The following is a 113,245-nucleotide window of genomic DNA, read 5'->3' as shown; positions in this document are numbered from 1 at the left end:
TTTGGTAATCCCCCTGCTCAGCTCCGCGGATCTTCGCTGAGTTTCCCGTAGAAATAGGAAGCCGTCGCGCCTCCGTCGATGAGGAAGTCCGCGCCCGTAATGAACGCGCCCTGCGGACTCAGCAGCAGCTCGGCGACGTTCGCGATCTCGTCCGCCGTGCCGGGACGCCCCGCCGGGCATTTGGCAAACATATTCTTATAGAAGTCGCCGCGAATGCCGTTGAACTCGTCGATAGCGAGCGGCGTCACGACGATGCCCGGCAAAATCGAGTTGATGCGCGCGCCGCGATCGCTCCAGCGCCCTGCCGCTTCGCCCATGACGCGTTTCGCATTCGCACGTTTGGAGAGCTGATAGGCATGGAGGCTGTTTTCGATCCGATCGGGCTGCAAAAAATCGAGCGCGAGCAGTTCCTCAGTCGGCGTCACGGCGAGCGCCTTGTCCTGCTCCGCCGTGAGCTGTGCCATGCGGTGCCCGGACTGACTGGAGATCGTCACGCCCGTGCCGCCGCGCGCGATGACCTTGCCGACCTCCTCGAGGAGTACCGCCGTACCGTAGAGATCGACCTTCAGGATGGCTTCGATGCTTGCCTGACTGGGCGAGAGCCCCGCGCCGTTGACGAGATCTTGACCTCTCCATATTCCTGTGCCTTTTCGATGAGGGTGCGGATGGAGGTGCGGTCGGAGAGATCCATCTCCATCGCCTCCGCATCAAAGCCCGCGTTCGTCATAATCCCCACGATATTGTCCGCGTTCTTCCGGCTCTTATCGCCCACGACGATCTTCATCTCATAGCCCATGCGGCGCGCAATCGCCATGCTCAGCTGACCGGCTCCCGTCACAATCATAACGTCTTTCATATGTTCTCCCCGTTTCCTATGATAGATTCAAAACGTCACCGGTTTATTTTCCAAGTGCGTGCGTATCGGAGAACATGAAATACTGCTCCCGTGCCGCGACGCGCCATCCGTCCGCAGTCTTGACATAGCGATCCTCATAGCGCACGGCGTGCGTCGTCAGCATATCGGCACCGTCCCTCTCGTTGACGAGATGTGCCAGCGCATAGCAGGTTCCCGTGGCATGCGTCTCGTCCTCGAAGGCGACCGTCTGCTGTCCGTTCATATGGAACGCCGCCTTCGCCGCGCCGAATCCCTTGTACGCCGCAATCAGATCATGCACATTCTTCAGATCCATACCGAGCTCGCCGTTAAAGTAAACACGCACCCGGCAGTCCTCGGTAAAAATGTTTACATAGTAGTCCTGATTGTTCTTGTCGGACTCGTTTGCGTAGGTATCGACAAGCTGTTTCAGCTCTTGGCTCGCTGCGATTTCTTCGATCATCGTCATTGTAATCCCCCCGTTTTCATGGTCAATAAATTTTTATTCTGAAAAGCTTTCGATCCAACTGCGGATGATCGGCTCCGACGCAGTGACACCGGCGCCGTGAATCGGCAGCCCCTTTGCAACGTGCACACCCGGGCAAAGGCGCGCGATGTCCTTTTCGCTCGCGCCCATGCCGCTGCCCTCGTGTGTGCAGAACGGTCGGATCGTCTTGCCTTTGAAATCAAAATGCTCGAGGAAGGTGAACACCGCCATCGGCATCGTCCCCCAATAGTTTGGGTATCCGAGATATATGACGTCATAGCCGTCGATGCTCTCCGGATATTCCTTCAGCGCGGGGCGGGCATTGTGCCGCCGATCGGCGCGCGCCTCCTCGATGCAGGTGTTGTAATCCGCGGCATATGCCCGAACCGGGTCGATACGGAATATGTCCGCCCCCGTCAACTTCCGGATGATGCCCGCGGCAAGTTCCGTATTCCCAACCTCCAGCTCCTTAAGCATTCCGCTCACATAGTTCTCGTGGGCGCGGGAAAAGTACGCAATCAACGCTTTCATTCTGTGTGCCTCCATTCTCGTTTCTGTCCCTATCATACAGCAAGATTCGTTGACACGGAATCTCCGATATGTTACAGTCGTTTTAACTAATAGTTAAAGCCGGAGGTATCGTATGATCAGCACACAGTTATCGGTATTTTTAACGGTCGCGGACTGCGGCAGTTTCAGCAAGGCAGCCGAACGGCTCTTCATCTCTCCCACGGCGGTGATGAAACAGATCAATACGCTCGAGAGCCGTCTTGGTTTTCCTCTCCTCACACGCAGCTCGCACGGCGTCCGCCTGACTCCTGCGGGCGAAATCATCTGCAAGGACGCACAGTTTCTGACGGACTATGCCGCGCAGTCGATAGAAAACGCGCGCCGCGCCATGACCGAAGAACCGAAGGTGTTTCGCGTGGGAACCTCGATGCTCAATCCGGCAAAGCCGTTCATGGATCTCTGGTACCAAATGAGCGAGACGTTCCCAAACCACGCGCTGAATCTCGTTCCCTTCGAGGACGATCACAACGGCATTCTTGCGGAGATTGCGCGCATTGGCGAGAAATACGATTTCCTCGTCGCGGCATGCGATTCCGATGCATGGCTGGAAAAATGCAATATGCTCCTGCTTGGACACTATGAGATCATGTGCGCCGTTCCCCGCGGTCATCACCTTGCGCAAAAGGAGCTGCTCACACCGTCCGACCTATCGGGCGAAACGGTGCTCATGGTCGCTGCGGGCGACTCCACAACCAATGACGCCGCACGGCGCATGTTGGAAGAGGATCTGCATGTCCGCATTGAGGACACGGCGCATTTTTACGATATCTCGGTGTTCAACCGCTGTGCCGAAACGGGCAGCGTACTGCTGACGCTCTCTTGTTGGAAGGATGTGCATCCCGCGCTCGTGACGATTCCCGTCGATTGGGCGTACGCCGTCCCCTACGGACTCCTCTATGCGCAGCATCCGCCCGCGCACATCGAGAGATTCGTCCGCACACTCGCGCAGCATAGATAAAAGAGCCGGTATGCCGATGCGTACGATGCACCGGCATACCGACTCTCTATTTATCTTTTCCCAAGAACGGCGATCCAATATTCGCCGTCCATAAAATGTGTCTCGACCTCGGGGAATCCCGCCGCACGGAAGAGCCGTTCAAATTCCGCGGGCGTCGGATTCGTCAGCTCGTATGCCTCAACCTTTTCCCGAATGCCTGCCGGGAGATCGGGGCGCTCGTAGATCTCCGCAAGCAGGAGGAACATCCCGCCTGGCTTTACAACGCGCGCGACCTCCTTCAAGCTCTCCGCAGGATTCGGCCAAAAGTAGAAACTCTCAACGGTCACAACTTTATCAAAGTGCGCGTCCGGGAACGGCAGAGACTCTACCGATCCGGAGAGAATTTCCATGCGTCCCGACGCCACGAGCGCGCTGTTGAATGCCCGCGACGCCTCGACCGACGTCTCGGAATAATCGATGCCGACGAGATGCCCCGCCGTCACGCGCTCCGCCATGCGTGCGAGTGTGTTGCCGCCGCCGCAGCCGACGTCGAGCACGGTATCATTCGGTACGAAGGAGAGGAGGCTCAGCCCCCACGCCGTGAGCTTCGCATGGCTCTCGTTCATGCGCGTGAGCATCGCGCGCCCCGCCGCACCCTCGGGACGGCGCGGGTTTCCCTCCGCCGTCTCGCGATTGAGATCTTTCCAGTCTTTTTCCGCCATTATTCCGCCACTCCCATCGTCTGTTTCGATAGATCAAAGCCGAACTGCATTGGGTCGGCAGGATCCCAAATACGCGTCTTTTCGTTATAGCGCACGGGTACATAGAATGTCACCGTGCCGACGGGCTGCAGATCGCGATACGCCTCCGCCGTTGCCTCCACGGCAACCCGGCGGATCTCCTCGGGCGATGCGTCAAGACGCATGCGCTTTCGCAGGAGCGAGGACGCCTTTTCCTTTGCCCCCTGCATATCGAACCGCGTCACCGTCACCTCGACCGTCGCCACGCCCTTCCCCTCTTCCGAGGTCGTCGTTTCGACCGTCGCGCGGCGCAGTGACTCCATATATGCGTCGCCGAGCTGCGCCGCCTCCTCGGGGGAGAGCACCGCCCCCGTCGTCTGCAAAGCATTCTCGAACGCCGACTTCATATTGAACGACTCCATCGGCGCGCCGTAGGACGCAAGCCGTTTCTGCGCCGTCTCGTCCTGCCGCACGAGCGCATCACAGTAGAGCTTGACGCTCTCGGCGGCGCTCGCCTTCTCCATACGCCCAATTGTCGAAACATAGAGCGCCGCAAGGATCGCCGCCGTAAAAATACCAACGAAAATCATTGGAAATCGAATTTTAGAATTTTTCACAACAAAAGTCCTCCTGCTTAATTTATCGGAAGGATCTTACAGGAACTTAGCGAATTTCTCCCGTGCAACATTACAAATACGTAAAGGATGCAGACCGGGAACTACAATGCACCAAAATCGCGTATCACGCCATCCCCTCCCACCAGTGCGGGTAGTCGGCCGGAGAAGCGATATCCACCGCCTCACCGATACGCGGCGTCACAACACGATAGGGACGCCCTGCACTCTCATGCAGAAGCTCCGCATAGGGTTCCTGCCATTTGTGCAGAGCAAGGGCGAATTTTCCGCTGTGTGCGGGGAGGACGGCGCGCGCGCGCACGTCCTCCGCCGCCTGCGCCGTCTCGGCAGGCAGCATGTGGATCGGGTGCCACTGCATGTTGTACTGCCCGTTCTCCATGAGCGCGAGATCAAATCCGTCGAAGTGCTCGCCGATGGTTCGAAAATGTTTTCCATAGCCGCCGTCGCCGCTCATATAGACGCGCCGCTCAGGCGTAATAATCGCAAATCCACACCACTCGGTGTTGTTGCGCGTAAGGAATCGCCCGGAAAAATGCTGCGACGGCAGGATGTGAATGTGGAAATCATCGGCGAGCGCAATGTCCGTATCCCAATCCTCTTCGTGCAGATGTGAAAGGTCAAATCCCCATGCCTCAAAGAATTCTCCGACACCAAGCGGACAGACAATCTCCTTGATTTTGGGCTTCAGCGCCATGACCGTCGCGTAGTCGAGATGATCCCAGTGGTCGTGCGTCATGAGGAGGACGTCAAGTTCGGGAATATCCGCCGCCGTATAGACATTGCTTCCGCGGAAGGCGCGATTGATGAAAAAGACGGGCGATCCGTATGCGGAAAAGACAGGATCGATAAGAATGCGCCGTCCCGCAATCTGAAGGTAAAAGGTCGAGTGCCCCATCCATACGGCAATATCCTTCTCGCGCGGAATCGCGGCGAGATCGGTTTTGTTGCTCGGGATAAGTTCCTTTGGAATGCGGCCGTCATCCGTGTCAAAGAGAACACGCCACAGGGTCTCAATACGTCCGGGGCGCTCCTCGTCGGGCAGCTTGTCATTCATGTATTCCACGGGTTCGAGGCAGACGAATTGCCCGTTCACATAATGCGGTGACTGCTTGATGCGCTCGAGGCGCGCGCCCTGCGGGGCGCGGCCGAATTTTTCCTGCGAGACGAAGAGTCCCGCTCCGCCTGCAAGTGCGCCAATCCCCGCGAGCGCGCCGAGCAGGAAGTTTCTGCGTTTCATAGTTCCCCCATAAGTATAATGCGCGCCCCAAGGGCGCGCATGAATTGAATCTGTTTGAGATGACGACGCCGGGCGCAAAAATCCCGCGTCACCTAAATGCCCAAGGAGGCAATCCACGAATTAATCGCCATCGGCGTCTCCCCCATCTCAAACCGCCGCCCCTCTTTGACGAGGGCGCCCGGCGCCGAAGGACGCAGGTGTGCTGTGGTCTGTCCCATAGGGCTGCCTCCGGAGGTAGAAAACGGAACGACGGTCTTATCCTTCAAGTCACAGCTCTCAAGGAACGTATTGATAATATGCGGTGCAATATACCACCAAATCGGGAATCCCACAAAGACGGTCTCATAATGCGAAATATCGGGCAGTTCACCCGCGATCTCCGGGCGGCTTGCCGGGTCGTTCATCTCAACGCTCGAACGGCTCTTTTCATTATTCCAATTGAGATCGTCCTCGGTATAGGGAACGGCGGGCACAATCTCATAAAGGTCTGCCCCTATCACATCCGCAATTTTTTCGGAAATTTTCTCTGTCCGCCGTGAAGGAGAGGCAGAAAAGTAAGCGATCAGATATTTTCGATGCATATTACTGACTCCTCTTTGCAAGAAAATCATAGGCAAAACCGCGTTCACCGCGCAGAATATCGGACTCAAACATGCGGTTCCACGGGAATGTGACCTCTACGGTATCAATGTCCGCAAGCGGCGGCAGATTCTCCTCAATGAAGCGGTTCATCATACGTGTAGAGCGGGCACTGACGGCATCCATCTTCGAGCCAAGACTGCCGTAGAAGCCGTCGCCGCGCAGCCATGTGAGCTGGCGCGCGATGGTGTTGCGCACGTTCGCCTGATACGCCCAGTCGTCGAGATAGCGTGTCGTGAGCAGACGATCGGCGGCGTCGCCGCTCATATGACGGACGAGCATCCCCTCGCCGATGGCAAAGCCGGAGCTGTTTGTCGGCGTATTCCAGCCCGCATAGGCGCGAATCTTATAGAGCAGACCACGCTTTTGCAGCTCCGCCATGAGTGCGTTATCCGAACCGTTGGCAAATGCAACGTCGGCAATCGCAACGGGGTAGCCCTTCCCCACGTAGTCGGAGACAATATCGGCAAAATATGTTGTTCCCTCACGCCGTGTCCCGTCATTCAGGGCGGCATTTGCCTCATAGGTTCGCCCGTCGGGATTTGTGTTCACCGTAAGCACGACGTCTGCCTTTTCGGGTGCACGCACGACCATGCCGCCTGCGGCGAGGACGGCATCGTTGATGGAGGTACCGATTTTTTCATCCGAGTAGGCGGGTACGGTTTCTTCCCCGCGCCCCCAATTGTAACGCGGATAGACAAAGGGAATTTCATGGCGCTGCTCATTAACGGCACGCGTGAGCATGAGAAGGGCGATCTCGTCGATGCCCGCCATCGTCTGAAAGCGCGTCTTTCCGAGATCCGCGCCCTCCTGCGTAAGGTGGCGGCTCTCGAGATGGGTCTGCGAAAACGGCGCATTATCGTCGCGCCCGAGCGCAAGGTACCGGAATGTCCCTTTTTTTCGCATGAGCTCAATCATGTATGAGTTCACCGCATAATTCTTCTCGCGGCGCCCCATCCAGTCGGCGAGCGCTTCTTTCGGGATCAGCCGCTCAAGAAAAGCATATTCCTTTTTCTCGCGTCGTGTCAGCCCCTCGACCTCGTCCTTGTCGCGCAGAACCGTGTAGCGGAAGATGTCGGCTCCGTAGCGGCGGTAGTACTCCGGTTCCTCGTGCCCTGATGCCTCGGCGGTGCGCGGCGTACGCATGATCGAGCCGAACACATAGAGAGGTACCTTCGGCTGCTCCTTCTGAAGCTCTGCAAACCGCGCGGCGCGTGCCATGACCTCGTCGCGCGAATACGTATGCTTACGCGAGCCGACAAGGCTGCCGTAGATCACAGCGTCGGAGGAGATGACAGCCCCCTTCACCCCGGGCTGCGCGATATTCGTCCGCACCCATGCCCACAGTTCATCGGGATGACCGAGATCCTCGCGGTTGCCGAGGAGGTCATTCGGCGGTACGACAATGTCGTAGCCGAGCTGTGCCACGACATCCGCCGTCTGTTTGCTCGAGATGGGGCGGCTGTCATGCGGGATGAAGAGAATTTTCTCGGTCACGGGAGCCGACTTTGCCGCCTCCGTTATCTGCGGGAACAATCCCAGCACCAAAACAAAACAAAGTATACGAATGAGCATATTCCTTCTCACTCTGTACCTCCTTCCGGTGTCCCTGTCTGCACCTTGTCCTTCAAAATGTTTCTCAGTGCATCCTTCACATCATCCGGCACGTTCAGTTTTGTATCAAACATGATACCGCCGTCGCGCACCTGCGCCCCCTCAATCTCAATCATATCGATGAGTCTGTGCCCGCGGAACTCTGTCTGCCCAAGACGAGACGCCGCCAACACCTCGTGGAAATCAACGCGCACCGTATTGCCGTGCACATCAACGGGGACGCGATCCGAGACGTCGAGATGCCCGACCATGCGCTCCACCATAGAGAGCGAAACACGCGCGAAAATCCACGAGACAAGCCCGTGATTGGGAACTTTCTTCTTACGTACACGGTAGACGGCGTACGACTTCTCACCGTCATGCACCATTTCCTCGATCGTACCGGACAACTCGATACGCTTATATTTTTTTGCCGTTGTGCATACGATGTCGAGTGTTCCGTTCGCGTGCGATGTGAGTGTGATGCCCGTGATGCTCCCGTCTGTACCGAGATTTTTTGCGATCGCCTCGTTCATCGTCGCATCGCGCACGAAGAGATGCCCGTCCGCGATTTCCGTTAGTGTCTCGCGATCCCAAGTATCGCGAAGTGCGGTCAATACAGGTGCATAGTCCTGCACCGTCTCCCGGATCGTGCTCCAATCGAAACTGCGCAAATCCTCAATGAAATGCGCCGGAATATCAATAACCATTAACCGTTCGCTTTCTCTGCCGCGGCCTTCTTCTCGCGCAGTTCGAGCCACAGGTTCTGCGTGCGCTCGAAGAGTTTTGCATCGTTCTTACGCACTTCCTGATCGCTCATGATCTGCGAAAGCATCTGCGTCGCCTTTTCATAATTCTCAAGACGGTAGTATGCCGCTCCCGTCATATAGATTGCCATCATATCGCTCATACCATTGATCGGGTAGTGCTCCGTCATAACAGATTTTTCGTAGAGTTCCGCCGCACGCAGCAGCGCCTCGTTTTCCTTATCGCGATCGTCTGTATCGCGGTAGACCCACGCCATGCCCATGCAGTAGCCCGCCTGTTTTTGCAGCGGCCAGCCGAGCCGCTCGGCGAAGTAGATGCCGAGCTTGTACGCGCGGATTGCCTCCTCTACTGTCCGCTCCTCTTTATACGGAAGATTGACCTTATGCCCCGCAAGAAGCTCCTTGATCTTATCCTTGTCACGCGCCTTCAGAGGCTCGCCCGTGAACTGTTTTTCATCGGCGGCAAAGCCGCAGTGTTCGCACATCCATACACGATAGCGGTAAGGGTTCACCCCCTCATAGTGAACGCAGTAATCCTCATCCGTCTCAAGCGTGATCAGGCGCGCTTTCATCTTCGTCACGTGCGTCTCTTCCCCACAGACCGGACACGGTTTTTCCACCGTATATGTATACTCTGACATAATGCACCCTTCCTCCCTGTCTAAAAGACTATATGTAGGATACCATAAAACGTGGGAAAAAGAAAATTTTTCCACATAAAAACACGCCCGGCCACATTAAATTGGCCGGACTCCTGAAAGTGAGACGCACGGATTTTACATTCTTTGATTTACAATGTAAAGCAAAATGGATGCAAAAACGGAGTCGAGGTACAAATGCACCACGACTCCGTTTTCGTATGAAGTTTCACCGCATAAAGGTATAGACCGCGATATTACTGAGGATTGAGAGGGGCTGCGCCCAGATGCCGACGATGAGTGTGCAGAGGACGGCGAGAACGCCGACGGCGGATGCGGGCAGGGGCAGTGCGAGTTTGCTTTTGACCTCTTTCTCTCCCGGGTCTACGTCGCGGTACATTTCCTTAATGACGAGGAGGTAGTAGTAGACGGACGCCATGGACATGACGAACCCGACGCCCGCGAGCCAGAGATAGCCCGCGTCGATGACGGCGGAGAAGATATAGATCTTCCCGACGAAGCCTGCCGTCGGCGGCAGTCCCGCCATCGTGAGCAGGGCGACCATGAGAAGCCCCGCGGGGAGCAGCGACTCCTTTGCAAGCCCGCGCACGGTGTCAAAGTCCGCCGCGCCGCGCTTCATCTCGAGATAGGTAACGGTGACAAACGCGGCGACGTTCGCGAAGACGTAGACCATCGCGTAGAAGAGCACCGCCTTGATGCCCGCGGCATTCGTGGCGACAAGCGCGCTCATCATGTATCCTGCCTGCGCGATGGACGAGTACGCGAGCATCCGCTTGATATTCGTCTGCCGGAACGCCATGAGATTGCCGCCGACCACGGAGACCGCCGCGAGCACGGCAATCAGGTGCGCCCAATATGCGGCGAGCACGGGGAACGCAACGAAGAGGACGCGCAGGAGGACGGCGATGCCCGCCGCCTTCGAACACATGGCGAGCAGTCCCGTGACGGGCGCGGGCGCGCCCTCGTAAACATCGGGCGCCCATAGGTGGAACGGGATGATCGAGAGTTTGAAGAAGAATCCCGCGAGCATCAGCACGACGCCGATGAGCCCGAGCGGAAAGAGCATCCCGTAGCCCTGTGCGATCCCCTGAAAGAGCATCGTCCCCGTCATGCCGTAGACAAGGCTCATGCCGTAGAGCAGCGCCGCCGTCGAGCCCGCGCCAAAGACGAGGTATTTCATCCCCGCCTCCGCCGAACGCGGCGCATCCGTCCGCAGCGCGACGAGCGCATAGAACGAGACGGTCATGAGCTCCAGCCCGACGAACGCGGTCATGAGATCGTTCGCCGAGGCGAGCGCGCACATGCCGAGGAGCGCTGCGAGGAGCAACACATAGTATTCACCGCGGTGCGGCAGAACCTCTTCGGCGTAGTCCATGGAGAATAGGACGGTGGAGAGCATCCCCACGATGAAGAGCATCTTAAAGAATACGGAATAGCCGTCCACGATGTAATGTCCGGCATAGAACGCGATCGCGCCGCCGTCCGGCGGATACATCCCCACCGCGCCCGCGAGCACGGCAAGCAGTCCGACGGCGGTCACGCCGCCGAGAATCCGGCGCGGCGCATTTTTTTCGAGAATCAAATCGAGGAGGAGCACCGCCGCCATGAGTACGGCGATGCCGATCTCAACGGAGAGCGCTGCAAAATTCATGTCCGCCATCATCACATCCCCCCTCCGAGTATCGTCGGCGCATCTTTCAGCAGCTCAAAGAGCGGCACGAGCGGCGCGACGCCGCTGTCAACGACGTTCATCAAGAGCCCCGGGAACACGCCGAGTCCGACGAGGAACACACCGAGCACGAAGAGCGGCGCGAGGTCGATTTTCTGTGTGTCCGGGATCGCGGTGAACCGCTCCGTGCGAGGCCCGAAGAGGACGCGCGCGAGCATCCGCAGGACGTAGAACGCGGTAAATACGATGCCGCTCACGGAGATGACGGCGATGACGGGGTAGACCTCCATCACGCCGACGAAGATTGTGAACTCAGGGATGAAGCCGATCAGTCCCGGCAGTCCGAGCGAACACAGACCTGCGAGCATGAATCCGACCGTGATGTGCGGGCGGTGATGCGCGAGCCCCCAGAGATCGCCGATGCTGCGCAGGTCGGTCTTGTCGTAGATATAGCCGATCTGCGAGAAGAAGAGCGCGAGCATGATGCCGTGCGCCACCATATACGCAACCGCACCGCTGACGCTCACAGCGTTCAGCGCCGCAAAGCCGAGCAGGACATAGCCCATATGGGAGACGGACGAATAGGCGATCATATACTTGATGTCGCGCTGTGCGAGCGCGATGTAGGAGGCGTAAATGACGTTGATCATCGCGAGCACAGCGATGACGGGCGCCCAAAATTTTGCGCCGAGCGGCAGGATGAAGATGCCGATGCGGATGAGCGCGTAGCCGCCAATTTTTTTCAGCACGCCCGCGTTGATCATGGAGATCGCGGTGGGCGCGCCCGCGTAGCCGTCGGGCGACCAAATGTGAAACGGGAACATCGAGAGATGCGAGCCGAAGCCGACGAGCAGGAGGAGGAATGCGGTGACCTGCACCTCCCACGGGATGAGCCCCGACGTCGCCGCCATGGCGAGCGCCTCGAAGTCGAACGTGCGCATCCCCGTCTCATACGCACTCACATAGAGGAGGAGCACGCCGAGCAGCATGAACGCGGAGCCGACGAGGAGGAAGATCGTCATCTTCATCGCCGCGTGCTCCTTCGAGACACGCTCCGAGGATCCCCAGATGAGCACCATCAGATACGCGGGCACGACGACCATCTCGCAGAGCACGAGGAAGAGGAACATGTCGCGCACGAGGAACGCCCCCGTGACGCCCCCGATGACGATGAGGAGGAGGACGAAATACTCCTTGACGCGTTTCTCGACGTGCCACGAGCTAAAAACCGCCGCAAGCCCGACGACGCCCGTGAGGAGCAGCATAGGCAGCGAGATGCCGTCCACGCCGAGCGCATAGGCGACGCCGAGGTCGGTGATCCACGGAACGTACTCCGTGAACTGCATCCCGCCCCGCATGAGGTCATAATTCGCATAGACGTGGAGGATGAGCAGCAGCGTGAGTACCATCGCCGCCGCCGAAAGCCGCCGAATCGCACTGTGCAGCCCGCCCGGCAGGAGCGCAATGATGCACGCCGCCACGAGCGGCAGCCATAGGATGATCGAAAGAACGGGAACCGCCGTCATCGCGTGACACCTCCTCCCCAATACGCAAGCACCTGCACCGCCCAATAGAGCGCATAGCACAGGAGTATGAGCACACCCGTGTAAAAGACCACGACGTAGCGCTGCGCCTGTCCGTTCGCGGACTCCGTGAGGAGGTCGCTCGTCGCGAGCGCATAGCCGCCGAGTCCGTACATCGTGCCGTCGAAGATCTTCTCGTCGATCCAACGCAGGACGACCGCCGTCCCGTAGACGAAGCGCGTGCGGATATGCGCATAGAGCTCGTCGATGTAAAATTTATTGTAGATGACGCGATAAACGAATCCGAAACGCTTGCGCTCCATCGATGCGCGGAAGCTGTGCCGTCCGTAGATCTGATACGCGGCAGCAAAGGCGAGGAGCGCAAGCGCGGTGCTCGCCCCCGCCACCGTCCAATCGATCGCCTCGTGATGCGGCGTGCCCGCGTGAACCCACAGCGAGAATCCGCCGAAATAGCCCCACAGCCCGCTCCCGATCGTAAGCAGGGCGAGCGCCGCCATCGGCAGCCACATGCGGGCGTCGACCTCATGCGCCTCGTGTTCGCTCCGATTCTCTCCGAGGAACGCGAGGATGAGGAGGCGCGCCATGTAGAACGCCGTGAGGAAGGACGTCGCCGTCGCCATGACGTAGAGCGGCGTGCTCGCGTGCATGACCGCCGCGAGGATCTCGTCTTTGGAGAAAAATCCCGAAAACGGCGGAATGCCCGCAATGGCAAGTACGCCGATCACCATTGCCGCGAAGGTCAGCGGCATTTTTTGATAGAGCCCGCCCATCTTCGTGATGTCCGTCTCGTCGTGCAGCGCGTGCATGACCGCACCCGCGCAGAGGAAGAGCATCGCCTTGAAGAAGGCGTGCGTCATGAGGTGGAACATCGAGGCGGAGAACGCGCCGACGCCGACCGCCATCATCATGTAGCCGAGCTGACTGATCGTCGAGTACGCGAGCACCGCCTTGAACCGCCGCTGCGTCACGGCGATAACCGCGGCGAAGAGCGCCGTGAACGCCCCGAGCCCCGCGATGAAGTCCATCACCACGGGCGACGTGCTGAAGATGAAGAATGCGCGCGCCACGAGGAACACGCCCGCCGCAACCATCGTCGCGGCATGGATGAGCGCCGAGGTCGGCGTGGGGCCTTCCATCGCGTCGAGCAGCCACACATGGAGCGGGAACTGCCCCGACTTTCCGATCGCGCCCATGAAGAGCAGGAAGCCGATGAGCGTGAGCATCCCCGTTCCTGCGGCAATCGCATAGGGCGGCACCATCATGCGCAGCTCGACGAAATCCATCGTGCCGAATGTGATCTGCACGAGCAGAATGCCGAGCAGCATTCCGAAGTCGCCGATGCGCGTTGTGATGAACGCCTTTTTCGCCGCCTCGCGCGCCGCTACCTTTTGATAGTAAAAGCCGATCAAGAGGTACGAGCAAAGCCCGACGCCCTCCCAGAACACATAGAGCTGGAGGAAGTTGAGCGCGACCACGAGTCCGAGCATCGCCGCCGAGAACAGCGACATGAAGGCGAAGAACCGCCCCATGCCCGCGTCGTGTTCCATGTAGCCGGCGGAGTAGATGTAGACGAGCAGGGAGACGAGCGTCACGATGACGAGCATCATCGCCGTGAGCGGGTCGATGAGCACGCCCATCTCGAGTGCTACGCTACCGACCTTTGCCCACAGCGTTTTCATCACATAGGGGTCGGACATCGTGATTTGATAATCCACGACCGCAAACGCGATGCAGACGGAGAACACGAACGCCGCTGCCATCAGCGCGATCGCAATCGCCGCCGAGAGATTCTTCTTTGACCGCGTAAAGGGTGCGATGATGAGAAACGCGATCGCGGGAAAGAGCGGGATGAGATAGGCATGGGTCAGTACGAATGTGAACATATTCTTCCCTCCCCTAATCTCTCAGTGTATCGAGTTCGTCGACATTCGTCGTGAACCGGATTTGATACAAACGGAACGCGAGCGCAAGCCCGACGGCGATCTCGGACGCCGCCACCGCGATGGAAAAGAGCGCCATCAGCTGCCCCTCCGTGTTGTGCGCATAGAAGCGATCAAACGCAACAAGGTTGATGTTGACCGCGTTCAGCATGAGCTCCACGCACATGAGGATGGGGATGAGACCGCGCCGCGTGAGCAGTCCGTAAAGTCCGATGCAAAAGAGCAGTGCGGACACAAAGAGCAAATCGGACAGTCCGATCATGCGGCATCCCCTCCTCTCGCAAGCATCAGCGCGCCGATCATCGCCGCGAGGAGGAGCACCGCGCCAATCTCAAACGGCAGGACGTACGTGCCGAGCATCAGCGCGGCGATCTCATGCGCGCCCGTCGATGCACCGAGCATCCCGTCCGGCATGGGAGCGAGCACAATGCCGAGCCCCATGAGGAAGAAGAATCCGCACGCGAGCAGTCCCGTCACAACGCGCCGAAAGAGTTTCTGCGACGGATTCGAATGCTGCATCGAGTCCCGCCGCGTCAGCATGATCGCCATGACGATGAGCACGGCGACCGCCCCACTGTAGACCATGAGCTGCACCGCGCCGAGGAACTCCGCACCGATGTAAAAGTAGATCGACGCCACGCCGATGAACGACACGACGAGGAAGAGCGCGCTGTGCACGACGTTCGGCGAGAGCACAACGCCGAGTGCGCCGATGACGGTGATCGCCGCGAGCACATAGAAGATGAAACTCATGACGCGCCCCCTTCCTGTGCCGCGTTGTTAGGCGGTTCCACGATTTTTTCTGCGGACTTTTCCGCAGTTTTTTCAGCCGGCGCAGCTTGTACCGCCGCACTTGCATTCGCCTGTGCCGCAGGTTTTTCCTCCGCAGGTGCATCCTGTCCCGCCGTCTTCGCGGCGGCTTCCGCGGCCTTTGCTTCCGCCTCCGCTTTGGCTTTTGCCGCAGCCTTTGCCGCCGCTTCGGCTTCCTTCTTCGCCTTTTCCTCCGCCGCCTCGACCTCGACGCGTGCGAGGACCTCTGCGAGATCGGCGCGATCCGCATCCATCATTGCGTCGTGGGTCATCGTCTCCTTGCTCCATGTGGAGATGGCATAGTCCTTGTCCCACACGAGCGTCTTGACGGGGCAGACTTCCACGCACAGATTGCAGTAGAGACACCGCCCGGATTTATGAATATAGTATTGCATGTGACGCTTTTTCTTCGCATCCTGCACGATCGTCAGATCGAGCGCCTTGTTCGGGCACGCGTTCGCGCACATGGAACAGCCGATGCAGACGCGCCAGTCCATCGCGAGGTTGCCCCCGCGGAAATTCTCCGTCATCGGCAGCTTCTCTTCGGGGTAGCAGAACGTCTCCTTTTTCCCCCAGAGATGCTTCCATGTGACGCTCATTCCGGTCAGCAGACCTTTTCCAAACATGTCGGCGCCTCCTTAGACCATCCCAAAGACATACATCGCGACGCCCGTCAAAAAGACGTTGATCATCGAGAGCGGCACAAGTACCTTCCATCCGAAGGTGAGAATCTGATCCACGCGCGTGCGCGGGAACGTCCAGCGGAACCACATGATGAGGAACACCATGACGAGCGCCTTGAGTCCGAACCACACGAAGCCCGGCAGGAAGGAGGGGCCGCTGTAGCCGCCGAGGAAGAACGTCGTCGCGAGAATCGCCGCCGTCAGAAGGTTCGCATACTCGGCGAGGAAGAACAGCGCCCAGCGCATCCCCGAATACTCTGTAAACGGGCCCGCGATGATCTCCGACTCGCCCTCCACGAGGTCAAACGGCGTGCGGTTCGTCTCCGCGACCACCGCAATCAAAAAGATGACGAACGCAAGCGGCTGCACGAAGATGAACCACGCGTTGTGCGCCTGCATCTGCACGATGTCGTCGAGCCTCAGCGATCCCGTCAGCATGACGACGCCGAGCAGCGAAAAGAGCAGCGGCGCTTCGTAGCTGAGCATCTGCCCCACGATGCGCATCCCGCCGATGAACGAATATTTATTGTTGGACGCATAGCCGCCCATGAGGAACGGCAGTACCGCCTGTCCCGACACAGCGAAGAGGAGGAACACCCCGACGTTCACGTCGGCGAGCACCGCGCCCGCATCGAACGGGAAAAAGGCATAGACAAGCGCCGCAGGTACGAAGAGCAGCGCGGGCGAGAGCGCCCACACGACCTTGTCCGCACCTGCGGGCATGATGTCCTCCTTGCTCATGAGTTTGAGCATGTCCGCGATCGGCTGGAGGAGACCAAAGCGACCGCCGACCCTGTTGGGGCCGAGACGCACCTGAATGAACGCGCAGATTTTACGCTCGGCATAGGTAAAGACGATCGCCGCCATCGAGATGATGCCGAGGAGCGCCGCAACGCCGACGACCGTCATGACGAAATCCACGACGAGCGGCACGGGCACGATCGCATAGATGAGTTCACGCATCCACGCTGCCAAAGCGGCAAGCAGAGAAAGTTCCATCATCCCCCTCCTTTCTCAGCAGTCCACTTCGCCCATGATGGGGTCGATGGACGAATACGCGGCGACCGAGTCGCCGATGAGCATCCCGCGGCACATCGCGTCGAGCCCCTGCATATTGACGAACGAGGGGCGGCGAATGTGGATGCGGTAGGGCTTCGGCGTGCCGTCGCTGACGATGTAGAACCCGAGCTCCCCGCGCGTCCCCTCCGTGCGGCTAAAGACCTCGCCCTTGGGCGGCTTCACGACCTTCGGTACCTTGCCCATGAAGTCGCCCTCGGGCAGTCCCTCGATCGCCTGCCGGATGATGCGCGCACTCTGCGCGATCTCCCCGAGCTTCACTTGGTAGCGATCCCAGTTGTCGCCGTGCGCTCCCACGGGAACGTCGAACTCGAACTCATCGTAGACGCTGTAGCCGTCGACCTTGCGCAGGTCGAACGGCAGCCCCGTCGCGCGCAGATTCGGCCCCGTCATGTTGTAACGCAGGGCTTCCTCCATCGTCATCGGGGACGTCCCCACGATGCGGCGGACAAAGATTTCGTTGCCCGTGAGGAGCTTATTGTACTCGTCGAGGAAAATAGGAACCTCGTCGAGGAATGCACGGATCATCGTCACCGCCTCCGGCGTGAGGTCTTCCTTCACCCCGCCGATGCGGATGTAGTGAAACGTCTGACGCGCGCCGCAGACGAGGTTAAAGATGTCGAGAATCTTCTCGCGGTCGCGGAAACAGTAGAGCATCCCCGTCGACGCGCCGAGATCGTTCGCGAGCGTCCCGATGAAGATGAGATGACTGTTGATGCGGTTCAGCTCCGCCATAATGACGCGGATGTACTCCGCGCGCCGCGTCGTCTCGATGCCCGCCAGCTCTTCAACTGCGAGCGCATAGCCGAAATTATTGTTCATCGAGGACACATAGTCGAGCCGATCCGTATAGGGCAGCCCTTGGATGTACGTCCTGTCCTCAAGCAGTTTTTCAATCCCGCGGTGGAGATAGCCCATGACGGGCGTCGCCTTTAGGATGCGCTCGCCGTCTAGCTCGAGCTGCACCTGCAGGACGCCGTGCGTCGAGGGGTGCTGCGGTCCCATGTTGAGCGTATAGGTCTCCGTTCTCGGCATCACGGCGCCTCCTTTCGAATGCGCGGAATCTCGGGCGGCGGAGGGGCCTTGAAATCCTTGCGCAGCGGATGTCCCGCGAAATTCTCGGGCAGGAACACGCGCCGCAGGTCGGGATGCCCCGTGAAGGCAATGCCCATGAGATCATAGACCTCGCGCTCTTCGAACTCCGCGCCCGGGAACACCGCCGTCGCGGACGGCACGCGCGGCGCATCGTGCGGGAGCGTGACCTTCACCGTCAGCCAATGCTCCGATGCGGGCGCAAAGAGATGATAGACCGTCTCGAAGCGATCCTTCCAATCGACCGCCGTCAGATTTTCAAGGCGCGTAAAAGCGAGCGCCGCATCGCTGCGCAAATAGGTCAAAAACGATATGAGTTCATCCGCGCCGATATAGACGGCGGGACGCGCCGCTTCCGCGTCGTACTCCGCCGCAGGAAATTGCTCCTTGATTGCCGCAAGCATTTCGGCGGGTGCATATTCTTTTCTCATGCCGTCACCGCCGCTTTCTCCTTCGCCGCCCATGCCGCGCGCTCTGCCGCGACGCGTTCGGGATGCAGAATTTTTTCCCGCAGCTTCAGCATCCCGTCCATCAGCGCCTCTGGACGCGGCGGACAGCCCGGGATGTAGACGTCCACGGGCAGGATGTCGTCGATGCCCGGGACGACGGAATACGAGTCGGCGAAAGGGCCGCCCGCAATCGTGCACGCGCCCATCGCGATGACGTATTTCGGCTCGGGCATCTGCTCGTAGAGCCGCACGATCGGCTCCGCCATCTTCCACGTCAGCGTCCCCGCCACAATGAGCAGATCCGCCTGCCGCGGGCAGGGACGGAACACCTCGTAGCCGAAGCGCGCGAGGTCGAACCGCGCCGTCGCCGTGCTCATCATCTCGATCGCACAGCAGGCAAGCCCCGAGGACAGCGGCCAGATGGAGCTTGCGTGCGCCCAGCGAAATAATTGATCGATTTTTACAACAAATACATTGTGCCGCAGCGATTCCGGTACACGCTCCGCTATCTCCATGTCAGATCCCCCTTTCGCCACGCATAGCCGAGGCCAAGCGCAAGAATGCCGACGAATACGAACATCTCTGCGAGTGCAAACGCCCCGATCATCCGGAACTCAACCGCCCACGGATAGAGGAATACCGTCTCGATATCAAACACGATGAACAGCAGCGCATAGAGGAAATATCCCGCGCGGAACTGCACATACGGCGACCCGACCGGATCGACGCCGCACTCATACGGAATGTACTTCTGCGGCGACGGACGGCGCGGCTGCAAGAGGAACGCAGGCCCGAGCGCCATCACGGGAAACGCGAGCGCCACCAAGAGGAACACCAACAGACTCCCATACTCTCCCATACACAGAGCCTCCTTGTATTAAGATATAGAATAAATACATAGGAAAAACAAATAATCACAAACAATAGACAATAGGTAAAAAATTATGCTGAAACCGTTCATTCTAAATCAAATTTATAACAGGCGGCTACAGCAATAAAGTCTATGTATAATATACCGAAAAAAAGCTATATTGACAAGGATAATTCACGAGGAAAGTATTATTTATAATGAATCTCATTCATGTATATTAACTGTGTAAATATTCCTTCACAAACGTTATTTCGTCATAAATCGTTAAGAGGAGTGCATAAGTCGATACAATCACAAAGATGTACATGCCAAATCCGCACAGAACGACTTGTTGAGCCGCAAACGATGTGCCGTTTGGTATCCGCCGCAGCCATTTTTAAGCCCCGCTTTTTTGGCAAGGCGGATGCCGAAGCGGCATTAAACATATCCGAGGGGATATATTTCCCCATAAGCCGTGCAGCTCTTACAATAAAAAAGGCTTACCGTACGAATATGTTAAACCATATTCGTACGGCAGCCCCGCTTCAATTTTTATTTATGCATCCAATGCCTTTCGCATGTCGGCGATGAGTCGGATGCCGCCGTCAATATCGCCCTCGATGATGCGCTTCACGACCGCGCTGCCGACAATGACGCCGTCCGCCTGCCTGGCAGCGCGCACCGCGGCGTCAGGCGTACCGATGCCGAACCCGATCGCGAGCGGCACATTCGTATAGCGGCGCGCCGCCGCGCAGACGCGCCCGATGACGGAGTAATCGATCTCCTTTACCCCCGTGACGCCGTAGTTCGAGACGCAGTAGACGAACCCCGCCGCGTCCCTGCACGTCTCCTCCATGCGCTCCTCGGTCGTGCCGGGCGTGATGAACTCGGTCAGCGTGAAATCATGCGCCGCACAGACCGCGCGCATCTCTTCGGACTCCTCGTGCGGAACGTCGGGGAGAATCACGCCGTCCATGCCCGCCGCGCCGAAATCCGTGACGAACTTTTCAAAGCCGTAATGCTGCACCATATTGATATAGCCCATGCCGATGAGCGGGATCTCGGAATGTTTCCGAATCTCCTTGACAATATCGAGTGCCTTTTTCAGCGTCATGCCCTGCTTGAGCGCCATAACGCTCGCCTCCTGGATGACGGGACCGTCCGCCATCGGATCGGAGAACGGCAGACCGAGCTCGATCACATCCGCGCCCGCTTCCTCCGCACGGCGCACGATGTCGACGGTTTCCTCCGCATTCGGGCAGCCCGCCGTGATGTAGATATAGAGGCCCTTGCGCCCCTCTTTGCGCAGCTTCGCCAGTTTTTCATTCAGACGCTTGCTCATGCGATGTCCTCCCCCAGCTCCTTTGCAACCATCTGGACGTCCTTATCGCCGCGTCCCGAGAGACAGACAACGACGTTCTCGCCCGCCTTCGTCTGTGGCATCAGCGTCTCGAGATAGGCGAGCGCATGCGAGCTTTCGAGCGCAGGGATGATGCCCTCGATGCGCGAGAGCCTTTGGAACGCCGCGAGCGCCTGTGCATCCGTCACGGAGACGTAGGTCACGATACCTTGATCCTTGAAAAAGGAATGCTCGGGGCCGACGCCCGGGTAGTCCAGCCCCGCCGAGATGCTGTACGCCTCAACGACCTGTCCGTCATCGTCCTGGAGGAGGTAGCTGTATGCGCCGTGCAGGATGCCGGGTGTGCCAGCGCCGCTGAGCGTCTTAGCGTTGTCGCCGTCCGCATCGCCGCGTCCGCCGCCCTCCACGCAGAACTTCTTCACATCCGTGTCGCCCCGGAAATCATAGAACGTCCCGATGGCGTTGCTGCCGCCGCCGATGCACGCGACGAGGTAGTCGGGCTTTGCATCGAACGCCTCCGCCGACTGCGCGCGGATCTCCTCGCCGATGATCTTTTGGAAATCGCGCACCATCTCCGGATAGGGGTACGGCCCCACGGCAGAGCCGATGACATAGTAGGTGTCCGTGATGTTCGTCGCCCAGTAGCGGATCGCCTCGCTCGTCGCGTCCTTCAGCGTGCCCGTGCCGCTCGAGACGGGAATAACCGTTGCCCCGAGGAGACGCATACGGAACACATTGAGCCGCTGACGCTCCACGTCGAGTGCGCCCATGAAGATGTGACACTCCATGCCAAAGAGCGCCGCCACCGTCGCCGTCGCGACGCCGTGCTGCCCCGCGCCCGTCTCCGCGACGATGCGCTTCTTGCCCATGCGCTGTGCGAGGAGCGCCTGACCGAGCGCGTTGTTGATCTTGTGCGCGCCCGTGTGCAGCAGATCCTCACGTTTGAGGTAGATGTTCGCTTTGCCGTAATGCTTCGTCAGACGCTCTGCGAAATAAAGATTCGTCGGACGCCCCGCGTAGTTCGTCAAATATTTCCGGAACTCGGCGCGAAATTCCGCGTCCTCGCGGTATTTCAAATACGCTTCTTCCAGCTCGTTCAGCGCGGGCATCACGATCTCGGGCACATATTGTCCGCCGTATGCACCGAATCTTCCCTTTTTACTCATAGCTCATGCTCCTTTGTCCCCAATGTGCTCAGTTCTTTCGCAAATGCCCCGACATCCGCCGCCTTTACCAGTCCCTCGCCGACGAGCACGCCGCGGCAGCCCGCATCACGCACTCGTGCGGCGTCCTCCACGGTGAAAATGCCGCTCTCGCTGATCAGCGTGCGTGCCGTATCCGCGTACGGGAGGAGGTCGATCGTCGTCTGCACGCTCGTCTCGAACGTCACGAGGTTGCGGTTGTTGATGCCGATGAACTCCGCGGGCGTTGCCTGTGCCGCCGCGAGATCCGCGCGGTCATGCACCTCGACGAGTGCGTCCATGCCGAGACTCCACGTGAGAAAGAGCAGTTCCTTCAGTGCCGCGGGCGTCAGGATGCGCACGATGAGGAGCACGGCGTCCGCCCCGAGCGCCCTTGCTTCATATACTTGATAAGGGTCGATGATGAAGTCCTTGCGCAGGAGCGGCGTATCGACGCGCGCGCGCACGGCGGCAAAATCCGCGTTGCTCCCGAGGAAATGCGGGTCGGTATGCACCGAGAGCACCGCCGCCCCCGCCGCCGCGTACGTCTCGGCGAGCTCCGTCACCGTATGCGCCGTCGTCAGGCGTCCCTTTGCGGGCGACTGTAATTTGCACTCGGCAATCAGCCCCCACCCGTGCCGGCGAAAATGCTCCGCCATACGGAACGTCCCGCACTTTATATCTTTCTTGAGCGTTTCGAGCGGCACATCGCGCTTTGCCGCCGCGACGATCCCGCGTTTTTTTTCGACAATCTCAGCCAATAGGTCACGCATGAACGCACCTCCTCTGCGAATCTTCCGAAGCGCGCCGCGCGGCGCGCCCTTCTATCTTAGTGGAGTTGCGCATATTTGTCAATCATGCCCACGGGATCCGGACGCGCCCGCGCGTACCGCCGCCATGAACACTGCGATTTTTGCGATAGATTTCTCCCCGTTCTCCTCCAGACCGCCCGACACGTCGAGACCGAACGGATGAAAGATCTCGATCGCCGCGCGCGCATTCTCCGCTGTGAGCCCGCCCGCGATGAGGACGGGCTTTGTCACGCGCGCGATCTCACGCGCGGCATCCTCCCACGCGAACGCCGCGCCCGTTCCGCCCGCCGCCCCCGGCGCGTAGCTGTCCACGAGGATGATCTCGGCGGGATAGGCGTTCGCCGCGTCCGCGTCGAAGTCGTCGCCGCAGCGGTACGCCTTGATGACGGGACGCTCCACCCGGCGCGCCGTCTCCGCAGGTTCATGCCCGTGAAGCTGCACATAGTCCAGCCCGCAGTACGCGGCGATCTCGTTCATCTCCGCGGGGTCGGCATCGACAAAGACGCCGACCTTCTTCACCACGTCCACCGCCGCGCAGATCGAGCGCGCATCTTTGGGCGTTATATACCGCCTGCTCTCCCGCGCAAAAATAAATCCGATGTAATCCGCCCCCGCATCACGCGCCGCGTACGCCGCCGCAATCGTCTTCATCCCGCACATTTTGACCCGCATCGCAATCTCCTCCTGTCGTCCCCATCTTAAAGGTGTCCGGCACATTTGTCAAACAGGGGCGCCCCGTAACATACGGCGGCAATGATATGAAAAGGATTTCCATAGAAAAACGGGGGCACTGCATAAAGAATATGCAGTGCCCCCGCAGCCGGGCGTTCTTGGAAGGATTATTTCTTCACCGGCATATCACGCATCGGCGGGAAGTCCGGCCGATCCGACTTCAGCATATTCTTATCGACGCCGAACTCATCAGCAATCTCTCCCCAGCCCTTATTGTCCTTCTTTTGGTTCAGCACGGACACGATATCCTTGTGTGCGGCTTTCGCAATCACACCTGCCATCTCGATGTCATGCGGCTCATAGCCCTTCTGCAGAAGGTCGCGCGCCGTATTTTCATCTACATCGCCGCGCATACTGATGTGCAGTACCGCCATGTCCATTAGTCCCGCTTGGAGCTGTTTATCCGTGATGCCGAGGGTGTCGACGATCTGCGGCCAGTCCTTCCCCTTTGCCTTCATCTGCATAATACTCGGGAACGGTTTTCCGGAGAGCTTTGCAAGCATCGCTCCCTGCCCGATGTCAAAGAGATCCGTCTTCTTCGCAATCTCCTGCTTGACTTCCGTTTCACTGACGCCAAAGACCTCCGAAACATATTTTGCCTGCTCATCCACAGACATTTGAACCTGGGGGTGTTTGTCCATCTTCATCTCTGTCTGCTGCGTCGGCATTCCATGCCCCCCTTGTTCGGTACTGTTCGCGTACGCGAGCGAGCCGAAACTTGCGCTGAGAATCGCAGCGCCGAGCGTCATGCCAATCAAGTTTTTTCTTACAGATCTCTTCATCATAAACCACACCTTTCTGCGGAAATCTCCGATGGGATCGAAGGATCTCCGTCATTCCTTGTATGGTATTAGTATAGAAACCTGTTGTTAAGGGCGCTTGAAGGGGGCATTAAACTTTAATTGAACGCCTGCGCCGCATCATTGCCGTTCCATATCCTCCGCGAGGGCATCCATCGCCCGCTCGCGCGAGATGATGCCATGCGCGTTCCAGATCATCGAGTCCACCTCGAGCATATGCCCCGCGCGCACGGCGGGCACGCTCTGCCACAGGGGATCGAGCCGCATCGCCGCAAATCGTTTTTTCGCAATCGCACTGCTCTGTCTGCTGCTCGGGCCGAATCCCGCGCTGATGAGCAGGTAATCCGTTTGCAGCTCGGGCAGGAGCTCGAGCGAGATCGCGTTGTTCTGCTCGTTCCCGTCGATGTCGATCACCATCTGCGGCGGGCGCAGGTTCAGCAGCTCGTACATGAACCTGTTGATGTCGTTCGTCGCATACGGATAGAGCCGCACTTCCTTGTTCATGATGCGCAGGAGCGCGACCGTCGCATCGCCGATATGCCCCTTGATGCGGATGCGGTCGCGCTTTGCCGTATCGTAAAATTGCCGCAGGCGCGCCTCGCCGTCCGCGGGACGCGCGAGGACGAGCGAGAGCGCGAGCAGGGTACGCTCGTAGTCGCGCAGGTCAAATGCCGCGACGGGCGCGATCTTCGAGAGGTCGTCGTAAACTCCCTTGCCGAAGCTGTCGCGCATGACGATGAGATCGGGCTTCGCCGCCTGCACCTGCTCAAGGTTGATCGTCTTGTTCTCGTCGTTGATGCTGATGCGCATGACGCCGCACGCCGCGAGCTCCTCATGCAGATAGTACGCAGGGAAATCGTAGGCGGCGGCCATGGGCGCGTCGAGCGCGAGCATGGGATCCTCAAGGCGGATGCAGACGATACGCAGGGGCGCATCCGGCAGTACGGTCTCGCCGAATTTATGCTTCAGGATGCGTTTTCCGTCCTCTTCGCGATAGAGCTTTTCCGCCGCCTTGCGTTTCTCCGCGAGACGCGCGGCAAACTCCGCGTCGATCGCCGCCGGCGTATCCGCGCGCAGAACGGCGGGGTCGAATCGGCGTAGTTTTTTCACCGTCTCCTGCGCTTTCTCCGACTTCTCCCTGCGGATGTCGCCCCGATCGCACCCCGCCGCGCCCAAGAGGAAGGCGAAACACAGCCCCGCGGCGAGCAGTCTGTGCGCGCGCATCATACCCCATGTTCCCCGGCATCCATGAAATACGGGATGCACAGCGGCCGCCCGCCGCGCGGGTCACTCATGATCTCCGCGTCGATGCCGAACACGTCGCGCAGCATCTCCCGGTGGAACACCTCCGCGGGCGTGCCGCAGTAGAGAATCGCCCCTTTGCACATGCCCACGAGATAGTCCGCGTACCGCGCCGCTTGGTTCAGCTCATGCAGTACCATGACGACCGTCTTGCCGTACGCCTCGTTCAGATGCTTCACGAGGCGCAGCACCTCCATCTGATGCGCCACGTCGAGGAAGCTCGTCGGCTCGTCGAGGAACAAGATCTCCGTATCCTGCGCGATCGCCATCGCGATCCACGCGCGCTGACGCTGCCCGCCCGACATCGCGCCGATGGGACGCTGCGCAAACGCCGTCATATCCGTCTCGGCGAGTGCCCAGTCGATCATCTCCGCGTCCTTCTTCGTCGTCCGTGAGAAAAATGAGGTCTTGTGCGGCGCGCGCCCATAGGAGACGAGCTCGCGCACGGTCAGTCCCTCGGGCGCGGTCGGGTTCTGCGGCAGGATCGCGATCGTCTTTGCCAGTTCCCGCGGATTCGCCGTGTGGACGTCCGCCCCGCCCAAAAGCACGCGTCCGCCGAGCGGCGCCTGGATGCGGCAGACGGTCTTGAGTAAGGTGGATTTCCCGCAGCCGTTCGCACCGATGAGCGCTGTGATCTTCCCCTCGGGAATCTCAAGGGACAAATCCTCTATGATAACGGCGGTATCGTAGCCCGCCTTTAGATGTTCTATCGTTAGTTTCATGCGATTTCACCTCCGCGCTCAGCCCTTGGCGCGCGCCAGGACAAATAGGAAATACGGCGCGCCGACGAGCGCGACCACGATGCCGAGCAGCATCTCCTCGGGCGCAATCACGACGCGCGCCGCCCAGTCCGCCGATACCACGAGCAGTGCGCCGACGAGCGCCGTCATGGGGATGCTGCGCGCGTGCTGCACACCGACGAGCCGCCGCGCGATGTGCGGGCAGAGCAGTCCCACAAAGCCGATGCTCCCGCCGATCGCCACGCACGACGCCGCGAGCGCGACCGCCGCCATCAGGTACACGAATCGCGCGCGGTTGATGGGAACGCCGAGCCCGATTGCCGTCTCGTCCGAGAGTGCGAGCACATCGAGATCCGTGCGCCGCACATAGAAGAAGAGCGTCAGGAAGAGGACAATCGGAGCAAGCAGAGCGGCGTGGCTCCATGTGCTGCCAAAGATGCTGCCGATGATCCACGTATTGACCTGACTGAATTTCTCAGGGTTCAGCCGCACGATCAGCATCATCTCGACGGCATGGATGCCCGCCGTCAGCGAGATGCCCATGAGGACGAGCGTATGCGTCGAGAGCGTATGCCCCCGCTCATAGCTCATGCGGTAGATGAATACCGCCGCGAGCGCCGCGCCCACGGTTGCAACAAGCGGCTGCACCCAGAGCGACGCGCTCCCCGCCGTGTCCGAAAAATAGACCAAGAGGAGAATCGCAAAGCCCGCGCCCGCATTCACGCCGAGGAGGCTCGGGCTTGCGAGCTCGTTGCGCGAGATCGTCTGAAAGACCGCGCCCGAGACCGCCAGTCCCGCGCCGATGACGACGGCGAGCACCGACCGCACCATGCGGAAGTCGAACACCGTCAGATTTTCCTCGGGCGTCCCGCCGCCGAGCAGGATGCGCGCGATGTCGCCGTATCCGAGCTCCGTAAATCCCGAACCGAGATGCACAACGAACATCACGGCGAGGAGCGCCGTGCCGCACAGACTGTACAGATAAAAACGCTTTTGCAGTACGCTCATCGCCTGTTCCTCCCCCTGCGAATCAAATAGAGGAAGAACGGCACGCCGATGAGCGCCGTCACCGCGCCGAGCGGCGTCTCGAACGGCGGATGAATCGTCCGCGCCGCGATGTCCGCGAGCGTGACGAGGAGCGCTCCGGAGAGCGCCGAGACGGGGATCACCTTGCGATAGTCGATGCCTACAATTTTGCGCGCGATATGCGGCGTCACGAGCCCGACGAAGCCCACGGGACCCGCGACCGCGACCGCAGAGCCGGCGAGCAGGAGCACCGTCACGCCCGCGACGAGGCGAATGCGCCCGATCTTGCTCCCAAGCCCGACGGCGACCTCCTCACCGAACGAGAGCAGCGTCACCGAGCGCGCAATGCTCATCGCAAGCGCAAGCCCCGCGGTCGTCCACGGCAGGAGAAAGAGCGCCTGCTCCATGCGCACGCCGCTGATGCCGCCCGCCGTCCAATACGAGAGATCCTGCGCCACCTCGAAATACACCGTCATCGCCTGCGTCACCGCGCCGAACACCGCGCCGATCGCCGTCCCCGCGAGCGCGAGAAAGACGGAACCGCGCCCCGCGCCCTTTGCCTGCGCGAGGAAAAAGATGGCGAGCGTCGCAAGCCCCGCCCCAGCAAGCGAAAAGAGGAGCGATAAACTCAGTCCCCCCTGCGGAAAGAGAATCATAAAGACGGCAAGCCCGAAGCCCGCCCCGGCGTTGATGCCGAGGATGGAGGGGCTCGCCATCGGGTTGTTCGTCACGCCCTGCATCAGCGCGCCCGCAACCGCAAAGCTCGCACCACACAGGAGCGCCGCGAGGAGTCGCGGCAGACGCAGCGTCCGAACGATCATCTCCTGCACGTTCGCCGGATCGTACGCCGTGAACGACCGGAAAATCGTCGCAACAGACACATCCTGTGCGCCGATATAGAGCGATGCGAGACACGCCGCGAAGAGTCCGGCGCAGAGCAAGAGCGCGAGCGCGAGCACAGGAGATGCGCCGCCGACCGCCCGCACCGGAGCCGTGTTGCCTTCCATAGTACCCCCTTTGACGATATGCACGGCATTATGATGCGCGCATAAACGACGAGAGGCACGGCGACGCCGTGCCCCCACCGAGCGCGCATGATACGCCGGTCATCATGGAAAAGATATGATGCTGTCCCGGCGTCCTATGTTAGAACTCCGCCGTCATGGAGAGCATGAATGTGCGCGGCGCGCCGAGATACGCGGCGTTCCGGTCGAGCACATGCCAGTAGTTGCGGTTGAACACGTTGTAGACATCCGCCCGAACGGTCACGGGCGTATCGCCCGCCTTGAACCGATAGCGCGCCCCCACATCGAACCGCGCCCACGGCGATACCTTGAGCGTATTTGCGGGATTTGCATAGGTCGCGGAGTTGTACGTCATACGTGCCGAGAGGGAGAGCCCGTCCACACCGTGAATATCCTGCTCGAGTCCGAGCACCGCCGTCATGCGCGGACTGCCCTCCTGAATCCGCCCCTCGTTCTTGCCGCCCGTTGTCTTTTCATAGCGCGCGTTCAGCCATGTGATGCCGCCCGTGAGCCGTGTCCCCGCCTTCGGCTCGCCGAAGAACGTCCACTCGATCCCGCGATTGCGCACCTCGCCGTCCGAGGAGACAATATGCGTCACATCGTCTTCAATCGATGCCGCATTTGTAATAGAGAACGCACTGAGCGTCGTCGCAATCTTGCCGAGGTCGAACTTCGCCCCGACTTCATACTGCTTTGCGACAAAGGGCTTTAACATGTCCCCCTTGTTGGCGGCAGTGTTGGACGTAACCTCATCGCCGTCCTTGAGCCCCTGAATATAGTTTGCATAGATCGCGACCTTATCATTCAATTTATGTACGAGCGCAAACGCAGGCGAGAACTTCGACTCGTCGTAACTCCTCGCCCCCGTGTACGTCTTTCCCTTCCCATCCAGATAGGTCTTTACAATGATCTGCTGCAGCCGCCCGCCGACGATGAATGTCCAGCGCCCGTCCTTCGTACTCATGACATCGGAGAGCGCAATACTGCGCAGCGTCTCCGAATCGTTCAGCGGCAGACGCTTTGTCAAGGAGCCGAGATAGCTCCCGAGATCCTTCCACTGCGGCGCATAGAGATTCGTATCGTAGCGTTTTGAGGCGAGAGCATTTTGGAACATATACCTATCGTAGTGCATGACACTTCCCGCAAGCGTCACCTCATGATTTACGATGCCCGTCTCAAATTTGCCCTTCAGACCGATCTCCGCACTCTTTGACTTATTGATCTGATTGTTGTACTGGTGTCTCACATTCATGGTGCCGCTGACATCTTTCAAAAACACCTGACTGCTCAGCGTATCCTGATGCGTGATGCGCATACCGAACGCCGCGTAGCCTGTGAGGTTCTTGTCAATATCGTATTCACTGCGAATAACGCCAAATTTCTCAATGACCTTGCGGAACGTGCCGGGCGCGCCAAAATTCGAGTTGATATCGACGCGCGGGAATCCGGTGAAGTTCTTCACGCTGCTCCCTTCGATTTGCAGACGATACTGCGCATTCTCCACGCGGTTGCTGATGATCCCTGCGTCAAACGTCGTGCGGCTGCGGTCGGTATTGTAGTCGAGTCCGATAAAGCCCGTCTGCGTCTTAATGCGTTCGCGGTCATACTGCCCATCGCCGTTGTTGTGGAGAAGATTGACGCGCACGCCGAGCTTATTGTCTGCGGAGCGACGGCTGATGTCGATGTGCTGCGTGAACTGCCCCCGGTTGCCATAGGAAAGCGTCACGCTTGCCTTGTTCCCCTCCGCACGCTTCGTGACGAAGTTGACCGTGCCGCCGATCGATCCGTTCGGCGCCATGCCGCTGAGGAGCGCTCCGACGCCCTTTAAGACTTCGACGCGATCCACATACTCGATGCCGCCGTAAAAACGCGGCGCGACGCCGTAGAGTCCGTTGAGCTGCGTGTCCTGCTGCTGTGCCTTGAACCCGCGGATCATCCACGCCTGCGACACCGACGAGAGCGTCAGATCGGAGACCGACGGATCATTCGCGATCACGTCGACGACGGAGTTTGCCTGTTGGTTCTCGATCATTTGACTGTTGAACGTCGTCACGTTGAACGGGACGTCCATGAAGTCGCGCTCGCCGAGCACACCGAGATGGCTCGTGCGTGCAATTTGACCTCCTGCATAGGCGGACGGCTGTCCACTTTCTCCGGATGCCGCCGTCTCGTGTGCCCCGACAACCTCAACTTCCTCGAGGTCGTAGACCTCCGGCTCATCCGCCGCCGCAAACGCCGTCATCGGCAATGCGGCAATCGCCGTCATGAGTGCGAGGCGGATGCTGCTCTTTAATCTTTTCGTCTCGTAACGCACGGGTATTCCCTCCCCTGACTCTATTCCCAAATTTTCCCAAAAATTTCCCAAGACCTTCTTTCCAAGAAGGAGCATAAACGTTTATCGCAGTATCCCCGCTTATTTAAGATTGAACCTAACCGGTATCCTCGTATAGGCGGAAACCGGCTCGCCTTCTTCGTTCTGGGCAGGTGAAAACGGCGTGTTATAGATCGCCGCGATCGCCGCCTGATCCATCTCCGGATAGCCCGAGGACTGCTCTGCTGTTGCGTCCTGCACGCTGCCGCCCGCCGTCACAACGAACCGGACAACGACGACGCCCGTAATTCCCTGACTGCGAAGTGACTCCGGATAGACCGGTTGAGGCGTTGAAAGATTGCGCGGAGGTACTTTCGGTCGTTTTGACGATTGCGAGTTTCCCGCAGGGGCATTGCTGTCGCTCCCACCGCCGTTGTTCGCATTGCTGCTCGCCGGCGCATTGTTCGCTCCCGTATCCGTCGACGAGGTGCTGCTCGCGTTCGTATTCGCCGCTGCGCTCTGCCGCGGCATCTCGCGCGGCTGCTCCTGCTGCGGCTGCGGTTCGGGCTCCTTCTTCGGCTTTTCGAATTGGATGTCGTCAATGCTCGGCGGCGGTGGAGGCGGCGCCGCTGCCTGTGCCGCCGCTGCCGGCGCGCTTGCAGGAGCGGCGGTATCATAGATCTCCACTTCGATCGGACGCTTTTCCGGCGGTGCCGCCACGGCAAACAAGCCCATTGCCGCTGCCGCAATCAACAGACAAAAATGAATCCCGATGGATGCGCTCCACGAGATAACTTTTTCTTTCCCCGCTATATCCATAGCTCCACCCCCATAAAATGACAGACTTATCTCATAATGAGAAACACTATCACTTTTAACGTGGTCATAATACCACATAATTACATCTTTTGCTAATTAAAAATAAAAAGGAGCGACCGCCCCATGTTCAATCAGTCGCTCCGTAATCATTTTATATGCCGTGCCCTTTAATTGAGCACGATCTTGCTGAAATCCGCCGTCTCGAGCAGATAGTCGTCGATCGATTTCAGCAGCGACAGTCGGTTCTCCTTGATGCGCTCGTCCTGATCCATGACCATAACGGCGTCAAAGAACGCAGCGATGGCAGCGGCAAGACGGCGTTCTACCGCTAGTGTCCCATCATCGTCGCTCCCGGACGCGCGCAACTCCACTGCAGTTTCATATGCCGCCAGCAAGATACGTTCCTCATCCGCCGCAAAGAGCGCAGAATCCACAGCGCCCGTGGACGCACTGCGCGCAATGTTGCCCACACGGACGAAGGACTGCACGATCGCCGCCGCATCGTCCGCCGCGAGCAGACGCTCCACATAGGCGGCACGCACCGGCACATCCGCAACGGCATCCACATCGCTGAGCACGGCCTCCTGCACATCATAACGCACGCCGCGCTCCGTGAGGACATTCTTCAGACGCAGCCGGATGAACTCCGCAACATCGACCTGCATCTTGCTCCGCGCCGCGTCGTCCAAATCATAAAGATCGCACGCCTCGTCCACGAGATCCGAGAGGAGGATACCGCTCTCATGCAGGATCAGCATATTGACAAGCCCAAGCGCCTGACGGCGCAGACCGAACGGATCCTGCGACCCCGTCGGGATCTTGCCGCGGCTGAACGTGCCGACAATGTTGTCGATCTTATCCGCAACGCTGAGTGCAAAGCCGAGATCGCTCTCCGGCAGCGCATCTCCCGCGAAGCGCGGCATATACTGCTCGTCGATGGCGCGCGCGACCTCCGGCTTCTCGCCGTCGAGGAGAGCGTATTCGCGCCCCATGATCCCCTGCAGCTCGGTGAACTCCGTGACCATGCCCGTTACAAGATCCGCCTTCGACAGCTCCGCCGCGCGGCGTACATCCGCCGCCATCGTCTCATATGCTGCGTCGTCGCCCGCGGTCATATCCTCGACAACCGACGCCGCCAGTTGTGCAAGGCGTTCCGTCTTTTCATACATCGAGCCGAGCCCCTGCTGGAACACGACTGTGTGCAGCTTCTCGCGATGCTCCGCGAGCGATTTCTTCCGATCCTCGTCAAAGAAGAACTGCGCGTCCGCGAGCCGCGCGCGCAGGACACGCTCATTCCCGTGCGCCACTACGTCAAGGTACTCTCTGCCGCCGTTGCGCACAGTGATAAAGACGGGCAGGAGACTGCCGTCCGCCGCCTTCACCGGGAAATACCGCTGATGGTCGCGCATCGGGGTAATGACCGCCTCGGCGGGCAGCGCGAGGTATTTCTCCTCAAACGATCCGCTGAGCGCTGTCGGGTATTCCACGAGGTACAGCACCTCCTCGAGGAGGTCGGGCGTGATCTCCGCCGTGCCGCCGCACGCCTTTGCCACATCTGCAATCTGCGCAGAGATCATCGTACGCCGCCGCACGGGATCCGCGATGATGTACGCCGCTTCGCACGCCGTCTCGTAATCCGCCGCACAGGAAATCGTAAAGTCCTCCGGCGCGAGCGTCCGATGCCCGCGCGAACGGTTGCCGCTCGTCACTTCGGCAAGTGTAAACGGTACGACGTCCGTGCCGTAGAGCGCGACGATCCAACGAATTGGGCGGATGAAGCGGAAGTCGAGATCGCCCCACCGCATACTGTTCGGCAGGGGAATCGCACGAATGAGCGCGGGCAGGAGTTCCTTTAGAATCTCCGCCGTCGGCGCGCCCGTTTCGTGCACTGCCGCATAGACGTAGCCGTCGCGGCGGATGAGAGCCTCGGGCGCGACGTGCTGTCCGCGCGCGAACCCCGCGCCCGCCTTGGTCGGATTGCCGTCCGCATCAAAAGCGATGGAGATCGCGGGTCCGCGCGTCTCCGTACTGACATCCGCCTGCCGCTCCGCCGCACCCGTCACGATGAGCGCCATGCGGCGCGGCGTGCCGAGCGTACGAATCTCGTCATAGGAAATACGATGTTCTGTGAGCATTTCGGCCCCAAGACGCTTCATCTCACGCAGAAGGTTCGGCATCGCATGTGCGGGAATCTCTTCCGTCCCGATTTCAAGCAGCAAATCTTTCTTCATGCCTTCGCCCCCTTCTTCAGCATCGGATAGCCGAGCGCCTCACGCTGTGCCAGATACGCCTCGGCGCAAAGCCGCGCGAGTTTCCGCACGCGCCCGATGAACGCCGTACGCTGCGACACGCTGATGGCACCGCGCGCGTCGAGCAGGTTGAACGTATGCGAGCATTTCAGCACATAGTCGTGCGCCGGATGCACATGCCCCGCGCCGATAACGCGCACCGCCTCCGCCTCGTACTTATCGAACAGCTCAAAGAGCAGATCTTCATCCGAGAGATCAAATGCATAGGTCGACTGCTCGAACTCATTCTGCCGAAATACGTCGCCGTAGGTCACATCGTCCGTCCATGCGATATCATAGACGTTCTCCACGCCCTGAATATACATCGCAAGGCGCTCGAGTCCGTAGGTGATCTCCACCGAGACGGGCTTCACATCGTGACTGCCGACCTGCTGGAAATAGGTGAACTGCGTGATCTCCATGCCGTCCAGCCAGACCTCCCAGCCGAGCCCCCACGCGCCGAGCGTCGGTGACTCCCAGTTGTCCTCGACGAACCGGATGTCATGCTCCTCGGCGCGGATGCCGAGCCGTGCAAGACTTTCAAGATAAAGCTCCTGAATGTTGTCCGGCGAGGGTTTCATGATGACCTGGAACTGATGATGCTGATAGAGACGGTTCGGGTTATCCCCATAGCGCCCGTCCGCGGGGCGGCGCGACGGCTCGACATAGGCGACATTCCACGGCTCGGGGCCGAGCACGCGCAGGAACGTCCACGGACTCATCGTTCCCGCGCCCTTCTCCACGTCGTACGGCTGCGCAAGGATGCAGCCCTGCCCCGACCAAAACTCCTGCAGTGCGAGGATAACCTCTTGGAATTTCATACAAACAACTCCTCCAATAAAAAACCGCGATCCTTCATAGAATGCGCGGTTTCACTCCCGTCAAATAACTATTTGAAATTCTCCTCCAAACTTTGAAGAATCTTCGACTGTCTGTCGTTCACGGGCTTTTCCCAACGTCCCTCATAGGCGGCGTTATCGCCGGGAAGCAGTGCACAGACGATGATCAGTATGATGAACATCACCACCGCCGTACCGATGATCTTGCGCTGGCGGGAACTGCGCTGCTGCTTCACACGTTGAAGCCCGCGCTCGAGTTCCTTGTTTTTCTCCGCTCTCGTCTTTCCCATGATGCACCGCCTCCTGCCCATTAGGAAATTCTGCTAAAAGAGACTTTGCTCCTCATACACCGGCTGCCGCATCTGATCATAGCAATACAGCGTCGCAAGCGTATCGGCGAGAGCTCCGTGCGCCTCGGTCGTCCCCCAGTTGTAGCGGTAGTACTCCGCGCACTCCGTGAGCTTCCACCAGCGATAGCCGCCGCGCCGGGCATCCGGCACCTTGCGCATCTCCGAGAACGCAAGCATCACATCGTGCCGGTTTGGATTCGTGATGCGGATGCCTGACTGCCCCAGCAGACGAATGTCAAACTCAATGTTATAGCCGACAAGCAGCGTCTCCGGATCGTTGAAAAGCCGTTCCAGCTCCGCCCGGTGCGTGAGAATCGGCGCACAATCCGCCACCATCGCGGGCGAAATGCGGTTCACCTTCTCCGCGTCCGGCCACTCCTTCTTGGATACGGGCGCATACATCCCGTCTACCACGGTTTTGCCCGCACCGTCCACCACGGCGAGCGTCAGTACCTCGTCGTCACTCCGAAAGCCCGTCGTCTCGGTATCAAAGACCAGAATTTTTTCCAACATGCAGGTCCTTCCTTTTCTAGTCATTTTCTCCCAATTTTACACAACTTTCGTTATAAATATTATACATTACGCAAAATCATCTGTCAAGAAATCGGGATGCGCCGCACCCCGACAAACAGAGGATTTTCCCGCATAATTTACTATTGCAAAAGTACGCTTTTTCCGTTAGAATACACCTATGAACATAGTTCTCATTTATAGCTAATATCTATAGGAAATACAAATCAACCTATGAGCGAAAGGAGCCTCATTCATGAACGCCATCAAAATCCGGGATGATATTTACTGGGTCGGAGCCATTGACTGGTCGATGCGCAGCTTTCACGGCTACGACACGCAGCGCGGTTCCACCTATAATGCATACCTCATCCTCGACGAGAAGATCACCCTCATCGACACAGTGAAGCGCGGTTTTGACGACGAACTGCTCGCGCGCATCTCCACAGTCATCGATCCCTCGCGCATCGATTACATCATCTCGAACCACGTTGAGCCGGATCACTCGCACACCGTTCCTATCATCTCGCGGCTCGCCCCGAACGCGAAGGTCATCACGAGCGCGCCGAACGGGCTGAAGGGGCTCAAGGCGTACTACGGCGACCTCCCCTACGAGACGGTCAAGGCGGGTTCTACGCTCTCCATCGGCAAGCGCACCCTGCAATTCATCCCGACGCCGATGCTCCACTGGCCGGACAGCATGGTCACCTACTGCCCCGAGGAAAAAATTCTGTTCTCGAACGACGCGTTCGGTCAACACCTCGCGAGCGGCACGCGCTACGATGACGACACTGATCTCGCCATCGTCTGCGAGGAGGCGAAAAAATACTACGCTAACATCCTTTTCCCCTACGGCAATCAAGCGCAGGCGGCGCTCAAAGCGCTCCACGGGCTCGATATGGAGCTCATCGCCACGGGACACGGCATCATCTGGCGCTCGCACATCCCCGAGATCATCAAGCACTATAAGCAGTGGTCGACGGGCGAGACCGAGGAGCGCGCGGTCATCGTCTTTGACACCATGTGGCACTCCACGGAGATGATGGCACACGCCATCGCCGAGGCATTCATCGACAAGGGTATGTCTGTCGGCTACTACGACATCAAGTGCAACACGCACGCGGACATCATGACCGACGTCCTCACGAGCCGCTACCTCGCCGTCGGCTCCCCTACGCTCAACAACAACATGCTTCCCACCATCGGCGGTTTCCTCTGCTACATGAAGGGGCTTGCTCCAAAAGGACGCAAGGCCTTTGCCTTCGGCTCCTATGGCTGGGGCGGGCAGAGCATCGGGCAGATAGAGGATGAGCTCAAGGGCACAGGCTGCGAAATCGTCCTCGACAAGGTACGCATGCTCTACGTCCCCTCGAGCGAGCAACTCGCCGCCCTGCGCGATCAGATTCTCGCATTGTAAAATGGAAGCCTAAATTGAAGATCCGAACTGCTGCACAAACGCATTGGCCAACGTGCAGCAGTCTTTTTTATGTGAGATTTCTCAATAACGCCTGCCGAATCCCTCCTCGCGATCCGCCGCCTCGCGGCTTTGCTCCGCGTAGGGCGCGTAGCGCTCCGGCTCGTGCGGATCGTAGGGGAGCGTCGGCACGCGCGGCACGCCGCCACCGTTGTAAGTCGTATCAAATACAAAATCTCTCAGCCGATCCTCAAATCCCGGCGTCGACTGCATATGTAGGATGAGTTTCAAATAGTCCTCAATGTTCTTATAGATAATGTCTTGGAGGACGCGGTCGCTCTCCGTGCGCGCATTCTGCGCATCCGAGTTTTTCATCGCGTTCCGATAGGCTCTGTCCTGCGCTACCTGTACTGGCAGCGAATAGATCTGCCGGCGCACCTCGTCGTCCTCCGTCCATACGATATTGCCGAACGACTTGTTAAACGCCGCCACGATCTCAGAGAGCGGATCGAGCTCCCGCGCCGTCGGATGCGCCGCAGATCCCGTCGGCACGGACGAGAGCACTGCATCCTCATCCGCACAGAGGATCACGATCGCCTCCCGCGCCGCGTTCCGATAGCTGCCGAGGTCAATCGTCTCTAGAATGCCCTCCGCGAGATCTTCCTCCGGGGGCGCGGGCAGCTTTGGCACGAGCAGATGCAAAAAGATGGACATCTTCTCCCACGCCGCATTGCTGGAGGAGAGAATCATCGCGAGGAACTGATAAGTGCGGACAAAATTCTTTGCCGCCGACTTAAACGCGATCTGCTCCCCCACCTCTAGCTCCATAATGAAGAACCTAAATCTGTCTCTTGAAAAAGCAATGGACGCTTTGGGGATCCCGTCAAACGACCGCGCAAAGTATGCGGCGATGATACAGAATTGACGCTGTTGAACAGCCCGGCAAATTTTAACAAGTAAAAGAGACTGATGCACAAATACATGTGCGTCAGTCTCTTTTGTTGATAAGTTTTCTTTAGGATACGTATTCTCCTACAATGATTATATTTCCTCCGCTCGCTTTGCGCAGGCGGTTCATGACGGCAAGTCCAAGCCCGTGTTCGTCCGTCCCCTCGGCGAGGAGCGCCCCGGCGTCTGTATTGTCAAACCGGCGGAGTGCATCGTAAAGACAATTCGCATACGCGGCATCATCGCCGCGTGCGCCGCAGGCGTAAACATACGCGGGCGATATGAGGCCCGTGAGCGCGGCACAGGTCTCTCGGGACGCAATCAATCCGACCTGCGTCCCCTCCGCTCTGCGCCGCAGAATCTCTGCACGGAGCGCCGCCGTCACGGCATCGGGCGCGCCCGTATAGACGGTGAGTGGTGCGCGCGGTGCATAATGTCGGTACTTCATGCCCGGGGCACGCGGCACGGCATCCGCCGCCGTGAGTGCGGGATCGACGCGCACCTCCATCTGCGGCAGTTCCGCCGCAATCATCTCGCGCGTGACGGCGCCCGGGCGCAGGACGGTCACGATCCCGTCCTCCGTACAGTCCACAATCGTGGACTCGACCCCCCAGCGGCACGCGCCGCCATCGAGGATGCACGGAATGCGCCCCGCAAGATCGTCCGCGACCATCGCCGCCGTCGTCGGACTGGGACGCCCCGAGGTATTCGCGGACGGCGCGGCGACGGGGACGCCCGCCGCACGAATGAGGGCGCGCGCAATGTCATGGTCGGGACAGCGCACGCCGACGGTCGAGAGCCCGCCCGTCACGATGTCCGGAACATGCGCCGCCTTTGGCAAAATCACGGTGATGGGGCCGGGCGCAAACGCCGTGAGGAGATGCGCCGCGGCGGGCGTTACGGTGCGCGCCGCATCCGCCGCCATCGAGAGGTCGGCGATGTGCAGGATGAGCGGGTTGTCGGAGGGACGCCCCTTCGCCGCGTAGATGCGCGCACAAGCCGCCGCATCCAGCCCATTCGCCCCGAGTCCATAGACCGTCTCGGTCGGAAATGCGACAAGCGCGCCGTCACGAATCATCTGCGCGGCATGTGCAATGTCCGCATCGCGTACGGGAGAGATGATTTGTGTTTGCATAGGGCGATCCTCCTTTCCGAATATGTTGCCGCGCGCGTAAAGCGATGCATTTATTAATGATCAATCGGCGTACATATTACGAGGGCATTGTCATACATACGTTGATAGCAAGGGAGACTGATGTATATGGCGTTACCCGGGAGCGGCGATGGTGTGTGCTCTCGCGACGCCTAGCATCACCCGAAGGGGCGAGGCGGCACGATACCGGACGAGATGCGAAGATGTGAGAACGCCGTCATACGGCTCTTGGAGCAGAGCGACGCAGAGCCGTGGCGGTGTACTTTCTAAAAATCGTTTATGGACGCCGTCCCGTTTGCGCCGCGGAGCGAAGTACACACCTGAGCCGCAAGGCAAAAGTAAATGCCGTGACACAGCTATGCGCCAAAATCCCAACTCATACCGATACCTGAGTGACACGGAAGTTTGAATGCAGAGCAAGGAACAAGAGAAATACAAGCGAAGGCGTAGTTAAGCGCTACGTCGAGCGCAGTATTTCTCGCAGTGACACAGCTATGCGCCAAAATCCCGTGTCACGCCCCGTAGGCAATAACAACTCGCTCCACCCCCGCAAGGTCTTTTTTTAGCTCCGTCCGCACGATCCGCGGATGCCGCTCCGCAAGCGCGGCAACATCCGCCGCCTGCCCAATGCCGACCTCAACGGCGATTGCACCGCCCTCTTTCAGCATCGCGGGGGCATCCGCCATAATGCGGCGGTAAAAATCGAGCCCGTCATCACCACCGTCCAGCGCGAGATGCGGCTCATACGTGCGCACGTCAGGCATAAGTCCCGCGATGTCCCCCGCGGGGATATAGGGCGGATTCGATACGATCATATCATAGCTGCGTCCTGCGAGCGGGGCGAGCAGATCTCCCTCCCGGACGGCGCATCGCTCTGCAAGACCGAGCTGCGCCGCGTTCTCCCGTGCGACGGCGGCCGCGCCGGGCGAGATGTCGACGGCATCGGCGTGCAGCTCCGCCACATCCGCATGATGCAGGACAGAGAGCGCAATTGCGCCCGTTCCCGTGCCGAGGTCGGCAATGCACAGATCTTCCGCCCCCGCCGCATGCCGCGCGCACAGGAAATCCACGGCGCTCTGCACGAGGATTTCGGTGTCGGGGCGCGGGACGAGCGTGTCGCGCGTGACGCGAAACACCAGCCCCATGAACTCCCGCCTTCCGAGCACATATGCCGTCGGCGTATGCGCGCCGCGCTCTTTGACATAGCTGCGAAACGTGCTTAGCTCCGCAGGCTCAAGCGGCTCGTCAAAATGGACGTAGAGATACATGCGGTCTTTGCCGAGGACGGCGGCGAGCAATACCTCGGCGTCAAGGCGCGGGCTCTCGATGCCGCGCGTCTTAAAAAAATCCGCCGTCCATGTGAGCAGACGGCGGATCGTCCAAAGTTCACGCTCCGCCATCACTGCACCTGTTTCAGACGTTCCGCCTGATCCGCCGTGATGAGCGCGGCGAGGAGTTCTTCGAGCTCCCCGTCCAAAACGGCGTCGATCTTGTAGAGTGTCAGCCCGATGCGGTGATCCGTGACGCGCCCCTGCGGGAAATTGTAGGTGCGGATGCGTTCGCTGCGGTCGCCCGAGCCGACCTGACTGCGCCGGTCGGCGGCAACGGCATCCGCCTGCTCCTGCTGCGCGCGGTCGTAGATGCGTGCGCGGAGCACCTTCATCGCCTTTTCCTTATTCTTGAGCTGCGACTTTTCATCCTGACACTGCACGACGATGCCCGTCGGCAAATGCGTGATGCGGATGGCAGTCTCCGTACGGTTGACGTACTGCCCGCCCGCGCCCGAAGCGCAGTAGGTATCGATGCGCAGGTCGTTCGGGTCGATCGTGACCTCGACGTCCTCCGCCTCCGGCAGGACGGCGACCGTGACCGCCGAGGTGTGAATGCGCCCGCCGGACTCGGTGACGGGGATGCGCTGTACGCGATGTGTGCCGCTCTCGTATTTCAGTTTGCTGTATGCGCCCGCGCCCGTCACGAGAAACGAGATTTCCTTAAATCCGCCGATCTCCGTCTCGTTGCTGCTGAGGATCTCCGTCCGCCATCCCTGCCGCTCGGCATAGCGCGCGTACATGCGGAAGAGACTTGCGGCAAAGAGCGCCGCTTCCTCGCCGCCGACGCCGCCGCGAATCTCGACGATGACGTTCTTGTCGTCGTTCGGGTCACGCGGTAGGAGGAGGATCGGCAGCTCTTTTGCAAGGCGTTCGCGCTCCGCCTCCGCCGCGGCGATCTCTTCGAGCAGCAATTCCTTCATCTCGGCATCCGCCTCGGCGAGCATTTCCTTGTCCTCGGCGACGGTTGTCTCCGCCTTGCGGTACGCTTCGTATGCGATCACGATGGGCGTCAGCGCGGCGTGCTCGCGCGTGTACCGCTGCCAGCGCGCCATATCCGCCATGACGGCGGGATCGCTGAGGAGCGCTTCGAGCTCTCTGTATTTGTCCGCGACTGCGGTGAGTTTGCTTAACACGATGCTTCCTTTCGGTAATTCCCGCTGCCTGCGGGGATTTGATCGGGCGGCAGTACCGCCTTGAGCGACTCGATCGCAACCTCGACCATCTCGTCCGCGGGCGGGCGCGTCGTGAGGTACTGCAGCCACAGCCCTGGCGTGATGAGGATGCGGACGAGACGGCTTTCGCTGCGCCCCGCAAAGCGGATGATCTCGTACGAGACGCCCGCAACGACGGGCAGGATCGCGAGACGGCTCAGAATGCGCAGCCAGAGGTCTGGCCAGCCGAAAAAGACGTGGAACACGATGGCGACGATCATGACGATGAGAAGGAAATTCGTGCCGCAGCGCGGGTGCAGGCGCGTGAACTGCTGCACGTTTTCAACCGTCAGCGGCAGCCCCGCCTCATAGCAGTGGATGGTCTTGTGCTCCGCGCCGTGGTACTGAAAGACGCGGTGAATGCCGTCCATAAATGAGATGCCCCAAATGTAGAGCAGGAACACGGTGAGGCGGATGCCGCCCTCGATGAGGTTGAACACGACGGGATCGTTCGTATAAGCCGCCGCGAGGTGCGCCGCACCCGTCGGGATGACGATGAAGAGAACGCTTGCAAGTACGAGCGCAAAGCCGATCGTCATGGCGAGCTCCTTCTTCGTCATCTGCTCGTCCTCCTCGCCCGCCGCCTGTGCGGAAAAAGAGAGCGCGCGCATCCCGATGACGAGGGACTCGATCATGATGACCGAGCCGCGGATGAGCGGCAAATTGAGGATTGGATAGCGGTTGCGGATGGACGTGACGGTATGCGTCTCGACCTCGATCTCGCCGGTCGGCAGTCGCACCGCCGTCGCCGTTCGATCCGCATCGCGCATCATGACGCCCTCGATGACTGCCTGCCCGCCGACGGCAAGATCGGTGATTTTTTTTGACATAAATTTTTCCTCTATATGAAAAAGGACTGCCACACGATCTCTCGTGCAGCAGCCCTTCCTGTTATGCGCAGACAAAAACAGGCAAGGTGCGGCGCACCTCACCGGTTTTACTACTTCTTCGCGTAGCGCTTTTGGAACTTCTCAATGCGTCCGCCCGCCTGAACGTCGCGCTGACGTCCCGTGAAGAACGGATGGCATTTCGAGCAGACATCGACGCGGAGATCGCCCTTGGTCGAGCCGGTCTTGAACGTGTTGCCGCAGCCGCACGTCACCGTCGCCTCGAAGAACTCCGGATGGATACCCTCTTTCATTCCGATACACCTCGTTTCTTTTGCCGGATACAAGCCCGCTTGTGCGCGCTTGGTTGAACTCGACGAAGCCGTCGAGAACGAGTCTTGGAAACGGACGCCCTGCGTCCATTACCGCCGTAGTATAACACAAACGCACGCGGTGCGCAAGTCCTACTCCATCTTCGTAAGGATGATGCGCGCGAGGCGTTTGCCCAAAATATAATTCCAAATCCATTTCATCATGACGGTGAAATTCGCATATTTCCCCGCCAGACGCATGAGATGGACGAACATCCACGCCGTCCACGCGATAAAACCGCTCGCCTTCATATTGATGCCGATCACGGGTATGGGACCGTTCATGACCGCCTCGCCGCGCGCGATCGTCGCCATCGCGCCGAGATCTTGATAGACGAATCGTCCAAGCTCTTCCGGCTTTTTCCCATGAATCAGTGCCATGATGTTCCGCCCCACCTGCAGAGCCTCCTGCGTTGCCACGGGCGCAACGGTCGGGAGCGGGCGCTCCGTGCCGTGCTGGAAATTCGCGCAGTCGCCGATCGCAAATACGCAGTCGCTGCCGCGTACGAGCAGGTTCTCCTCGACAATGATGCGCCCCGCGCGGTCGACCTCGCCGCCGCAGTCTTTGATGAAGTCCTGCGCGCGCACGCCCGCCGCCCAGATCACAGTCTTGGTCGGGATCACGTCGCCGCCCTTGAGGCTGAGCGTTGATCCGTCATAGTCCGTCACGGCGGTATTGAGCCGAACATCAACGCCCTTTTTCCGCAGAACATCGATGGTTTTCTGTTGGAGGTCGGGCGGTACCATCGGCAGGACGGAGCCCATCGCCTCGAGCAGGATCACGTGAACTCTGCTGAAATCAAGACTATGGTATTCCTTCTTAAACACATCGATCAGTTCGATGATGGCGCCCGCCAGCTCAATGCCCGTCGCGCCGCCGCCGACGATGACGAAGTTGAGATGACGCTGACGCTCGTCATCGTCGGTCTCATTCACTCTTGCCGCTCGTTCAAATTCATGAACGAGATGGCTGCGCAGCGCGATCGCCTCTTGGAGGCTCTTCATCGGATAGGAGTTCTGTGCGACGCTCTCGTTGCCGAAGAAATTTGTCGTTGCGCCCGCCGCGAGTACGAGGTAATCGTACGCGATCTCACCGTGATTGGTCAGGAGTACCTTGCGTTCCTGATCGACCCCCTCCGCCGAGGCGAGTTGGAACTCCACATTCTTGTTGTGCTTGAAGAATGCGCGCGTCGGATATGCAATTTCCGGCACGGCGAGCACAGCGGTCGCTACCTGATAGAGGAGCGGCTGAAAAAGATGATAGTTGTGCCGATCGACAAGCGTGATGCGGACATTTTCTTTTGCGAGTTCCTTGGCGAGACAAACCCCTCCAAAACCGGCGCCGACAATAACAACGTGCTTCTGCTCCGCCATGATATTCCCCTCTCATTGACATAATAGTGAAAAAAATCACATAGTTGAATCAAATGATCCTATAAATCCATCCCATATGAGAAAGTTTATCTCACAGCGTTTATCATACCACGTTTCAGGAGAATTTCAATATTGATTTTTTTCATAAGCAGCGGCAATATGTCTATACTTCGGATACCGCCGCATTTCTCTCGTTTTCCCGCCGCATCCGGTTCTCGATGACGCGCAGGCGGATCATGAGGCAGACGGCGCCAAAGATGATGCCGCCGTTGAGCCCCGCCCAGTAGCCGTATGGTCCCAGCTCCGTCATCTGTGCGAGCAGGTATCCTGCAGGCAGTCCGATCCCCCAGAAGGAAAGGACGGCGAGCCAGAATGTAACCGTGACATCCTTATAGCCGCGCAGTGCCCCTTGGAGCGGCGCGTTGATGCAGTCGCAGAACTGCATAACGAGTGCATAGAGAAGGAAGACACGCAGAAGTTCCTGCACTTCCGGATTCGTCGAATAGAGCGCGGCGACATGGTCGCGCATGGCGGCAAGCGCAAGAGCAATGATGCCGACGAAGGCAAGCGTCAGCACGCGGCTCAGGCGGATGTATGCGCGTGCACCGTTTTCGCGCCCCGCGCCTACCTCGTATCCAACGAGGATGGTGATCGCCATAGAGACGGAAAGCGGCAGCATATAGACGATGGTCGTAAAGTTCATCGCCGCCTGATGCGCAGCAAGCACGGTTGTACCGTACGCCGCCATAAGCAGACCGACCGCACCGAAGATGCTTTGCTCGCAGAAAACTGTCATGCCGATGGGAATACAGATCTTCAGCTGTGTCCGCCAGTCGGAGATCACGGGGCGCGGGAATCCCGAAAAGACATGATAGCGTTTGAACTGTTCCATGCGCAGAACAACAATGATGGTGAGCAGCAGGAACACGGTATAGCTCAGCGCAGCGCCGAGCCCTGCGCCTGCACCGCCGAACGGCGCAATTCCAAACGCACCGTACATGAATATGTAATTGAGGACAATGTTGATCGGCACAACGGTCACGGTGATAAACATCGTGAGCCGCGTTTTCCCATGTGCATCCATGAGGTTGCGCAGAACGCTCGCAGGCGCGATCGGTATCATGCCAAATGCGATGTAGGACAGATACTCCATCGTGATATTTTCGACGACAGGCTCGAGATCGAGCGCCCGCACAAGCATCGGAACAGTGAGTGCACCCAGCACCAAGAGAAGCGCGCCAAAAAGCGTCGCCCAGTAGAATCCCTGCCGGACGACGCTCCTGATCTCCCTCCGCTCCTGCGCACCGTAATGATGTGCAATCACCGGAGTCAGCCCCGAGGTCAGCCCAACAAACGCGCCGAATACGGGGAAGAAGATGCTCGCGCCGACAGCGACGCCGGCGAGATCCTCCTTGCTGATATGTCCTGCCATGACGGTGTTGAAGAATCCCGGTGCCATGAGCGAGAGCTGCGTGATGAGAATCGGAAGGAGCACAATGAAGAACTGGCGGGCACGCGCCCGGTAACCATGAACTTCCTGCAAGTCATCCCTCCTCTTCTCATTCTTTTATCCGAAATAATCCGCAATGCCGTCCGCAATGCCGCGGGCAATCTTCTTGATGCCCGCCTCACTGTTCATCATACGCTCCTCGTCTGCATTTGAAATGAAAGAGATCTCAACGAGAATGGACGGCATATCCGTATGTTTTACCACGTAAAAATTGCTGGTCTGCGTACCGCGGTCAAGCGTGCCGATAGAGTCGATGAGCGCGGTGCGCACACTGTCGGCAAGGCGCCTCGACTGCGGCGAGCCCTTTGTGTAGTAGTAGGCAGTCGTCCCCTTGACCTCACGATTCGTAAAGGCGTCCGCATGGATGGAAATGAAGATATCTGCGTTCGCTTTGTTTGCAATCTCGCAGCGTGCCTCAAGCTCCTCGACAGCGGTTGCTTGTGCGCCCTTTGGCGAGACCTCGGTATCCCCCGTACGCGTGAGGATCACGGTCGCTCCCTCCGCTTCGAGCAGGCGCTTGACCTCCTTGCTCACGCGGATCGTCACAGATTTTTCCATGACGCCTGTGGGGCCGATCGCCCCCGAATCGCTGCCGCCGTGTCCGGGATCGATGGCGATCTTGCGCCCCTTCAGCCCGATGATCTTGGAGATATCCCGATTAACGTCACTGCTGCCGCGCGGCTGTTCGTTCTCGTCCTCCTCCTGCTCACCCTGCTGCGGAAGCTGCACAGGCGGCTGTACCTGCGGTGCGGGCTTCTTGGGTATGCTGCCCGGCGCGCGTCCAAAGTCCATGACGATACGCGGCTTGTCGCCGCCCAAGGCAAAGACCTTGTACCCGTCCTTGCCCACGGAAGTCTCCACCACGATGCGGACAGTTGTTTGGTCGAACTGCGCGACACGTACGGCAGAGGCAATTGAGGAGTCGATGCCGACTGAACGCTTTACGTCTGCGGAAATCCATGCGTTCTGCACATCAACCACAACGCGCGTGGGATTTGCAAGGACATTCTGCCGATAGGTTACGGGACGGTCGGCATCCACGACGATACGGACATTGCCGTCCGCTTTCCCGATGCGAATCCCCGTGATCTTCGCCATGTCATGCGCACGATCGCTGAATGCTGCCTCCGCATGTCCTGCGGCGCCGATGATTCCAAAAAATCCGATGAGCAGAAGGCTCATCAGTAAAACAATACGCCGCAAGGGCACCACCTCCCAAAAAACCTGCGAAATAGGCTTTGCATCTACTTCGCAGGCTCTTCTTTTTCGTGTAAATATGCACATTCGCTACTGCTGTGAGGTTTCTGCGGGCGCTTCGTCCGCTGTCCCCGGTACGGGAGCATGGGCGGCTGCACTGCGTGCTGCCGCCCCTTTGCGCGGGACGCCCTCGTAGATGATCTGCGTGATCTCAGCGGCACGTTCCGGTTCGAACGCTGCCATGATCTTCGCCGCATTGCCCTCGTCCATACGCTGGAGGATCGCAATGCAGAGATCGATATCGAGAGCCTCCATCACCTTAGCAGCATCCGCCGCCTTCATATCATTGTAGAGACGTGCAAGTTTCGTGACGCGCTTTTTTTCCGCCGCCTCGCGCTCTGCCTGCTGCTTGGCGATCTCCTCTTTCGTGATCTTTACGCTCTCAGATACCTTTTTCGGCGTGCCTGCGGCGGCAGGTTTTGCAGATGACGTCTGCGCGCTCTGCGTCCCCGTCGTCTGTGTCTCTTCGGCACTGCCCGCAGGCGGGACGAAGTATTCGCCGACAATCGGAAGCTCGTGCAGATGATATTCCTCGTTCAGTGCCTGCGTGTCAAAGAGACGCAGGTAGACGCCAAGGGCAAAACCGCCCGCAACAATCACGAGGAGTAAGATCAGACCGAATAGGATCTTTAGTTTCTTCCGCATGGAATCCCCATCCCTCTTTCTCTTCCCTTACCGATAAATATCGAGTACACGGTTCACGTAGTCCTGCGTCTCCGCGTACGGAGGAACGCCGCCGTATGCCTTAACGGCACTCGCTCCCGCATTGTAGGCGGCAACCGCCTTGCGGACATCCCCGCCAAACGTGCCGAGGAGCTCGCTCAGATATTTCGTGCCGCCCTCGACGTTGCTCTTCATATCGTAAGGATTGACGCCAAGTTCGGCAGCCGTTCCCGGCATGAGCTGCATGACGCCGATTGCCCCCGCGTCCGAGACGGCGTCCTGCCGCCCCCCCGACTCGACCTCCGCAACGGCGGAGACGAGTTTCGGGTCGACCGCGTATTTCTGCGCAGCGGCATGAATCGTACGCGCGAGATCGGGCTGAGCAGCGTCTGTCGGTGCAGTCCGCTCTGCCCGTGCCGTTTCCTGAACGGCAGCCGATGGAGCTGCGGCTTGCACTGTGTGTGCCTTCTCTGCCGCTCCTGCGGCGCTGCGGTCAATCTCTGCACGCAGGCGTGCCGCAAAATCTGCACCCGGAAGCTGTGCCTGCGGCAGGTTAAACTGTCCCTCAATCTCGGCGATGCGTGCCTGTATCTGCCGTATGGCGGAAAGATCCATCATACTGCTTCCTCCATTTCCCTGTTTCTCATCGTGAGCTGCAGGCCGATCTCGTCGAGCATTTTCTGCTCTTCCTGCAGTGCCTCCGCCTTGTATTCCGCAAGACGTTTTTCCCTCAGCTTTTCAATGCTCTTAAGCGCGCTCATCTGCTCCATCAGGACTTTGAGACGCTTTTGCCGCTCTGCATTCGCACGCAGGACAACCTGCTGCTGCTCCTCGATCTGCTGCCGCTTCCATGCAAAGAAGCGGTTAAAGCTCATGAGCCGCCCAATCTTGATGCGCGTGCCCGTTTTAGAGAGTTCTTCGTAATCATGCTGCCCCTGCTGCATCTCTTCGAGCAGCCGACGCTGGTATGCACGCGCCTCCTCCAGTTTTCGCACGGCTTCGGAAAAGGCGACTTCCGCCTTTTCCTTTTTCATGCGCGTCACCTTAAGGAGGGTTTCAAGCTGAAATCGAAATTTTTTCATGTGAGTTCTTCAGCGGATGCAGGCTGCTTCCCCGTCAGCTCCACGAGCCGCCGCTCCGTATCCTCGTAAGAGGTCACTTCGAAGATATCCTGACAAAGAAAATCGTTGATGCCCTCGATTTTTTGGATCGCAGCGTCGATCTTTGGACTTGAGCCTTTGACATAGGCGCCGATATGGATAAGATCCTCCGCTTCGCTGTAGACCGCCATGAGCTGGCGCATTTCCTGCGCCGCCTCAAGATGTTCTTTGGGAACGACCTCGTACATAACGCGGCTGACACTGCCCAGAACGTCGATCGCCGGAAAGTGATTCTGCGCCGCAATCCGGCGCGAGAGCACGATATGTCCGTCGAGAATCGAACGCACGGCGTCAGCGATCGGCTCGTTCATGTCATCGCCGTCAACGAGGACGGTGTAGATGCCTGTAATCGACCCATGCTCGCTCGTGCCTGCGCGCTCGAGGAGCCGCGGCAGCATGGCAAAGACGGACGGTGTATAGCCGCGCGTTGCGGGAGGCTCGCCGATGGTGAGTCCAACTTCGCGCTGCGCCATAGCAAAGCGCGTCACGGAGTCCATCATGAGGACGACCTTGTGCCCGCGATCTCGGAAATACTCGGCAATCGCCGTTCCCGTCATCGCGCCCTTGATGCGGACGAGTGCCGGCTGATCCGAGGTCGCAACGACGACGACGGAGCGTTTGAGCCCCTCCTCACCAAGATCCCGCTCGATAAAGTCGCGTACCTCGCGTCCGCGCTCGCCAACGAGGGTGATGACGCTGATATCCGCCTCCGTATTGCGCGCAATCATGGAGAGCAGCGTGGACTTGCCGACACCCGAGCCCGCCATGATGCCGATGCGCTGTCCGTCACCGAGCGTGATGAGCCCGTCGATGGCACGCACACCGACATAGAGGTTTTCACTGATGCGCGGACGAGAGAGTGGTGACGGCGGCGGCGCCTGCAGGGGATACTCTTCCTTTGTAAGGATGGGACCCTTGCCGTCGATGGGGTTGCCGAGCCCGTCGAGCACGCGCCCGAGGAGTTCCTCCCCGACCTTCACACGCAGGCGTCGTCCCGTTGCCGTAACCTCGCAGCCGGGGCCAATGCCCTGCATCTCGCCGACCGGCATGAGCAGGACGCTCCCCTCCCGGAATCCGACGACCTCTGCGGGCACTGCCGGCATCCCGGTGAAATGGGATCTGACATAGCACAGCTCGCCGACCGTCACCGTGGGTCCCTGCGACTCGATGACGAGACCGATGATCTGCGTGACCTTCCCCGTGAGCTTCATCGGTGACGCTGCGTGCAGGGCATCCTTAAATTTCCGGATATCTATGGAAAATGGGGGATTCCCCCCCGTTTCACTCATATTCATAGCATTACTTCCCGCACAGCCTTTTTGAGCTGTTCGATCTGCGTCTGAAGGCGTGCGTCCACGCTGCCGTTCGGCGTCTCCACAAGGCAGTCGCCCGGCTTCATTGCCTCGTCGGAGGTAATCGTGAGATTCGTATCCCCCGCCGTGAGGAGTCCTCGCAGTTCGTCGCGTGCCATGAGGACAAAATCATAGCTGTCCGGCGGCACATGGACGACGACTTCCTTTTGGTCTTTGACCCGGAGGATCGCGTCGCGGACGATGGGCAGAACCATCTGCGGCACATCAATGAAATGCTGCGGGAGAATGCGCTCCACTGCCGTCATGGCAATGGAAACAATATCCTCCTCTGCCTGCATGAGATAATCGCGCATGGCGTCGTGTGCGTCGCGCAGTGTCTTTTCCGCCTGCGCGTTGGTTGTGCGGATGAGCTCCGCCATCTCTTCGCGCACGGCGGCTTCGCCTTCGGCATGGCCTGCGGCAAAGCCCTCTGCATGCCCTGCGGCACGCGCCTCTGCACGGTCGTTTTCGATCTGTGTCTGCGCCTCACTGAGAAGTCGGTCGCGCTCTTCCTCGGCTTCCCCGTGGAGTACGGCGACCTGTATTTCCGCCTCTTTGACGCGTTCGTCCATCGCCTGTTCGCGCTCGGCGATGCGGGCGAGGAGGTTCTGCACCGCCTCTTCGCTTAAGGCTTCCGCGTCCCCCTCTTCGCGGGGCGGGGGCGGTGGGGGCGGTACGTCTATGAGGTGCGGATTCTCTTCCCAGACGGCTGCCTTGATAACCCTAGACAATCATCTCGTCTCCCTTGCCGCGCGAAATCACGATTTCGCCCTTGTCCTCGAGCACGCGGATGACACCGACAACCTTCTGCTGCGCCTCTTCGACGTCGCGAATCTTGACGGGTCCCATGAACTCGATCTCCTCGCGCAGCATATCTGCCGCACGCGTGGACATATTCTTGAACACCTTTTCCGCAACTTCCTGCGGCGTCGCCTTGAGCGCGAGGGAGAGATCCTTCGTCTCGACCTGACGCAGGACGAGCTGGAGCGAACGGTCATCGATCTGCACGATGTCCTCGAACACGAACATGAGCTTTTTGATCTCTTCGGCGAGTTCGGGATTGTCGACCTCGAGGGTCTCGACGATCGCCTTCTCCGTCGTACGGTCGACGCGGTTGAGCACCTCGACGATCGCCTTGATGCCGCCTGCCGTAGTAAAGTCCTGTGTAACCATAGAAGAGAGTTTCCGTTCGAGCACGCGCTCTACCTCGCGGATGAAATCCGGCGACGTACGATCCATCGTCGCAACACGCTTTGTCACCTCGACCTGCGATTCGGGAGGGAGCGATCCCAGGACGATCGCCGCCTGATCCGGATCGAGATACGCCATGACGAGCGCGATGGTCTGCGGATGCTCGTTCTGTATGAAGTTGAGGAGCTGCGCGGGATCGGTCTTGCGCAGGAAGTCGAAGGGACGCACCTGCAGGCTCGTCGTAAGACGGTTGATGATCTCGAGCGCCTTGTCGGGACCGAGCGCCTTCTCGAGGACGTTCTGCGCATATTGGAGACCGCCCGAGGAGATGTAATCCTGTGCCATGCACATGGAGTAGAATTCGGCGATGATCTCCGCCTTGAGCGAAGAGGATACCTGTTTTTGGTTCGCGATCTCGAGCGTTAACTGCTCAATCTCGTCGTCATCCATATGCTGAAAGAGCTTTGCGGAGTATTCAGGTCCAAGTGCGATAAAGAGAATCGCCGCTTTTTGCTGATTCGTCATGTCTCCGCTGCCATACATGTCCGGCATGGTCACTCCCCCTCCGAAAGCCACGTCTTAACGAGGAGCGCAACCTCTTCCGGCTTCGCATCGATGAGCGCGAGCAGCGCTTGTTTCTGATTCATCTGCTGCTGCTCTTCTTCGGAGAGGTCTTCCTCTTCGACCTGACCCGCCGCGATTGCTGCGGCGCGCTCCTCTGCGATGCGCTCTTCTTCGATACGCTGCGCCTCTTCCGCCGCTTCGCGCTCGAGACGTTTCTTGCGGCGATACATGAGGATTCCTCCAACGATGAGGGCGATGATGAGCAGGACGATGCCGACCTGCGCGTAGAAAATGCGATCCTGACGATCCTTTTCCGCCTGTTCTTCCGCCGCGCGGCGCTCCGCCGCCTCTTTGCTGAACGGCAGGGGTTCGACGGAGATCGTGTCGCCGCGCGCCTGATTGATGCCCGCCGCACTGCTGACCGTGCGCAGGATGCTCTCCTGCTGCGGCTGCGTCACGTCGTCATTGACGAGAACGGCAACCGTCAGCCGACGGATCGATCCGGGCGACGCGATGACGTGCTGGCGCTCTTCGTTGATCTCATAGTTCTTTGTGGATTCTTTTTTCTCGTACTGCGCGTTGGCGTTGCTCTCCTGCTCCACATAACCGGGCACGTTGCTCTGTACGCCCGCCGGTCCTCCCGGGTTCGTCGAACTCCCGGTGTAGTTCTCGGAGATATCCTGCTGACTGCGAATGATGCCTGCGTCGTCCACAACGGGGGTAAATGTCTGCTTATCCGTCAGGCGGTCGTCAAAGTCGAGTTCGACGCTGACGCGCGCAACGGCACGTCCTTCTCCAAGCGTTTGATCGAGAAGGGACTGCACCTTTTTCTCAATATTGTCCTGTACCTTACGGGTCATATCGAGCTGTGTAAGCGTCTTGACCCCGACCGACTTTTCGTCCTGGTCGTCCGGATCGTTGAGAATTTTCCCTGTGTCGTCAACGATCGTGATATTCTCAGGCGTCAGCCCCTTGACGCTGTGCGCGGCAAGGTTGACGATGCCCTTAATTTCCTTTTTGGTCAGTTCCGTGCCCGGCTTCAGGCGCAGCATAATAGACGCCGTCGCGGGCTTTTCCTCTTTTTTGTAGAGACTGTCCTCCGGCAGCACGATATGTACGCGTGCCTTTTCAACGGCATCGATCTGCTCGATGGTTCGCGTCAATTCGCCCTGCAGCGCCTGGAGATAGTTGACACGATTCTGAAACTCGGTCACACCGAGTTTACTGTCGTCAAAGATCTCAAACCCCTTGTTTCCACGCGGAAGCCCCTGTGTGGCAAGATTGAGGCGCGCCTCATGGACATTGGTCGTCGGCACAAGAATGGTCGTCCCATTCTTGCCGTCCTGCACCTCATAGCTGATCTTCGCCTCACGCAGCTGATTGGCGACCTCGCCCGCATCCTTGGTCTCCATATCGGTAAAGAGCGGCACCATATCCGGTTTGCTGCCATACCAAAAACTGAGTCCAAAGATGAGTGCAAGAATCGCGAGTGCGGAGCCAAGCATGATATAGCGTTGGCGCTTGTCAAAGCGTTCCCACATGGCAAGGCCGCGCTCTTTCCACTCTCCCATAATCTCTTTCCCTTCAAGTCATCATGGATGTACTTCCCGTTCCCCCATGCGGGCGCCGCCGCATAGTGCAAACTAGGAAGCGATCAAACCTGCATTCGCATGATTTCCTGATAGGCAGAAACGGCGCGGTTGCGCAGCTGCAGCGTCAGCTGAAGCGCGATCTCGGCTTTCTGCCCTGCCACGATGACCTGAGAGACATCCTGGACTTCTCCCGCCGCCAGCAGTGCATCCTGATGTTCAGAGTCGAGCTGGAGCCGGTTCACCTCGGAGAGCGCATCTTTCAGATAGGTTCCGAAGCTTTTTGTCTCCGCCCTGTCAACTGTCTCCCCAAGATGACTGGTCGCGCGCATCGTTACGGGGGTCATTTGCAGTGCTTGTATTTCCATGTAAATCGATCTCCCTTATCAATGAGCGCTGAAATTAGCTGCCGCTGCCGATGCGCAGTGCTGCATTTACCATGGATTTCGCGGCATTGATGGTCGTTGTGTTTGCCTCGTAGCCGCGCGATGCCGAGATCATATCTACCATCTCGGAGACGATATTGACGTTCGGGCGTTCAACATAGCCCTCCGCGTTCGCATCCGGATGTCCCGGTTCGTAGACGAGCACGCCCGGCGACCGATCCGTCTCGATTGAGAGCGCACGAACGCCGTCCCCCGGGCGCATCCGCTCGGATGCACGTGCGAGGAACGACTCAAAACCGATTCCATTGCCCTTTTCGCGCGGCTGAAAGACCACATAGCGGCGATGATAAGCGCCGCCGCCTTGTGCGCGTGTCGTATTTGCATTCGCAATATTATTCGAGATAACGTCCATGCGCAGACGTTCTGCCGTAAGTCCGGATGCCGCTGCGTCAATTCCCAAAAACATGCCCATACCGTTCCCTCCCTATATTCAGCTGCCCTGATTGCTGTTGATAATACTCTTTATCTTACTCACATAACCGCCCATACGGTTTGCTAAGGCGCTGTAATAGAGCTGGTTTTTCGCGACCTCCGCCATCTCGATGTCAATGTCCACATTGTTCCCGTCAAGACGCATGTTCGTCGTACTGTCCTGCTCGATCACGCCGTGCGCCTTCCCGCGGAAGGCCAGCGGAAAATGCCGGTCATGCGTGCGCACAACCTTCATCAGCGGATCTTCGGCAAGCCCCAGCTCTTTTTGCAGAAGATCTTCAAACCGGACATGGCTTCGCCTAAAGTTCGGTGTATTCACGTTGGCAATATTGTTGCTGAGCACCTCATGCCGCAGGGATGCCGCGGCCAGTGCGCGGCTGCCGATGTCGAGCGTTGAGGAACTAACGAGCTGTTCCAGCATGAAACGTCACATTCCTTTCCCCATTTCCTTGCATCAAAAAAACTGCATAGGAAAACATATTTATTATTTCTACATCCCCGAAAAAAATCCTTTTCATTCTAGCACTTTTCCCCCAAAAAGTGAAGAAGGCTTTTATGCGGGTGCTGCCGCCGGAGCAACATGCAGACTTTTAACCAGAATATTGACCTCATGCACGACCATCCCCGTCATGCGTTCGATCTCATAGCACAGCTCGCTTCGAAGCGTTTCCATAGTGTTTGTAATCTCATGCCCGTAGGAGAATACGAGCTCGGTTGAAACCGTAATCCCAAGATCGTCGTCCCCATTGACCACATGCTGTACATGGGTACTCCCGACGCCATATACTTCGTCAATTTTTTCTGCGACGATGTGTACAATATTTTTGATCACGGAGTCGTCGATGACGAGTTTTCCGTAATAACTGAATACGGGTCGTACGATCGAACGCTCCCCGAGGCGGCGCCGCTTCGATGAAGATGTCTTGAAAAAAGATTTAATTGGATCAATGAGATAACCGGAAAAATGAGGTTTTAGTTCAATGCTCGGTACGGGAATAATGTGCTCGCCTTTCTTGAGGCGATGGTACTGCGCGATTTCCATATCCTTTTTCGAGGCGATATCCTCAATGCGGATGATCTTGCTGATCGTACCGATGCGCAGCGTCTTGGCAATCTTCTGCACCATGTTCTCGGAGGTGCCGAGCACGAGAATGCGGCGCGGCGCGGCGGCGGCGATTGCCTCGCGCACCATTGAAGCATGTCCCGCCAAAACAAAAATCGCACGCCGAACCGCCATGATGCGGTTCTTTTCCTTCTTTGCCGAAATGCCGCCGATAACCTTACCGTCTTTGATGAGAATTCCGTCGTCGATGATGGCGTCCGCGCCGTTCTTTTGGGCGACCCACAGCGCGCGGTGGCTTTTTCCCGTGCCGCTGGGGCCGACAAGGGCGATCACGTCCATGCGTGTCCCTCCTCTTTATGATTCCAAACCGTTATGCGCCGTGCGGCGGCCGGTAGAAATTTTCCGCGTAGACATCCTCGATGGTAAACTGACCGAGTTCGCCCGGCTCGCGCCCTGTAAAGCCGCGGTAGTCCGAACCGCCCGAAACGAAAAGCCCGTGCCGCTGCGCGATTTCAAGATAGTGCTGCGTGTCCTGCATGTCGTAGCTTGGATAAAACACCTCGATGCCGCCGATGCCGCGCTCGATGAGATCCGTGACCACCGCTTCGTCACCGATGGATTTCGGATTGGCGAGCACAGGCACACCGCCCGCCCCCTTGATGATGTCGATGAGTTCGTCGGGCGCGAGGCGAAAATGCGGCACATAGGCAGGTCTGCCGCGCATAAGGAGCTGCTCGAAACAGGGACGTATGGCGTCGAAATAGCCTTTTTTGACGAGTACGCGCGCCACATGGGAGCGGCCGATAGCCTTGCACATTCCCTCGTCGGTCAGCACCTCTGTCTCACCGATCTCGTAACCAAGCCCTTTGAGTTTATCCACAATTTCAGTAAACCGTGTCCACCGTGCTTCGCTGAGTTCTTCGAGTTTTTCTTGGAGTCCTGCGTTATAGATATCGATCCCATAGCCGAGAATGTGCACCGTCCGATCCGGATAATCGGCACTGAATCCGACGCCCGGAATGATGCGCAGCTGACTTCCTGCCGGGCAGCGGCCGCTCTCATAGAGTTCGGTCACGCCCTCCACACTGTCGTGGTCGGTAATCGATATATAGCGAAGTCCCGCAGCCTTTGCCGCTTCTACGATCTCCTCCGGGGTATCCCTCCCATCGGAAAAGGTCGTATGGATATGCAAATCGCTTGCCATGTAAAATCTCCCTAAGTTTGAGGCTGTTCGTCCCGAATTAATACACGTTCAATGGTCGTACGGCGCCTTTGCACGTCGTCGATATCCACGATGACGGCAGCATACTCCGCCGCCCCCTCCGCCATCTCGAAGCGTACAGGCATCCCCGACAGAAACTTCCTCAAAACGAGATCAGTGCGCACGCCGAGAATGGAATCCTGCACCCCGACCATACCGAGATCCGTGATGTACGCCGTACCGTGCGGCAAAATCCGCTCGTCCGCCGTCTGTACGTGTGTATGCGTGCCGACGACAACATCCGCACGCCCGTCAAGATAATAGCCCATCGCGAGCTTTTCGGAGGTCGTTTCCGCATGAAAGTCAAGGACGAAAATATCTGCGCGGTCGCCGATCTCTGCGATCAGCTCCTCCGCCTTTTGAAACGGGCAGTCCATCGGCGGCATAAAGGAGCGTCCCGATAGATTCATGACCGCAATGTTCCGCGCCTTGAACGGAAAAATGCAGTACCCCTGCCCCGGTGTCCCCTCCGGATAGTTGGCGGGACGCACGAGAAACGGCTCGTCGTCGATGAAGTCGAAGACTTCTTTTTTATCCCACACATGGTTGCCGGAGGTCACAATATCCGCACCGCCCGCATAGAGCTCATCCAACGCCTTGCGCGTAAAGCCCTTGCCCCCGGCGCAGTTCTCTCCGTTGACAATCACGACGTCTATTTTTCGCTCCGTGCGGAGCCGCGGCGTATGCGTGCGGAAGGCGCGGCGCCCCGCACGTCCGACGACATCTCCGACCAACATGATGCGCACGCGATTTCTCCTTTACAGCAGCACGATAAATAATCTGCTCACGAACGATTGTAAACAACAACCTGATCATGCTCGCGAATACCGACCAGACGGTCATGCAGCGGAATATCCCGCACGGCAACGAGCATCCGCTCGAGGGTCTCGTGCTGGAGGCTGCTGAACTCAGTGTCAAGCACATCCATATTGTGCGGATCGACGAGGAGCTGATCCCCAAATTTGTCCGTCATAAGGCGCACAATGAGACTTAGCTCACGTTCAGTCAGTTCCGTCATGGGGCGCAGGAGATGCAGCATCGTGAGTGCATCGTAGCGCTCATATGCCGTCTGCGACTCGCACAGAATCCCGTCCTCCAGTGCGTGATAAGTCTCGATGCTCTCGATCAAAAATACCGAAAACGTATCCATTTCCGCGTCGGACACTGCCGCGCGAATGGTAAAATCAAGGGTCAGCCCGCCGCCGGCGGGATCATATGAAACGGAAGCGATCTCCGGGAAACAAACGAGCATGGAGGCAAGCAGCTGCACGCCGGGGCGTGCCTGTTCGCGCGTCTGTCTGCCGTTTTTTCGCGGAGCGAAATGCCTGCGCAAAAAATCAAACATGGTATGCTCTCCCCATCACACTAATTTCTTTTCTATTCACCCTGCCATACTTTCCCCAGGCCAAGACAGTAGACCGCATTGCGCCCTTCTTTCTTTGCCCTGTAGAGTGCTTCGTCCGCATTCTTAAAGAGCTGCAGCTCGTTGTCACGCTCCGGATCAAAATGGGCGACGCCGATACTGACCGTCACATTGCCGTCAAACGCCATCTTTGCCGCCTCGACGCGCCGGCGGATTCGTTCGCCCACGCGCCCCGCAAGCTCGAGCGTGGCGCCCTGCAGGATGACAAAGAACTCGTCTCCGCCCCAACGGCAGCCCGCATCCGAGCCGCGGATGGTGCCCGAAATGGCGTCTGCAACCGTCAGCAGCACTTTGTCCCCAACATCATGCCCATAGGTATCGTTGACGCCCTTAAAGTGATCAATATCCATCAGCATGACGGTCAGCAGCGTCCGATTCTCCTGTGCGTCGCGCACTGCCTCTTGGAGCAGCCGCTCCATCTCACGGCGGTTGAGCAGGTTCGTCAGCGCATCGCGGCTTGCCAGCTGGCTCAGCCGACGGTTGGCACTGTTCAGTTCCTCCTCCGTAACGCGGACAAAATGCGACATGAAGGCAATCATCTTGCGGTTGTAGGAGAGCTGCGCCACGCGTTTGGGATGCAGCTCTACATCGCAGACGCCCTCGGCGTTCTCCTTCATGCCGACCAGCATGACATTCAGCTGCGCGGCGACAATTTTTCTCCCCGCGCGGCGCACCTCGCCAAACATGAAGGATGCTGCGGCGGGAAACGCCGCACATGCGCCAAGCTCGCTCGTCACGTCATCACCGAGCAGAAGATAATGCCCGACACACGCCGCCCCCATAACTACCTGCGGCGAAAAATCCGCCATGTAATGCGCGTTCTTCGCCGCCGTCGAGAGAATTGCATAGGGATCGCCATATGCAAGGCGCAGCTTCGTCCCCTTTGCAATGGGAACGCCAAAGGTCAGCTCTCCGCTGCCCTCCTCGATTTTAATCGGTACACGCGCGGAGATCGACCCATCCTCCTCTTCAAAGCAGAGGGGAAAGAGCGCGGCGTCCGCGCCGAAATTATCGTCGCCCTTAATACCGAAATATCGTTCGTAAATTTTAAGCGGCATATCGCCGTCGAGCTCTTTAATCGTGCAGCCGTCCACGTGGGTCGCCACGATCTCACGCCCGAGCATGTTCCAGCCAAAATTGCGCGTCACGCACGCCGCAAGAGTCTCCCCTCCAAAGACGACGGCGAGCGTTCCCTGAGTCATTTCCTCATCATCCGCAAGGATATAACCGCGTGCCTGCATCGGCGCGGCATCGACAAACGCCCCGAACACTTCAATACGCTCGTCAATATCCGAAAACGACGCAAGAATATCGTCAATCCGATCTATCATACCGACGACAAAAAAACCTGCCAGTTTCGTATGGGGACGCTCTGCCACAAAATCTACAAAGTGCCTTTTCGTCGCTTCGTCCGCAGTCTCTGAGCGGATCATGAGGAAATCCGCCTGTGAGGACTCGAACGTGAGGAACACGAGCATAATTCCGTCGTTATCAAGGTGCATCTCCGCCATTTTGAGTGCGGACGTATGAACGAGAATCCGCGCCGCAGGAAAGAGTTCCCTCATGCTGTCCCTCAGGGCGCGGGCATCCTCAATCGGCACTGAACACGGCAGCACCGCCGTGATGAGGAGTGTTTCTATATGAGGGAGCCGGTCAAGTTTTTCCTTTGCCTTCTCCGCCGTCCGGCGGACATCCTCCGCCCTTGCGGCAATATATGATAGTTGCTGCATAATGTCCCTTTTTCAAACAAGAGGTGCATGCCTCCCCCACACGCCCCCCCTCGGGCGCCATAACGCTAGTCCCGTTATTTTGCGTAGTCAACGACACGGGTCTCACGGATCACCGTGGCCTTGATCTGTCCCGGATATTCGAGATCCCCCTCGATCTTCTTTACGATATTATGAACAAGCACCGCGGCGCCCGCATCGTCCACCTTATCCGGCTGAACCATGACGCGAATCTCACGCCCCGCCTGAATGGCAAAGCAGCGCTCCACGCCATCAAACGACTCGGCGATCTCCTCGAGTGCCTTGAGCCGTTTGATATAGGACTCAAGACTCTCGCGACGCGCGCCCGGCCGTGCCGCAGAGACGGCATCCGCCGCTGCAACAAGAACAGCTTCGACGGTCGTCGCCTCGACATCGCCGTGATGCGATGCGATGATGTTGATGACTTCCTTCGACTCACGGTACTTGCGTGCGAGATCGGCGCCGACCGTCACATGGGGTCCCTCTACTTCATGGCTGACCGCCTTGCCGATGTCGTGCAGCAGGCCGCCGCGTTTCGCGAGCATAACGTCGCATTCGAGTTCCGCCGCCATGAGTCCCGCCAGATGGGCAACCTCAATGGAGTGGGCAAGGACGTTCTGTCCGTAGCTTGTACGGTAACGCATACGTCCGAGCAGACGCACGAGCTCCGGATGAATGCCATGGACGCCCGTTTCGAACGTCGCCTGTTCGCCCGCATCCTTGATGCGCTGATCGACTTCGCGCCGCGCCTTCTCAATCATCTCTTCGATGCGGGCGGGATGGATCCGCCCGTCCTGAATGAGTTTTTCAAGCGCGATACGCGCAATCTCGCGGCGCACGGGGTCGAATCCGGAGAGGATCACCGCTTCAGGCGTATCATCGATGATGAGATCAATGCCTGTGAGTGTCTCAATCGTGCGAATATTTCGTCCCTCACGTCCGATGATACGCCCCTTCATCTCATCGTTCGGGAGCGCAACGACGGATACTGTCGTCTCTGCGACATGATCCGCCGCACAGCGCTGAATGGCAATGCTTAGAATCTCGCGTGCTGCCTTATCGGCCTCCTCTTTCGTCTCGCGGATGTACTCCTTGATCTTGCGTGCCTTCTCATGCTTTAGCTCTTCTTCCGCCTCCGCCATGAGCACGGTACGTGCATCCTCGGATGTCAGCCCCGAGATGCGCTCGAGTTCCGCACGCTGATTTTCATAAAGTGCGTCAACTTCCGCCTGCGCCTTTTCAATGCGTGCCTCCTTGCGGGAAAGCCCTTCCTCTTTCTTCTCGATCGATTCGAGCTTGCGGTCGAGATTCTCTTCCTTTTGTATCGCACGGCGCTCGAGACGCTGGAGCTCGCTCCGGCGTTCCTTGGCGTCGCGTTCAATGTCCTGCTGGCGGCGCTGAATCTCCTCCTTCGCCTCTAACAGGGCTTCCTTCTGCTTTGTCTCGGCGCGCTTTTCCGCGTCCTCAACAATGCGTTTTGCTTCGTTCTCGGCTGATCCTATTTTAGCTTCCGCCGTACGCATACGCGCATAGTATCCTGCGCCTGCACCGACGATAACAGCAATAATTACCGCTAATAGTTCAGTAACGATAACGGCCACCTCCTCGTTTTCAAAGTTCCAATTTATTGCTAGAAAATACTCCCATTCATTTTAATAGTTTTTGACAATAGTGTCAAGAATGCAATCCATGCTCTTATCGCTCCGGCCGCCCACGATATTTTAATCTTTCTCGTAAAAAAAATGACGTTTCTACTATAGACAATTACATGGGAATTTGTTTATACTTTATTCATGTGTTCACAGGAAAAGGAGGGAATATGATGCGGAAAAATAAGTTTCTGCGCGGCGGTGTGACGCTCGCCGTCTCGCTCTCTATGGCGGCGGGCGTGACGCTCGGCACGCCTGCGGTGGCCGAGGCAGGCATCGGCAATATCATCGGCGCCGTCATAGGCGGTACGATCGCAGCGTCCGAAATGAACAAACAAATCAAGTACTACAATACGACGGAAGAGGGGCGCCAGGCACTCTTTGGAGAGCTTCAGGAGAAATACGGCGTCTATTACGGTACGGCACGCAACGAGCAGCTGCACCGTATTTTTTCAAATCTCACCGCAGCGATCGGCGCAACGGATCCCACGATTTACGACCGCCCGTACAATTACTTCATCAACAATGACGAGAGCTTCAACGCATTCTGCACGCTCGGGCACAATATGAGCGTCAACGTTGGTCTCTACGACTATCTGACGAACGAGGACGAGATTGCCGTCGTCCTCGCACACGAGATGGGTCACGGACAGAAGGATCATCCCGCGAAAGGGATGAAGAGCTCCCTCGGTCCCGCCATCCTTGCCAGCGCAACGGGCACGGTACTCGGAGCCATCGCTGCGAACATTTGGAGCGGACAGGGACTCACAAAACCGATGGAATGGGAAGCGGACAATCTTGCTTTTGAGTATCTGTCGCACTCAAACTACAATCCGGGTGCGACCGCAGCCGTTTGGCAGCGCATGATCGATCTGCAGGGAAACAATCCTGCGAACGTGTTCAAGATCATGTCCGGTGCCGCCGATCATCCGTCAAATGTAGCGCGCCGCGACAACTATGCGAAAAAACTGACGGCAATGAGCGGCGGTCATGTTGCTGTGGATAATGGTACCGTTCAGATCAACAAAAAGGAGTTCATCGCTCCTGCCGCTGCCGGGGACATGACCTCTGCCGAGCGTGCCTACTTCGTTATGGGCAATCTTGCCGCCGCGTATAAGAACGGACATGCTCGCTCCGAAGCATATGCCAGCGGCAATACCGTCATGCTCGGCGCACAGCCCATCATGACGGCGACCGGTAATGACCGCAGTGCAGCAGAGATCGCCGCACTTTTGAATCAAATTAAGTAAATCCGGAAAACGGCATCAAAAAAGAGACGATTGCAGCGTGCAGTCGTCTCTTTTTTTGATCGTCCGGCGCAGGATTTTCGCGCCCAGCGTTGTCATTTCCTCGCCGCGCCAAGGAAGCTCCCACGATGCGTGGATATACAACAGCGTACGCGCACAACATGTGTATCGCGACGTATGACGTACGGCGAGGGGTGTATTATCGCAGCCGCGGAGCATTCCCCCCAACGGGGCGGTACGGCACGGAGGCCTTCAAGGTCGGACAATGTAAGACCGCCGCTTTGCAGTCCATGGTGCGCAGCGGCAAGAAATATACCCCAAGCCGTGCTAAAACGCTAGCCCCATATAATACACAGCGAGGCGAGATAGGGTGTCACCGCCGTCGAAGTGACAGCGGTTTGCCCAGCACCTCCGCCATCACTACCGCCTGCTGCATCGCGGCAGGCGTTATCTGCGGCAGGATGCGGTGCGGGACGCGCCGCCGTGCAAACACCGCTGCCGCTGCCTTCTCTGCGGCGGCACGGCGCTGTTCTTCTTCTCTGTGGCGGCGTCTTTGCCGCTCCTCTTCGCGCCGTGCTTCCTCCCATGCCGCACGCATCTCTTCCTGCGCGCGCAGGACACCGGTATCTATTGCGGGCTGTACTTCCTGCGGCACATTGCGCATCGGCGGGATTTCAAATCGCGCCCCCTCTTCCCGGCGCTCCACCTTCGTCGTTGGCTTAGGAATTTCATGCGGGAGTGTCGGCGGGGGCACTTTTTTCTTTCCACGAATCTTATCATCAAGCAGTGATGCGATAACCGCGATCACAATGAGCAGAAGATACTCCATCTCGCTCTCCTCACTTCACGGGCGGCGTTGGATGTTTCTCATCGGTCTTGCCCGCCGTGCTGATGGCGTGACGCATATCCGTATCCGACTGGATGTTGTTGAGCTGATAGTAGTCCATGACGCCGAGCTTGCCTTCGCGCAGCGCCTGTGCCATCGCGTGCGGCACTTCTGCCTGCGCCTCGACGACCTTGGCCTCCATCTCCTGCGTATAGGCCTTCATCTCCTGCTCGCGTGCGACCGCCATCGCGCGGCGCTCCTCCGCCTTTGCCTGCGCGATGCGCTTATCCGCCTCCGCCTGATCGGTCTGGAGCTCCGCACCGATGTTCCGCCCGACGTCGACGTCCGCAATATCAATGGAAAGGATTTCAAATGCCGTGCCCGCATCAAGCCCTTTGTCCAGCACGGTCTTGGAGATGTCGTCGGGGTTCGCGAGCACGTCGTTGTGGCTCTCCGAGGAGCCGACCGTCGTAACGATGCCCTCACCGACGCGCGCGATGATAGTCGGCTCGCCCGCACCGCCGACGAGACGGTCGATGTTCGCACGCACGGTAACGCGCGCCTTGATCTTCAGCTCGATGCCGTTCGCCGCGACTGCAGAGACAATCGGCGTCTCAATGACCTTCGGATTGACGCTCATCTGCACGGCGTCAAGCACGTCACGCCCCGCAAGGTCGATCGCCGCCGCCCGTTCAAAGGGGAGCGCGATCTGTGCGCGGTGCGATGCGATGAGCGCGTCGACAACCTTGTCCACGTTGCCGCCCGCAAGGTAATGCGCCTCAAGCTGATTGACGCTGACGTCAAGCCCCGCCTTGTTTGCCTTGATGAGCGGCAGGACGATGCGGCTCGGCGGCACGCGGCGCAGACGCATTCCAATGAGCGACATGATGCCGACGGATACGTTTGCCGAAATGGCAGATACCCAAAGTCCAAGCGGTACAAAGTGAAGGAAGATCGATACCGCAAGAACGACGATGATAATGAGGAATGCTCCTCCGAACAGTGATCCCATAAAAACCTCCTGAACAATACCGTCATACAATGCGTGCGCTATACAGGGCGCACGACAACGCGGCTGCCGCTGACGGACAGAACGACAACCTGCGTTCCCTTCTTGATAAACGCGCCCTCCGATACCACGTCGACGGGGCTTCCGTCGATGCGCACCGTTCCCGAGGGGCGCAGCTCGGTGATCACTTCGCCGACTTTGCCTACGAGTTCGGAATGATCCTCGGCGCTTATAAAGCCGCGCTCAGACCGCGAGCTGTCGTGCAGGACAACCTTGTTCCAAAGCCTGCTCGACGGCAGGCGCGAGACGATGAGCATGAAAGCGGCGATGGAGATGAGGAGCGCGATCCCAAGTGCCGCGAGTGCGCCGATGTCGCCGCCGAGCGCGAGCACGATGCTGTAAAGCATCGCCGCGACGCCGAGCCCTGCAAGCAGTCCCACCGTAGGCAGCAGGATCTCCACAATGATCATCAGGACACCCGCAAGGAACACCGCGATATGATAGAACTCTACGAGTCCGCGGGTATAATGGCTGCCCCAAAATACGCCCGCCGCAACAAGTCCTAGAAGTACGCCGACGCCGAGTCCCCCCGTCTTGACCTCCACCATGACAGAGAGGAACATGACGGCGACGAGAAGCACCTGTACTGCACCGATATCGACAATAAAATCCATATGGGATCGCCTCCTTTTTCTGCCCATGTACCTCTATAACAAAAAAGCTCCGCGCAGCCCCGCGCGGAGTCCCTATGCAGAAAAATGGTCGGAACGACGAGATTTGAACTCACGACCTCTTCCACCCCAAGGAAGCGCTCTACCAAACTGAGCTACGTCCCGAACGAATGATATTATAGCCGTATTTCGCCTTTTTGTCAATCCCTTGCAGTCATTTGCTTCATCAGGCGCAGCGCACCGATCTCAACGCCCGTCTCGCGTGCCACCTGCTCGATCGTACGTCCCGCGCGCAGGAGAGCGCGGGCCTTGCCGATCGCCTCGTCCTCGGGCGGCAGTGGTTCCTCTGCCGGAGCTGCTGCGCTCGGCTCTGCGGTCTGCATTGCCTGCACCCGTGCGGTAAGGAGGGCATCGTCATGCGGGCGTCCGCTGCTCTCGGGCATCTGACGCAGATACGCATCCGCACGGCTGCGCGGAGAGAGCGGCACCGGCTGCATGGGCGGCGGCTGAATTGCCGGCGTATTCTGCTGCACTACGGGCGATGCGGCTGTCTGTACCGTGACGGGAGGCATCGTCTCCGCCGTACCGCGCGCCTGCTCGCGCAGGATCGACTGATGAAGCACTGCAGCGAAGTCATCTCCGTCCACACGCTGCGCGGAGGCTTCTCCGACGGGCGGCAAGGGCATGGTCTGCATCGCCTGCGGCACTGTCATCTGTACTGCCGTCTGCTGTACGGGTATTTGCGCCGACGTCTGCGGCACAGGCTGCGCGTTTTGTCCCAAATCGCGCAGACGCCGCTCAAGCTCTTCGATGCGCTGGCGCAGTGCCCACTCGAGCCGCTGCGCGTCCGCAACACGCGTCTCAAGGCGCACACGCCGATCGTCAGCCTCGCGCAGAAGCCCTTCGAGCTTTGTCACATGACTTCCCAGCCGCTTGATGATGGTATCCGCAGACTGTTGGAGTTCTTTTTTCAGCTTCTCGATCGAAACGGCAAGATCCTCCTCGTCCTCTTCGCTGCGCTGACGGCGATGGATGACGAAGCGGACGATGAGCAGGAGGACGGCGCCGAGTATGATGAGCGCGCCGAGGATTTCAGTAATGGAAATGATGACCGGACGCCTCCCTTATCCGTATGTGTTAGAAACTGATGTCAAGATGCACGCCGCGGCTCGGATCAGCGGCAAGCCGCTGCAAAAGCTCGACTCCTTGATCTTCACCGCCGTCTCTGCGGCGCCGCCCGTCACCGCCTCGCCCCTGACGCCGCTCCCGCTCAGGGTCGTCCTTGACACGCGCGTCTGCGCTCGCCTCTTCCTTGGCGCGTACCTGCTTTCGGGCAAGCTCCGCGTCCTCCTTTTGCCGGATGGACTCAAAGCTCTGCTGGATGTTGACCTGATTCTGCATGTTGCTCTGGACATTCCCTGCCTCGTTGGACTGCGGGAACATCATCTGCATACTGATAGGAGTGACATTCATAGCGGCACCTGCCTCTCTTAAAGGATCGCTGTAACGATTTCTCCATCCACCATGCGCATCTTCGTATGCCGAAGTTCCTCCTCAACCTTACGCTTGACACCGTTGAGCGAGATGTTGACCCCCGGGAAAATCGTGTCCGTCGCGGAGACGCTCCCCTGCTTCATCTCGTCCAGCTCCACGCGCATAGCGGCAAGTTCCTCCTGCATCTGCTTGATCTTCCCTGCGAGCGGGAACTGCACTTTCGTCAATTGCAGCATCTGCTCTTTGCGCTTATCCGAGAGCTTCGACATATCCTGCTTCTTAAGGGTTTCAAGGGACAGCTTGATCTCGGTCAGCCGCTTCTCATCCTCTTTGCACTCTTTTTCAAGTGCGTCATAGCGATGCTGAAGATTGGGGTCAATGCCGACAAAAATATTGGTCTGCACATAGAAGTTATTGCCGAATACGCTCGCGTGTACGGATTCCCCGGCACCCACCGAGCCGCCCGTGATGATGCCGCGCTTGCCCTCGACGGTGACGTGATGTCCCGCGCGCATCTCCGAATGGAGAACCACGTCATTGACAAAGATGTCGCGCCCGGCGGAGATGTTCGCATTCTCGACAAAGGAGATGCTGACATCTTCTTCCGCCAGGATCTTTCCGATGTTCATGCCGCGGATGCCGCCGTGGACGATGACGTTGCGCCCTGTGACCTCTGCACCGCCGACCATTCCCTTGATCTCGATATCGCCCGCCGCCTTGACAACGAATCCGCTCTCCACGTCGCCGCGAATCTCAACGCTTCCGGCAAAATCAATATTTCCCGTGCCGACGTCAACGCTCGAATCGATCACAAGATGCGGGTCGATGCTGATCTTGCCGTCGTCCACGATCTGACCGTCGATCATAGCGACGAGTTCATGGTCGTTGACGATCTTTGTGTTCTTGCCCTGCGGCAGCTGCGCGGGCTTACCCGGTTTCGGCGCGATATCCTCCCCGAATACGTTCTTCCCCGGAATACCCGGCGTCTCCGGGATGCGAACGGCAACAACATCGCCGATCTGCGCCCGGATAAAGATATTCATATCCTTGTAGTCGACGCGGTCATAGGCACGCGCGGCAGGACGCCCCTTCTCCCCCATGTCGAATTTCTTTTCGATGCGTGCATCCGTCCCTGCCTCGGGCGCTGTACCGCGCGCTGCCATAAAGGGTGTCATGCGCGATACGCCGCGGCTGATTGCCTCGCGGTCGATCCCGTAAACGATTTTCTTCTCCGCCAGCGCTTCAAGGATGTCGGCCGTGCTCGGCGGAATGTTCCCCTGTTTATCGTCGAACCGGACGGCGGCGGACATCGCGTCGCGCGCGATTTCAATGGTGAAGGGAATGATCTTATTCTCCTCCCCCTCTTCCTCCTCCGGCGCAGGGTCGAGCTTCGTCTCCGTTCCGTCCGCCGCACGCACAAGGCGCGCAAGCTGAAGGACATCGTAATCCGTTATGCCCGCGGAATCAAGGTGTTGGCGGATATCCGCCAGCTCGATGATTGCACTGTCCTCCCCCTCCGGATAGACGGTCAGATAGTTTCCATCCGCTTTCAGCGCAAGCAAAAAGCCCTCGCGCTTGCTCCCAACGGTTTTGTCCACAGGACCACGCTCCATCCTTCAAAATTGCGCTGCTGTTTCAACGATTCAACGCAATATTCCCTACAACATCCCTATTCTTCGTCATTCATCCGTGCAAGCGAGCCCCGCATTCGGAAGATTGCTTTTGTATGGAGCTGCGATATGCGCGCCTCGGAAAGGTGCAGTATCGCGGCGATTTCCTTCAGTGTCATCTCGTCGTAATAGTAAAGTGCAACGACGGTACGTTCTTTTTCCGGGAGATTTTCAATAGCGGCGGCAAGGGTTTCCTTGACCTCCGTCCACTCCGCATGTTCAACCGGTCCGTCCTCAAGAGAGACCGGGCTGTCCGTACGAAGATATTCCTCCAGCGGGATCACGGTTGCGGCGCTGACTTGACTCTCCAAATGCCGCAGCCCCTCGCGCGTAAGCCCGAGTTCTGCTGCAAGCTCCTCGTCCGTTGCAGTGCGGCCTAGTTTCCCTTCGAGACTTGCCACAGCCTTTTCATATTTCTTGATGTTTTGGCGTACGCTGACGGGAATCCAGTCTTTCGATCGCAGGTGATCGAGCATCGCGCCCCGCACACGCACACCCGCATAGGTTTCGAATTTATTGCCGCGTGTCAGTTCATAGCGCTCAATGGCGTCAAGAAGTCCAAAAAAACCGCTGCTGAGAAGATCCTCTCGATCCACATGCTGCGGCAGACTGATGGCAATCCGCCCGGCAACAAGACGAACGAGCGGCAAATAATATTCTGCAATGCGGTTGCGCACCTCCACGGTCTTTTCCGTGCCGTATGCCTGCCACAGTGCCTCGATGTCCTCCGTCTGCGCCATCTGATCGCCCCCTCACGCCATGCTTCCGGTTCCCATTTATGCCGGTGCCGGCATCGGTGCCCCTTCCTCCGCTGCGGCTTCTTCCGGTGTCTTCATGTGAACGAGCTCTTCTTCCACGAGCGGCTTAAACGCCATAGGCTCTGCAAAGTCCTGCGGAGCCCCGTCCGCCGCGCCCACGGAGTCAAAATCGATGTCGTCCGCATTGTAGAGTACGCTCTGCATGTCCGACATGCGCTGCTCTGCGGTCTTATCAAACGCAGCCCAGCCCTTTGCCTCAAGGATAAATACTGTAAGATAAGTAAATGCGCCGGCACAGATAAAGCCCACAAGACTCCGCAGACACGCGGTCGAGAGCCGTACGCCGCCGATCAGTCCGGTCAGGAATATCACGAGCGCCGCAATCACGGCAAAGACAAGCGCCATACCGAGTTTGAACATAGATCTTCACCTGCCCCTATATCGTTTTATCTCCCTTGCTGACGGTCTTTACCGTATAGGTGCCGTCGTTTAAGTCAATCGCGACCGTGCGTCCATAATTGAGTCCGGTATCCTCCGCAATGAGGCGGATCCCATGCTGTGCCAAGAGCTCCTTTGCCGCCTGTGCATTGCGCTCTCCGACGCGCATAACGCTTGTCGTATTCGAGAACGCAAACATCTGCGCGCCGCCCGCAATCTTTGCCACAAGGCGTGATTTGACTGCGCCAAGTTTCAAAACATCGGCCAGCATCAGGGGGAATCCCGTGTCGATAAATTTTGCCGGCGTGTCGGACGCACGCGCCTGCTTGCTGTCCGGCAGCATGTAGTGGAGCAGTCCGCCGACTTTTGCCTTCGGGTCATAGAGGGAAAGTCCGATGCACGAGCCCAATCCATAGCTGATGAGGGTGGATGGAGCCGCGCCGACTTTGTAGTCGGCCATACCGACTTTTATCAAATCCGGCATATCATCCAACTCCTACCGCATTCATTATGCTGCCGAGAGATCCGGGATCCGGCACAAGGAAGAAATGTCCGCTGATGGTGCGGTCCTCAGCCTGAAAATTTGTCTCGATGAGGAGGGCATGATCTCCCATCTCGCCGAGCTGAACAAGCACCACATTGAGAATTGCTCCCGCCATATCGACGGCCAGCGCCGGAACGGACGGCAGCATGCTCATGCCCGTGAACGTATAGAACGCGTTCAAATAGGAACCGGCAAGGATGTTGCCGATCTCCATAAGCGCGGATTCATCCATCGCGTCGAGTTCAGGTGTCTCGCCGCGCTCCCGGCCAAGCAGCGTATCCGCAAGTGCAAATGCGCTTTCCCGCGGAATGAGGAAGAGAATGTTGCTCGGCGCCTTTCCGTAAACGCGCAGAAAAATACCGACGACAACCAGTTCCGGGCCGCCGACAAATTCCGGTACGTCTTCGATTTTAACGAGAGCCACATGGGGCACATTCATTTCAATGCGGTGCTGTATGAGACGGGAAAGTGCCGTCGCGGAGTTGCCCGCGCCGACGTTTCCGATCTCCTGCAGCACATCCAACTGGAGTTCCGACAGTTGGGTCAGATCATCGTCTACTGACATTATTAGCCCTACCTCTTCCCGTAGAGAAAAGACGCGTTATTTCGCTTCTTTCGGAAGCCCGACGATCTCCTCAAGATTGAGGAGCACGATGAGTCTCCCGTTGATGTTGCCGATGCCGCTGAGGAACCGGCTGCTCTCACGTGCATTCGTCGCCTTCTTCGTATCGACGGGCTCGTTCTCAAGGCTGAGCACTTCCGTCACAGCATCGACGAGCATACCGACATGCACATCGTCAACGGAAACGGTGACAATACGGGTGCGGTCTGTGTACGGCGTCTCCGCGAGCCCCAAGCGCTGCTTGAGGTCAATGACCGGGAGCACCGAGCCGCGCAGATTGATGACCCCCTTGATAAAATCTGCCGCAAACGGTACGCGCGTGATATCCGTGAGGTTGCGGATCTCCTGCACGTTCAGAATGCTGACGCCGTATTCTTCATCGCGGAGGTTGAACGCCACATACTGGTTGTTCTGCGGCATCCCCGTCTCCGTCTGATTCATTTCTTCTGCCATTTCTTTGCCCTCCCCTGCTTACTGCTGTATCATCGTTGCGACATCGAGAATCAGCGCGACCTTGCCGTCGCCGAGCACCGTAGCGCCGCCGAAAAGCTTGAGCCCTGCAAAGAGGTTCCCGAGCGTCTTGATAACGATTTCCTGCTGTCCGATGAGATTGTCCACAACGATGCCCGCCTTTGCTTCGCCCGCGTGTACGACGACGACGAAGAGTTCGTCGGAGTCCTTTGTATGCGGTACCTGCAAAGCCTCCTCCATGCGGATGATCGGGATAATCTCGCCGCGCAGGACAATGACCTCCTTGTTCTGGACGGTCTGAATATCCGACGGTTCAATGTTGATGGTACTGTCAATGGAGCCGAGCGGGATGGCGTACATCTCGTCCTGCACCTGCACGAGCATCGCCTGAATGATGGCGAGTGTCAGCGGCAGTTTGATCTTAAAGACCGAACCTTCGTCGATATGCGTCTCAACATCGACATGACCCGAGAGCGCTTCGATCTTGCTGCGCACGACGTCCATACCGACGCCGCGTCCCGAAATATCGGTGATTTGCTCCGCCGTGGAAAAGCCCGGCAGGAAGATGAGGCGAACGGCGTCCGCATCGTCGAGACGATCCGCTTCGTCCTGCGTGATCATGCCCTTTTCCACCGCCTTGCGGCGGATGACGTCGGCGTTGATGCCCGCGCCGTCGTCCGTGATCATGATGACGACGTTGTTGCCCTCATGACGCGCAATGAGCCCCACCTCACCGACGCGCGGCTTCCCTTTTGCCTCGCGCTTGTCGGGACTCTCGACACCGTGGTCGAGTGAGTTGCGGAGAAGATGCATAATCGGATCGCCGATCTCGTCGATAACGGTACGGTCAAGTTCCGTCTCCTCACCCTCGATAGTGAGGTTGATCTCTTTGCCGAGTTCCTTCGATACGTCGCGCACCATGCGCGGGAAGCGGTTGAACACGGCGCTGACAGGAACCATGCGCACCTTCATAACGATGTTCTGCAGGTCGCCCGTCACGCGATCCATCTGCTCGAGCGTCTCCATGAGATCGCTCATGCGGTGCGTCTGGCCAATCTGCTCGAGACGCACCTTATTGATCACCAGCTCGCCCATGAGGTTCATCAGCGTATCGAGCTTTTCGATATCGACGCGGACGCTCTGACTCTGGTGCTGTTTTTTCGCAGGTGCTGCCGCGGGTTTGGCGGCTGCCGGCGCGGCCTTCTTTGCCGGCTCCGCAGCTGCGGGTGCGGCAGCTGCTGCGGGTGTGGCCGCGGGCGCCGCTTCCGCCGCCTTGCCGAACTGGTCGGGATCCAGCTCCTCGACGGCAATGTCCTCGATCTCCGAAACCGTATCGACGGCGTTCTGCACTGCCTCCGCGTCGTTCGCCGTGGTGACGACAACGTCAAAACTGCGCTCAAACTTTTCCTGCTCGAGGTCTTCCGCCGCAGGGATGCTCTTAATGACATCGCCGACCTCGTCGAGGGCATGCATGACCATGACGGATCGTGCAGCCTTGAGGACACAGGTCTCCATCAGCGTCACCTTGACGTGGTAGATATGCAGCCCGGCTTCTTTCGCCTTTTTCATGACGTCGAGATCAATCTCATCGATATCGAGCTCGCTGCCTGCCGCAGCTGCTTCGGCAGGCGCAGGTGCTGCGGCGGCGGGAGCTGCCGCAGCGGGCGGCGGCGTCCCTTTGGAGATGGAGCTGAGTTTAGCGACGAGATCTGTTACGTCGACGACATCCTCCGCCTCGCCGTTGCCGACGCTGTCCACCATCTGCTCGAGTGAATCCAGACATTTGAACAGTGTGTCCATAATATCCTCGTTCAGCTTGAGCTGTTCTTTGCGGACAAGGTCAAGAACGTCCTCCATCTCATGCGTGAGCTCGGCAATCTTGGCAAATCCCATCGTCGCCGACATACCCTTGAGCGTATGTGCGTTGCGGAAGATGTCGTTGACGGCGCCGATCTCCTCCATGTTCTCTTCAAGGCGCAGCAAGCCTTCGTTGAGGGACTGCAGATGCTCGTGCGACTCGTCCAGGAACATGTCCATATACTGGTTATCCATTGATATTCCCCCTATTTCCTATCTTCTCACAGCCGCCTCGATCGCCTCGGCGATGCGCGGCAATGGGCATATCTCATCGGCAAGCCCGGCCTCGATCACGGATTTTGGCATTCCGTAAACGACACAGGTCTCTTCATCCTGCGCAATGCAGTAGCCGCCGTTGTCCTTAATTTGATGCATCCCGTCCCGGCCGTCGTGTCCCATTCCCGTGAGAATAACCGCGACGACGTCCTTGCCGAGGTGTGCCACAGATTCGTACATCACGTTGACGGCCGGTCGATGGTTGCCGACGGGCGGCTCGTCGCTGAGTGCGATGCGGCGCCCTCCCGCGTCATGCAGAATCCGCAAATGATAATTGCCCGGAGCGATGTAAACACACCCCGGCACTAGAATCTCTCCGTCGTGCGCCTCCTTTACGGAGACGGCGGCAATGCCGTCGAGCCGCGCGGCAAGCGCTGCGGTAAATCCGGCGGGCATGTGCTGAACGACGACGATGGGACACGGAAAGTCTTTTGACAGCCCCATGATGACAGTCTGCAGCGCCTGCGGGCCGCCCGTCGAAGACCCGATCACCACCAACCGCGACCGCGTGCGCGCATCGGGTGCGCCCCGATTGCCGGACTGTCGGCTGCGTCCCTGTCTAGTCATTGGTTTCGCGTCCTACCTGTGCCCGCTGTACTTGGAAGAGATAGCGAACGATCTTATCCCGCAGGGCGCGCGACAGGCTTTGGAACTGTACCCCAACGTGATACACGGGCAGATCGTCCTCCCGTTCAATGCGCGTGCAGCGCATGATACGCGACATAAGTTCCAGTGTCCCGACCCCCGGGATATCGTTGATCTCAAGCGCAGCATCCGAGTTGAGCGGAACTTGCTTCGGCCAAACGAACGCCATGCCGCTGCCGCTGAGATCAACGACGCGGACACGAACCGGCGCGTCAATCTGTCCCTCCCGGTCAACGAGGCGGACCGTGACGATAAGGTTTACCTTCACACGGAAGAGACCGCGCTTTTGGAACCGCTCGGCAATTTCAGGAATGGACATATGCAGAACAGGGAGCCGCCCATCGATCCGGCCGTGTTTCCGATAGGTGCTGAAAAAGCGAAAGTGACACCCGTCGCCTGCCGCGAGGACATAGAGATTCTCACGGGCGCGCGGGATGACCGGAACATGACGCTCATCCACCGGCATGGCAACAACGAGATCGTCTCCGACGATGTCCTCCACACGACTGCTGTAGCCGCTGGTTCCTTCCTCGCTGTTTTCAAAAAATATTTCGAGCCGCTGCCCAATGGCCAAAATATTCCTTGCCTGTACCAATTCGCCCGCCATCAAAAATATCCTCCCTGTTCAGGTTGAAAACTTAAAAATTTGTTGTAAAAAACCTTTCCATCCACGCTGAACTTTCATTTCCGTTCCTGTGACAAGCGCTTTCGCGAGCGCCTCGATGCAGCGTGCCGCGCCGCTGCCCGGTTCCGCCTCGATGATCGGGGTCTGCCGCCGTACCGCTTTGGTCACGACGGTATCCTCAAAGACATAGCCGAGACACGCAACCGGCATATGCAGGAATTTTTCCGCCGCACGCTCGAGTTTTGCCATCACTTCGCGGCTTTCTTTCGGCTCATAGACGCGGTTGATGATGAGCCGGAGATTTTTCTGCACGGCATAGATGCTGTATGCCTTCATAACTGCATAGGCATCCGTGAGTGATGTCGGCTCCGGTGTCGTGACGAGCAGCACCTCGTCTGCAGCGAGGATAAAGTCCATCACGTTGCGCCCGAGCCCCGCGCCTGTGTCCACGATGATGATGTCAGCGTGTGCGGCGCAGTCCGCAAGCTTTTGCTGAAGCAGTAATTTTTCGGCATGATCGTAATCCATCGCTTTTTCGATGCCGGATCCGCCGGAGATGTATCGGATGCCGTACGGCGTCTCCACCATGACGTCCGTGAGGCCGACGTCCGGTCGGAGAAGATCCAGCAAATGCTTGCGTGACGCAGCGCCGAGCAGGACATCCACGTTCGCCATGCCGAGATCCGCATCGATGACAAGGACGCGATGCCCCATGCGCTTGATCGCGATGGCAAGATTGACCGCAATATTTGTCTTGCCGACCCCGCCCTTGCCGCTGGTAATGGCGATCACGCGCACATTTGCCCATGCCTCCGCCTGTGCGGGTGCGAGCGGCGCCAGTGTCTGTACGGGATCCGGCGTCTGCGCCCCGTCGACACCTGCCATTTGGCGCAGGCGCGTTGCCTGATCTGTCATGTCATTCCCTCAACAAGAGTTCCGCCAGACGCTGTGCCGTCGCCGGAATGATATCGTCCGGCACGCTCTGACCGTTCGAAAGGAACGACAGCGGCAGCTCCTTGCCCGCGAGAAGGTTCAGCACCACGCCGACGCTGCGTGTTTCGTCCGTCTTGGTAAAGATGATGCGGTCGGGCTTGCAGGCGGAAAACCGCGCCATGATCTCTGCGGCATCCTGCTCCTTCGTCGTGGCGCTCACGACAAGATGTTTTTCCATACGGGGATGTGCGGCGAGCAGCTGCTTGAGCTCGTCCATTTGGAAGTCGTTGTACTGGCTCCGCCCCGCCGTATCGACGAGAATAAAATCTTTGCTGCGGTGGCGGGCAATCGCCTTTTTGAGATCTGCAGCGGAATAGACAACCTCGACGGGGAGTCCTAGAATCTCCGCATATTTTTTGAGCTGCTCCACGGCGGAGATGCGGTAGGTATCCGCCGTGATGAGCGCCCCCTTGAGGTTCTGCTCGAGAACGAAATGAGCCGCTACTTTGGCAAGCGTCGTCGTCTTGCCGACGCCCGTTGTGCCGATGAAGGCAACGACACGCGAGCCGTGCGCACCGAGTCTCAGCCCGTCGGTGAACTTCATCACCTGTGAGAGATACCCCGCCAGAACCTCCTTAGCTCGTGGGCTGAGACTGTCGAGGTTAATATCGGCGACGGGCACTTTCGCGGCAAGCTCTTCGCGAAGCTCCTTCCGCACATCCTGCCGCTTGAGCGCATCTCGGATGGAGACAATCTCTTTGGGCTGCGACGCTGCCATCATCGCGGCAAGCATCGTCTTCATCTGCGCCAGTTCGTCCTCAAGCAGACGAATCCGCGCGGCAGACGCATCGTCCTCCTCATGTTCGGCATGAGGTTCCGCGAGCGGCTCAGGCTGTGTCGCAGGGGGTGGTACGTGCTGCGTATAGGACGGCGGTGCAGGCTGCTCCACCGGCTGCGGCTGCAGCGGCGCGGTTTGCTGCACCGGTGCCGCAGCGGGGGGGGACTGCAGGTTCATTGCGGCCGCGGTCCCGTATCCATCCGCTGCATACATTGATTCCTGAGACTGATACGCGGGTGCATAGGTATCATACCCCTGCGGCACCGCGGCAGGAGCCACACCGACGGTTCCCCCTGCGAAGGCTTCTTCGTTCATGCGGTACCGCTCCGCCGCATTCGTTGGGAGAATTGGTGCAGGCGGCGGTGTATATGCCGCTGCAGAACGCGGCACACGAGACTGTGTCTCATCCACCGCCGCCGTCACCTCGATCATCTCCGCGCCGCCGAGCATACCGCCTTCACGATATTTTTTTGTATGAAGGAGTACGGCATCGCTGCCGAGCTCGTCCTTGATCTGCTCCATCGCTTCCTTCACCGAGGAAGCGCGTACGGTCTTGACCTGCACTTAGATTCTCACCACCCCAAGGATTTGTATTTCAACATTCTGTTCAATTTCCGCATGGGAAAGGACGATGAGTCCGGAAATAGAGCGCTCGACAAGATTGCGGAAATAGGGACGCACGGTCGGGCTCGTGAGAACAATGGGCTGATACCCCTGATCCGTGAGCTTGTTGAGCTCTTCCTGCAAAACCGTGAGCAGTTTCTGCATAGAGTCCGGATCGAGGCTGACATATGATCCGTGCTCTGTGCGCTGCACCCCGCCCGCGATCTTGTTCTCGAGTGCGGGGTCGAGCGTGATGCACGGCAGTATGCCGTTCTGCACGTTCTGCTGGGTGATATGCCGCGCCATCGTATGGCGGACGTACTCGGTGAGGATGTCCGTATCCTTGGTCGCCGCGCCGTAATCGGCAAGAACTTCGAGGATCGTACTCATATCGCGAATGGAGATGCGCTCGTGCAGGAGATTTGCAAGTACCTTCTGCACTTCGCCGACGGTAAGCAGATTCGGGACGACCTCGTCCACAAGTGCACCGTTGGTCTTGCGCAGATTATCGAGAAGGTTCTGCGTCTCCTGACGCCCTAGGATCTCATCGGCATGCTGCTTGATGATCTCCGTGAGATGCGTTGCGAGCACGGAAACGGCATCGACGACAGTGTAGCCGTTGAGTTCCGCCTGCTCGCGCTCGTTCTCCGAGATCCAAAGGGCAGGCAGTCCAAACGCCGGCTCAACCGTCTCAATGCCCGGCACTTCCTCAAAGACCGTGCCGGAGTTCATCGCGAGATAATGGTCGAGCATTAGCTCGCCGCGCGCAATCTCAATGCCTTTGAGCTTGATGATATAGGCATTGGGCTTGATCTGGATGTTGTCGCGGATACGGATGGTCGGGACGACAAGCCCGAGTTCAAGCGCACACTGCCGCCGAATCATGACGATGCGGTCGAGCAGATCGCCGCCCTGTCCCGTATCGACGAGCGGGATGAGGCTGTAGCCGATCTCGAGTTCCATCGGATCGACCTGCAGGAGCGAGACGATGTTCTCGGGCGTCGTTGCTTCTTTTTTCGCCTTTGCCTTCTGCTCGACCTTCTGGACTTCCTGCACCGCCGTTTGACCGCGGTGGAGGTTCCACGCAATGAACGCGCAGGTACAGGCAAGCGCAAAGAACGGGATGCCCGGAAGCCCGGGCATAACGGCAAGGAAGAGCAGGACGCCCGAAAGGATCATAAAGATGCGATCGTTGCGGAAGAGCTGCTTGACGAGGTCGCTGCCGAGGTTCCCCTCCGCTGCCGAACGGGTCACGATGATACCGGTCGCCGTCGAGATGAGCAGTGCCGGAATCTGCGCGACGAGTCCCTCGCCGACGGTGAGCAGCGTGTAGGTCTGGAGTGCCTGTGCCGCGTCCATGTTGCGCTGGAGCATGCCGATGACGAAGCCGCCGCCGATGTTGATCATCATGATGACGATCGCCGCGATCGCATCGCCCTTGACGAACTTTGAGGCACCGTCCATCGCGCCGAAGAAGTCGGATTCGCGCTGTACTTTCTCACGGCGCCGCTTTGCCTCGGCATCCGAAATAGCGCCTTGGTTGAGGTCGGCGTCGATTGCCATCTGTTTCCCCGGCATCGCGTCAAGCGTGAATCGCGCCGAGACTTCGGCGACGCGCTCGGATCCTTTGGTGATGACGATGAAGTTGACGATGACAAGGATAACGAACACGATGAAGCCGACGACCGCGTTGCCGCCGACAACGAAATTGCCGAATGCGGTGATGACCTCGCCTGCATAGCCGTTGAGCAGGATAAGACGCGTTGAGGAGATGTTGAGTGCCAATCGGAACAGCGTTGTGATGAGGAGCAGAGACGGGAATACGGAAAGGTCGAGCGCCTCCACATTATAGATTGCCGACATGACGACGAGCAGGGCAATCGTGATATTGAGGCAGATGAGTATGTCCAGGATGATGGTCGGCAGCGGAATGATCATCATAATGACAATCGTCACAATGGCGACGGCAATCAGAACATCACTATACCGTTGTATGAGGTTGCCGGATGAAAGCGGATTGATGCTGCCGGACTGCGATGCTGCCATACCCTCACTCACCCCTTCTTTCCCATTTCCCTTTGGAGTGCAACGGTTGCCGTCACGATCTCCTTAATATTATATCAAATATTCCAAACACGTCAAATGCTAATATGACTTTTGTCACGGATTATGCGCCGCGCCTTGCATGTTTGAGCCGGTAGACGTAGGCAAGCACCTCGGCAACCGCTTGATAGAGCTCTTGCGGAACGGCATCGCCTACCTGCACGGCAGCATACAGGGTGCGTGCGAGCGGCTTATTCTCGACGATGGGAACGCGCGCCTCGCGTCCGAGTTCCTTGATGCGCTGCGCGACGAGATCCTGTCCTTTGGCCAGGACTGTCGGTGCGACCATTCCTTTTTCATAGGCCAGCGCGACTGCGTAATGCGTCGGGTTCGTGATGATGACGTCCGCCTTCGGCACTTCCTTCATCATGCGTGCCATTGCCATCTGCCGCTGCTTCTGCCGGATCTTCCCCTTGATCTGCGGATCGCCCTCGGTTTGCTTCATCTCGTCCTTGACTTCCTGTTTCGTCATCTTGAGATCCTGCGTCGTCTGCCAGTTCTGGTAGCCGTAGTCTGCGACCGCCATGATCATGATCACGCCGATGACGATGAACGCCATCCGGAAGATGATCTCGGCGACAAGCGCAAGACTCGTCGTCAGGTCAAAGAACATGAACTGCGGCATTGCAATGATTTGCTCGTGGATGAAGCGGTAGAGGAAAAATCCTATGACGAGGATCTTAAAAAAAGATTTCGCGAGCTCCACGAGGGAGCGTTTTGAAAAGATACGTCCAAATCCGTTGATGGGATTGAGCTTATCGAGTTTGAACTCGATGGCCTCCGTGTTGAAGTTGAGACCCACCTGAAAAAAATTAACGGCAAGCCCGATGAGCATAATGAAGAGCATGATCGGCAGCGCGGTCTTGGCAAGGATCTCCATAATCCCGATGAAGAGCCGTACGATGTTTTCCGTATCGACCGGTTGATTGAGATTTGCGAACACGTAGGTCGTGTACGATGCGATCGCAAGGTAGATAGAATCCCAGAGAAGCTTCAGCGAAAAGAAACCGATGAGGAGGACAAACGCCGTATTCAGCTCTTGACTGCGTCCGACCTGCCCTTTTTTGCGGGCGTCGGCGCGCTTCTTTGCAGTTGGTTCTTCCGTCTTTTCCCCGCCCGCGAAACGCTGGAGGTCGAAGACGAATGCGCGCTTATTGCAGGGCGCGTATCGCAAGCGATATATTTCCATACATTTCATTGAACAGCACATCCAGGAATAAGACATAAAACGGCATGATCATCGAAAGTACAAAAAGCCCGATCATGAGCTGCATGGGAATACCGACGACAAAGATATTCATCTGCGGCATCGTCCGGGAGAGGATACCGAGTCCGACGTTCGTTAGCAGAATCGCGAATGTGATCGGCATCGCAATCTTCATGCCTGTGAGAAAAATTGTCCCCGTAAAATTCGCAATGATGAGCGCGAGGGAAATATTTGCCTCCAGACCCGCGAGCGGGACGGCACGAAAGCTTTCCACAAGCGCCGCGATGAGCATGTGGTGCCCGTTCGTGACGAGCAGAATGATCACCGCCAGATTATAAAGAAAACTTCCGATGAGCGGGATCTGCTGACCGGAAGTCGGATCTACAACATTGACGACGGCAAAGCCCACCTGCATGTCCATGACCTTGCCCGCCATTGTGATGGCGGCAAACGATATGTAAGCCACAAAACCGATCAGCCAGCCGATGAACAGTTCTCCGAGTACCGCCGCGCCGAACATGATGATGCTTGGCGGCGTTTCGGGCGTGCCGAGTCCGTCGACTACGGGAAAGAGGACAACGCTCATTGCGAGCGCGATGCCGACGCGAAAGAACATAGGAATATTCATGCTGCCGAAAAAAGGCGATATGAGAAAGATGCCGCTGATGCGCGTCAGCATGAGCAGGAACGCCGCGATATGACCTTGGAGCAGCTCATAGAGATCCATGTGCCCCTCCTCTTACCGCAGGTATTGCGGCAGATTGACGAAAACATTGGTCACATATTCCACCATGATCCGCAGCATCCACGGGCCAAAAATGAGAATCGCGACAAAGACCGCCACGATCTTTGGAATAAAGGCCAGCGTCTGTTCCTGAATGGAGGTTGTCGCCTGAAACACCGCGACCAAGAGACCGACGATGAGTCCGAGCCCAAGCATCGGGGCGGATACCAAGAGCACGATCATGAGCGCTTCTTGGGCAAGCTGGATGACCAAATCTCCGGACATCGCTTCGCCCCCCGTCAGCGGAAGCTCATGATGAGCGACTGGATCAGCAGATGCCACCCGTCGACCATCACGAACAGCAGTATTTTGAACGGCAGCGAAATCATGACCGGCGGCAGCATCATCATGCCCATCGACATCAGCGTACTTGCCACAATCATATCGATGACAATGAACGGAATATAGATCATAAAACCGATTTGGAACGCGGTCTTGAGCTCACTGATGATGAACGCGGGGATGAGCGTAAATGTCGAAACGTCGTCCGGCGAATTGGGACGCTCCGCATCCGAGAGGTTCACAAAGAGCGCGAGATCCGATTCCCTCGTTTGACGGAACATAAAATCACGCATGGGCTCTACGACATTTTCAAGTGCTTGTTCCTGTGTGATCTGCCCGTCGAGATAGGGTCGGATGCCGTTCTCGTTCGCCTGTCCCCAATAGGGCGCCATGATGTAGAACGTGAGGAAGAGCGACAGAGCGAGTACCACCTGATTCGGCGGGACGTTCTGCGTCGAGAGTGCATTGCGCAAAAAACCGATGACAACAACGATGCGTACGAAGGACGTCGTCATGATGAGCATTGCCGGCGCAAGCGAAAGCACCGTAAGCACCGCGAGGAGCTGCATACTCGCGGCAACATCCTGCGGATTCTCCGACGTCCCCACGTCGAGACTTACGGTTGGAATGAGCGGCGCGGCGCTTGCATGTCCCGCAAGACAAAGCAAGAGCGCCGCTCCCGCAAGAGCAAGCAAACTGCGCCGCTGCAAAGCTGTCCCCCCCATTCCTCTCAGCCCCCTCACCTGCGAAAGATCGGAGGTATCTTTTGAACGAAATCCGAGAGCGAGCCGAACTGCTCGCTGAAAACGCCCGTCCCTCCCGCGGCGGCGTTCGCGCGAATCTCCTCCAGTGTCTCCGGATCGTCAATCTCCGTGATGAGGCGGATGCTCTGATCCGTTACCCCCAACACAAAAACGCGCCCGAAGAGCTCCACAACGCAGACCGCGCGGTTCGGTCCGAGCGGCAGCTGCATATAGACCTGTCCCCCGCGTGCCGCAAGCGTTCGCATAGAGCTTTTCCCATAGGCGCGCGCAACAAAATAGGCAAGGATGACGACGAACGCGAAAACAGCAAAAAGGCTGACCACATAGGCGACCGTCGACCACCATGATACGGCCGACGGGCGCGGGTCAGCCTGTTCATAACCGGCTAGGTATCCGCCGCCCGTCTCACCTGCGGCGGACACGTCCCCTGCATATAGTGCAAGAAGCGTGCATCCGAGCAGTAAGGACAGAAAAAATATCCGTTCTTTCATCAGCCGACGGCTTTGCGAATAGCCTCCAGCACGCGATCCGCTTGGAACGGCTTCACAATGAAGTCGCGTGCGCCCGCCTGGATCGCCTCGATGACCATCGCCTGCTGCCCCATCGCACTGCACATAACAACCTTTGCCGCAGGATCGACTTTCTTGATTTCCTTGACGGCGGTAATGCCGTCCATTTCCGGCATCGTGATATCCATGGTCACGAGATCCGGTTTGAGTTCCTGATATTTCTCGAGTGCCTTCATCCCGTTTTCTGCCTCACCGACGATTTCATAGCCGTTTTTTGACAGGATGTCCTTGACCATCATTCGCATAAATGCTGCATCATCAACGACCAAAACGCGAGTTGCCATTTTCTCATCTCTCCTTACACTTGACTCAGAGCATCCCCATCCAAAGGGCACTGAACGCGCACACCGTGATGTTGGGTTTAATCGCTACCCATTATAACGAAAAGTGCCGCCTGTGACAAGGACTTTCTATGCTTCTTTCAAAAGATCGCCGCTCTCCCCGCTATTGGAGACGCGCGGCGCGTTCCAGCGGACTGACAATCTCCGTGATGCGAACGCCGAAATTCTCGTCAATGACGACAACTTCGCCCTTCGCCAGATACTTGCCGTTGACCATGATATCCACGGGTTCACCGGCAAGCTTGTCGAGTTCCACAATCGATCCTTTTGTAAGATCGAGAATGTCCTTGATGGACTTCTTGGTTCGGCCAAGCTCCACGTTCACCTGAAGAGGTACGTCGAGAATCAGGCCGATATTCGCGTCGTTGACCTGTACGGGAACGCTGCTCAGCGGAGTGAACTGCGCGGACTGCACAGGGACGTTCGATGCTACATGCGGCTGCATAGGCGGTGCTCCATATCCATAGTTTGCGGGTGCGGCAGGTGCGGCGGGCGCCGCTGCCATAGGCGCGGGCGCTGCTGCAGGCGCTGCCGCCTGTGCCGCCTCGATCTCCGCACCTTCATTCTCCACGTCGGGCTGCTGATTCATCAGTGCGTCAACCATGCCCTTTGCGACATCAAGCGGCAAAAGCTGCATGATCTCGCTGTCAATGAGGCCGTCGACTTCCATGCGGAACGACGCCTGCACAATCGGATCTGCCTTATCAAGGAGTTTCGAGACGACTTCTTCCGTTCCAAGGTCAACAAGCGTCACAACGGGCGGGGTGATATCCACCTTTTTGTTAAACATGGAGGAAAGCGAGGTTGCAACGCTGCCCATCATCTGATTCATGGACTCGCTGACCGCGCTCATATGGATTTCGCTGAGTTCTTCGTCGGGATTCGTCCCGTCATTCCCCATCATGAGATCGGCAATAATCGCCGCGTCGCGCGCTTGGATGCAGAGGACATTGTTCCCCTCGATGCCGATGCTGTAACCGACCTCGACGACGAGGAACGGAATGGGGTACTTCTCCTTCAGCTGGCGGAGGTTCGAGATCGATACCGTCGGCGTTGTGATGGAGACCTTGCGTCCCAAGAGGACAGACAGCGTAGTCGCCGCTCCGCCCATGGATATATTTCCGATTTCCCCGAGCGCGTCGCGCTCCATATCGGTAACGCCCGCATCCTCGGCAGAGGATGTGCCTGCATCGCCGGACGGTGCTTCCTCCGCGGGCGCTGCTGCGTCGCCGACCGATCCGCCGCTGAGGAGGGCATCTATTTCCTCCTGCGAGATCATTTCATCGCTCATTCGCGTCTTCATCCCCTTCTATAATGCCGGATATCTGCACGGCCATCCGTTTCCCCGCCGTGCCCGGATGCGCACGGAACTTTGCGTTCGTACCGACGTAACAGACGAGTTCATCTTTTGCCAGCGTATCGAGCTGAAGCACATCGCCGAACCCGAGCGTGAGGAACTCGTTGATCGTGATATCCACGGTTCCAAGCTCAACCGAAAACGGCACCCACGTCCGCTCGATCTTTCGCTGGAGATCCGCCACCTGGTCGGGCGAGCTTTCCCTGTCGACGGATGCCGCCACCCAGAACGATGTTGTGAGTTTGGACATGACCGGCTCGAGCACCAGATAGGGAATGCAGATATTCATCATTCCCTCGACATCTCCGAGCTTCATGTGGATCGTGACCAGAACGACCATGTCGCTGGGCGGTACAATCTGCGCAAACTGCGGATTTGTCTCCATCGTCTCGAAGTTCGGGCGGAACTCCACGACGTTGCTCCACGCCTCACGGAAATAGTTGATCACCGTGTCGATGAAGCGCCGCATTACCGCGCTCTCAATATCCGTCAGCGCGCGCGACTTGACACTTGGCTTCCCCTCTCCGCCAAAGACGCGGTCGACGTATGCAAACGCAATATCCGGCCCCACCTCAATGATGATGTTTCCCTTGAGCGGCGGCAGCGCAATGATGCCGATCACCGCCGGGTTCGCCATCGATTGGACAAATTCCTGATAGGTCATCTGCTCAACCGAAAGCACCTCGATGTTGACCATCGTCCGCAGACTTGCCGACAGATAGGTGTTCAAGAGACGCGAAAAACTCTCGTGCAGCATGAAGAGCGTGCGAATCTGATCTTTCGAGAACTTATCCGGTCGTTTGAAGTCATATACCTTGACTTTACGCTCTTCTTCCTCCGCCTTGACTTCCTCGGCGGAAACCGAGCCGTCCGAAAGTGCCGAAAGCAGCTTGTCTATTTCGGATTGAGACAGTACGTCCTCAGCCAAGACCCTTCCCCCTTCCCTTTGTGCAGTGTTTCATGTTGCTTACTGCAGCAGGAAGCTGGTGATGTAAACATCGTAGACGGAGCCTTGACCCAAACGATCGTTCAGCGCGTCTTTCAGCTGCTTCTTCAGTTCATCCTGCTTTGAGGCGTCGAACTCCTCGAGCGGTGCGGCTCGCAGGAACTGCATCGTCGTATCGAGAATCTTTGTCTCGGCGACGGAGCCGACCTTGCCGTCGACCACATTGTCCTTTTTGCCGGGATTTAGTTCCAACACAATGCCGGCCTTGAGGAATTTGCCCGCACGACCGCCGCCGACATTGACAAGAACGCCCTCTTTCGCATCGCCGAGCTTGTAGAATACGCCCGGATCATGGTGCGACGCGCCGCTCCCCGATTCCTCCGCGTGAGACGGAGACTCCGCCTGCGAAAAGATATAATACGAGATACCGCCGGCTGCCGCCACTGCGACAAGAACCGCCACAACGACCACGACGATCATCATGAGCATCGGCGATTTTTGCTTCGGCTGCTCCGCTGCCAGTTCTTCCTTTTCCTCCGCCATGAGTAAATTCCCTCCCTAAAAATGACCACGAAGTCATACGGACTCCACATTGGGGCACTCCCTTGCCGCATGAAAGAACATTGTTCTTCCATTATAGCAAAGGAATGGAAATTCGCCAACTAATTTTGATGAAGTGCACGGCGATATTTGATGGTACGCCGCACAATTTCCTCCATCGGCTCCTCGACGATCAGCTTTTTGCCGTTGGTGAGTGTCACCACGGTATCCGGCGTCTCCTCAATGCTCTCGATGATTTCGGCATTGAGTACAAACTCCCCTTTTTTGTTCGTCTTGGAGTTGAACTTCGTCAGCATGATCATGACAGGCTTCCCCTCCGTTCCCCTCTTCAGTCGCTCGTAAATTTGCATATAAAAATACATGCAAATGACTACCTGTATATTTTCGCCGTCGTCTTCTCTTTTCCTTTTTTTATGAGCGTTTTTTTCATGATAGCCTAAATATTTCCGTCCGCGTTATGTCAGCTGCGTTAAAAAATCAAGGGATCGCAGGGGATGCCCCGTCAGTTCCTGCACATGGGCGAGCACAATGCGCTCCGCCGCCATGAGCGTCGCGCCGCGCACGGAAAGGGGCGCAGGATGCGCCCAATTGAGCGCCGAAAGCCCCGTGAGCAGTTCCCGCAGTTCCGCCGGAAAGTCCGCCGCATCTGCCGTGCGGCACGAGGGACAGAGCGCGCCGCCCTCGCCTGCATGAAAGAACGCGTCGCCTGTAATCTCTGTGCCGCAGTGCAGACAGCGTTCATAGGTCTGACGAAGCCCCGCCGCAGAAAGAATTTGAAGCACGGCGGCAAGTGCGGCAACACGCGGATTGCGCCTCTCAAACGCCGTGAGAATCTCTGCGAGCCGGTCAAAGAACTGCTCGTCCGGTACCCCCTCGGGCAGGAACTCGCGCACGACCTCGGCGACAAAGGTTGCGTAGGCAAGCGCGGTGAGATCCGCCGAGAGTTTCGCATGATGCGCGCGGACAACTGCCGTCTTGACGGTCTCAAGCCGAGGTCCCTCCGCGAGCTGGAAATCGGCGTGGACAAACATCTGCATCGCGCCTGCAAGTGCGCTGCGCGGTCTGCGGCAGCCGAATGCGGCGGCACGCAGCATCCCGCGCTCGCGCGTGAACACGGTCATCACCTTATCTGCCTCGCCCCAGTTCTTTGCGCCGAGTATGATACCCTCCGCCGTGTAGAGCACCGGCTATTCCTCCCGTGCCGCACGCTGTGCGGCCGCCTGCTCCGCTGCCTGCGCCGTCAGCTGCTCCATTTTTTTCTGCACCGCCTTCTGTGCCGCCGTCACGCGTGCGTCCGAGAGCGGCATCACTGCGCCCGCCGTCAACATGTACTGGAGCGCTTCTTCCTTTGGAATATTGAGATCGACGACATCCTCTTCCGGTACGAGGATCGTTGTCCCCGAGGTCATATTGAGACTCCACGGTACAAAGACGCAGATGTATTTCGTCTCGCCCATCGCCTGCTGAAACCGCGGCGGGAGGTCGGACATGACGAACCCGAGCGCACGTGCCCCTTGGAACGGCACATGCACGACGCGCTTGAAGTTGCTGCTCGAGTCAAGCACCGCCTCGGAGAGTCGCTTCACGCTCGTGTAGACGAATTTCACAAATGGAATCGTCCCTATCATATTCTCGCCGAAAGAGATGACAGAGGCGATCACCCAGTTCGTCGACGCCCAGCCGACCGCATAGATAACGGCGACGAGCGTAATGATGCCCATGCCCGGGAAGTAGAACGGCAGATACTGCCCGAGCACGCCCTCGGTGAAGCGCAGCGTCCACTCGATGACAAAAACCGTGATGATGAGCGGCACAATGACCAAAAGCCCGTTGACAAAGCGGCGCGAAGCTCTGTTTACCGCTTTGCGGTACATGCGGTTCAGCGTAATTTTCCTCTCCTCCCCTCTTCCCTAATCGTCTCCCGAAAGACCGAACTCGCGCAGCGCGCTCTCACGGTTGCGCCAGTCCCTGCGTGTCTTGACCCAAAGGTCAAGATACACTTTAGCGCCGAGCAGCGTCTCGATATCCGCGCGCGCCCGCGCGCCGATCGTCCGCAGGAGCGCCCCGCGCGCACCGATCACGATCCCCTTCTGTGATTCGCGCTCGACGTAGATAACGGCGCGGACGTAGACGTCCCCCTTCGCACGTGTCGTGATCTCCTCGATGTCCACGGCAACGGCATGGGGGATCTCGTCCCGCGTCAGTTCGAGCGCCTTTTCCCGCACGAGCTCGGCGATGATGAGCCGCTCCGGCTGATCCGTGACCATATCCTCCGGGTAGTAGCGCGGCCCCTCGGGCAGATGTTTTTTGATCTCGTCGAGGAGACCTGCGAGATTTTCCCCTGCCCGTGCCGAGATGGGAACGATCCCTGCAAAGTCGTACGTTTTGGCATAGCTCGCAATGATCGGCAGTGTCTCTTCGCGGCGCAGGAGGTCGATCTTATTCACCGCGAGGAGCACCGGGACGCGGACTTTTTCGAGCTGTTTGAGAATGTACTGCTCGCCTGCGCCCATTTTCTCAGTCGCGTCCACAACGAACACAACGACGTCCACGCCGTGAAGCGCCCCCTCGGTTGCCTTTGCCATATGGCTGCCGAGCTTGTGCTTCGGCTTGTGTACGCCGGGGGTATCGAGGAAGATGACCTGTGCGTCCTCCTGTGTCAGGATGCAGAGGATGCGGCTGCGCGTCGTCTGCGGCTTGTCGCTCATGATGGCGATCTTTTGCCCGATGAGCGCGTTGATGAGTGTGGACTTGCCGACGTTCGGACGACCGATGACGGCGGCAAAGCCCGATTTATAATGATTCATCGCCCTATCCCCAATGCCTCCATGACATGCCGCTGCTCCTCCTCCATCTCCGCGCGCTCGGCGTCCTCCATATGGTCGTAGCCGAGGAGGTGCAGCATTCCGTGCACGGTGAGAAAGGAGAGCTCGCGCAGATAGCTGTGCCCGTATTCCTCCGCCTGCGCCCGCGCCCGCTCGAGCGAGATCACGAGATCGCCGAGCACATCGCCCGCAGGATCGTCTAAAATCTCCGGCTCTTCGCTCTCCATGAGGGCAAAGGAAATGACGTCGGTCGGGCGGTCAACACCACGGTACTGCCTGTTGATCTCATGAATATAGGCGTCGTTCGTGAGCGTCACGCTCACCTCCGCGCCCTCGGCGCCGTAGAGACGTCCGACCGTTTCGACCGCACGGCGCACGGCGGCTTCGTCCCCGGGCGCGATGCACAGTTCTTCCGGCTGCGCGGAAATCCTAATCTCCATCATGCGCGCTCCCGTCTCTTCTCCCACGCACCATATGCCTCAACGATGCGCGTCACGACCTCGTGCCGGATGATGTCGACCGGCTCGAGCCGCACGATGCCGACGCCCTTCACCCCGCGCAGGATTCTGCACGCCTGTTTCAGCCCCGATGCCGTACCGCGCGGCAGATCGACCTGCTCGAGGTCGCCCGTGACCACCATTCGGGAACCGAACCCGAGGCGCGTGAGGAACATCTTCATCTGCGCACCCGTCGTATTCTGCGCCTCGTCGAGAATGATGAACGCATCCTCGAGCGTTCGTCCGCGGATGTATGCGAGCGGCGCGACCTCGATGAGTCCGCGGCTCATCATCTTCTGGTACGCTTCCGCGCCGAGGATGTCTTGAAGCGCATCGTAAAGCGGGCGCAGGTAGGGATTGATCTTCTCCGTGAGATCGCCGGGCAGAAAGCCCAAATGCTCCCCGGCCTCGACGGCGGGGCGCGTAAGGATGATGCGGCTCACCTCGCGGCTCCTGAGCGCCGCCACCGCCATAACGACGGCGAGATACGTCTTTCCTGTCCCCGCGGGACCGACGCCGAGCGTCACGGCATTTCTGCGAATCGTACTCAGGTAGTCGCGCTGCCCTGCAGTCTTGGCGCGTACCGACTTCCCCTTTGCCGTCACAAGGAGCACCTCGGCGAAGAGACTGTGCAGCTCCTCTATGCGCCCTTCCTTGATGAGGCGCGCGCCGTACACCGCCTCATGCGTTGTTGGCTTTGTCCCCTGCTTATGAAGGAACAGCATCTCATCGACGAGTGTACGCACCGCCGCGACCTCCGCAGATGCGCCCGTCACTGCAAGAGACATTCCCCTGCTGACGAACCCACAGTCAAAATTCTCCTCCATGCTGCGCAGAACGGTATCGCGGTCGCCGAGTACGGCATACGCCTCCTCCTTGTTCTTGAACACAATCTCTGCTGTTGTTTCCTGCAAGTAGTATCCTCCCCGGCATCCCGTATTTTCAAGGTTTTCCTAAATAAAATATTCGATCGTATCGCCCGGCTCTCTGCGTGTCCGTGCGTCAAAGAGCAGCACTGCCTCGCGGTCATCCGGTGCACCGAGTGCGTAGAGCTCGCGCGTCTCCCTGTTGAGACAGGAATACGGCACGATACGGTTGTATGCGTGCGGGTGCGCGCAGGTCACCGTCACGCCGTCACGCACGAACTCCGGCTCCGCTTCCTCCAAATAATAAGGATCAAAGAGGTAGATCCGATCCTCCTCCGCTCCCGTGACGAGCGCATAATGCTCCACCTCATAGAAGAGACGCACGACCGCCACACCGCCGCGCACGAGGGCATCGTTGATGTCGCTGTCCCGCCCGACGCGGACACGGCATCCCGCGATATAATGGCACGAGAGCGGGAACTCGGTCGCGCGGCTGAACCCCTCCAGCCAATTGGAGAGATACATCATCGCCATGCGCGACGTGCCCGCCTTGCACGCACGCCCATCCATACCGTAGCAGTCGAGCGAATACAGCATAACGCTGCGGATGATCTCGGGCGGGATCTCCGCACGGTCAAAGAGGAAGCTCATCGCATTCAGCAGCGCCGTCGGGCCGCAGTCGTACTCCGACATCTGATAGCGCAGTGGGATCTTCATGCGGCTCTCCTCTTCTTTTGCAGATTCGGCACGGCAATCGCCGCTACGACAAGGAAAATGCCGAGCACCTGCATCGGTACAAAATGCGTGTCAAAGATAATATACGCAAAGAGCACGCTCGCCACCGGCTCGATCGTCGCCGTAATCGCCGCCTCCTCGGGCGAGAGCCAACGCAGCCCCGCGTTGAACGTAAAGAACGCCACTACCGTACCAAGCACCACGATGACAAAGAGATCAAGCGTCGTCTGCGGCGTAAAGAAACTTGGAATCTCCGTCACCGCATGTGTGATGGGGAGCAGCGAGAGCCCGCCCATCAGCATACAGACAGCGAGCAGGAAGAATCGGTCAAAGAGATGCAGCAGATGCACGGGGTAAATCATTGCAAACGTGAACGTCACCGCCGAAGCAAGACTCCACAGAACGCAGGCAATCGGTACGGACAGTCGTTCGGGATTGCCGCCCGTCACGAGCAGGAACACGCCCGTGACCGCCGCCGCGACTGTCACCATTTCCATATGCGATGGGATACGGTGGTGCCGCAGCGCCATATAGAGGATCATGATGACGGGCGACGTATAGGTGATGACCGTCGTCGCCGCTGCGTCGCCCGCCGCGATCCCCTCAAAATACGTATACTGTACCGACATGATGCCGATGACGCCAAAGATCGCAAGTTTGATCAAAATCCGCGGATTGCGCCGCAGAGAGCGCAAACCGCGCCTAAGCCCCCCGCTCCACCATGCAAGCAGGAAAAACAGGCTGCTCGAGAGGAACAGCCGCACCTGCGTCAGTTCAAGAGGAGCATGCGTTGACTGCGTATAGAAATGCTGCGCCGCCGTACCGCTCGCCGCCCACATGACACCGGCGATGAGTACGAACAGGATCGCCGTGACATGTGGCATAATGCATTACGCCTCCCCCTGCTCCCGCAATACAACATCTGCGATCGCGCCGCAGATCTCCTCAAGCTGTTTTTGATCCGTCCCCTCCGCCATCACGCGGATGAGCGGCTCCGTCCCCGAGGGGCGCACGAGCACGCGCCCGTCCGCGCCGAGGCGTTCCTCTCCCGCACGGATCGCCGCGCGGATCGCCGTGTTCTCCGACCAGCCTTCCTTTGTCTTTACCCGCACGTTGACGAGGAGCTGCGGATAGGTCGTCATGAGCGCATTCAGCTCGGATGCCTTTTCCCCGCTGCGTTTGAGCGCTGCAAGCACCTGCAGCGCCGTCACGAGGCCGTCGCCCGTCGTGCCGTAGTCGGCAAAAATGATGTGCCCCGACTGCTCGCCGCCGATGGTATAGCCGCTGCGGCGCATCGCCTCGAGCACATAGCGGTCGCCGACCTGCGTCACCTCGACGTGCCCGCCGAGCGCCTCGATTGCCTTATGAAATCCGATATTCGCCATGACCGTTGAGACCACGGTCTTATGCGGAAGTCTCCCGGCACGCAGCATCTCTCCCGCGCACGCCACAAGGATGTGGTCGCCGTCGATGAGCGCCCCTGTTTCATCGAGACAGAGACAGCGATCCGCGTCGCCGTCGTGGGCGATGCCGATGTCCGCGCCTGTTTCGAGCACCGTACGGCGCAGGGAGTCCAAATGTGTCGAGCCGCAGTTGTCGTTGATGTTGACACCGTTCGGGAGCGCATGAATGACCTTAAGCTCCGCGCCGAGCGCGCGCAGCACCTTCGGCATTGCCTCATATGCCGCGCCGTTCGCGCAGTCGAGTACGATCTTCATGCCGTCGAGCCGCTGCGGGCAGGTGCCGACGACATAGTCCACATATTGATTGACGAGATCGTGCCGGCGCTCTACCGTACCGACATGCCGCCCTGTAGGACGCGCTGCGTCGTCGCCCGCTTCGATCCGCCGAACGAGCGCCTCGAGTTCGTCCTCCACTGCATCCGGGAGCTTATAGCCGTCGCCGCCAAAGAACTTGATGCCGTTGTCGCCGAACGGATTGTGCGACGCCGAGATCACAATGCCCGCCTGCGTCCTATGCTTGCGCGCGAGGTAGGCGATGGCAGGCGTCGGGACAATGCCCGCAAGGATCGCAACGCCGCCCGCCGAGCAGATGCCCGCCGTGAGCGCCGCCTCGAACATCTCGCCCGAGATGCGCGTATCCCGACCAATCAGGATGCGCGGACGCGCCTCTTCATGCGAGCCGAAGTAAAGCGTCGCCGCGCGCCCGAGCCGATATGCCAGCTCCGGTGACAGCTCCGTATTTGCCTCGCCGCGCACGCCGTCCGTCCCAAATAATCTCAACATTAACAGCCCCTTATTCTCAGGTTATGATTGCTCTTCCATAATCTACTGTATCTGCGTCAAAAAAGCAAGCGCGGCTTTCATTCCATCGAGCGCCGCGCTCATGATGCCGCCCGCGTAGCCCGCCCCCTCGCCGATCGGGTACAGCCCTGCCGTCCCCTCCGCCTGCATCGTCCGTGCATCGCGCAGGATGCGACAGGGCGCGGAAGAGCGTGACTCAACGCCCGTCAGGGGAATGTCCGCCGCGCCAAAGCCCGGGATGCGCCGCTCCCAATGTACGAGTGCGCGCGCAAGCGCGCCTGCGGCGAACGCGGGCAGTACCTCATGCAGATCGGCGGGGCGCACGCCCGGCGCATAGGTCGGCACGACGGCAAAGTCACGCGTCCCCGTCCGCCCCGCGAGGAAATCCCCGACGGACTGCACAGGGGCGCAATAATCGCCGCCGCCCGCACGGAACGCACTACGTTCAAGTTCACGCTGCAATCGGATACCGCCGAGCACGTCGCCGTTCCAATCCGCAGGACTTACCTGCACGAGAAGCGCACTGTTCGCCGTCCCGGAGTTGCGGCGGTAATTGCTCATGCCGTTCGTCGCGAGCATTCCCTGTTCCGATGCCGCCGCGACCACCATGCCGCCCGGGCACATGCAGAACGAGTAGACGCCGCGTCCGGCCGTATCGTCGCGGTAGGTCAGCGCATAGTCGGCGGCGGGCAGCAGTTCATAGTCCGCCGCGCCGTACTGCATCCGATCGATAAACGCTTGCGGATGCTCGATGCGCACGCCGACGGCGAACGGCTTTGCCGTCATGGCAAGCCCCGCCGCCCGGAGCATCGCATAGGTATCGCGTGCCGAATGCCCGATGCCGAGGAATACCGCGTCCGCGGGGATGCGCTCCGCTTCGTTCACGACGACAGCCGCAATGCGTCCGTCCTTTCGCTCAACACCTGTCACCTGCGTCTCAAATCGTACTGTGCCGCCGCATCGTATGATTTCGACGCGCAGATTTTTCACGACCGTGCGCAGGATGTCCGTCCCGATGTGCGGTTTTTGGAGCACACGGATTTCCTCGGGTGCGCCCGCCGCGATAAAGGCCTCGATGATGGCACGCATCCGCGGATCGCTGCTGCGTGCCGTGAGCTTCCCGTCGGAGAACGTCCCCGCGCCTCCCTCGCCGAACTGCACGTTGGACAGCGGATCGAGCCGCCCCGTTTTCCAAAACACCGCCACGTCCTGCGTACGGCGGTCGACGTCGCGCCCGCGTTCGAGGACAATCGGCGCCGCCCCCGCTTGTGCAAGCACCCACGCGGCAAAGATACCCGCGGGACCAAATCCCACAACGACGGGGCGATGCACGCTGCGTGCCGTAAAAATGCCCGGCGGCAAGAGCTCCATAGGATTCTCATCCCGCGCAGGAGCAATATCCTTATCTTTTCTGTGTTTCCGAAGAACGGCGCGCTCGTCCTCCACCTGCACGTCGAGCATATAGACCCACACGATCGGCGCGCCGCGGTAACGGCGTGCGTCAAGCGCCTTATGAACGACAAACCCCCCGCGCACCGCTTGAACCGGCAGGGAAAGCCTCTCTGCCGCAAGCATTGCGAGGGGCTGCGCTGCATCGTAGGGAACGCGCAGATTTTTGATGCGGATCATCTCATCGCTCCGACCTTAATCTCTACGGTCACATTCGGATCCGTCACCGTAACCCCCGCGGGCAGACGGAGCTGCACGCGGCGTGTCTCGTTTTCCTTGACATCCGCGAGCGAGATCTCCTCCGTATCGATGCTCGTGATGGATTTGAGCACGTCTTCTGCGCCTGCAATCTCGATGCGCGTCGGCGCGGCGGTGATGCTTTCGAGCTTCAGGTTCGGCGAGAGATCGCTCTGCGCCTTGACCTTGATCTCCACCACCTTGCGCGTGAGACCGCGCGCAAGCTTGACGGCAATCTCCGTTTGACTCGGCGAGACGACGACCTCGGAGGACTCGCGCCCGTCGCTGTTCATCGCAAGAAGCGGTGCTGCCACGGAAAAATCCTGCCCCTGCCCGCCGAGATTCACATGCGCCACGATGCGTGTGACACGATCCACCTCGGAGCGCGGCCCTTCGACTGTCGCCGCCGCAACGGTCTGTGAAATCTTGTCTACGGCGACGCCGCTTGCCGGCGTGCCGCTCGTCATCACATCCACCTTAAACGACTTCTGCACGATACGATCAAGAGAGACCGTAATTTTATCGGGCGACGTGCTGATGAGCTCAAACCCGTATGGGATCGTCGTCTCCACCGGATAATTTTTATCTCCCTCCGCGTAGTCCGCGAAATTCAGCTTGGCATGGAAATCGCCGCGATCCGCCGCGACAAACGCCGAACGCGGCGCACGCACACGGATCGTTACCGTTTCGGCGGAGGCATGCATACGATACCCGTCGGGCGCATCCGCCATGGATACGGGAATCGAATAGCTGCCCTCGATCGCCGGATTTTGATCGTTCATCACATAGAGCCAAAGCAAAATGGCAATGACGAGCGCACAGATTTTCACGAGCAAATTGTGCTGCACTATATCTCGCAGAGCGTTCATCATTTCTTCCTCCAGCCCCGAACCAGTTCAAAGATCGACGAGCGCGCGCTGTAGGCAAAAGCGGGTGTGAGAATATGCGTAAGCTGATCCTCATCCAGATGCCGGTGGATCCTCCCGTTCTCAGCGATCGAGATCGTTCCCGTCTCCTCGCTGACAACGACGATGAGCGCGTCGCACTGCTCTGAAAGCCCGATCGCGGCACGGTGGCGCGTGCCGAGCTCGCTCGAGAGTGTACGGTTCTCCGTCAGCGGCAGGAGACAGCCCGCAGCGATGAGCCGCTTCCCGCGAATAACCGCCGCGCCGTCATGGAGCGGCGTATTCGGAATAAACACGTTGATAAGAAAATCCGAGGTGATGAGCCCGTCAATCTGTATCCCCGTTGCGCTGATGTCGTTCAGTCCCATATTTCGCTCAATGACGAGCAGCGCGCCGATTTTATTGGTCGAAAGGATCTTCACGGCATTCCGGATCTCGCGAATCGTACTCTGCGCCTCCTCATCGTCGAGAAGCCCTCCCGCACCGAGGAAGCGCCCCTGACCGAGATGTTCGAGCGCGCGGCGCAGCTCCGGCTGAAAGACGATGGGCAGCGCGACAAAGAGCAGCGTCACCGATTTTTGCAGCAGCCATGAGATGACATGCAGATCAAACCAGCTCGCCACCACCGTGATGCCGAGCAGTACAAGGATACCCTTGCCAAGCGTAATGGCACGGGTATCCTCGAGCATAATATAGACGCGGTAGAGAATGACCGCCACGATGAGAATATCGAGTACATCGAGCGGTGTGATGGTCGACAGGATGCCGCGAAACTGCGTCGGCATCGTAAAATCAAACGGCATATGAACCCCCAAGCGTTAAACGTTCCTCTCCGTCTCTCCCGTTTCCATGCGCCCCCGCCTTCCCCCGCGAATCTGCGCATACAAATCCGAATCGATGCTATATTTAAGAAATTCTCTGAGACCGCCCAAAATCCTTTTTGTCTTTCTTTTCTTTTCAAAAAAATTTGGGACTGCCGCCCCTGCCCAATATGTTTGGGCGCAATGGCGGCAATCCCGTTGCTTAACAAATTTTACGGATCCATCCCTCGGGCGCAGGCACGATGCCGAGCTGGATACCGCGCAGCGTATCGTACAGCTTTTGCAGCACCGGTCCCATATGATCGGAACTGTCCGGGAACACGATCACGCGGTTGCCGTGTGTCACCGAGCCGACGGGCGAGATGACCGCCGCCGTCCCGCAAAGTCCGCACTCGGCGAACGACGGGAGCTCTGCAAACGGCACAGGGCGGTGCTCCACCTTCATCCCGAGGATATGCTCGGCGATATAGACGAGAGAGCGGCGCGTGATCGACGGCAGAATGGAATCTGATTTCGGCGTCACGATCGTTCCGTCTCCCGTGACGAAGAGGAAATTCGCACCGCCGGTCTCCTCGACATAGGTGCGCGTCGCCGCATCAAGGAACATATTCTCGTCGAATCCCGCCGCATGTGCTGTCATATAGGCATGGAGACTCATCGCGTAGTTCAGCCCCGCCTTGATGTGCCCCGTCCCGTGCGGTGCCGCACGGTCAAACGCGCTCACGCAGAGCCGTACGGACTTTACCCCGCCCTTAAAATAAGCCCCCACGGGCGTGCCGAAGAGCCGAAACTCATACGCATCCGCCGGCTTTACCCCGATCACCTCGCCCGATGCGAACATGAAGGGACGCAGATAAAGCGATGCATCCGAGCCGTACGGGGGCACATAGTCGCGGTTCGCCTTGACCACCGCGTCAACCGCCGTGAGGAAGCGCTCTTTCGGAAAGGACGGCATCTCAAGATATGCCGCCGAATCGTACATGCGCTCCGCGTTGAGATCCGGGCGGAACGCAACGATGTGTCCGTCAACGGTCTCATACGCCTTCAACCCTTCGAAAACCTCCTGACAGTATTGCAGAATGCCCGCACATTCGCTGATCGCAACCGTCGCCTCGGAGGAAAGACCTCCCTCATCCCATTTTCCGTCCGCATAATGCGCCACATAGCGCTGCGGCAGAGCGCGGTAGGAAAACTCGAGATGCTCCCAGTCAATATCCGCCTTTGCCATAAATAGACGCCTCTTTCCTATGGGGAGTGCACGAGAACGCGCTCCCGTTCAAAATGTATTCCTTATCATAGTACCGCGCGTTTATCTTGTCAACTCCTTGCGTGCTTTCGGAAGCTTCATCAGAATATCGCGTGCCATCAGTCCGTTTCCTTTGCGTTCGTAGGTGAGATCCCCCGCACGCCCGTGCAGATATACACCGGCGATCGGTGTCATACCGCTTTCCATCTGGCGCATCAGCCCCGCAATCGTCCCTGCGAGCACGTCGCCGCTCCCTGCCGTCGCCATGCCCGGGTTGCCGCAGGTCGTAAAGAACGCGTCCCCGTCCGGATAGACGACAATCGTACACTCGCTCTTCACCACAAAGACTGCCTGGCAGTCGCGCGCCGCATTCCGCGCCGTCTGCAGGAGGTTCGCACGCACCTCCTCCGCAGATTTTCCAAGGAGATGGGCGAACTCCCCGATATGCGGCGTGAGGATCGGCACCTGCGGCAGATCCCGGAGCGCCGTGAGCTGACCCGAAAATGCCCAAATTGCATCCGCATCCATCACGAGTGGAGCCTTCACATCCGCGGCAAAGAGCCGAACGAACTCCGCCGTCTCTGCCGCACGACCAAGCCCCGGACCGATCAGCACGGCATCTGCCGACGCCGCAAGCGAGAGAGATTTTTGCAGCGCCTCCATGCCGCCGAAATAGCCCATGCCTTCGTCCGGGATCGGCACAACCATGACCTCGTTCAGTTTCGCCGCAAGGATCTCATAGATCCGCTCCGGTACGGCAAGTGTCACAAGCCCTGCGCCGATGCGCAGTGCCGCCTCTGCCGCCATCGCCGCCGCGCCTGTCATACCGACCGATCCCGCGAGGATAAGGATGCGCCCACAGTCTCCCTTATGCACATCGCGGCGGCGCACCGGCAGCAGTTTCGTCACCGTTTCCTGCGTGATGAGCGACTGACGCAGACTCTCGCCCGTGAGAAGCGCCCGCGGAATGCCGATATCGTCCACAAGCAGCTCTCCGGTATAATTTGCGCCCTGCTCGATGAAATGCCCAACTTTCGGCAGTCCAAGCGCAAGCGTCCGATGTGCCTGTACCGCAAGCGAAACAATCCGCCCCGTATCCGCCTCCACGCCGCTCGGCACATCGATGGAGAGCGTCTTTTTCCCGGCCGCATTCATCTCCTCAATGAGACGGATCACAGGCTTGCGAAGTTCCCCCTGCACACCCGTGCCGAGGATGCCGTCCACAACGCCGTCTGCAAAGCGCAGCGCAACGCGCAGGCGATCCCAGTCTCGATCACTTTCAAGCGGGCGCACCTCCACGCCCATCGCCCGGACGGCATCGTGCATCGCGCGCGCCGCATCGCCAAGACGCTCCTCATTTCCGGTAAAAAACAGCTTCACGCGCGCGCCCATATTCATCAGATGCCGTGCGGCAGCAAAGGCATCGCCGCCGTTGTTGCCGCCGCCCGCAAAGACGCAGACGGACTTCCCTCGTGCGCTTCCGATGAGAGACACCGTTTCCTCCGCTGTGCGCCGTCCCGCATTCTCCATGAGAGCAAGTGCCGGGAGACCGTACTCCCCGACAACGCGTTCGTCAATCGTCCGCATATCCGATGCAAATGCGATATTCATAATGATCCCTCCAAAACACAATATGCCGTCGCATATTCTTTTTCATGACTGAGCGTGATCCATACGCGTGTGACACTCATTGCCGCCGCGCGCGCTGCAAAACCGCCTGTGAGCCCCGCCTGCGGCGCGCCGAGCGCATCGGGCAGGATCTCGATATCGAGCAGCGTTCCGTTGCGCAGCCCTGTGCCGAATGCTTTCATCACCGCTTCTTTGCCTGCGAACCGTGCGGCGAAACTCGCGGCGGCGCCTGCACCTCGCCCCCGCGCATAAGCGATTTCTCCTGCCGTATAGACCCGCGCCGCAAAACGCGGATTCTCAATCGCCTTCGCAATGCGCGGAATATGAATGATATCGCTGCCAACACCTAGGATCATGGGATATCCACCTCTGCCGATTCATGATACAAAAAGGAGCCATTGCCCCCGCAACAGCCCCTTTCAATCTCTCTTTGTATTTCCCCTGCACGATCAGTGCTGCAGGGGAGCCGGAACAACGCCCGGCGTCGTCTGCGTCGGACGCTGCTCCGCGCCCATCGGTGCGGTTCCCACGCTCATATTCGCCGACGGTTCTCCTGCCGCCGATTTTGGCATGGACGTTGACGGCGCATTTGCATTCGACACGACCTTGCCGTCTGAGGATGTACTTGAATCCTCTTGGCTAAAGCGCATACTGCGTGCAATGAACACCTCGACGCGGCGATTCTGCGCACGCCCCTCCTCCGTATCGTTGCTCGCGATCGGACGATACTCACTGTAACCGAGCGCGCTGAACCGCGCCGGATTCAGCGAGGGCTGCGCTCCCATCAGACCGCGCATGAGACTCACCGCACGCGCGGAACTCAGCTCCCAGTTCGACGGGAACTGAGACGTTGCAATGGGGACATTGTCCGTATGCCCGGAGATCGTCACGCGCTCCGGCAGCGAGGTAAGGAGCGCCGCAATCACGGGCACAATCTGCTCCGCCTGCCCTTGGAGAGCCGCAGAACCGGAGTCGAACAGCGCTTTCTCCTTCAGGCGGATCATCAAACCGTCCTCGGAGAGCTCCGTGCTCACCTGATCCTGCAGATCATGTTCCTTGATGTATTGTTCGAGCTTCTCCTGCGCCTCCGAGAGGTTCTCATTCTCCTTCATATAGGCGCCGTTGCCGTTGTCATTGCCGCTGATCGACGGCGCAGTCTGCGATGTCGACGGGCCCATGCCGGAGAAGAACGACGGCCCGCCCATATTGAACGCCGCTGTAAACGCCTGCGCGAGCGCCTGCATCTTCGACGCGTCCGTTTGGGACATCGCAAAGAGTGCGATAAAGAGCGCCAAGAGCAGCGTCATCAGATCGGAATAGGGCAGCAGCCAAGCCTCGCCCGCTTCCTCCTCATGCGGCTTCGCATGTTTTTTACGCGCCATATCAGCCCTCTCCCTTCAGCGCCTCACGCTCCGTCTGCGGGATAAAGACCATGAGCTTTGCCTCAATCGCCGTCGGCGAATCGCCTGCCTGCAGCGAAAGAATGCCCTCAATGATCATGCGTTTTTGACTGACTTCCTGTTCGGACATGATCTTGAGCTTGTTTGCAAACGGCATCCACAAAACGTATCCGGTGAAGATACCGAGAATCGTCGCGACGAACGCCGCGGCAATGGAGTGACCGAGCTTATCAATATCGTTGAGGTTTCCGAGTGCCGCGATCAGACCGACAACGGCGCCGAGAACGCCCAGTGTCGGCGCATAGGTGCCTGCCTGCGTGAACATCGAGCGCCCTTCGGCATGACGTTCCTGCATGATGGCAAGCTCCGCGTCGAGCACGTCGCCGACGAAATCGGGATCCATACCGTCGATGACCATACCGAGACCCGTGCGGAAGAACGGATCCTCTATCTCCTGCGCCTTGCTCTCAAGTGCGAGGATACCTTCGCGGCGCGCGATCTGCGACAGCTCGATGAATTGCTGTACCAGCTGTCCCTTTTCCTGGAGCTGCGGCACCTGGCATGTCTTCTTAATCAGATTGACAAAGTTCCCCAGCTGTTCCATGCGGAACCCGATAAAGAGACACGAGAACGTGCCGCCGATAATGATAAGGAACGCCGCCGGGTTGTTCAGTGCCGAAAGCGGCGCTCCTTTTAGGATCATACCAACAAAGATCGAGATGATACCCATGATGATCCCGATGACCGTTGATTTTTCCAACGCAAAAGCCCCCAATCCATTTCTCTCGGTCGCCGGACGCGCATTCTCACGGCTGCCCCATACAGCAAAAAGGAGACACACGTCCACATCTTCCTATATTATTCCATAAACCCCGCGAAAATCCTACCTGGTTTTTAAAAAAACTCTCAAAAATTCCCGAAAATTTTTCAATAAATTTACATTATAGAACCATATATTCATTGAAAGTATGGTATAATAGAAGCCATATAAAAAATAATTATTAGGAGGATGGTCTTATGGAACTACGGCAGTTGGAGTATTTCCAAATGGCAAGCCGCTTGAAAAACATCACGCGTGCCGCCGAACGCCTTCGCGTTTCTCAGCCGAACATCACCGTTGCCATCAAGAAACTGGAAAGCGAGCTTGGCATCCAACTCTTTGATCGGAGTCAGAAACAGCTCTCCCTCACCCCCGAAGGTGCTGTCTTCCTCGGACGCGTCGAAGTCGCGCTCCGCAGCATCCAAGACGCAGTGCTTGAAGTCAACGACTACAAGCAGCTGCAAAAGGGGACGATCAAGATCGGCATCCCGCCGATGATGGGCGCCTATCTCTTCCCGAAGATTTTTTCGAGTTTCCAGCGCCGCTATTCCCATCTGGACGTCTACCTCCACGAGGAAGGCTCCGTTGCCATCCGTGAACAGCTCGAGCGCGATGAGCTGGACTTTGGCATCATCATCATCCCCGAAGCCGCGCCCAATCTGCGGCTCCTGCCTATGGCACGCAGTCAGATTGTCTGCTGTGTACAGGAGGACAGCCCGCTCGCCGCGCGCAAGGCGATCACGATGCAGGACATCGAGGACAGCAGCCTCATCATGCTCAAGGAAGGCTCCTTCCTCCGGCAGATCATGCTGCAAAAGATGAAAACAGCGGACATCACGCCGAACATTGTCCTCGAGTCCAATCAGGTCGTCACCATCATGGGACTCGTCGCAAGCGGCGTCGGCATCGCATTCCTGCTCGACATGGTCGTCCGCGATGTCCCCGGGATCCGCGCGATCCCGCTCGCAACGCCAACACACGTCGATGTCGGTCTCGCATGGAAACGTGACCGTTACATCTCGCGTGCAGCGCAGTCCTTCATCGATTTCAGCAAGGACATCCTCAGCCGCAGTGCCGAGCATAGTATACTCTGAATCGGCACAACATACAATATGCATATCAAAACTCCCGAAGCGCCGACGCCTCGGGAGTTTTTTACATATTTATGACATCAGAGACAAGCTGTCGGTGCGGCACTTGTTTTTGCAGTGGGAGGCACGGATGTCCCCTGCACAGCGTCTGCCACCCGCTGACGGGCAAGCTCTTCCCGGTACCAATCCTCAAGAGCATCGTATTCTCTCTTCACTTTAGGATTTTTCAAAAGCTCTTCACGAAATTCCATCCAGTCGACACCGGCTTGCATTATAGTTGCCCCCTTTTTAAATATTCGGCACGATACCGTTTTGCCCGTTCGATTTCATATCGAGGTGTCTTCATTGTTTTCTTGATGAACCCGTTGGTCAGTACTGCCATATTGCCAATCACAAAGAAATACAAAATGCGCGTTGCATTGCCTGCAAGTGAAATACGAAGTTCGAAAATCCCTTCGTCTAGTTCTTTCGATATCGGCACACGGAGCTGACTTCCTCGTTGTTCTAACATATCGATCGCACGGATTACTTTTGCCTGCATTTTATCGTCGAGTGAAGCGATGAACTCTTGCACAGGACTTGTACCGTCACTTTTCCGATACATCACAATACGCACAGAATCACCTCACAGCTCTTCCGGTTACAGTATAACATATGGGCATAAAAAAAACCACCGCAGAGACATAACCTCTGCGGAAGTTTTCATTCATAAAAGAGTTCAGAACAGCAGATGCGCGACGACATACCCGACGCAGCAGCCCGAGCTGACGCCGATGAGGCCCGGAATCATGAACGAGTGGTTCAGGATGTACTTGCCGATGCGCGTCGTGCCCGAGCGGTCAAACCCGATGCACGCAAGGTCGGATGGATACGTCGGCAGGAAGAAGTAGCCGTAACACGCCGACACAAACGACAGAATCATCACGGGATCCATCCCCACGTTGATCGCCATCGGCACCACGATCGCGATTGCCGCGCCCTGCGAATTCACGAGCTTCGACGTGAGGAAGGCGAGCACCGCATATGCCCACGGATAGGTCTGCACCGCGGTGCCGAGGAACTGCTTGAGGAACGCGATATGGTTCATAAAGTAGGTATCCGCCATCCACGCGACGCCGTAGACGGAGACGAGCGCGACAACGCCCGAGCGGAACACCTGCGAATTGCCGACATCCTTTGCCTTCATTTTGCAGGTAATGAGGATCACAGCGCCCACGAGCAGCATGACCATCTGAATGACCACAACCATCGAGATGGGCTTCGGCGCCGCTCCCTCCTTTGCCGCAAATTTCGGCAGGAGTTCGGGGAAGTTGCCGAGCACGGCAATCGCGATGATGCCGGCGAAGAAAATATACATCGCACGGTAGTATTCCTTCGGCAGCTCCTTGTCGAGCAGCGTCTCGGAGTCGCCGTAGACATACTGCTTGTTCTCCGGGTCGCGGATGAACTCCTGGAAGCGCTCGTCGTCCTCAAGATCCTTGCCGCGGCGATAGCTCCACAGCGCCGCAAAAAGGACACCGCAGAACGTCGCCGGGATCGACACGGAGAGTACTTGGAACACCGTAAACTCATGCCCCGACGCTGAGAGGAACGCGACGAGCGATACGACCGCGACCGAGACCGGCGACGCACAGATTGCCATCTGTGAAGCAACGGATGCCACCGCCATCGGACGCTCCGGACGGATACCCTGCTTGATGGCGATGTCGTAGATGATCGGGAACATCGTATAGACGACATGTCCCGTGCCGCAAAGCACCGTGAGGAACCACGTTGTCAGCGGCGCAAGGATCGTGACATGCTTCGGATTGTTCCGGAGAAACTTCTCCGCATACTTCAGCATGACAGTGAGACCGCCCGACGTCTGCAGGAAGCCCGCGCAGGTCGGTGAGGTTGTTGTCGTTCGCATCGAGTGTCAAGTCTACATAGGTTTTTCCACTAACCGTGACTGTCGTCGCTGCCGTGATCTTACCGCTGATCGTGTAGTTACCGCCATAGGTGTAAGTCCCCGTCGTCAAGCCGGTACGAACAATGCCGGTTGTCGCACCGTTTACGCTGACCGGGCTGGACGAGTTTGTGGAGTCCACATCCATCTTCAGATCAACTGTTCCTGTTGCGCTTGCCGTGATATTAGAAATTTTGGACTTATAGAGCGCCTTACCCGTAACGGCGCCGCCTGCGGTGAACGGATGCGCGGCGGAGCTGTCGAGCAGGACTTTCTCTCCCGTGCTGAGCGTCAGGGAATACTTCCCTTTTTCCTCGGGGACATAGTTCGCGACCGTCTCCGATGTGCCGTCTGCGTAGCGCACGAGCGTATTTGCCACCTCGTAGCCCGTTGTGCTCGCGTTGAGGTTCTTCGTATAGGACGCGGTTGCCGTCGTCGCGGCTTCCATGGATTTCCCCGCAGGGATATTGATTTTTGTCGTATTCTCCCCCGCAGGCGTCACCCTGCCGTCCGTCGCCATATAGCCCTGCACATAGAGCCCCGTGCTCGGGATGGTCAGATTGCCCGCGGCGTCGAACTCGAACGCGCCGTTGCGCGTGTAGTATTTCTGCTCGCCGCGCGAGACGACGAAAAGCCCGTCGCCGCGCGAGATAGCGATGTCCGTGTTCTTGCCCGTGGACTGCACGGAGCCGTTCGTATAGAGGAGGTCGGTGCTCGCAACCGACATGCCGAGACCGATCTGCTTCGGGTTCACGCCGCCGATCGTGCCCTGCGGTGCGGACGCGCCCGAAAGGTTCTGCGAAATCATATCCGCAAACGTCACGCGGCTCGCCTTGAAGCCCGTCGTGTTGACGTTTGCAATGTTGTTGCCAATGACATCCATGCGGGTCTGATGACCCTTCAGCCCGGAAACGCCCGAGAACATGGAACGCATCATAATGAATCTCTCCTTTGCGTATGTGACAGTGCAAAGGAAGAGCCGTTATCCTGATATAGTGCGCAGTCCCCCATGGTATCCTGCGCGCCAAAATAGAGACATGTGTTTTTCACAGTGTCTCCATGCTGACCGCACTAGTCGAGCGCGGTCAAAAGCTTCCCGTAGGTCCGGCTTTTTCAGATAATGGCTGCACTGTCAATATTCGTAAATATACTGTCTGCCGCGGTTACGTCATCAAGCGCCGTAATCACGGTGCGGTTCGTCACGGAGACGACCATTGCGGTACTGTCCTTCATGTAGATAAGAGCTTCCCTTGCGCCCTTTTCCCTCATGCGGTCAATCGTACTGCCGAGCTTCTCGAGCTCGCTGTTTGTGAGCATCACGCCGCGTCTTTGCAGCCGCTCTTCCGCGTGCTGCGAGAACCGGACGCGCCGTTTTTCCCCTTCGAGTACCTGTGCAAACGACGCCTCGCTGCCGCCTATCGCACTTCGTCCGTGCCGGGTTCCCCTGCTTCCCTGCCCGACCGGCGCCGTCAGCTCGCCTGCAATTCTCATCGCATCACCTCCTCTTGATATGTGAGCAAACAAAATGCTCCACCGAATATATCGGATGGAGCGTTGGAAAACTTAAATTTAGGTGAAGTTTTTATTTAGGCAGCATATCACATCGCACAGGCGGAACAATGTTTGGCGCTAAGTCACGCCGCCGTAACCTGAGTGACGCGGCAGTTTGGATGCATGGCTAGGCATGAGGAGAATACGAGCGAAGTATTCGACGAATAACGACGCTAGGCGCCAAAATCCCGCATCATGTCGTCACGCCATACTGACAGGCGTCTCTTCCGCCGCCTCTTCCTTTTCCAGCGCCAACACCGCCTGCACTAAAATCGCACACTCAAGGCGTTTCTTCTGAATCTCGCAGCCCACCTCATACGGGTGGCGAATATCGCCGTGGAAGAGGTCAGCGTTCGCATGGCAGCCGCCGCTGCAATAGAACCGCGCCCAGCAGTCACGGCAGAGCGGCTTATTGAGGACGTGAGAATTGCGGAAATACGTCGGGAGCTCCATGCTCTCAACGCCCGTGAATACCGAGCCGAGCCGGTAGCCCTCGCGCCCGACAAACTGATGGCAGGGGTAGAGGTCACCGTTCTCGGCGACGGCATAGTATTCGTGCCCCGCGCCGCAGCCCGCAAGGCGTTTCGCGACGCAGGGGCCGTGATTGAGATCCATGTTGAAATGGAAGAAGAAGAACCCCTTCCCCTCGCGCACGCGGTTCAGATAGGTCTCCGTCAGGCGGTCATACTCCTCATAGATGCGCGGCAGATCCTCCTCGGTAAAGCCGAGCGGGCTGTCCTTCAGTACGACGGGCTCCATCGAGAGGATATCAAACCCCGCCTCGTTCAGTGCGAGCACGTCCTTCGTAAAGTCGAGGTTCTCGCGCGTATAGGTGCCGCGCAAATAATAGTCGTTGCCCCCGCGTGCCTCGACGAGTTTGCGGAAGTTGCGCATCACGATGTCGTACGTGCCCTGTCCGGCAGAGTCGGGGCGCATACTGTCATGCACCTCGCGCCGCCCGTCCGAGGAGAGGACGACGGAGATGTTATTGTCGTTCAGCCACGCGATATTTTTATCCGAGAGGAGCATCCCGTTCGTCGTGAGCGTCAGCTTGAACTCCTTGCCGGATTCCTGCTCGCGTTTACGTACATACTCCGTCACTTCCTTGACCGTGCGCAGATTCATCAACGGCTCGCCGCCAAAGAAATCGATCTCACAGTGTTTGCGCGGGCCGCAGCCATTGATGATGAAATCGACCGCCGCGCGCCCGACCTCGGGCGACATGATTGCGCGGTGCCCGCCGTAGCTGCCGCCGTCGCCGAAACAGTATTTGCAGCGCAGATTGCAGTCCTGCGCGACCATGAGACAGAGGGATTTCACAAGACCGCGCGACTTGAACGTCGGCGGCACGTCGATATCGGGAGCAAAGAGCGCCCCCGCTGCCATGAGCTCGTGCAGCTCCCCGAGCGCCTCGCGCAGCTCCGCCGCAGGATAGCGTCCCGCGAGACGTGCGGCGACCGCCTCGTCGTTCGTCCCGTCGAAGTCGTCCATGATGTCGTAGATCATCTCGTCGATGACGTGGACAGCGCCGCTGTTGACATCGACGAGGATATGCATACCGTTCTGCTTGAACTTATGCGTTCGGACTTTCATTATTTCTCCTTTATTGCTCATCCGGGTTGACACAGAAAAAGCCCTTCTCTGAGGAGAGAAGGGCGAATTGCCGACAAACTTACTTCGCGCAGGGCTGATTGCCTACTGTGCACGAAGTCTTGCAGGCGGACTGGCAGGATGCCTGACACTCGCCGCAGCCGCCCGTGTAGAGCGTGGACTGCATCGTCGGCTTGTTGACCGTCTTGATGTGTTTCATGATTCATTCCTCCTCAATCGGTCATTGTCACTTAATTTTATCGCATAAATCATATTTATGCAAGAACTTTTTATTATTCTGTCCATTCCGCTTCGCGTCTCTCAATATCCGCACCGAGCGCGACGAGTTTTGCCACGAGATCGTCGTAGCCGCGATCGATATGATGGATATATCCGACGCGCGTCTCGCCCTCGGTGACGAGTCCCGCGAGCACCATCGCCGCACCTGCGCGCAGATCAGTCGCACGCACGGGAGCACCGTGCAGCGCCGCCGTGCCCTCCACGGTCGCCGTGCGGCCGTCCACGCGAATCTGTGCACCCATACGCACGAGTTCCTCGACGTGCATGAACCGGTTCTCAAAGACGGTCTCCGTCACCGTGCTTGTCCCCTCCGCGACGGCAAGCATCGCCATGAACTGCGCCTGCATATCTGTCGGGAACCCCGGGTATGGCATCGTCTTCAGATCGATCGCCCGCATAGGCTGCTCCGCCCGGACGCGGATGCCCTCGATGCTCTCCTCGATCATCGCCCCGGCCTCTTGGAGTTTTGCCACGACGGGTTTCAGATGCTCGCTGATGGCATTCTCGATGTAGACGTCGCCGCGTGTCATTGCTGCCGCTACCATGTACGTCCCCGCCTCGATACGATCGGGGATGATGGTATAGTCCGCCGCCGAAAGTCCCGGTACGCCGTCGATCTTGATACGGTTCGTCCCGGCGCCGCGGATGTGCGCCCCCATGACGTTCAGATAGTTCGCGAGGTCAACAATCTCGGGCTCCATCGCAGGATTTTCGAGAATTGTCTGCCCCTCGGCGCAGGACGCGGCCATCATGACGTTCTCCGTCGCTCCGACACTCGGGAAGTCAAAGTAAATATTCGCGCCCTTCAGCCCGTTCGGTGCACTCGCATGGATTGCGCCCTGTGTGATGTCAACCTGCGCGCCAAGTGCCTCAAAGCCCTTGAGATGCAGGTCGATGGGGCGCGTGCCGATCGCACAGCCGCCGGGGAGCGATATCTCCGCACGTCCCTCACGCGCAAGCAGAGGTCCCATGATGAGGAAGGAAGCGCGCATCTTGCGCACGAGCTCATAGGGGGCTGATGTCGTACCGATGCGCGTGGCGTCGATCTTTAACCGATGCTCCGCCGCCGCATAGTCGGCAGAGACGCCAAGCGAACGTAAGACAGCGGAAATCGTATAGACGTCCTCAAGCGCAGGCACATCGTCCAGCACCGATACGCCGCGGCTGCCAAGCAGCGCCGCCGCAATGATGGGCAGAACCGCGTTCTTTGCCCCGCCGATCTTGACGCGTCCGCACAAGGGTCTCCCTCCATGAATGACCAGTTGTTCCATTCGCCGTTTTCCTCCTATGCGGCTATTCCTCTACCTTGAGACTTGCATGTATGACATTTTCGATCACATAGGGCGCAAAGAATCTCTCTTTTTTCTCACGCTTCTTCTCATCCGCGAGGAGCTTCACACCGCCCTGCGTTTGTTCTTTCTTCGCCGCGCGCGCCGATGCCTTGGCTGCTTCCTTGATACGCTTTTTCAGCTCTTTCTCGGAAGCAGGTGCGGGTGCGGCACCGGGCGCAATGATGACCTCGTTGTTCTGCCCTGTTTCCGCGAGATCGCGCAGTTTTTCTTCCGTCGTCTTGAACCGCTCTTCGTCGTCCGGCACCTCAAGCCCTGCTTGTGCAAGCAGTGCAAGCGGCGATACGGGGACAAATCCCCCGCCGCGAATATCAAGGTTCAGCGTGCCGGGTACCTGATCTTTCGGTACTTTGTAAGGGATGGAAAGTGTTTCCTCAGGTTTTCGATACGGACGGATCTTCGTTTGAAACGTCACCGTTTCCCCGGGCTTTACAGTCGTTTTATCCGGGGTAGCCGAGACCAGCAGCGCCGTCTGGCGGTCACCGGTGAGCTCGACGTCCACATCCACATCGACGATGTCGGATTCCTTCTCCGCATTCGTCACGATTGTCCCAAGCGCCTGCAGCAGCTCCGTGACTGCGATCTGCCCGACATCCGCCGTGTTGTAGTACATATTGCGCCGCTCAAACACTCCGTTTTCGTAGGCGTTCGTCCGAATCGTAAAGTGAATGCGCGCCGTGCTGCTGCCGAGCGCATCCGACACTTTGCTCATTGCGGCATAGGCGATGCTGCTGGAGAGCACAGGGAGAAAATCCTCGTCATAGGCGATCTGCGCCCCGAATGTCTCCTCTGTGCCGAGCGCATCGTCCTTCACATGAATGCGCACGGGCACCGCCGTCGGGAACGTGCCGAGCATCCCCGCTACTCCGGTCTCGCGATCCTGGCTGATGCGCCCGATCACGCTGCCGATATTGGCAATCTTAACGCCGTTGCTCTGCCCCGCAATCGTCCCGATGACATCCGCATCCGTCATGAAATAGTTGACATTTCCCTTATGCATGAACGAGTGCCCAAAGGCAACGACCTTTTTTCCGTCGACCGCCGTAACCGTTCCCGTCGCACCGATGCTGAAATCACCGTAGACAACGGCAACGCCGATTGGCTGACCGCCCTCAAGCGTCGCATCGTAGCGCGTATGTATCTTACCGCTGTCTCCCGTCGTACCGAGAGGAATGAACGTCGTCCCGGCGGGCAGGTTCTTTTCCAAATAACGCAGCCCCGCCGCATTAAATCCACGCGTAAAGAAATACGCCTTCTCCTCCGTCTTGCCCTGCTTTGCTGTCTCGCTCTGTGCCGGCGTGTTCTCTTCAGGCGCTTCGTTTGTTCCTTCGGAGGTCTCCTCTGTACCTTTTGTATCGTCCGCCTTCTTACCGGTGAGCGCATCGATCATATCGCGCCACTCTGCCTCACGCTCCGCACGCGACATCTTTCCAACAGCCTTTTCGCGCGCACGCAGTTTTTCCTTTTCCTCTGCTTTCCGGCGCGCCTCAACCGCCTCGACAATATTCACCGTCTGAATCCGTGTTTGATTCTTCGTATCGGGCATATCCCAAAGAGGCGTCATGTCCTCAATCGGCGTAATGAAAAAAGTATAAGGACTGAGATCTTTCAGCCCTGCCGCAAGCGCGCCGATAAGACGACCGTCCACATAGATGGGGCTGCCGCTCATCCCTTGCAGAACGCCGCCGACATGCTCAATAAAATCACCGCTTGTCCGCGCCATGATCATCCGCTGAGAGCCTTTACCGCTCTCCATGCGCCCAATGATCTCAATCGGAAACGTACGAATCTCACCCGACGTATCAAGCACAGTGTACGCAGTCCCCTGCATCCCCTCCGTCACTTCCTCATAGGGAAGAATCGGAGGCATCGCATGGACGCTCGGCGCAGCAAAGTTCAAAGAAAACGCAAAAAGAGACGCCGCAAGAAAGCGCTTCAAATTCTTTCGCAAAATGTCACCTCAAAAAAAATCTGTACTGCAATAGAGTTGATTCGCTCTATTGTAGCACAGACGGAAATTTTTCGCTAGTTTTTTCATGCGGCAGGATAGAGCCGGCAGGCAAGATAATTAACCGAGCGAATGCTCCAACTCCTCAAGCGTCCGCTGCTTGCTCTCCTTGCCAAGCAGGACAACCGTGGCGGAAATCAGCACAAAAACCGACGCAAACATTAAAAAGATATTTTGCATTGGAAACGACTGCGCGATCATGACGCCGACAAGCATCGGCGCAATCATGCCGCCGATGCGGCCGAATCCGGCCGCCCAGCCGCTGCCGAGCGCACGCATCGACGTCGGATATTGCTCCGGCGTATAGGTATAAATAACGCCCCACGCACCGAGATTGAAGAAACTCATCGCCGCGCCCCACATGAGGAGCGCCGTGACACTGCCCGCGTTGCCGAAGAAGAAACTGCACACGCCGCTCATCAAGAGGAAAAGACCGAGCGTATAGCGGCGTCCAATCACATCGACCAGCCATGCCGCCGCATAGTAGCCGGGCAGCTGCGCGAGCGTCATCACGAGAACATATTCAAACGTCTTGACAATCTCGAAGCCCTGTGCATAGACGATGGACGGCAGCCACATAAAGATGCCGTAGTAGCTGAACACAATGCCGAACCACGCGCACCACAGCATGATCGTCCGCTGCCGCATCCCCTTCGCCCAGAGCGCCGGGAATCCGGGCGTCTCGACTGTCTCTGCCTGCACCGTCTGCGGCGCAAGCTGATCGAGGAAGGGTTTTTCCGGCAGCTTCAGCTGACGCTCAATCGCGCGAATGATCTCTTTTGCCTCATCCACGCGGCCTTTCGAGAGCAGATAGCGAACTGACTCCGGCATATGCAGACGCAGAACGAATACGTATAGCGCGGGCAATGTGCCAATGACAAACGCCGCCTGCCAACCGTACACCGGAATCAGCAAATACGCGATACACGCCGCCGCGAGCCATCCAAGCGCCCAAAAACTCTCCAGCAGTACAATGAAACGACCGCGCAGATGTGCCGGTGCGTATTCGCTCATGAGCGTCGCCGCGACCGGCAGCTCTCCGCCGAGCCCAAATCCGACAAGAAAGCGAAAAACAAGCAGCGATTCATAATTCCATGCGATTGCACAAAGCCCCGTCGAAATACTGTACAGCAAAACCGTGAGCGTAAACACCTGTTTACGGCCGATACGATCCGCAATCGTCCCCGCAAGCACGGCGCCAAGCGCCATACCGATGAGTCCAATCGACCCGATCCATCCGGTCTGCGCGGGCGAAAGCGACCATTCCCGCGCGAGCACGGGCAGAACAAAGGCGATAAGCCCCGTATCCATCGCATCGAACAGCCAGCCAAGTCCCGTAACGGCGAGGAGCTTGTATTGGAAGCTGCCGAGCGGCAGATATTCCAAACGATCCAAAATCATAGAGAAGGCCTCCCTTCAAAGTCTATATAAAAACCGGCACCTAGACCGTCAAAAATAAACGCTGCCTAAGTTGACCGCTATTATAGTCCTGTGCGCTCAATATTGCAAGAGGTCGTATTTCCCTGTTTTTCAAAGGAAAACTACAATTGAAAGGAAAAACCGCTGACGACAAAACAAAAAAGCCCGTGATTTCTCACGAGCTTATCTTTGCGGCAACTACCTACTCTCCCACGTCGTCTCCAACGAAGTACCCTCGGCCTGCGGACGCTTAACTGCTGTGTTCGGAATGGGAACAGGTGGAACCGTCCGGGCATCATCACCGCATACTTGAGTAAACTTTTGCTCACTCAAAACTAGACAGAAGAAACTCTTTTGCAAATTAGTTGCGAAATACCTTAGCAGTCAACGTCTGCCAATCACACTTCACTTTCGCTCGTGTTCTTGGGACGCTCCCTACGCCATAGCGACATTTACTCAGTCTCCCGACTTCGTAACCGTCGCATAAGCGATTCGTATAGCTTTGCGCTCTTTATATCGCGCAAACCTAACTCTCTGCTTAAATCAAGCCCTCGACCGATTAGTACTGGTCAG

General features: G+C 58.3%; 118 protein-coding genes, 1 tRNA gene, 1 rRNA gene and 2 pseudogenes. 5 read left to right on the top strand and 117 right to left on the bottom strand.

The window, feature by feature from the left end:
• Positions 1-17: 17 nt before the first annotated feature.
• From HMPREF1147_RS03345 to HMPREF1147_RS03335, 4 genes are read right to left on the bottom strand one after another with little or no spacing between them, the layout of a single operon-like run.
• A complete protein-coding gene (locus HMPREF1147_RS03345) occupies positions 18-569 on the bottom strand; it encodes an SDR family oxidoreductase (protein WP_232208044.1) in 552 nt (183 codons plus the stop codon).
• Positions 566-856 (bottom strand): SDR family NAD(P)-dependent oxidoreductase, encoded by a 291-nt coding sequence (locus HMPREF1147_RS12240; protein ID WP_009657687.1) that lies wholly within the window; start codon positions 854-856, stop codon positions 566-568. The genes HMPREF1147_RS03345 and HMPREF1147_RS12240 overlap by 4 nt, the downstream gene beginning before the upstream one ends.
• A gap of 43 nt (positions 857-899) precedes the next feature.
• Positions 900-1,343 carry a nuclear transport factor 2 family protein gene (locus tag HMPREF1147_RS03340; RefSeq protein WP_009657647.1) on the bottom strand — a complete coding sequence of 148 codons (444 nt, stop codon included), beginning with the start codon at positions 1,341-1,343 and terminating at the stop codon, positions 900-902.
• A 33-nt stretch (positions 1,344-1,376) separates the two neighbouring features.
• Complete coding sequence (locus tag HMPREF1147_RS03335) at positions 1,377-1,892, bottom strand: flavodoxin (RefSeq protein ID WP_009657715.1); 516 nt, start codon at positions 1,890-1,892, stop codon at positions 1,377-1,379.
• Between the two features lie 112 nt (positions 1,893-2,004).
• Between HMPREF1147_RS03335 and HMPREF1147_RS03330 the strand changes: the two genes are divergently transcribed.
• Positions 2,005-2,889, top strand: coding sequence for a LysR family transcriptional regulator (locus HMPREF1147_RS03330; RefSeq protein WP_009657610.1), 885 nt, complete (start codon positions 2,005-2,007; stop codon positions 2,887-2,889).
• Positions 2,890-2,939: 50 nt separating this feature from the next.
• Here the strand turns inward: HMPREF1147_RS03330 and HMPREF1147_RS03325 are convergent, their stop codons facing one another.
• The 33 genes from HMPREF1147_RS03325 to HMPREF1147_RS03165 form a co-directional block, all read right to left on the bottom strand.
• Entirely contained in the window at positions 2,940-3,590 is a 651-nt protein-coding gene (locus tag HMPREF1147_RS03325) for a class I SAM-dependent methyltransferase (RefSeq protein ID WP_009438690.1), read from the bottom strand.
• Positions 3,590-4,225, bottom strand: coding sequence for a hypothetical protein (locus HMPREF1147_RS03320; RefSeq protein ID WP_009438635.1), 636 nt, complete (start codon positions 4,223-4,225; stop codon positions 3,590-3,592). The genes HMPREF1147_RS03325 and HMPREF1147_RS03320 overlap by 1 nt, the downstream gene beginning before the upstream one ends.
• Before the next feature lie 124 nt (positions 4,226-4,349).
• The gene (locus HMPREF1147_RS03315; RefSeq protein WP_009657630.1) at positions 4,350-5,480 is read right to left on the bottom strand and encodes an MBL fold metallo-hydrolase; all 1,131 of its coding nucleotides are present in this window, start codon (positions 5,478-5,480) and stop codon (positions 4,350-4,352) included.
• 92 nt (positions 5,481-5,572) lie between these two features.
• Positions 5,573-6,061, bottom strand: coding sequence for a flavodoxin (locus HMPREF1147_RS03310; RefSeq protein WP_009438824.1), 489 nt, complete (start codon positions 6,059-6,061; stop codon positions 5,573-5,575).
• A 1-nt stretch (position 6,062) separates the two neighbouring features.
• Positions 6,063-7,694, bottom strand: coding sequence for a DUF4127 family protein (locus tag HMPREF1147_RS03305; RefSeq protein ID WP_009657686.1), 1,632 nt, complete (start codon positions 7,692-7,694; stop codon positions 6,063-6,065).
• Positions 7,695-7,702: 8 nt separating this feature from the next.
• Positions 7,703-8,422, bottom strand: a complete 720-nt coding sequence (locus tag HMPREF1147_RS03300) for a hypothetical protein (protein ID WP_009657622.1) — start codon at positions 8,420-8,422, stop codon at positions 7,703-7,705.
• Positions 8,422-9,120, bottom strand: coding sequence for a DUF2225 domain-containing protein (locus tag HMPREF1147_RS03295; protein ID WP_009438846.1), 699 nt, complete (start codon positions 9,118-9,120; stop codon positions 8,422-8,424). Before HMPREF1147_RS03295 ends, HMPREF1147_RS03300 begins: the two co-directional genes overlap by 1 nt.
• Positions 9,121-9,346: 226 nt before the next feature.
• The gene (locus HMPREF1147_RS03290; protein WP_009438629.1) at positions 9,347-10,801 is read right to left on the bottom strand and encodes an NADH-quinone oxidoreductase subunit N; all 1,455 of its coding nucleotides are present in this window, start codon (positions 10,799-10,801) and stop codon (positions 9,347-9,349) included.
• Entirely contained in the window at positions 10,801-12,333 is a 1,533-nt protein-coding gene (locus HMPREF1147_RS03285; protein ID WP_009438744.1) for a NuoM family protein, read from the bottom strand. The genes HMPREF1147_RS03290 and HMPREF1147_RS03285 overlap by 1 nt, the downstream gene beginning before the upstream one ends.
• Entirely contained in the window at positions 12,330-14,234 is a 1,905-nt protein-coding gene (nuoL, locus tag HMPREF1147_RS03280; RefSeq protein WP_009657651.1) for an NADH-quinone oxidoreductase subunit L, read from the bottom strand. Before nuoL ends, HMPREF1147_RS03285 begins: the two co-directional genes overlap by 4 nt.
• Positions 14,235-14,247: 13 nt before the next feature.
• Positions 14,248-14,553 (bottom strand): NADH-quinone oxidoreductase subunit NuoK, encoded by a 306-nt coding sequence (gene nuoK / locus HMPREF1147_RS03275; protein ID WP_009657691.1) that lies wholly within the window; start codon positions 14,551-14,553, stop codon positions 14,248-14,250.
• Complete coding sequence (locus HMPREF1147_RS03270; protein ID WP_009657623.1) at positions 14,550-15,044, bottom strand: NADH-quinone oxidoreductase subunit J; 495 nt, start codon at positions 15,042-15,044, stop codon at positions 14,550-14,552. The genes nuoK and HMPREF1147_RS03270 overlap by 4 nt, the downstream gene beginning before the upstream one ends.
• A complete protein-coding gene (locus HMPREF1147_RS03265) occupies positions 15,041-15,727 on the bottom strand; it encodes a 4Fe-4S dicluster domain-containing protein (protein ID WP_009657649.1) in 687 nt (228 codons plus the stop codon). Before HMPREF1147_RS03265 ends, HMPREF1147_RS03270 begins: the two co-directional genes overlap by 4 nt.
• 12 nt (positions 15,728-15,739) lie before the next feature.
• The gene (gene nuoH / locus HMPREF1147_RS03260; RefSeq protein WP_071530705.1) at positions 15,740-16,786 is read right to left on the bottom strand and encodes an NADH-quinone oxidoreductase subunit NuoH; all 1,047 of its coding nucleotides are present in this window, start codon (positions 16,784-16,786) and stop codon (positions 15,740-15,742) included.
• Positions 16,787-16,798: 12 nt separating this feature from the next.
• Positions 16,799-17,896, bottom strand: coding sequence for an NADH-quinone oxidoreductase subunit D (locus HMPREF1147_RS03255; RefSeq protein ID WP_009657714.1), 1,098 nt, complete (start codon positions 17,894-17,896; stop codon positions 16,799-16,801).
• Positions 17,896-18,384, bottom strand: a complete 489-nt coding sequence (locus HMPREF1147_RS03250; protein ID WP_037351085.1) for an NADH-quinone oxidoreductase subunit C — start codon at positions 18,382-18,384, stop codon at positions 17,896-17,898. Before HMPREF1147_RS03250 ends, HMPREF1147_RS03255 begins: the two co-directional genes overlap by 1 nt.
• Positions 18,381-18,917 (bottom strand): NADH-quinone oxidoreductase subunit B, encoded by a 537-nt coding sequence (locus HMPREF1147_RS03245; protein ID WP_009438716.1) that lies wholly within the window; start codon positions 18,915-18,917, stop codon positions 18,381-18,383. Before HMPREF1147_RS03245 ends, HMPREF1147_RS03250 begins: the two co-directional genes overlap by 4 nt.
• On the bottom strand, positions 18,908-19,261 hold the full coding sequence (locus HMPREF1147_RS03240) for an NADH-quinone oxidoreductase subunit A (protein ID WP_009438621.1): 354 nt from the start codon (positions 19,259-19,261) through the stop codon (positions 18,908-18,910). The genes HMPREF1147_RS03245 and HMPREF1147_RS03240 overlap by 10 nt, the downstream gene beginning before the upstream one ends.
• 547 nt (positions 19,262-19,808) lie before the next feature.
• Complete coding sequence (gene trpA / locus HMPREF1147_RS03235) at positions 19,809-20,594, bottom strand: tryptophan synthase subunit alpha (protein WP_009657709.1); 786 nt, start codon at positions 20,592-20,594, stop codon at positions 19,809-19,811.
• A complete protein-coding gene (gene trpB, locus HMPREF1147_RS03230; RefSeq protein ID WP_009657628.1) occupies positions 20,591-21,778 on the bottom strand; it encodes a tryptophan synthase subunit beta in 1,188 nt (395 codons plus the stop codon). The genes trpA and trpB overlap by 4 nt, the downstream gene beginning before the upstream one ends.
• On the bottom strand, positions 21,775-22,566 hold the full coding sequence (trpC, locus tag HMPREF1147_RS03225; RefSeq protein WP_009438751.1) for an indole-3-glycerol phosphate synthase TrpC: 792 nt from the start codon (positions 22,564-22,566) through the stop codon (positions 21,775-21,777). Before trpC ends, trpB begins: the two co-directional genes overlap by 4 nt.
• 78 nt (positions 22,567-22,644) lie before the next feature.
• Complete coding sequence (locus HMPREF1147_RS03220; RefSeq protein ID WP_009657684.1) at positions 22,645-23,277, bottom strand: phosphoribosylanthranilate isomerase; 633 nt, start codon at positions 23,275-23,277, stop codon at positions 22,645-22,647.
• Between the two features lie 167 nt (positions 23,278-23,444).
• On the bottom strand, positions 23,445-24,122 hold the full coding sequence (locus HMPREF1147_RS03215) for a hypothetical protein (protein ID WP_009657700.1): 678 nt from the start codon (positions 24,120-24,122) through the stop codon (positions 23,445-23,447).
• 135 nt (positions 24,123-24,257) lie between these two features.
• The gene (locus HMPREF1147_RS03210; protein ID WP_009657653.1) at positions 24,258-25,364 is read right to left on the bottom strand and encodes an ABC transporter substrate-binding protein; all 1,107 of its coding nucleotides are present in this window, start codon (positions 25,362-25,364) and stop codon (positions 24,258-24,260) included.
• Positions 25,361-26,161: an ABC transporter ATP-binding protein gene (locus HMPREF1147_RS03205; RefSeq protein ID WP_009657673.1), complete on the bottom strand. Its 801-nt coding sequence runs from the start codon at positions 26,159-26,161 to the stop codon at positions 25,361-25,363. Before HMPREF1147_RS03205 ends, HMPREF1147_RS03210 begins: the two co-directional genes overlap by 4 nt.
• Positions 26,162-26,179: 18 nt before the next feature.
• Complete coding sequence (locus HMPREF1147_RS03200; RefSeq protein WP_009657703.1) at positions 26,180-27,187, bottom strand: iron ABC transporter permease; 1,008 nt, start codon at positions 27,185-27,187, stop codon at positions 26,180-26,182.
• Positions 27,184-28,212, bottom strand: a complete 1,029-nt coding sequence (locus tag HMPREF1147_RS03195) for an iron ABC transporter permease (RefSeq protein WP_009657682.1) — start codon at positions 28,210-28,212, stop codon at positions 27,184-27,186. The genes HMPREF1147_RS03200 and HMPREF1147_RS03195 overlap by 4 nt, the downstream gene beginning before the upstream one ends.
• A 139-nt stretch (positions 28,213-28,351) precedes the next feature.
• Positions 28,352-30,544: a TonB-dependent siderophore receptor gene (locus tag HMPREF1147_RS03190; protein ID WP_009657629.1), complete on the bottom strand. Its 2,193-nt coding sequence runs from the start codon at positions 30,542-30,544 to the stop codon at positions 28,352-28,354.
• Positions 30,545-30,643: 99 nt separating this feature from the next.
• A complete protein-coding gene (locus tag HMPREF1147_RS03185) occupies positions 30,644-31,360 on the bottom strand; it encodes an energy transducer TonB (protein ID WP_009657663.1) in 717 nt (238 codons plus the stop codon).
• Positions 31,361-31,527: 167 nt separating this feature from the next.
• Complete coding sequence (glyS, locus tag HMPREF1147_RS03180) at positions 31,528-33,591, bottom strand: glycine--tRNA ligase subunit beta (protein ID WP_009657670.1); 2,064 nt, start codon at positions 33,589-33,591, stop codon at positions 31,528-31,530.
• Positions 33,588-34,469 carry a glycine--tRNA ligase subunit alpha gene (gene glyQ, locus HMPREF1147_RS03175; protein WP_009349196.1) on the bottom strand — a complete coding sequence of 294 codons (882 nt, stop codon included), beginning with the start codon at positions 34,467-34,469 and terminating at the stop codon, positions 33,588-33,590. Before glyQ ends, glyS begins: the two co-directional genes overlap by 4 nt.
• A gap of 68 nt (positions 34,470-34,537) precedes the next feature.
• Positions 34,538-34,777: a hypothetical protein gene (locus tag HMPREF1147_RS03170; RefSeq protein WP_009438643.1), complete on the bottom strand. Its 240-nt coding sequence runs from the start codon at positions 34,775-34,777 to the stop codon at positions 34,538-34,540.
• A gap of 33 nt (positions 34,778-34,810) precedes the next feature.
• Positions 34,811-35,350: a 3'-5' exonuclease gene (locus HMPREF1147_RS03165; protein WP_009349198.1), complete on the bottom strand. Its 540-nt coding sequence runs from the start codon at positions 35,348-35,350 to the stop codon at positions 34,811-34,813.
• A 253-nt stretch (positions 35,351-35,603) separates the two neighbouring features.
• Here HMPREF1147_RS03165 and HMPREF1147_RS03160 point away from each other — a divergent pair, with 253 nt between their 5' ends.
• Entirely contained in the window at positions 35,604-36,764 is a 1,161-nt protein-coding gene (locus tag HMPREF1147_RS03160) for an FprA family A-type flavoprotein (protein WP_009657660.1), read from the top strand.
• Between the two features lie 81 nt (positions 36,765-36,845).
• Here the strand turns inward: HMPREF1147_RS03160 and HMPREF1147_RS03155 are convergent, their stop codons facing one another.
• The 25 genes from HMPREF1147_RS03155 to rny all read right to left on the bottom strand — a co-directional run bounded on the left by HMPREF1147_RS03155 (position 36,846) and on the right by rny (position 61,236).
• Positions 36,846-37,589, bottom strand: coding sequence for a hypothetical protein (locus HMPREF1147_RS03155; protein WP_037351082.1), 744 nt, complete (start codon positions 37,587-37,589; stop codon positions 36,846-36,848).
• Positions 37,590-37,776: 187 nt separating this feature from the next.
• Positions 37,777-38,844, bottom strand: coding sequence for an L-threonylcarbamoyladenylate synthase (locus HMPREF1147_RS03150; protein WP_009657665.1), 1,068 nt, complete (start codon positions 38,842-38,844; stop codon positions 37,777-37,779).
• Positions 38,845-39,374: 530 nt separating this feature from the next.
• Positions 39,375-40,262, bottom strand: a complete 888-nt coding sequence (gene prmC / locus HMPREF1147_RS03145) for a peptide chain release factor N(5)-glutamine methyltransferase (protein ID WP_009657620.1) — start codon at positions 40,260-40,262, stop codon at positions 39,375-39,377.
• A complete protein-coding gene (gene prfA / locus HMPREF1147_RS03140) occupies positions 40,262-41,326 on the bottom strand; it encodes a peptide chain release factor 1 (protein WP_009657659.1) in 1,065 nt (354 codons plus the stop codon). Before prfA ends, prmC begins: the two co-directional genes overlap by 1 nt.
• Positions 41,320-42,234 (bottom strand): DUF1385 domain-containing protein, encoded by a 915-nt coding sequence (locus tag HMPREF1147_RS03135; protein ID WP_037351080.1) that lies wholly within the window; start codon positions 42,232-42,234, stop codon positions 41,320-41,322. Before HMPREF1147_RS03135 ends, prfA begins: the two co-directional genes overlap by 7 nt.
• A gap of 110 nt (positions 42,235-42,344) precedes the next feature.
• Positions 42,345-42,545: a 50S ribosomal protein L31 gene (rpmE, locus tag HMPREF1147_RS03130; RefSeq protein ID WP_009349208.1), complete on the bottom strand. Its 201-nt coding sequence runs from the start codon at positions 42,543-42,545 to the stop codon at positions 42,345-42,347.
• 150 nt (positions 42,546-42,695) lie between these two features.
• Complete coding sequence (locus HMPREF1147_RS03125) at positions 42,696-43,976, bottom strand: NAD(P)/FAD-dependent oxidoreductase (protein WP_009657641.1); 1,281 nt, start codon at positions 43,974-43,976, stop codon at positions 42,696-42,698.
• A gap of 163 nt (positions 43,977-44,139) precedes the next feature.
• Complete coding sequence (locus HMPREF1147_RS03120; protein WP_009657609.1) at positions 44,140-45,519, bottom strand: MATE family efflux transporter; 1,380 nt, start codon at positions 45,517-45,519, stop codon at positions 44,140-44,142.
• A 24-nt stretch (positions 45,520-45,543) separates the two neighbouring features.
• Complete coding sequence (locus HMPREF1147_RS03115; RefSeq protein ID WP_009657645.1) at positions 45,544-46,689, bottom strand: N-acetylmuramoyl-L-alanine amidase; 1,146 nt, start codon at positions 46,687-46,689, stop codon at positions 45,544-45,546.
• A gap of 84 nt (positions 46,690-46,773) precedes the next feature.
• Positions 46,774-47,388, bottom strand: a complete 615-nt coding sequence (locus tag HMPREF1147_RS03110; RefSeq protein ID WP_009349212.1) for a MotE family protein — start codon at positions 47,386-47,388, stop codon at positions 46,774-46,776.
• Between the two features lie 27 nt (positions 47,389-47,415).
• Complete coding sequence (locus HMPREF1147_RS03105) at positions 47,416-48,024, bottom strand: lytic transglycosylase domain-containing protein (protein WP_009657672.1); 609 nt, start codon at positions 48,022-48,024, stop codon at positions 47,416-47,418.
• On the bottom strand, positions 48,021-48,488 hold the full coding sequence (gene fliJ, locus HMPREF1147_RS03100; protein ID WP_009657611.1) for a flagellar export protein FliJ: 468 nt from the start codon (positions 48,486-48,488) through the stop codon (positions 48,021-48,023). The genes HMPREF1147_RS03105 and fliJ overlap by 4 nt, the downstream gene beginning before the upstream one ends.
• Complete coding sequence (gene fliI, locus HMPREF1147_RS03095) at positions 48,485-49,861, bottom strand: flagellar protein export ATPase FliI (protein WP_009438756.1); 1,377 nt, start codon at positions 49,859-49,861, stop codon at positions 48,485-48,487. The genes fliJ and fliI overlap by 4 nt, the downstream gene beginning before the upstream one ends.
• Positions 49,858-50,649 (bottom strand): FliH/SctL family protein, encoded by a 792-nt coding sequence (locus HMPREF1147_RS03090; RefSeq protein WP_037351077.1) that lies wholly within the window; start codon positions 50,647-50,649, stop codon positions 49,858-49,860. Before HMPREF1147_RS03090 ends, fliI begins: the two co-directional genes overlap by 4 nt.
• The gene (gene fliG / locus HMPREF1147_RS03085) at positions 50,642-51,661 is read right to left on the bottom strand and encodes a flagellar motor switch protein FliG (protein ID WP_009349217.1); all 1,020 of its coding nucleotides are present in this window, start codon (positions 51,659-51,661) and stop codon (positions 50,642-50,644) included. The genes HMPREF1147_RS03090 and fliG overlap by 8 nt, the downstream gene beginning before the upstream one ends.
• A gap of 2 nt (positions 51,662-51,663) precedes the next feature.
• A complete protein-coding gene (gene fliF / locus HMPREF1147_RS03080; protein WP_009349218.1) occupies positions 51,664-53,244 on the bottom strand; it encodes a flagellar basal-body MS-ring/collar protein FliF in 1,581 nt (526 codons plus the stop codon).
• 83 nt (positions 53,245-53,327) lie between these two features.
• Positions 53,328-53,630, bottom strand: a complete 303-nt coding sequence (fliE, locus tag HMPREF1147_RS03075) for a flagellar hook-basal body complex protein FliE (protein ID WP_009438773.1) — start codon at positions 53,628-53,630, stop codon at positions 53,328-53,330.
• Between the two features lie 34 nt (positions 53,631-53,664).
• The gene (gene flgC, locus HMPREF1147_RS03070) at positions 53,665-54,120 is read right to left on the bottom strand and encodes a flagellar basal body rod protein FlgC (RefSeq protein WP_009349220.1); all 456 of its coding nucleotides are present in this window, start codon (positions 54,118-54,120) and stop codon (positions 53,665-53,667) included.
• An 18-nt stretch (positions 54,121-54,138) separates the two neighbouring features.
• Positions 54,139-54,561 (bottom strand): flagellar basal body rod protein FlgB, encoded by a 423-nt coding sequence (gene flgB / locus HMPREF1147_RS03065; protein WP_009349221.1) that lies wholly within the window; start codon positions 54,559-54,561, stop codon positions 54,139-54,141.
• Positions 54,562-54,693: 132 nt separating this feature from the next.
• Positions 54,694-55,542 (bottom strand): Asp23/Gls24 family envelope stress response protein, encoded by an 849-nt coding sequence (locus HMPREF1147_RS03060; protein WP_009349222.1) that lies wholly within the window; start codon positions 55,540-55,542, stop codon positions 54,694-54,696.
• Between the two features lie 31 nt (positions 55,543-55,573).
• A complete protein-coding gene (locus HMPREF1147_RS03055; RefSeq protein ID WP_009438731.1) occupies positions 55,574-56,407 on the bottom strand; it encodes a PHP domain-containing protein in 834 nt (277 codons plus the stop codon).
• An 11-nt stretch (positions 56,408-56,418) separates the two neighbouring features.
• The gene (locus tag HMPREF1147_RS03050) at positions 56,419-57,210 is read right to left on the bottom strand and encodes a TIGR00282 family metallophosphoesterase (protein ID WP_009657613.1); all 792 of its coding nucleotides are present in this window, start codon (positions 57,208-57,210) and stop codon (positions 56,419-56,421) included.
• A 38-nt stretch (positions 57,211-57,248) separates the two neighbouring features.
• A complete protein-coding gene (locus HMPREF1147_RS03045; RefSeq protein ID WP_009438612.1) occupies positions 57,249-57,809 on the bottom strand; it encodes a hypothetical protein in 561 nt (186 codons plus the stop codon).
• A gap of 32 nt (positions 57,810-57,841) precedes the next feature.
• On the bottom strand, positions 57,842-59,617 hold the full coding sequence (locus tag HMPREF1147_RS03040; protein ID WP_009657634.1) for a diguanylate cyclase: 1,776 nt from the start codon (positions 59,615-59,617) through the stop codon (positions 57,842-57,844).
• Between the two features lie 74 nt (positions 59,618-59,691).
• Complete coding sequence (rny, locus tag HMPREF1147_RS03035; RefSeq protein ID WP_009657692.1) at positions 59,692-61,236, bottom strand: ribonuclease Y; 1,545 nt, start codon at positions 61,234-61,236, stop codon at positions 59,692-59,694.
• A 221-nt stretch (positions 61,237-61,457) separates the two neighbouring features.
• On the opposite strand from rny, the gene HMPREF1147_RS03030 reads away from it, so the two are divergent.
• Positions 61,458-62,534 carry a M48 family metallopeptidase gene (locus tag HMPREF1147_RS03030; RefSeq protein WP_037350338.1) on the top strand — a complete coding sequence of 359 codons (1,077 nt, stop codon included), beginning with the start codon at positions 61,458-61,460 and terminating at the stop codon, positions 62,532-62,534.
• 370 nt (positions 62,535-62,904) lie between these two features.
• Here the strand turns inward: HMPREF1147_RS03030 and HMPREF1147_RS03025 are convergent, their stop codons facing one another.
• From HMPREF1147_RS03025 to HMPREF1147_RS03005, 5 genes are all read right to left on the bottom strand, one after another.
• On the bottom strand, positions 62,905-63,360 hold the full coding sequence (locus HMPREF1147_RS03025) for a hypothetical protein (RefSeq protein ID WP_009657655.1): 456 nt from the start codon (positions 63,358-63,360) through the stop codon (positions 62,905-62,907).
• Between the two features lie 10 nt (positions 63,361-63,370).
• The gene (floA, locus tag HMPREF1147_RS03020; RefSeq protein WP_009438743.1) at positions 63,371-64,369 is read right to left on the bottom strand and encodes a flotillin-like protein FloA; all 999 of its coding nucleotides are present in this window, start codon (positions 64,367-64,369) and stop codon (positions 63,371-63,373) included.
• A gap of 38 nt (positions 64,370-64,407) precedes the next feature.
• Complete coding sequence (locus HMPREF1147_RS03015) at positions 64,408-65,040, bottom strand: NfeD family protein (protein WP_009657688.1); 633 nt, start codon at positions 65,038-65,040, stop codon at positions 64,408-64,410.
• An 85-nt stretch (positions 65,041-65,125) separates the two neighbouring features.
• Positions 65,126-65,202: transfer RNA gene (locus HMPREF1147_RS03010), tRNA-Pro, on the bottom strand.
• A gap of 35 nt (positions 65,203-65,237) precedes the next feature.
• On the bottom strand, positions 65,238-65,954 hold the full coding sequence (locus HMPREF1147_RS03005; protein ID WP_009657644.1) for a hypothetical protein: 717 nt from the start codon (positions 65,952-65,954) through the stop codon (positions 65,238-65,240).
• On the opposite strand from HMPREF1147_RS03005, the gene HMPREF1147_RS03000 reads away from it, so the two are divergent.
• Positions 65,955-66,185 (top strand): hypothetical protein, encoded by a 231-nt coding sequence (locus tag HMPREF1147_RS03000; protein WP_050992862.1) that lies wholly within the window; start codon positions 65,955-65,957, stop codon positions 66,183-66,185. It abuts the gene before it with no gap.
• On the opposite strand, the gene HMPREF1147_RS02995 is transcribed toward HMPREF1147_RS03000, so the two are convergent.
• From HMPREF1147_RS02995 to motA, 39 genes are all read right to left on the bottom strand, one after another.
• The gene (locus tag HMPREF1147_RS02995) at positions 66,175-66,510 is read right to left on the bottom strand and encodes a hypothetical protein (RefSeq protein WP_009438933.1); all 336 of its coding nucleotides are present in this window, start codon (positions 66,508-66,510) and stop codon (positions 66,175-66,177) included. The genes HMPREF1147_RS03000 and HMPREF1147_RS02995 overlap by 11 nt on opposite strands.
• A 17-nt stretch (positions 66,511-66,527) precedes the next feature.
• Positions 66,528-68,144: a FapA family protein gene (locus HMPREF1147_RS02990; protein WP_037351074.1), complete on the bottom strand. Its 1,617-nt coding sequence runs from the start codon at positions 68,142-68,144 to the stop codon at positions 66,528-66,530.
• Positions 68,145-68,200: 56 nt separating this feature from the next.
• On the bottom strand, positions 68,201-68,941 hold the full coding sequence (locus HMPREF1147_RS02985) for a FliA/WhiG family RNA polymerase sigma factor (RefSeq protein ID WP_009349237.1): 741 nt from the start codon (positions 68,939-68,941) through the stop codon (positions 68,201-68,203).
• Positions 68,942-68,977: 36 nt separating this feature from the next.
• Positions 68,978-69,379, bottom strand: coding sequence for a hypothetical protein (locus HMPREF1147_RS02980; RefSeq protein WP_009438693.1), 402 nt, complete (start codon positions 69,377-69,379; stop codon positions 68,978-68,980).
• Positions 69,380-69,395: 16 nt separating this feature from the next.
• Positions 69,396-69,881 (bottom strand): chemotaxis protein CheD, encoded by a 486-nt coding sequence (locus HMPREF1147_RS02975; RefSeq protein WP_009657676.1) that lies wholly within the window; start codon positions 69,879-69,881, stop codon positions 69,396-69,398.
• Between the two features lies 1 nt (position 69,882).
• A complete protein-coding gene (locus HMPREF1147_RS02970; protein WP_009438627.1) occupies positions 69,883-70,506 on the bottom strand; it encodes a chemotaxis protein CheC in 624 nt (207 codons plus the stop codon).
• A gap of 36 nt (positions 70,507-70,542) precedes the next feature.
• Positions 70,543-71,016: a chemotaxis protein CheW gene (locus HMPREF1147_RS02965; protein ID WP_009657689.1), complete on the bottom strand. Its 474-nt coding sequence runs from the start codon at positions 71,014-71,016 to the stop codon at positions 70,543-70,545.
• A gap of 18 nt (positions 71,017-71,034) precedes the next feature.
• Entirely contained in the window at positions 71,035-73,086 is a 2,052-nt protein-coding gene (locus HMPREF1147_RS02960) for a chemotaxis protein CheA (protein WP_009657662.1), read from the bottom strand.
• 18 nt (positions 73,087-73,104) lie between these two features.
• Complete coding sequence (locus HMPREF1147_RS02955; protein WP_009438902.1) at positions 73,105-73,734, bottom strand: CheB methylesterase domain-containing protein; 630 nt, start codon at positions 73,732-73,734, stop codon at positions 73,105-73,107.
• Positions 73,727-74,419 (bottom strand): flagellar brake protein, encoded by a 693-nt coding sequence (locus HMPREF1147_RS02950; RefSeq protein WP_009438942.1) that lies wholly within the window; start codon positions 74,417-74,419, stop codon positions 73,727-73,729. The genes HMPREF1147_RS02955 and HMPREF1147_RS02950 overlap by 8 nt, the downstream gene beginning before the upstream one ends.
• Positions 74,420-74,437: 18 nt before the next feature.
• Entirely contained in the window at positions 74,438-75,352 is a 915-nt protein-coding gene (locus HMPREF1147_RS02945; protein ID WP_009657680.1) for a MinD/ParA family protein, read from the bottom strand.
• A 1-nt stretch (position 75,353) separates the two neighbouring features.
• Positions 75,354-76,772 carry a flagellar biosynthesis protein FlhF gene (gene flhF, locus HMPREF1147_RS02940; protein ID WP_009349246.1) on the bottom strand — a complete coding sequence of 473 codons (1,419 nt, stop codon included), beginning with the start codon at positions 76,770-76,772 and terminating at the stop codon, positions 75,354-75,356.
• Positions 76,773-78,857 (bottom strand): flagellar biosynthesis protein FlhA, encoded by a 2,085-nt coding sequence (gene flhA, locus HMPREF1147_RS02935; RefSeq protein WP_009657708.1) that lies wholly within the window; start codon positions 78,855-78,857, stop codon positions 76,773-76,775.
• 121 nt (positions 78,858-78,978) lie between these two features.
• Positions 78,979-80,103 carry a flagellar biosynthesis protein FlhB gene (gene flhB / locus HMPREF1147_RS02930; protein ID WP_009438832.1) on the bottom strand — a complete coding sequence of 375 codons (1,125 nt, stop codon included), beginning with the start codon at positions 80,101-80,103 and terminating at the stop codon, positions 78,979-78,981.
• Positions 80,066-80,848 (bottom strand): flagellar biosynthetic protein FliR, encoded by a 783-nt coding sequence (gene fliR, locus HMPREF1147_RS02925; protein ID WP_009349249.1) that lies wholly within the window; start codon positions 80,846-80,848, stop codon positions 80,066-80,068. The genes flhB and fliR overlap by 38 nt, the downstream gene beginning before the upstream one ends.
• 12 nt (positions 80,849-80,860) lie before the next feature.
• Positions 80,861-81,130, bottom strand: coding sequence for a flagellar biosynthesis protein FliQ (gene fliQ / locus HMPREF1147_RS02920; protein WP_009349250.1), 270 nt, complete (start codon positions 81,128-81,130; stop codon positions 80,861-80,863).
• Between the two features lie 14 nt (positions 81,131-81,144).
• Complete coding sequence (gene fliP, locus HMPREF1147_RS02915) at positions 81,145-81,912, bottom strand: flagellar type III secretion system pore protein FliP (RefSeq protein ID WP_009349251.1); 768 nt, start codon at positions 81,910-81,912, stop codon at positions 81,145-81,147.
• A gap of 14 nt (positions 81,913-81,926) precedes the next feature.
• Complete coding sequence (locus tag HMPREF1147_RS02910; RefSeq protein WP_009349252.1) at positions 81,927-82,442, bottom strand: flagellar biosynthetic protein FliO; 516 nt, start codon at positions 82,440-82,442, stop codon at positions 81,927-81,929.
• The gene (locus tag HMPREF1147_RS02905) at positions 82,442-82,804 is read right to left on the bottom strand and encodes a response regulator (RefSeq protein ID WP_006692844.1); all 363 of its coding nucleotides are present in this window, start codon (positions 82,802-82,804) and stop codon (positions 82,442-82,444) included. Before HMPREF1147_RS02905 ends, HMPREF1147_RS02910 begins: the two co-directional genes overlap by 1 nt.
• Before the next feature lie 160 nt (positions 82,805-82,964).
• Positions 82,965-84,152: a flagellar motor switch phosphatase FliY gene (fliY, locus tag HMPREF1147_RS02900; RefSeq protein WP_037350346.1), complete on the bottom strand. Its 1,188-nt coding sequence runs from the start codon at positions 84,150-84,152 to the stop codon at positions 82,965-82,967.
• On the bottom strand, positions 84,142-85,146 hold the full coding sequence (gene fliM / locus HMPREF1147_RS02895; RefSeq protein WP_009657666.1) for a flagellar motor switch protein FliM: 1,005 nt from the start codon (positions 85,144-85,146) through the stop codon (positions 84,142-84,144). The genes fliY and fliM overlap by 11 nt, the downstream gene beginning before the upstream one ends.
• Positions 85,147-85,185: 39 nt before the next feature.
• Entirely contained in the window at positions 85,186-85,707 is a 522-nt protein-coding gene (fliL, locus tag HMPREF1147_RS02890) for a flagellar basal body-associated protein FliL (RefSeq protein WP_009349255.1), read from the bottom strand.
• 119 nt (positions 85,708-85,826) lie between these two features.
• Positions 85,827-86,027, bottom strand: coding sequence for a flagellar FlbD family protein (locus HMPREF1147_RS02885; RefSeq protein WP_009438920.1), 201 nt, complete (start codon positions 86,025-86,027; stop codon positions 85,827-85,829).
• Between the two features lie 153 nt (positions 86,028-86,180).
• Positions 86,181-86,909: a DNA repair protein RecO gene (gene recO, locus HMPREF1147_RS02880; RefSeq protein ID WP_009438874.1), complete on the bottom strand. Its 729-nt coding sequence runs from the start codon at positions 86,907-86,909 to the stop codon at positions 86,181-86,183.
• Positions 86,910-86,912: 3 nt separating this feature from the next.
• A complete protein-coding gene (locus HMPREF1147_RS02875; protein WP_009438795.1) occupies positions 86,913-87,599 on the bottom strand; it encodes a DUF502 domain-containing protein in 687 nt (228 codons plus the stop codon).
• Positions 87,600-87,635: 36 nt separating this feature from the next.
• Positions 87,636-88,532 (bottom strand): GTPase Era, encoded by an 897-nt coding sequence (era, locus tag HMPREF1147_RS02870; protein WP_009657616.1) that lies wholly within the window; start codon positions 88,530-88,532, stop codon positions 87,636-87,638.
• On the bottom strand, positions 88,529-88,990 hold the full coding sequence (gene ybeY / locus HMPREF1147_RS02865; protein ID WP_037351072.1) for an rRNA maturation RNase YbeY: 462 nt from the start codon (positions 88,988-88,990) through the stop codon (positions 88,529-88,531). The genes era and ybeY overlap by 4 nt, the downstream gene beginning before the upstream one ends.
• Positions 88,990-89,961 (bottom strand): PhoH family protein, encoded by a 972-nt coding sequence (locus HMPREF1147_RS02860; protein WP_009349261.1) that lies wholly within the window; start codon positions 89,959-89,961, stop codon positions 88,990-88,992. Before HMPREF1147_RS02860 ends, ybeY begins: the two co-directional genes overlap by 1 nt.
• 39 nt (positions 89,962-90,000) lie before the next feature.
• The gene (locus HMPREF1147_RS02855) at positions 90,001-90,630 is read right to left on the bottom strand and encodes a hypothetical protein (RefSeq protein ID WP_009657677.1); all 630 of its coding nucleotides are present in this window, start codon (positions 90,628-90,630) and stop codon (positions 90,001-90,003) included.
• Positions 90,627-91,532 (bottom strand): DMT family transporter, encoded by a 906-nt coding sequence (locus HMPREF1147_RS02850; RefSeq protein ID WP_009438804.1) that lies wholly within the window; start codon positions 91,530-91,532, stop codon positions 90,627-90,629. Before HMPREF1147_RS02850 ends, HMPREF1147_RS02855 begins: the two co-directional genes overlap by 4 nt.
• Before the next feature lie 6 nt (positions 91,533-91,538).
• Complete coding sequence (gene glmM / locus HMPREF1147_RS02845) at positions 91,539-92,894, bottom strand: phosphoglucosamine mutase (protein ID WP_009657704.1); 1,356 nt, start codon at positions 92,892-92,894, stop codon at positions 91,539-91,541.
• Between the two features lie 42 nt (positions 92,895-92,936).
• Positions 92,937-94,541 carry an NAD(P)/FAD-dependent oxidoreductase gene (locus tag HMPREF1147_RS02840; protein ID WP_009657643.1) on the bottom strand — a complete coding sequence of 535 codons (1,605 nt, stop codon included), beginning with the start codon at positions 94,539-94,541 and terminating at the stop codon, positions 92,937-92,939.
• On the bottom strand, positions 94,538-95,470 hold the full coding sequence (locus HMPREF1147_RS02835) for a CdaR family protein (RefSeq protein WP_026762143.1): 933 nt from the start codon (positions 95,468-95,470) through the stop codon (positions 94,538-94,540). The genes HMPREF1147_RS02840 and HMPREF1147_RS02835 overlap by 4 nt, the downstream gene beginning before the upstream one ends.
• Positions 95,467-96,306, bottom strand: a complete 840-nt coding sequence (gene cdaA, locus HMPREF1147_RS02830; RefSeq protein WP_009349267.1) for a diadenylate cyclase CdaA — start codon at positions 96,304-96,306, stop codon at positions 95,467-95,469. The genes HMPREF1147_RS02835 and cdaA overlap by 4 nt, the downstream gene beginning before the upstream one ends.
• Before the next feature lie 220 nt (positions 96,307-96,526).
• Positions 96,527-97,552: a branched-chain amino acid aminotransferase gene (locus HMPREF1147_RS02825; protein ID WP_009657640.1), complete on the bottom strand. Its 1,026-nt coding sequence runs from the start codon at positions 97,550-97,552 to the stop codon at positions 96,527-96,529.
• A gap of 81 nt (positions 97,553-97,633) precedes the next feature.
• Positions 97,634-99,181, bottom strand: a complete 1,548-nt coding sequence (locus tag HMPREF1147_RS02820; protein WP_009657683.1) for a bifunctional ADP-dependent NAD(P)H-hydrate dehydratase/NAD(P)H-hydrate epimerase — start codon at positions 99,179-99,181, stop codon at positions 97,634-97,636.
• On the bottom strand, positions 99,178-99,555 hold the full coding sequence (gene acpS, locus HMPREF1147_RS02815; protein ID WP_009657635.1) for a holo-ACP synthase: 378 nt from the start codon (positions 99,553-99,555) through the stop codon (positions 99,178-99,180). The genes HMPREF1147_RS02820 and acpS overlap by 4 nt, the downstream gene beginning before the upstream one ends.
• A gap of 93 nt (positions 99,556-99,648) precedes the next feature.
• On the bottom strand, positions 99,649-100,581 hold the full coding sequence (locus HMPREF1147_RS02810; protein ID WP_009349272.1) for a flagellar motor protein MotB: 933 nt from the start codon (positions 100,579-100,581) through the stop codon (positions 99,649-99,651).
• A 1-nt stretch (position 100,582) separates the two neighbouring features.
• Positions 100,583-101,374 (bottom strand): flagellar motor stator protein MotA, encoded by a 792-nt coding sequence (motA, locus tag HMPREF1147_RS02805; RefSeq protein ID WP_026762147.1) that lies wholly within the window; start codon positions 101,372-101,374, stop codon positions 100,583-100,585.
• Positions 101,375-101,616: 242 nt separating this feature from the next.
• Between motA and HMPREF1147_RS02800 the strand changes: the two genes are divergently transcribed.
• Positions 101,617-102,513: a LysR family transcriptional regulator gene (locus HMPREF1147_RS02800; RefSeq protein WP_009349274.1), complete on the top strand. Its 897-nt coding sequence runs from the start codon at positions 101,617-101,619 to the stop codon at positions 102,511-102,513.
• A 77-nt stretch (positions 102,514-102,590) separates the two neighbouring features.
• Here HMPREF1147_RS02800 and HMPREF1147_RS02795 read toward each other — a convergent pair whose 3' ends face one another.
• The 11 genes and pseudogenes from HMPREF1147_RS02795 to rrf form a co-directional block, all read right to left on the bottom strand.
• Positions 102,591-102,782 carry a hypothetical protein gene (locus HMPREF1147_RS02795; RefSeq protein ID WP_009657627.1) on the bottom strand — a complete coding sequence of 64 codons (192 nt, stop codon included), beginning with the start codon at positions 102,780-102,782 and terminating at the stop codon, positions 102,591-102,593.
• Positions 102,782-103,126, bottom strand: coding sequence for a type II toxin-antitoxin system RelE/ParE family toxin (locus HMPREF1147_RS02790; RefSeq protein WP_009657678.1), 345 nt, complete (start codon positions 103,124-103,126; stop codon positions 102,782-102,784). Before HMPREF1147_RS02790 ends, HMPREF1147_RS02795 begins: the two co-directional genes overlap by 1 nt.
• A 102-nt stretch (positions 103,127-103,228) precedes the next feature.
• Positions 103,229-104,395: pseudogene (locus HMPREF1147_RS02785) on the bottom strand (anaerobic C4-dicarboxylate transporter); the annotation flags it as partial.
• Positions 104,396-104,399: 4 nt separating this feature from the next.
• Positions 104,400-105,392 (bottom strand): annotated as a pseudogene (locus tag HMPREF1147_RS02780) (flagellar hook-basal body complex protein); the annotation flags it as partial.
• Between the two features lie 176 nt (positions 105,393-105,568).
• A complete protein-coding gene (locus HMPREF1147_RS02775; protein WP_009657657.1) occupies positions 105,569-105,946 on the bottom strand; it encodes a TIGR02530 family flagellar biosynthesis protein in 378 nt (125 codons plus the stop codon).
• Between the two features lie 261 nt (positions 105,947-106,207).
• Positions 106,208-107,599 (bottom strand): thioether cross-link-forming SCIFF peptide maturase, encoded by a 1,392-nt coding sequence (gene scfB, locus HMPREF1147_RS02770; RefSeq protein WP_009657624.1) that lies wholly within the window; start codon positions 107,597-107,599, stop codon positions 106,208-106,210.
• Positions 107,600-107,678: 79 nt separating this feature from the next.
• Positions 107,679-107,816 carry a six-cysteine ranthipeptide SCIFF gene (scfA, locus tag HMPREF1147_RS11565; RefSeq protein ID WP_006691237.1) on the bottom strand — a complete coding sequence of 46 codons (138 nt, stop codon included), beginning with the start codon at positions 107,814-107,816 and terminating at the stop codon, positions 107,679-107,681.
• Positions 107,817-107,889: 73 nt separating this feature from the next.
• Positions 107,890-109,167, bottom strand: a complete 1,278-nt coding sequence (gene murA / locus HMPREF1147_RS02765) for a UDP-N-acetylglucosamine 1-carboxyvinyltransferase (RefSeq protein ID WP_009349282.1) — start codon at positions 109,165-109,167, stop codon at positions 107,890-107,892.
• A gap of 22 nt (positions 109,168-109,189) precedes the next feature.
• Complete coding sequence (locus tag HMPREF1147_RS02760) at positions 109,190-111,115, bottom strand: SpoIVB peptidase S55 domain-containing protein (protein ID WP_232208042.1); 1,926 nt, start codon at positions 111,113-111,115, stop codon at positions 109,190-109,192.
• A 198-nt stretch (positions 111,116-111,313) separates the two neighbouring features.
• Positions 111,314-112,654, bottom strand: a complete 1,341-nt coding sequence (locus tag HMPREF1147_RS02755; protein ID WP_009657701.1) for an MFS transporter — start codon at positions 112,652-112,654, stop codon at positions 111,314-111,316.
• A 207-nt stretch (positions 112,655-112,861) separates the two neighbouring features.
• Positions 112,862-112,978 (bottom strand): 5S ribosomal RNA (gene rrf, locus HMPREF1147_RS02750).
• Positions 112,979-113,245 lie beyond the last annotated feature (267 nt).

The sequence above is a fragment of the Selenomonas sp. FOBRC9 genome, assembly GCF_000287655.1.
Classification (GTDB): domain Bacteria; phylum Bacillota; class Negativicutes; order Selenomonadales; family Selenomonadaceae; genus Centipeda; species Centipeda artemidis.
The sequence above is the reverse complement of the archived record's forward strand: the minus strand, read 5'-3'. Positions and strand labels throughout refer to the sequence as shown.

Excerpts from the sequence above, each read along its gene's own strand:
- HMPREF1147_RS12240 (WP_009657687.1), bottom strand. The coding sequence starts at position 856 with ATGAAAGACGTTATGATTGTGACGGGAGCCGGTCAGCTGAGCATGGCG.
- HMPREF1147_RS03340 (WP_009657647.1), bottom strand. The coding sequence starts at position 1,343 with ATGACGATGATCGAAGAAATCGCAGCGAGCCAAGAGCTGAAACAGCTT.
- HMPREF1147_RS03335 (WP_009657715.1), bottom strand. The coding sequence starts at position 1,892 with ATGAAAGCGTTGATTGCGTACTTTTCCCGCGCCCACGAGAACTATGTG.
- HMPREF1147_RS03330 (WP_009657610.1), top strand. The coding sequence starts at position 2,005 with ATGATCAGCACACAGTTATCGGTATTTTTAACGGTCGCGGACTGCGGC.
- HMPREF1147_RS03325 (WP_009438690.1), bottom strand. The coding sequence starts at position 3,590 with ATGGCGGAAAAAGACTGGAAAGATCTCAATCGCGAGACGGCGGAGGGA.
- HMPREF1147_RS03315 (WP_009657630.1), bottom strand. The coding sequence starts at position 5,480 with ATGAAACGCAGAAACTTCCTGCTCGGCGCGCTCGCGGGGATTGGCGCA.
- HMPREF1147_RS03310 (WP_009438824.1), bottom strand. The coding sequence starts at position 6,061 with ATGCATCGAAAATATCTGATCGCTTACTTTTCTGCCTCTCCTTCACGG.
- HMPREF1147_RS03305 (WP_009657686.1), bottom strand. The coding sequence starts at position 7,694 with ATGCTCATTCGTATACTTTGTTTTGTTTTGGTGCTGGGATTGTTCCCG.
- HMPREF1147_RS03300 (WP_009657622.1), bottom strand. The coding sequence starts at position 8,422 with ATGGTTATTGATATTCCGGCGCATTTCATTGAGGATTTGCGCAGTTTC.
- HMPREF1147_RS03295 (WP_009438846.1), bottom strand. The coding sequence starts at position 9,120 with ATGTCAGAGTATACATATACGGTGGAAAAACCGTGTCCGGTCTGTGGG.
- HMPREF1147_RS03290 (WP_009438629.1), bottom strand. The coding sequence starts at position 10,801 with ATGATGGCGGACATGAATTTTGCAGCGCTCTCCGTTGAGATCGGCATC.
- HMPREF1147_RS03285 (WP_009438744.1), bottom strand. The coding sequence starts at position 12,333 with ATGACGGCGGTTCCCGTTCTTTCGATCATCCTATGGCTGCCGCTCGTG.
- nuoL (WP_009657651.1), bottom strand. The coding sequence starts at position 14,234 with ATGTTCACATTCGTACTGACCCATGCCTATCTCATCCCGCTCTTTCCC.
- nuoK (WP_009657691.1), bottom strand. The coding sequence starts at position 14,553 with ATGATCGGACTGTCCGATTTGCTCTTTGTGTCCGCACTGCTCTTTTGC.
- HMPREF1147_RS03270 (WP_009657623.1), bottom strand. The coding sequence starts at position 15,044 with ATGAGTTTCATCTTCTATGTGCTCGCGGCGATCACCGTCATCGGCGCA.
- HMPREF1147_RS03265 (WP_009657649.1), bottom strand. The coding sequence starts at position 15,727 with ATGTTTGGAAAAGGTCTGCTGACCGGAATGAGCGTCACATGGAAGCAT.
- nuoH (WP_071530705.1), bottom strand. The coding sequence starts at position 16,786 with ATGATGGAACTTTCTCTGCTTGCCGCTTTGGCAGCGTGGATGCGTGAA.
- HMPREF1147_RS03255 (WP_009657714.1), bottom strand. The coding sequence starts at position 17,896 with ATGCCGAGAACGGAGACCTATACGCTCAACATGGGACCGCAGCACCCC.
- HMPREF1147_RS03250 (WP_037351085.1), bottom strand. The coding sequence starts at position 18,384 with ATGAGAAAAGAATATGCACCCGCCGAAATGCTTGCGGCAATCAAGGAG.
- HMPREF1147_RS03245 (WP_009438716.1), bottom strand. The coding sequence starts at position 18,917 with ATGGAGATAGCGGAGCGTGTACCGGAATCGCTGCGGCACAATGTATTT.
- HMPREF1147_RS03240 (WP_009438621.1), bottom strand. The coding sequence starts at position 19,261 with ATGGGAGAGTATGGGAGTCTGTTGGTGTTCCTCTTGGTGGCGCTCGCG.
- trpA (WP_009657709.1), bottom strand. The coding sequence starts at position 20,594 with ATGAGCAAGCGTCTGAATGAAAAACTGGCGAAGCTGCGCAAAGAGGGG.
- trpB (WP_009657628.1), bottom strand. The coding sequence starts at position 21,778 with ATGAGTAAAAAGGGAAGATTCGGTGCATACGGCGGACAATATGTGCCC.
- trpC (WP_009438751.1), bottom strand. The coding sequence starts at position 22,566 with ATGCGTGACCTATTGGCTGAGATTGTCGAAAAAAAACGCGGGATCGTC.
- HMPREF1147_RS03220 (WP_009657684.1), bottom strand. The coding sequence starts at position 23,277 with ATGCGGGTCAAAATGTGCGGGATGAAGACGATTGCGGCGGCGTACGCG.
- HMPREF1147_RS03215 (WP_009657700.1), bottom strand. The coding sequence starts at position 24,122 with ATGATGAAGAGATCTGTAAGAAAAAACTTGATTGGCATGACGCTCGGC.
- HMPREF1147_RS03210 (WP_009657653.1), bottom strand. The coding sequence starts at position 25,364 with ATGATGCGCGCGCACAGACTGCTCGCCGCGGGGCTGTGTTTCGCCTTC.
- HMPREF1147_RS03205 (WP_009657673.1), bottom strand. The coding sequence starts at position 26,161 with ATGAAACTAACGATAGAACATCTAAAGGCGGGCTACGATACCGCCGTT.
- HMPREF1147_RS03200 (WP_009657703.1), bottom strand. The coding sequence starts at position 27,187 with ATGAGCGTACTGCAAAAGCGTTTTTATCTGTACAGTCTGTGCGGCACG.
- HMPREF1147_RS03195 (WP_009657682.1), bottom strand. The coding sequence starts at position 28,212 with ATGGAAGGCAACACGGCTCCGGTGCGGGCGGTCGGCGGCGCATCTCCT.
- HMPREF1147_RS03185 (WP_009657663.1), bottom strand. The coding sequence starts at position 31,360 with ATGGATATAGCGGGGAAAGAAAAAGTTATCTCGTGGAGCGCATCCATC.
- glyS (WP_009657670.1), bottom strand. The coding sequence starts at position 33,591 with ATGAAGAAAGATTTGCTGCTTGAAATCGGGACGGAAGAGATTCCCGCA.
- glyQ (WP_009349196.1), bottom strand. The coding sequence starts at position 34,469 with ATGAAATTCCAAGAGGTTATCCTCGCACTGCAGGAGTTTTGGTCGGGG.
- HMPREF1147_RS03170 (WP_009438643.1), bottom strand. The coding sequence starts at position 34,777 with ATGGGAAAGACGAGAGCGGAGAAAAACAAGGAACTCGAGCGCGGGCTT.
- HMPREF1147_RS03165 (WP_009349198.1), bottom strand. The coding sequence starts at position 35,350 with ATGTTGGAAAAAATTCTGGTCTTTGATACCGAGACGACGGGCTTTCGG.
- HMPREF1147_RS03160 (WP_009657660.1), top strand. The coding sequence starts at position 35,604 with ATGAACGCCATCAAAATCCGGGATGATATTTACTGGGTCGGAGCCATT.
- HMPREF1147_RS03155 (WP_037351082.1), bottom strand. The coding sequence starts at position 37,589 with ATGGAGCTAGAGGTGGGGGAGCAGATCGCGTTTAAGTCGGCGGCAAAG.
- HMPREF1147_RS03150 (WP_009657665.1), bottom strand. The coding sequence starts at position 38,844 with ATGCAAACACAAATCATCTCTCCCGTACGCGATGCGGACATTGCACAT.
- prmC (WP_009657620.1), bottom strand. The coding sequence starts at position 40,262 with ATGGCGGAGCGTGAACTTTGGACGATCCGCCGTCTGCTCACATGGACG.
- HMPREF1147_RS03135 (WP_037351080.1), bottom strand. The coding sequence starts at position 42,234 with ATGTCAAAAAAAATCACCGATCTTGCCGTCGGCGGGCAGGCAGTCATC.
- rpmE (WP_009349208.1), bottom strand. The coding sequence starts at position 42,545 with ATGAAAGAGGGTATCCATCCGGAGTTCTTCGAGGCGACGGTGACGTGC.
- HMPREF1147_RS03125 (WP_009657641.1), bottom strand. The coding sequence starts at position 43,976 with ATGGCGGAGCAGAAGCACGTTGTTATTGTCGGCGCCGGTTTTGGAGGG.
- HMPREF1147_RS03110 (WP_009349212.1), bottom strand. The coding sequence starts at position 47,388 with ATGCGGAAGAAACTAAAGATCCTATTCGGTCTGATCTTACTCCTCGTG.
- HMPREF1147_RS03105 (WP_009657672.1), bottom strand. The coding sequence starts at position 48,024 with ATGATGGATCTTTCCGCCATACGGCAGATACAGGCACGCATCGCCGAG.
- fliJ (WP_009657611.1), bottom strand. The coding sequence starts at position 48,488 with ATGAAAAAATTTCGATTTCAGCTTGAAACCCTCCTTAAGGTGACGCGC.
- fliI (WP_009438756.1), bottom strand. The coding sequence starts at position 49,861 with ATGAATATGAGTGAAACGGGGGGGAATCCCCCATTTTCCATAGATATC.
- fliG (WP_009349217.1), bottom strand. The coding sequence starts at position 51,661 with ATGCCGGACATGTATGGCAGCGGAGACATGACGAATCAGCAAAAAGCG.
- fliF (WP_009349218.1), bottom strand. The coding sequence starts at position 53,244 with ATGGGAGAGTGGAAAGAGCGCGGCCTTGCCATGTGGGAACGCTTTGAC.
- fliE (WP_009438773.1), bottom strand. The coding sequence starts at position 53,630 with ATGGAAATACAAGCACTGCAAATGACCCCCGTAACGATGCGCGCGACC.
- flgC (WP_009349220.1), bottom strand. The coding sequence starts at position 54,120 with ATGGGCATGTTTTTGGGAATTGACGCAGCGGCATCCGGACTTACGGCA.
- flgB (WP_009349221.1), bottom strand. The coding sequence starts at position 54,561 with ATGCTGGAACAGCTCGTTAGTTCCTCAACGCTCGACATCGGCAGCCGC.
- HMPREF1147_RS03060 (WP_009349222.1), bottom strand. The coding sequence starts at position 55,542 with ATGGACGTGATCGCCCTTGTCGGCCCCAGCGGCACGGGAAAAAGCCAC.
- HMPREF1147_RS03055 (WP_009438731.1), bottom strand. The coding sequence starts at position 56,407 with ATGGCAAGCGATTTGCATATCCATACGACCTTTTCCGATGGGAGGGAT.
- HMPREF1147_RS03045 (WP_009438612.1), bottom strand. The coding sequence starts at position 57,809 with ATGTTTGATTTTTTGCGCAGGCATTTCGCTCCGCGAAAAAACGGCAGA.
- HMPREF1147_RS03040 (WP_009657634.1), bottom strand. The coding sequence starts at position 59,617 with ATGCAGCAACTATCATATATTGCCGCAAGGGCGGAGGATGTCCGCCGG.
- HMPREF1147_RS03030 (WP_037350338.1), top strand. The coding sequence starts at position 61,458 with ATGCGGAAAAATAAGTTTCTGCGCGGCGGTGTGACGCTCGCCGTCTCG.
- HMPREF1147_RS03025 (WP_009657655.1), bottom strand. The coding sequence starts at position 63,360 with ATGGAGTATCTTCTGCTCATTGTGATCGCGGTTATCGCATCACTGCTT.
- floA (WP_009438743.1), bottom strand. The coding sequence starts at position 64,369 with ATGGGATCACTGTTCGGAGGAGCATTCCTCATTATCATCGTCGTTCTT.
- HMPREF1147_RS03015 (WP_009657688.1), bottom strand. The coding sequence starts at position 65,040 with ATGGATTTTATTGTCGATATCGGTGCAGTACAGGTGCTTCTCGTCGCC.
- HMPREF1147_RS03000 (WP_050992862.1), top strand. The coding sequence starts at position 65,955 with ATGACTTCCCAGCCGCTTGATGATGGTATCCGCAGACTGTTGGAGTTC.
- HMPREF1147_RS02995 (WP_009438933.1), bottom strand. The coding sequence starts at position 66,510 with ATGAATGTCACTCCTATCAGTATGCAGATGATGTTCCCGCAGTCCAAC.
- HMPREF1147_RS02990 (WP_037351074.1), bottom strand. The coding sequence starts at position 68,144 with ATGGAGCGTGGTCCTGTGGACAAAACCGTTGGGAGCAAGCGCGAGGGC.
- HMPREF1147_RS02985 (WP_009349237.1), bottom strand. The coding sequence starts at position 68,941 with ATGGCGCAGACGGAGGACATCGAGGCACTGTGGCAGGCATACGGCACG.
- HMPREF1147_RS02980 (WP_009438693.1), bottom strand. The coding sequence starts at position 69,379 with ATGTTCAAACTCGGTATGGCGCTTGTCTTTGCCGTGATTGCGGCGCTC.
- HMPREF1147_RS02975 (WP_009657676.1), bottom strand. The coding sequence starts at position 69,881 with ATGCCGGATTTGATAAAAGTCGGTATGGCCGACTACAAAGTCGGCGCG.
- HMPREF1147_RS02970 (WP_009438627.1), bottom strand. The coding sequence starts at position 70,506 with ATGTCAGTAGACGATGATCTGACCCAACTGTCGGAACTCCAGTTGGAT.
- HMPREF1147_RS02965 (WP_009657689.1), bottom strand. The coding sequence starts at position 71,016 with ATGGCAGAAGAAATGAATCAGACGGAGACGGGGATGCCGCAGAACAAC.
- HMPREF1147_RS02960 (WP_009657662.1), bottom strand. The coding sequence starts at position 73,086 with ATGGATAACCAGTATATGGACATGTTCCTGGACGAGTCGCACGAGCAT.
- HMPREF1147_RS02955 (WP_009438902.1), bottom strand. The coding sequence starts at position 73,734 with ATGACTAGACAGGGACGCAGCCGACAGTCCGGCAATCGGGGCGCACCC.
- HMPREF1147_RS02950 (WP_009438942.1), bottom strand. The coding sequence starts at position 74,419 with ATGGCGGGCGAATTGGTACAGGCAAGGAATATTTTGGCCATTGGGCAG.
- HMPREF1147_RS02945 (WP_009657680.1), bottom strand. The coding sequence starts at position 75,352 with ATGACAGATCAGGCAACGCGCCTGCGCCAAATGGCAGGTGTCGACGGG.
- flhA (WP_009657708.1), bottom strand. The coding sequence starts at position 78,857 with ATGGCAGCATCGCAGTCCGGCAGCATCAATCCGCTTTCATCCGGCAAC.
- flhB (WP_009438832.1), bottom strand. The coding sequence starts at position 80,103 with ATGGAAATATATCGCTTGCGATACGCGCCCTGCAATAAGCGCGCATTC.
- fliR (WP_009349249.1), bottom strand. The coding sequence starts at position 80,848 with ATGGATCTCTATGAGCTGCTCCAAGGTCATATCGCGGCGTTCCTGCTC.
- fliQ (WP_009349250.1), bottom strand. The coding sequence starts at position 81,130 with ATGTCCGGAGATTTGGTCATCCAGCTTGCCCAAGAAGCGCTCATGATC.
- fliP (WP_009349251.1), bottom strand. The coding sequence starts at position 81,912 with ATGGGGGGGACAGCTTTGCAGCGGCGCAGTTTGCTTGCTCTTGCGGGA.
- HMPREF1147_RS02910 (WP_009349252.1), bottom strand. The coding sequence starts at position 82,442 with ATGAAAGAACGGATATTTTTTCTGTCCTTACTGCTCGGATGCACGCTT.
- HMPREF1147_RS02905 (WP_006692844.1), bottom strand. The coding sequence starts at position 82,804 with ATGGCAACTCGCGTTTTGGTCGTTGATGATGCAGCATTTATGCGAATG.
- fliY (WP_037350346.1), bottom strand. The coding sequence starts at position 84,152 with ATGAGCGATGAAATGATCTCGCAGGAGGAAATAGATGCCCTCCTCAGC.
- fliL (WP_009349255.1), bottom strand. The coding sequence starts at position 85,707 with ATGGCGGAGGAAAAGGAAGAACTGGCAGCGGAGCAGCCGAAGCAAAAA.
- HMPREF1147_RS02885 (WP_009438920.1), bottom strand. The coding sequence starts at position 86,027 with ATGATCATGCTGACGAAGTTCAACTCCAAGACGAACAAAAAAGGGGAG.
- HMPREF1147_RS02875 (WP_009438795.1), bottom strand. The coding sequence starts at position 87,599 with ATGTACCGCAAAGCGGTAAACAGAGCTTCGCGCCGCTTTGTCAACGGG.
- era (WP_009657616.1), bottom strand. The coding sequence starts at position 88,532 with ATGAATCATTATAAATCGGGCTTTGCCGCCGTCATCGGTCGTCCGAAC.
- ybeY (WP_037351072.1), bottom strand. The coding sequence starts at position 88,990 with ATGGAGATTAGGATTTCCGCGCAGCCGGAAGAACTGTGCATCGCGCCC.
- HMPREF1147_RS02855 (WP_009657677.1), bottom strand. The coding sequence starts at position 90,630 with ATGAAGATCCCACTGCGCTATCAGATGTCGGAGTACGACTGCGGCCCG.
- HMPREF1147_RS02850 (WP_009438804.1), bottom strand. The coding sequence starts at position 91,532 with ATGCCACATGTCACGGCGATCCTGTTCGTACTCATCGCCGGTGTCATG.
- glmM (WP_009657704.1), bottom strand. The coding sequence starts at position 92,894 with ATGTTGAGATTATTTGGGACGGACGGCGTGCGCGGCGAGGCAAATACG.
- HMPREF1147_RS02840 (WP_009657643.1), bottom strand. The coding sequence starts at position 94,541 with ATGATCCGCATCAAAAATCTGCGCGTTCCCTACGATGCAGCGCAGCCC.
- HMPREF1147_RS02835 (WP_026762143.1), bottom strand. The coding sequence starts at position 95,470 with ATGATGAACGCTCTGCGAGATATAGTGCAGCACAATTTGCTCGTGAAA.
- cdaA (WP_009349267.1), bottom strand. The coding sequence starts at position 96,306 with ATGCCGTTTGATTTTACGATGCCGACGCAGTTTCGCGGCATCCTGTCG.
- HMPREF1147_RS02825 (WP_009657640.1), bottom strand. The coding sequence starts at position 97,552 with ATGGCAAAGGCGGATATTGACTGGGAGCATCTCGAGTTTTCCTACCGC.
- HMPREF1147_RS02820 (WP_009657683.1), bottom strand. The coding sequence starts at position 99,181 with ATGAATATCGCATTTGCATCGGATATGCGGACGATTGACGAACGCGTT.
- acpS (WP_009657635.1), bottom strand. The coding sequence starts at position 99,555 with ATGATCCTAGGTGTTGGCAGCGATATCATTCATATTCCGCGCATTGCG.
- HMPREF1147_RS02810 (WP_009349272.1), bottom strand. The coding sequence starts at position 100,581 with ATGGCGCGTAAAAAACATGCGAAGCCGCATGAGGAGGAAGCGGGCGAG.
- HMPREF1147_RS02800 (WP_009349274.1), top strand. The coding sequence starts at position 101,617 with ATGGAACTACGGCAGTTGGAGTATTTCCAAATGGCAAGCCGCTTGAAA.
- HMPREF1147_RS02795 (WP_009657627.1), bottom strand. The coding sequence starts at position 102,782 with ATGCAAGCCGGTGTCGACTGGATGGAATTTCGTGAAGAGCTTTTGAAA.
- HMPREF1147_RS02775 (WP_009657657.1), bottom strand. The coding sequence starts at position 105,946 with ATGAGAATTGCAGGCGAGCTGACGGCGCCGGTCGGGCAGGGAAGCAGG.
- scfB (WP_009657624.1), bottom strand. The coding sequence starts at position 107,599 with ATGAAAGTCCGAACGCATAAGTTCAAGCAGAACGGTATGCATATCCTC.
- scfA (WP_006691237.1), bottom strand. The coding sequence starts at position 107,816 with ATGAAACACATCAAGACGGTCAACAAGCCGACGATGCAGTCCACGCTC.
- murA (WP_009349282.1), bottom strand. The coding sequence starts at position 109,167 with ATGGAACAACTGGTCATTCATGGAGGGAGACCCTTGTGCGGACGCGTC.
- HMPREF1147_RS02760 (WP_232208042.1), bottom strand. The coding sequence starts at position 111,115 with ATGCCTCCGATTCTTCCCTATGAGGAAGTGACGGAGGGGATGCAGGGG.
- HMPREF1147_RS02755 (WP_009657701.1), bottom strand. The coding sequence starts at position 112,654 with ATGATTTTGGATCGTTTGGAATATCTGCCGCTCGGCAGCTTCCAATAC.